The 115343-nt window shown below is 56.7% G+C and carries 110 protein-coding genes and 1 riboswitch (1 of these 111 running past the window's edge); of the genes, 7 read left to right on the top strand and 103 right to left on the bottom strand.

Going from position 1 to position 115343, the window contains the following annotated elements; genetic code table 11:
* From hisS to RWS31_RS08415, 17 genes are all read right to left on the bottom strand, one after another.
* Positions 1-71 carry the 5' end (the start) of a histidine--tRNA ligase gene (gene hisS, locus RWS31_RS08495; protein ID WP_314597524.1) on the bottom strand. It extends 1195 nt beyond the left edge of the window, so 71 of the gene's 1266 nt are visible here — the first part of the coding sequence; the start codon lies at positions 69-71; its stop codon lies off the left edge, out of view.
* Positions 65-1591 (bottom strand): coproporphyrinogen dehydrogenase HemZ, encoded by a 1527-nt coding sequence (gene hemZ / locus RWS31_RS08490; protein WP_314597522.1) that lies wholly within the window; start codon positions 1589-1591, stop codon positions 65-67. Before hemZ ends, hisS begins: the two co-directional genes overlap by 7 nt.
* Positions 1588-2034: a Fur family transcriptional regulator gene (locus RWS31_RS08485; protein ID WP_006192969.1), complete on the bottom strand. Its 447-nt coding sequence runs from the start codon at positions 2032-2034 to the stop codon at positions 1588-1590. The genes hemZ and RWS31_RS08485 overlap by 4 nt, the downstream gene beginning before the upstream one ends.
* A 388-nt stretch (positions 2035-2422) precedes the next feature.
* The gene (locus RWS31_RS08480; protein WP_314597521.1) at positions 2423-3064 is read right to left on the bottom strand and encodes an MBL fold metallo-hydrolase; all 642 of its coding nucleotides are present in this window, start codon (positions 3062-3064) and stop codon (positions 2423-2425) included.
* Positions 3061-5283 carry a bifunctional (p)ppGpp synthetase/guanosine-3',5'-bis(diphosphate) 3'-pyrophosphohydrolase gene (locus tag RWS31_RS08475; RefSeq protein WP_314597519.1) on the bottom strand — a complete coding sequence of 741 codons (2223 nt, stop codon included), beginning with the start codon at positions 5281-5283 and terminating at the stop codon, positions 3061-3063. Before RWS31_RS08475 ends, RWS31_RS08480 begins: the two co-directional genes overlap by 4 nt.
* 115 nt (positions 5284-5398) lie before the next feature.
* Complete coding sequence (gene recJ, locus RWS31_RS08470) at positions 5399-7369, bottom strand: single-stranded-DNA-specific exonuclease RecJ (protein ID WP_314597517.1); 1971 nt, start codon at positions 7367-7369, stop codon at positions 5399-5401.
* Positions 7370-7493: 124 nt separating this feature from the next.
* Positions 7494-8411 carry a protein translocase subunit SecF gene (gene secF, locus RWS31_RS08465; RefSeq protein ID WP_314597515.1) on the bottom strand — a complete coding sequence of 306 codons (918 nt, stop codon included), beginning with the start codon at positions 8409-8411 and terminating at the stop codon, positions 7494-7496.
* Positions 8404-9672, bottom strand: coding sequence for a protein translocase subunit SecD (gene secD, locus RWS31_RS08460; protein WP_314597514.1), 1269 nt, complete (start codon positions 9670-9672; stop codon positions 8404-8406). The genes secF and secD overlap by 8 nt, the downstream gene beginning before the upstream one ends.
* 42 nt (positions 9673-9714) lie before the next feature.
* Positions 9715-10056 (bottom strand): AAA family ATPase, encoded by a 342-nt coding sequence (locus tag RWS31_RS08455; protein ID WP_264918888.1) that lies wholly within the window; start codon positions 10054-10056, stop codon positions 9715-9717.
* 66 nt (positions 10057-10122) lie between these two features.
* Positions 10123-10833, bottom strand: coding sequence for a PP2C family protein-serine/threonine phosphatase (locus RWS31_RS08450; protein ID WP_265071508.1), 711 nt, complete (start codon positions 10831-10833; stop codon positions 10123-10125).
* A 9-nt stretch (positions 10834-10842) separates the two neighbouring features.
* Complete coding sequence (locus RWS31_RS08445; RefSeq protein WP_314597510.1) at positions 10843-11430, bottom strand: 5-formyltetrahydrofolate cyclo-ligase; 588 nt, start codon at positions 11428-11430, stop codon at positions 10843-10845.
* Between the two features lie 3 nt (positions 11431-11433).
* On the bottom strand, positions 11434-11730 hold the full coding sequence (gene yajC, locus RWS31_RS08440) for a preprotein translocase subunit YajC (RefSeq protein ID WP_009645216.1): 297 nt from the start codon (positions 11728-11730) through the stop codon (positions 11434-11436).
* 112 nt (positions 11731-11842) lie between these two features.
* Positions 11843-12958 (bottom strand): tRNA guanosine(34) transglycosylase Tgt, encoded by a 1116-nt coding sequence (tgt, locus tag RWS31_RS08435; RefSeq protein WP_314597507.1) that lies wholly within the window; start codon positions 12956-12958, stop codon positions 11843-11845.
* Entirely contained in the window at positions 12955-14016 is a 1062-nt protein-coding gene (gene queA, locus RWS31_RS08430) for a tRNA preQ1(34) S-adenosylmethionine ribosyltransferase-isomerase QueA (protein ID WP_314597505.1), read from the bottom strand. Before queA ends, tgt begins: the two co-directional genes overlap by 4 nt.
* A 15-nt stretch (positions 14017-14031) precedes the next feature.
* The gene (locus RWS31_RS08425; RefSeq protein WP_314597502.1) at positions 14032-15276 is read right to left on the bottom strand and encodes a SpoIID/LytB domain-containing protein; all 1245 of its coding nucleotides are present in this window, start codon (positions 15274-15276) and stop codon (positions 14032-14034) included.
* A 301-nt stretch (positions 15277-15577) separates the two neighbouring features.
* Positions 15578-16039: an IS200/IS605 family transposase gene (gene tnpA, locus RWS31_RS08420; RefSeq protein WP_314597500.1), complete on the bottom strand. Its 462-nt coding sequence runs from the start codon at positions 16037-16039 to the stop codon at positions 15578-15580.
* Positions 16040-16241: 202 nt separating this feature from the next.
* Positions 16242-18860 carry a heavy metal translocating P-type ATPase gene (locus tag RWS31_RS08415; protein ID WP_314597497.1) on the bottom strand — a complete coding sequence of 873 codons (2619 nt, stop codon included), beginning with the start codon at positions 18858-18860 and terminating at the stop codon, positions 16242-16244.
* A gap of 355 nt (positions 18861-19215) precedes the next feature.
* On the opposite strand from RWS31_RS08415, the gene murQ reads away from it, so the two are divergent.
* From murQ to RWS31_RS08400, 3 genes are read left to right on the top strand one after another with little or no spacing between them, the layout of a single operon-like run.
* Entirely contained in the window at positions 19216-20121 is a 906-nt protein-coding gene (gene murQ / locus RWS31_RS08410) for an N-acetylmuramic acid 6-phosphate etherase (protein WP_314597495.1), read from the top strand.
* Positions 20118-21551: a PTS transporter subunit EIIC gene (locus RWS31_RS08405; protein WP_314597493.1), complete on the top strand. Its 1434-nt coding sequence runs from the start codon at positions 20118-20120 to the stop codon at positions 21549-21551. The genes murQ and RWS31_RS08405 overlap by 4 nt, the downstream gene beginning before the upstream one ends.
* Positions 21552-21568: 17 nt before the next feature.
* Entirely contained in the window at positions 21569-22654 is a 1086-nt protein-coding gene (locus RWS31_RS08400) for a MupG family TIM beta-alpha barrel fold protein (protein WP_314597491.1), read from the top strand.
* A gap of 145 nt (positions 22655-22799) precedes the next feature.
* On the opposite strand, the gene RWS31_RS08395 is transcribed toward RWS31_RS08400, so the two are convergent.
* From RWS31_RS08395 to clpB, 50 genes are all read right to left on the bottom strand, one after another.
* Positions 22800-23435 (bottom strand): epoxyqueuosine reductase QueH, encoded by a 636-nt coding sequence (locus tag RWS31_RS08395; RefSeq protein WP_006192429.1) that lies wholly within the window; start codon positions 23433-23435, stop codon positions 22800-22802.
* Positions 23432-24436, bottom strand: coding sequence for a Holliday junction branch migration DNA helicase RuvB (gene ruvB, locus RWS31_RS08390; RefSeq protein WP_399553749.1), 1005 nt, complete (start codon positions 24434-24436; stop codon positions 23432-23434). The genes RWS31_RS08395 and ruvB overlap by 4 nt, the downstream gene beginning before the upstream one ends.
* A gap of 24 nt (positions 24437-24460) precedes the next feature.
* Positions 24461-25066: a Holliday junction branch migration protein RuvA gene (gene ruvA, locus RWS31_RS08385; RefSeq protein WP_006192431.1), complete on the bottom strand. Its 606-nt coding sequence runs from the start codon at positions 25064-25066 to the stop codon at positions 24461-24463.
* A gap of 55 nt (positions 25067-25121) precedes the next feature.
* On the bottom strand, positions 25122-25616 hold the full coding sequence (gene ruvC, locus RWS31_RS08380; RefSeq protein ID WP_006192432.1) for a crossover junction endodeoxyribonuclease RuvC: 495 nt from the start codon (positions 25614-25616) through the stop codon (positions 25122-25124).
* Between the two features lie 44 nt (positions 25617-25660).
* On the bottom strand, positions 25661-26392 hold the full coding sequence (locus RWS31_RS08375) for a YebC/PmpR family DNA-binding transcriptional regulator (RefSeq protein ID WP_314597483.1): 732 nt from the start codon (positions 26390-26392) through the stop codon (positions 25661-25663).
* A 43-nt stretch (positions 26393-26435) separates the two neighbouring features.
* On the bottom strand, positions 26436-27656 hold the full coding sequence (gene tyrS / locus RWS31_RS08370; protein ID WP_314597481.1) for a tyrosine--tRNA ligase: 1221 nt from the start codon (positions 27654-27656) through the stop codon (positions 26436-26438).
* A gap of 38 nt (positions 27657-27694) precedes the next feature.
* On the bottom strand, positions 27695-29875 hold the full coding sequence (locus tag RWS31_RS08365) for a penicillin-binding protein 1A (RefSeq protein WP_314597478.1): 2181 nt from the start codon (positions 29873-29875) through the stop codon (positions 27695-27697).
* Between the two features lie 90 nt (positions 29876-29965).
* The gene (locus RWS31_RS08360) at positions 29966-32341 is read right to left on the bottom strand and encodes an endonuclease MutS2 (protein ID WP_314597476.1); all 2376 of its coding nucleotides are present in this window, start codon (positions 32339-32341) and stop codon (positions 29966-29968) included.
* A gap of 16 nt (positions 32342-32357) precedes the next feature.
* Positions 32358-34844 carry a DUF3656 domain-containing protein gene (locus RWS31_RS08355; RefSeq protein ID WP_314597474.1) on the bottom strand — a complete coding sequence of 829 codons (2487 nt, stop codon included), beginning with the start codon at positions 34842-34844 and terminating at the stop codon, positions 32358-32360.
* Positions 34837-35505: an SMC-Scp complex subunit ScpB gene (gene scpB / locus RWS31_RS08350; RefSeq protein ID WP_314597472.1), complete on the bottom strand. Its 669-nt coding sequence runs from the start codon at positions 35503-35505 to the stop codon at positions 34837-34839. Before scpB ends, RWS31_RS08355 begins: the two co-directional genes overlap by 8 nt.
* Positions 35505-36227 (bottom strand): ScpA family protein, encoded by a 723-nt coding sequence (locus RWS31_RS08345; protein WP_009646043.1) that lies wholly within the window; start codon positions 36225-36227, stop codon positions 35505-35507. The genes scpB and RWS31_RS08345 overlap by 1 nt, the downstream gene beginning before the upstream one ends.
* Positions 36228-36236: 9 nt before the next feature.
* The gene (locus RWS31_RS08340; protein ID WP_006192440.1) at positions 36237-36863 is read right to left on the bottom strand and encodes a site-2 protease family protein; all 627 of its coding nucleotides are present in this window, start codon (positions 36861-36863) and stop codon (positions 36237-36239) included.
* Between the two features lie 13 nt (positions 36864-36876).
* A complete protein-coding gene (locus RWS31_RS08335) occupies positions 36877-37425 on the bottom strand; it encodes an NUDIX hydrolase (RefSeq protein WP_314597469.1) in 549 nt (182 codons plus the stop codon).
* 10 nt (positions 37426-37435) lie between these two features.
* Entirely contained in the window at positions 37436-39151 is a 1716-nt protein-coding gene (recN, locus tag RWS31_RS08330) for a DNA repair protein RecN (RefSeq protein WP_314597467.1), read from the bottom strand.
* Between the two features lie 10 nt (positions 39152-39161).
* Positions 39162-39617, bottom strand: a complete 456-nt coding sequence (gene argR / locus RWS31_RS08325; protein ID WP_314597465.1) for an arginine repressor — start codon at positions 39615-39617, stop codon at positions 39162-39164.
* Between the two features lie 35 nt (positions 39618-39652).
* On the bottom strand, positions 39653-40504 hold the full coding sequence (locus RWS31_RS08320) for an NAD(+)/NADH kinase (RefSeq protein ID WP_009646014.1): 852 nt from the start codon (positions 40502-40504) through the stop codon (positions 39653-39655).
* A gap of 11 nt (positions 40505-40515) precedes the next feature.
* Positions 40516-41331: a TlyA family RNA methyltransferase gene (locus tag RWS31_RS08315; RefSeq protein ID WP_314597464.1), complete on the bottom strand. Its 816-nt coding sequence runs from the start codon at positions 41329-41331 to the stop codon at positions 40516-40518.
* A complete protein-coding gene (gene dxs, locus RWS31_RS08310) occupies positions 41312-43210 on the bottom strand; it encodes a 1-deoxy-D-xylulose-5-phosphate synthase (RefSeq protein ID WP_314597462.1) in 1899 nt (632 codons plus the stop codon). The genes RWS31_RS08315 and dxs overlap by 20 nt, the downstream gene beginning before the upstream one ends.
* An 11-nt stretch (positions 43211-43221) precedes the next feature.
* Positions 43222-44109: a farnesyl diphosphate synthase gene (locus tag RWS31_RS08305; RefSeq protein WP_314597460.1), complete on the bottom strand. Its 888-nt coding sequence runs from the start codon at positions 44107-44109 to the stop codon at positions 43222-43224.
* Positions 44093-44344, bottom strand: coding sequence for an exodeoxyribonuclease VII small subunit (gene xseB, locus RWS31_RS08300; RefSeq protein WP_314597457.1), 252 nt, complete (start codon positions 44342-44344; stop codon positions 44093-44095). The genes RWS31_RS08305 and xseB overlap by 17 nt, the downstream gene beginning before the upstream one ends.
* On the bottom strand, positions 44344-45546 hold the full coding sequence (gene xseA / locus RWS31_RS08295) for an exodeoxyribonuclease VII large subunit (RefSeq protein ID WP_314597455.1): 1203 nt from the start codon (positions 45544-45546) through the stop codon (positions 44344-44346). Before xseA ends, xseB begins: the two co-directional genes overlap by 1 nt.
* Positions 45547-45613: 67 nt before the next feature.
* A complete protein-coding gene (gene nusB, locus RWS31_RS08290; protein WP_013740771.1) occupies positions 45614-46036 on the bottom strand; it encodes a transcription antitermination factor NusB in 423 nt (140 codons plus the stop codon).
* A gap of 60 nt (positions 46037-46096) precedes the next feature.
* Positions 46097-46384 carry a DUF2273 domain-containing protein gene (locus tag RWS31_RS08285; protein ID WP_314597453.1) on the bottom strand — a complete coding sequence of 96 codons (288 nt, stop codon included), beginning with the start codon at positions 46382-46384 and terminating at the stop codon, positions 46097-46099.
* A gap of 14 nt (positions 46385-46398) precedes the next feature.
* The gene (gene amaP, locus RWS31_RS08280) at positions 46399-46977 is read right to left on the bottom strand and encodes an alkaline shock response membrane anchor protein AmaP (RefSeq protein WP_314597450.1); all 579 of its coding nucleotides are present in this window, start codon (positions 46975-46977) and stop codon (positions 46399-46401) included.
* A 17-nt stretch (positions 46978-46994) separates the two neighbouring features.
* Complete coding sequence (locus RWS31_RS08275; RefSeq protein WP_006192453.1) at positions 46995-47390, bottom strand: Asp23/Gls24 family envelope stress response protein; 396 nt, start codon at positions 47388-47390, stop codon at positions 46995-46997.
* Positions 47391-47492: 102 nt separating this feature from the next.
* Entirely contained in the window at positions 47493-48050 is a 558-nt protein-coding gene (gene efp, locus RWS31_RS08270; RefSeq protein WP_006192454.1) for an elongation factor P, read from the bottom strand.
* 18 nt (positions 48051-48068) lie between these two features.
* On the bottom strand, positions 48069-49154 hold the full coding sequence (locus RWS31_RS08265; protein ID WP_314597447.1) for a Xaa-Pro peptidase family protein: 1086 nt from the start codon (positions 49152-49154) through the stop codon (positions 48069-48071).
* Positions 49151-49609, bottom strand: a complete 459-nt coding sequence (aroQ, locus tag RWS31_RS08260) for a type II 3-dehydroquinate dehydratase (RefSeq protein ID WP_314597445.1) — start codon at positions 49607-49609, stop codon at positions 49151-49153. Before aroQ ends, RWS31_RS08265 begins: the two co-directional genes overlap by 4 nt.
* A 28-nt stretch (positions 49610-49637) precedes the next feature.
* Positions 49638-49928, bottom strand: a complete 291-nt coding sequence (locus tag RWS31_RS08255; RefSeq protein WP_314597443.1) for an acylphosphatase — start codon at positions 49926-49928, stop codon at positions 49638-49640.
* On the bottom strand, positions 49925-51202 hold the full coding sequence (locus RWS31_RS08250; RefSeq protein ID WP_314597441.1) for a U32 family peptidase: 1278 nt from the start codon (positions 51200-51202) through the stop codon (positions 49925-49927). The genes RWS31_RS08255 and RWS31_RS08250 overlap by 4 nt, the downstream gene beginning before the upstream one ends.
* Entirely contained in the window at positions 51203-52432 is a 1230-nt protein-coding gene (gene mltG, locus RWS31_RS08245) for an endolytic transglycosylase MltG (RefSeq protein ID WP_399553746.1), read from the bottom strand.
* A 117-nt stretch (positions 52433-52549) separates the two neighbouring features.
* Positions 52550-52888, bottom strand: coding sequence for a DUF1292 domain-containing protein (locus RWS31_RS08240; RefSeq protein WP_006190522.1), 339 nt, complete (start codon positions 52886-52888; stop codon positions 52550-52552).
* A gap of 10 nt (positions 52889-52898) precedes the next feature.
* Positions 52899-53348, bottom strand: a complete 450-nt coding sequence (gene ruvX, locus RWS31_RS08235) for a Holliday junction resolvase RuvX (protein WP_294175347.1) — start codon at positions 53346-53348, stop codon at positions 52899-52901.
* Positions 53345-53608 carry an IreB family regulatory phosphoprotein gene (locus RWS31_RS08230; RefSeq protein ID WP_006190529.1) on the bottom strand — a complete coding sequence of 88 codons (264 nt, stop codon included), beginning with the start codon at positions 53606-53608 and terminating at the stop codon, positions 53345-53347. The genes ruvX and RWS31_RS08230 overlap by 4 nt, the downstream gene beginning before the upstream one ends.
* A 42-nt stretch (positions 53609-53650) precedes the next feature.
* The gene (locus tag RWS31_RS08225; RefSeq protein ID WP_314597434.1) at positions 53651-54685 is read right to left on the bottom strand and encodes an aspartate-semialdehyde dehydrogenase; all 1035 of its coding nucleotides are present in this window, start codon (positions 54683-54685) and stop codon (positions 53651-53653) included.
* A gap of 33 nt (positions 54686-54718) precedes the next feature.
* Positions 54719-55510 (bottom strand): 4-hydroxy-tetrahydrodipicolinate reductase, encoded by a 792-nt coding sequence (dapB, locus tag RWS31_RS08220; protein WP_314597432.1) that lies wholly within the window; start codon positions 55508-55510, stop codon positions 54719-54721.
* A gap of 187 nt (positions 55511-55697) precedes the next feature.
* Positions 55698-57137, bottom strand: coding sequence for an Asp-tRNA(Asn)/Glu-tRNA(Gln) amidotransferase subunit GatB (gatB, locus tag RWS31_RS08215; protein ID WP_314597430.1), 1440 nt, complete (start codon positions 57135-57137; stop codon positions 55698-55700).
* Positions 57134-58606, bottom strand: coding sequence for an Asp-tRNA(Asn)/Glu-tRNA(Gln) amidotransferase subunit GatA (gene gatA / locus RWS31_RS08210; protein WP_314597427.1), 1473 nt, complete (start codon positions 58604-58606; stop codon positions 57134-57136). The genes gatB and gatA overlap by 4 nt, the downstream gene beginning before the upstream one ends.
* Positions 58607-58618: 12 nt before the next feature.
* Complete coding sequence (gatC, locus tag RWS31_RS08205; protein ID WP_265071788.1) at positions 58619-58909, bottom strand: Asp-tRNA(Asn)/Glu-tRNA(Gln) amidotransferase subunit GatC; 291 nt, start codon at positions 58907-58909, stop codon at positions 58619-58621.
* A 187-nt stretch (positions 58910-59096) separates the two neighbouring features.
* Positions 59097-59873 (bottom strand): tRNA pseudouridine(38-40) synthase TruA, encoded by a 777-nt coding sequence (gene truA / locus RWS31_RS08200; RefSeq protein WP_314597425.1) that lies wholly within the window; start codon positions 59871-59873, stop codon positions 59097-59099.
* Positions 59870-60676: an energy-coupling factor transporter transmembrane protein EcfT gene (locus RWS31_RS08195; protein WP_314597423.1), complete on the bottom strand. Its 807-nt coding sequence runs from the start codon at positions 60674-60676 to the stop codon at positions 59870-59872. Before RWS31_RS08195 ends, truA begins: the two co-directional genes overlap by 4 nt.
* Positions 60670-61533, bottom strand: coding sequence for an energy-coupling factor transporter ATPase (locus tag RWS31_RS08190; protein ID WP_399553745.1), 864 nt, complete (start codon positions 61531-61533; stop codon positions 60670-60672). Before RWS31_RS08190 ends, RWS31_RS08195 begins: the two co-directional genes overlap by 7 nt.
* Positions 61518-62378, bottom strand: coding sequence for an energy-coupling factor transporter ATPase (locus RWS31_RS08185; RefSeq protein WP_314597421.1), 861 nt, complete (start codon positions 62376-62378; stop codon positions 61518-61520). The genes RWS31_RS08190 and RWS31_RS08185 overlap by 16 nt, the downstream gene beginning before the upstream one ends.
* A gap of 105 nt (positions 62379-62483) precedes the next feature.
* Positions 62484-63161 (bottom strand): ATP-binding cassette domain-containing protein, encoded by a 678-nt coding sequence (locus RWS31_RS08180; protein ID WP_314597419.1) that lies wholly within the window; start codon positions 63159-63161, stop codon positions 62484-62486.
* The gene (locus RWS31_RS08175; protein WP_314597417.1) at positions 63161-64351 is read right to left on the bottom strand and encodes an ABC transporter permease; all 1191 of its coding nucleotides are present in this window, start codon (positions 64349-64351) and stop codon (positions 63161-63163) included. The genes RWS31_RS08180 and RWS31_RS08175 overlap by 1 nt, the downstream gene beginning before the upstream one ends.
* On the bottom strand, positions 64348-64761 hold the full coding sequence (locus RWS31_RS08170; RefSeq protein WP_314597415.1) for a DUF4418 family protein: 414 nt from the start codon (positions 64759-64761) through the stop codon (positions 64348-64350). Before RWS31_RS08170 ends, RWS31_RS08175 begins: the two co-directional genes overlap by 4 nt.
* Positions 64762-64931: 170 nt before the next feature.
* Complete coding sequence (locus tag RWS31_RS08165) at positions 64932-66317, bottom strand: HD domain-containing phosphohydrolase (protein ID WP_314597413.1); 1386 nt, start codon at positions 66315-66317, stop codon at positions 64932-64934.
* Positions 66318-66403: 86 nt separating this feature from the next.
* Entirely contained in the window at positions 66404-67576 is a 1173-nt protein-coding gene (locus tag RWS31_RS08160) for an HD-GYP domain-containing protein (protein WP_399553748.1), read from the bottom strand.
* A gap of 179 nt (positions 67577-67755) precedes the next feature.
* Positions 67756-68997 (bottom strand): HD domain-containing phosphohydrolase, encoded by a 1242-nt coding sequence (locus RWS31_RS08155; RefSeq protein ID WP_314597411.1) that lies wholly within the window; start codon positions 68995-68997, stop codon positions 67756-67758.
* A gap of 281 nt (positions 68998-69278) precedes the next feature.
* Positions 69279-71852: an ATP-dependent chaperone ClpB gene (gene clpB, locus RWS31_RS08150; RefSeq protein ID WP_314597409.1), complete on the bottom strand. Its 2574-nt coding sequence runs from the start codon at positions 71850-71852 to the stop codon at positions 69279-69281.
* A gap of 212 nt (positions 71853-72064) precedes the next feature.
* On the opposite strand from clpB, the gene RWS31_RS08145 reads away from it, so the two are divergent.
* Entirely contained in the window at positions 72065-72457 is a 393-nt protein-coding gene (locus RWS31_RS08145; protein WP_314597407.1) for a hypothetical protein, read from the top strand.
* A gap of 126 nt (positions 72458-72583) precedes the next feature.
* Here the strand turns inward: RWS31_RS08145 and RWS31_RS08140 are convergent, their stop codons facing one another.
* The 12 genes from RWS31_RS08140 to RWS31_RS08085 all read right to left on the bottom strand — a co-directional run bounded on the left by RWS31_RS08140 (position 72584) and on the right by RWS31_RS08085 (position 85549).
* Positions 72584-73582, bottom strand: coding sequence for a sirohydrochlorin cobaltochelatase (locus RWS31_RS08140; RefSeq protein ID WP_009646039.1), 999 nt, complete (start codon positions 73580-73582; stop codon positions 72584-72586).
* Between the two features lie 380 nt (positions 73583-73962).
* Positions 73963-74141: riboswitch (cobalamin riboswitch) on the bottom strand.
* A 128-nt stretch (positions 74142-74269) separates the two neighbouring features.
* On the bottom strand, positions 74270-75223 hold the full coding sequence (locus RWS31_RS08135) for a serine O-acetyltransferase (RefSeq protein WP_265071455.1): 954 nt from the start codon (positions 75221-75223) through the stop codon (positions 74270-74272).
* 76 nt (positions 75224-75299) lie between these two features.
* Positions 75300-76040 carry an alpha/beta hydrolase-fold protein gene (locus RWS31_RS08130; RefSeq protein WP_009646074.1) on the bottom strand — a complete coding sequence of 247 codons (741 nt, stop codon included), beginning with the start codon at positions 76038-76040 and terminating at the stop codon, positions 75300-75302.
* 112 nt (positions 76041-76152) lie between these two features.
* Positions 76153-76542, bottom strand: coding sequence for a fluoride efflux transporter CrcB (crcB, locus tag RWS31_RS08125; RefSeq protein ID WP_314597404.1), 390 nt, complete (start codon positions 76540-76542; stop codon positions 76153-76155).
* A 3-nt stretch (positions 76543-76545) separates the two neighbouring features.
* Positions 76546-77892: an MFS transporter gene (locus RWS31_RS08120; RefSeq protein WP_314597402.1), complete on the bottom strand. Its 1347-nt coding sequence runs from the start codon at positions 77890-77892 to the stop codon at positions 76546-76548.
* A 139-nt stretch (positions 77893-78031) separates the two neighbouring features.
* Positions 78032-79195 (bottom strand): carboxynorspermidine decarboxylase, encoded by a 1164-nt coding sequence (nspC, locus tag RWS31_RS08115; RefSeq protein ID WP_294175373.1) that lies wholly within the window; start codon positions 79193-79195, stop codon positions 78032-78034.
* Positions 79195-80394 carry a saccharopine dehydrogenase family protein gene (locus tag RWS31_RS08110; protein ID WP_294175361.1) on the bottom strand — a complete coding sequence of 400 codons (1200 nt, stop codon included), beginning with the start codon at positions 80392-80394 and terminating at the stop codon, positions 79195-79197. Before RWS31_RS08110 ends, nspC begins: the two co-directional genes overlap by 1 nt.
* 43 nt (positions 80395-80437) lie before the next feature.
* Positions 80438-81319, bottom strand: a complete 882-nt coding sequence (gene speB, locus RWS31_RS08105; protein WP_314597398.1) for an agmatinase — start codon at positions 81317-81319, stop codon at positions 80438-80440.
* The gene (gene speE / locus RWS31_RS08100) at positions 81306-82160 is read right to left on the bottom strand and encodes a polyamine aminopropyltransferase (protein WP_294175363.1); all 855 of its coding nucleotides are present in this window, start codon (positions 82158-82160) and stop codon (positions 81306-81308) included. The genes speB and speE overlap by 14 nt, the downstream gene beginning before the upstream one ends.
* A complete protein-coding gene (locus RWS31_RS08095; protein WP_314597396.1) occupies positions 82157-83626 on the bottom strand; it encodes an aminotransferase class I/II-fold pyridoxal phosphate-dependent enzyme in 1470 nt (489 codons plus the stop codon). The genes speE and RWS31_RS08095 overlap by 4 nt, the downstream gene beginning before the upstream one ends.
* 41 nt (positions 83627-83667) lie before the next feature.
* On the bottom strand, positions 83668-84441 hold the full coding sequence (gene speD / locus RWS31_RS08090; RefSeq protein WP_265071451.1) for an adenosylmethionine decarboxylase: 774 nt from the start codon (positions 84439-84441) through the stop codon (positions 83668-83670).
* A gap of 211 nt (positions 84442-84652) precedes the next feature.
* Positions 84653-85549 carry a LysR family transcriptional regulator gene (locus RWS31_RS08085; protein ID WP_314597393.1) on the bottom strand — a complete coding sequence of 299 codons (897 nt, stop codon included), beginning with the start codon at positions 85547-85549 and terminating at the stop codon, positions 84653-84655.
* 148 nt (positions 85550-85697) lie between these two features.
* On the opposite strand from RWS31_RS08085, the gene RWS31_RS08080 reads away from it, so the two are divergent.
* Both RWS31_RS08080 and apgM read left to right on the top strand, forming a co-directional pair.
* A complete protein-coding gene (locus RWS31_RS08080; protein WP_314597391.1) occupies positions 85698-87146 on the top strand; it encodes a DASS family sodium-coupled anion symporter in 1449 nt (482 codons plus the stop codon).
* A gap of 7 nt (positions 87147-87153) precedes the next feature.
* A complete protein-coding gene (gene apgM / locus RWS31_RS08075; protein WP_314597389.1) occupies positions 87154-88395 on the top strand; it encodes a 2,3-bisphosphoglycerate-independent phosphoglycerate mutase in 1242 nt (413 codons plus the stop codon).
* 85 nt (positions 88396-88480) lie between these two features.
* Here apgM and htpG read toward each other — a convergent pair whose 3' ends face one another.
* From htpG to tig, 13 genes are all read right to left on the bottom strand, one after another.
* Positions 88481-90436, bottom strand: coding sequence for a molecular chaperone HtpG (gene htpG, locus RWS31_RS08070; protein ID WP_314597388.1), 1956 nt, complete (start codon positions 90434-90436; stop codon positions 88481-88483).
* A gap of 220 nt (positions 90437-90656) precedes the next feature.
* Positions 90657-91259 carry a hypothetical protein gene (locus RWS31_RS08065; RefSeq protein ID WP_314597387.1) on the bottom strand — a complete coding sequence of 201 codons (603 nt, stop codon included), beginning with the start codon at positions 91257-91259 and terminating at the stop codon, positions 90657-90659.
* Between the two features lie 162 nt (positions 91260-91421).
* A complete protein-coding gene (locus RWS31_RS08060; RefSeq protein ID WP_314597385.1) occupies positions 91422-91916 on the bottom strand; it encodes a nicotinamide-nucleotide amidohydrolase family protein in 495 nt (164 codons plus the stop codon).
* Between the two features lie 79 nt (positions 91917-91995).
* Entirely contained in the window at positions 91996-93324 is a 1329-nt protein-coding gene (gene rimO, locus RWS31_RS08055) for a 30S ribosomal protein S12 methylthiotransferase RimO (RefSeq protein WP_314597383.1), read from the bottom strand.
* Between the two features lie 68 nt (positions 93325-93392).
* On the bottom strand, positions 93393-94430 hold the full coding sequence (locus RWS31_RS08050) for an extracellular solute-binding protein (protein ID WP_314597382.1): 1038 nt from the start codon (positions 94428-94430) through the stop codon (positions 93393-93395).
* A 226-nt stretch (positions 94431-94656) separates the two neighbouring features.
* Positions 94657-95841 (bottom strand): pyridoxal phosphate-dependent aminotransferase, encoded by a 1185-nt coding sequence (locus RWS31_RS08045; protein WP_314597702.1) that lies wholly within the window; start codon positions 95839-95841, stop codon positions 94657-94659.
* Positions 95841-96335 (bottom strand): AsnC family transcriptional regulator, encoded by a 495-nt coding sequence (locus RWS31_RS08040; RefSeq protein WP_314597380.1) that lies wholly within the window; start codon positions 96333-96335, stop codon positions 95841-95843. Before RWS31_RS08040 ends, RWS31_RS08045 begins: the two co-directional genes overlap by 1 nt.
* 8 nt (positions 96336-96343) lie before the next feature.
* Positions 96344-96796, bottom strand: coding sequence for an AsnC family transcriptional regulator (locus RWS31_RS08035; protein WP_314597378.1), 453 nt, complete (start codon positions 96794-96796; stop codon positions 96344-96346).
* Positions 96797-96845: 49 nt separating this feature from the next.
* Positions 96846-97469, bottom strand: a complete 624-nt coding sequence (gene yihA, locus RWS31_RS08030; protein WP_314597376.1) for a ribosome biogenesis GTP-binding protein YihA/YsxC — start codon at positions 97467-97469, stop codon at positions 96846-96848.
* Positions 97459-99792 (bottom strand): endopeptidase La, encoded by a 2334-nt coding sequence (gene lon / locus RWS31_RS08025; protein WP_314597374.1) that lies wholly within the window; start codon positions 99790-99792, stop codon positions 97459-97461. Before lon ends, yihA begins: the two co-directional genes overlap by 11 nt.
* A gap of 63 nt (positions 99793-99855) precedes the next feature.
* Positions 99856-101133 carry an ATP-dependent Clp protease ATP-binding subunit ClpX gene (clpX, locus tag RWS31_RS08020; protein WP_006192120.1) on the bottom strand — a complete coding sequence of 426 codons (1278 nt, stop codon included), beginning with the start codon at positions 101131-101133 and terminating at the stop codon, positions 99856-99858.
* A gap of 11 nt (positions 101134-101144) precedes the next feature.
* The gene (gene clpP / locus RWS31_RS08015; protein ID WP_314597700.1) at positions 101145-101753 is read right to left on the bottom strand and encodes an ATP-dependent Clp endopeptidase proteolytic subunit ClpP; all 609 of its coding nucleotides are present in this window, start codon (positions 101751-101753) and stop codon (positions 101145-101147) included.
* A gap of 61 nt (positions 101754-101814) precedes the next feature.
* Entirely contained in the window at positions 101815-103104 is a 1290-nt protein-coding gene (gene tig / locus RWS31_RS08010; protein ID WP_314597372.1) for a trigger factor, read from the bottom strand.
* Positions 103105-103340: 236 nt separating this feature from the next.
* Here tig and RWS31_RS08005 point away from each other — a divergent pair, with 236 nt between their 5' ends.
* Positions 103341-104108, top strand: coding sequence for a TVP38/TMEM64 family protein (locus RWS31_RS08005; protein WP_314597371.1), 768 nt, complete (start codon positions 103341-103343; stop codon positions 104106-104108).
* 316 nt (positions 104109-104424) lie between these two features.
* Here RWS31_RS08005 and RWS31_RS08000 read toward each other — a convergent pair whose 3' ends face one another.
* The 11 genes from RWS31_RS08000 to RWS31_RS07950 all read right to left on the bottom strand — a co-directional run.
* Positions 104425-106071, bottom strand: coding sequence for a nucleoside kinase (locus RWS31_RS08000; RefSeq protein ID WP_314597369.1), 1647 nt, complete (start codon positions 106069-106071; stop codon positions 104425-104427).
* Positions 106072-106210: 139 nt separating this feature from the next.
* A complete protein-coding gene (locus RWS31_RS07995) occupies positions 106211-107206 on the bottom strand; it encodes an inorganic phosphate transporter (RefSeq protein WP_009646076.1) in 996 nt (331 codons plus the stop codon).
* The gene (locus RWS31_RS07990; protein ID WP_009646011.1) at positions 107199-107825 is read right to left on the bottom strand and encodes a DUF47 domain-containing protein; all 627 of its coding nucleotides are present in this window, start codon (positions 107823-107825) and stop codon (positions 107199-107201) included. Before RWS31_RS07990 ends, RWS31_RS07995 begins: the two co-directional genes overlap by 8 nt.
* A gap of 77 nt (positions 107826-107902) precedes the next feature.
* The gene (locus tag RWS31_RS07985; RefSeq protein ID WP_314597367.1) at positions 107903-108220 is read right to left on the bottom strand and encodes a TfoX/Sxy family protein; all 318 of its coding nucleotides are present in this window, start codon (positions 108218-108220) and stop codon (positions 107903-107905) included.
* Positions 108221-108250: 30 nt separating this feature from the next.
* Positions 108251-109780 (bottom strand): YifB family Mg chelatase-like AAA ATPase, encoded by a 1530-nt coding sequence (locus RWS31_RS07980; RefSeq protein ID WP_314597365.1) that lies wholly within the window; start codon positions 109778-109780, stop codon positions 108251-108253.
* 20 nt (positions 109781-109800) lie between these two features.
* Positions 109801-109962 carry a magnesium chelatase domain-containing protein gene (locus RWS31_RS07975; RefSeq protein ID WP_399553744.1) on the bottom strand — a complete coding sequence of 54 codons (162 nt, stop codon included), beginning with the start codon at positions 109960-109962 and terminating at the stop codon, positions 109801-109803.
* A 210-nt stretch (positions 109963-110172) separates the two neighbouring features.
* Positions 110173-111657 carry an AAA family ATPase gene (locus RWS31_RS07970; RefSeq protein ID WP_314597363.1) on the bottom strand — a complete coding sequence of 495 codons (1485 nt, stop codon included), beginning with the start codon at positions 111655-111657 and terminating at the stop codon, positions 110173-110175.
* Between the two features lie 94 nt (positions 111658-111751).
* Complete coding sequence (locus tag RWS31_RS07965; protein WP_314597361.1) at positions 111752-113365, bottom strand: recombinase family protein; 1614 nt, start codon at positions 113363-113365, stop codon at positions 111752-111754.
* Complete coding sequence (locus tag RWS31_RS07960; protein WP_314597359.1) at positions 113350-114846, bottom strand: recombinase family protein; 1497 nt, start codon at positions 114844-114846, stop codon at positions 113350-113352. The genes RWS31_RS07965 and RWS31_RS07960 overlap by 16 nt, the downstream gene beginning before the upstream one ends.
* A 34-nt stretch (positions 114847-114880) precedes the next feature.
* Complete coding sequence (locus RWS31_RS07955; RefSeq protein WP_314597358.1) at positions 114881-115066, bottom strand: SHOCT domain-containing protein; 186 nt, start codon at positions 115064-115066, stop codon at positions 114881-114883.
* 107 nt (positions 115067-115173) lie between these two features.
* Positions 115174-115343, bottom strand: a 170-nt coding sequence (locus RWS31_RS07950) for a phage holin family protein (RefSeq protein ID WP_314597698.1), incomplete at its 5' end; no start/stop codon positions are given.

Genomic DNA, 115343 nt, shown 5'->3' with positions numbered 1-115343 from the left:
TCCACATGCGTCCATTGTGCGACCGTATCGGGCAAAATATCCTTCGTGCCGCGCGGTCCGTTGATCAACACGTTTCTTCCTCCTCCTCATCTCCGTAGGCCTCCGCTAAAAGAGCGGATCGCTTCGCGATATAATCGTCGATATCGCGCACATAAGTATGAAAATCCTTGGCGTTGAACGACGCCTTGAGCCTCTTCGTGCGGAAATTCATGATCTTGCTCGTCGCAGCGCAGCCGATGCCTAGGATCGTCTGATGCTCGTCCATGATCTGCATATTGTACATGCTCTCAGCGCCCGGACGCGCGCAGCCGACATTTTCCATCTGCCCGCTCATATAGCCCTGCCGATAGAGATAGTACGGCAAAAAACCCTCGTCCTGCACCTGATCCATCGCCGTCCGAAACATCGCCTGCACCTCGGCGTCATTTGGAAGCTCATATTCTTCCAAGTGCATCTTGAGCTTCGAGCCGCGCTTCAAGGCGAGCGAGTGAAGCGTCACGTCGTCGGGAGCGAGCGCGAGAACCTTCGCCATCGTATCGGCAACATCCGAGCACGTCTCCCCCGGCAAGCCGAGGATGACGTCCATGTTGATGGAAAAATCGCCCGTCTCGCGCAGCAGGCGGAACATGCGGACGATGTCTTCAGGCGTATGCGCCCTGCCGATGCGCTCCAATGTACGTTGCTGCATCGTCTGCGGATTCACGCTGACGCGGCTCACGCGATGCTTCTTCATTGAAAGCGCCTTTTCTGGCGTCATCGTATCGGGACGCCCCGCCTCCACCGTAAATTCGCCCGTATGCTCGCCATAGAAAGCTCCCTCGACGAGGGAAAGCATACGCTCGAAATCGGCATTGCTGAGACTCGTCGGCGTACCGCCGCCGATATAGATACTCTGCACCTTCAGGCGATGACGCTCGATCTCACGCTTTGCCGCTGTGAGATCCTTGTCCCATGCGCTAAAAAAAGCGCTGAGCTGCTCATCATTCGGCAGGATGTAGGCGGGAAACGAGCAGTAAAGGCAGCGCGAGCGACAGAACGGTATGCCGACGTAGACGCTGATCGTCCGCTCGTCCGACGTCTGCAGGAACGGTCTCTGGCGAAACGCCATCGCCGTCATGTACGAAGCCTTCTCTAACGAAACCTCGTAGTCCTCCAAAAGGCGCGCGACGATCTCCTCGCGCGAAAGTCCCACTTCGATGAAGCGATGCACGATCTTCGTCGGGCGGACGCCGTGCAGAATACCCCATGCCGCCGCAGGCATATCGAAATGCGTACGAAAGAGACGGTAGAGGTTGAGCTTGACGAGGCGATGGACAGCCGCCATCGCCTTTTCGCCCTGCCTTGCGGCGCCCTCTATAGAAAAGCGCCGTTCCTCCCCCGTCTCCTCTACAGCAAGAAGTTCTGTATGAACTGCAGGCACAGGATCCATGGCAATCTCATGCCGCACGGACAATACGGCAAAATCCGCCTGTTCCTCGCCGCACTCCTCTTCAAGACCCAACACCCGAATCTTGAAGAGCTCCAAAAGCTCGCGCACGAGCTTGACGATGACCTCCTCTTTTCGGTCGAGCAAGAAACGTCGAACAATCAATGCTTGCGGCACTCCTTGCAGTAACCGAACAGCTTGACTTGATGATCCTCGATCTGGAAGTCGCATTCATCGGCAACCTTCTTCTCAAGATTCTCCAGAAGATCCTCAGAAAACTCGGTGACCTTGCCGCAGCTCAGGCAAATCAAGTGATGATGCTGATGCTCGCCGGGATTGAGATCCGAGATCTCGTAGCGGCTGCAGCCGTCGCCGAATTCCATCTTCTGCAGAAGCCCCAGCTCGACGAGAAGCTCCAAACTGCGATAGACAGTAGCCAAGCCGATTTCCGAATGATTGGCGCGCAAGATCATGTGTACGTCCTCCGCGCTGATATGCTGGCCAGGACGATCCATGAAAACCTGCAGAACAATCTGCCGCTGCGGCGTCATTTTATGCTGACGTTCCTGCAGCCTCTTCCTCAGATCCTCCATTGTTATTTTAGCCATGACCATACTCCTTTACGATTTGTTGCAAACTACACGCACAAACGTCCACTTCGTGGACATTGTGCGTCGCCCTTACAGAAACCCAGCCAATCAGTCTACGCCCTTCGGGCTTGACTTCTTGGGGTTTCATGGTAAACTACACGCACAAACGTCCGCTTTGTAGACATTGTGCGTCGCCCTTAATGAAAAATGAGCAGACATTGAAAGTATCTGCCAATTCAAAGTCTTTATAAGCTATTGTAGCAAAAAGTATCAAAGAATACAAACATTTATTCAATCAGTTCAAACTTCGCAGAAAAGGTTCGTTGTAAAATAAAATCAGACCCTAAAAGAACAGGAATTAATGAGAAGCAAAATTCGGTAGCAAGACGCCTCATGCCCCTTGATTCTACATGAAACCAAAGCCATTGATATAGGGATTGCACTTTCTCTCATGCCCGATCGTCGTCGCAGGACCGTGCCCGCAGTATACAGCAAGCTCGTCGGGCAGAGTCATGAGCTTTTCTTTAATGGAAGTTAGGAGATCTTGGGAGGAAGCACCGGGAAAATCCGTCCTGCCGACGGATTCAGCAAACAGCGTGTCGCCGCTGAAAATGCGATCCTCCATGAGGTAGCAGACGCCGCCCGGGGAATGTCCGGGCGTATGAAGCACGGTGAACTTCATGCCGCCGATCTCCAAGACCTCGCCGCCTTTCAAAAGAGTATCGGCGGGGCGCGTCATGATCGGCACGCCCATAAAGGCGGACAAGTTCTTCCGCGCATCGAGGAGCATCGGCGCATCAGCCTCATGGAGATAAAGCTTAGCGCCCGTTTTCTCGCGTAGAAAGTCGATGGCGCCAATATGGTCGGCATGAGCATGCGTGTTGAGAATCGCCTTGAGGTTCAGCCCAACTTCTTGGATATACTGCCATATAGTTTCTTCGCTGCCACCCGGGTCGATCGCTATCGCCTCTTTACTTCCTTCTTCATGCAAAATATAGCAGTTGACGCCAAGCGCCCCTACCACGAGCGCCTTCATGTTCAAACTCATAATTCATCATCCCTTGCTGACGTGCCCAGAGAGCGCGATACGCTATAGACATCCTTCATGCGGCGAATCTTCGTCATGATCTGCGCCACCTGCTGCGAGTTTCGCACATCAAGCCCCATCGTGACGAGCGATGTCTTGTTCGACTTATTCGCCTTCGCCGTGAGCGAAGTGATGTTGACCTTCATCTCAGCTGGCAGGGCGAAAAGTTCTGCGAGCATTCCTGTCTTATCGTTGCAGACAACCTCAATCTGCACCGTATACACCTTGTCAAGACCGACATCCCAGTTGACTTCGATGACGCGCGAGAAATCCATATCGTTCAAGAGATTTGGGCAATCCGAACGATGCACGGAAACGCCGCGCCCGCGCGTGATGTAGCCCGTGATTGGATCGCCTGGGATCGGATTGCAGCAGCGGGCCAGACGCACGAGGAAGCCGCCCTCCCCTTCCACGAGGATACCGTGGCTCGCCTTCTTCTTGCGGTTTTTCAGCGGCTGCTTTAGTTCGCTGAGCATTTGGGAAATATCGGGCGTCGTCGCCTTCTGCAGATCCTGCTTGTGCATCTCAATGAGCTTCGAGAGGATGCTGTTGACCGTTATGCCGCCGTAACCGATGGCGGCGAGAAGATCGTTCACCTGCGGAATATTGAGCTTCTTCGCCAAAAGTTCGAGGCGCTTGGGCTTCAGCACCTCTTTCGGCGCATAGCCGAGATGCTTGGCCTCCTTCTCCATCAAGTCCATGCCGCGCGCGATATTTTCTTCCTTACGCTGCTTCTTGAACCACGAGCGTATCTTCGTGCGCGTCTCCGAAGACGCGACGATGTTGAGCCAGTCACGGCTCGGTCCACTGTTCGACTTGTTCGTGATGATGGAAACGATGTCGCCGTTCTTCAGCTTATACTCCAACGGCACAATCTTGCCGTTGACCTTAGCGCCCACGCAGTGATGCCCGACTTCCGTATGGATGCGGTAGGCGAAATCTATGGGAATCGATCCCTTGGGCAGATCGACGACATCGCCCTTAGGAGTGAAGACGAAGACCTCGTCGGAAAAAACGTCGACCTTCAAAGCCTCGAAGTATTCTCGCGGGTCGTCCAGTTCATGCTGCAGGCTCACCATCTGGCGCAGCCACGACATTTTCTGATCGTATTCGCGCGTCGCGCCGACGCTCTTGCCCGCTTCCTTGTACTTCCAATGCGCGGCAACACCGTATTCCGAAACCTTGTGCATGGCAAACGTGCGGATCTGAATCTCAAGCGGATAGCCGCGGCAGATTACGGTCGTGTGCAGGGACTGGTAGCCGTTCGATTTCGGCATGGCAATGTAGTCTTTGAAGCGACCAGGCAGCGGCTTCCACATCGCATGGATGATGCCGAGCACGCCATAGCAGTCCTTGACGGAGTCGACGAGCACGCGTAGCGCCGACAGATCGTAGATCTCGCTGATGTCCTTCTGATCGCGCTTCATCTTCTTGTAGATGCTGTAGAAATGCTTGGCACGACCCTGGATTTCTGCCGTTATATGCGCCTCTTCAAGCTTTTCCACGATTTGCTCGTGCGCCTCGTCGATGAATGCCTGACGCTCCTGGCGCTTCTGCTTGACGCTCTCGACGAGATCGTAGTACGCCTTGGGATCGAGATAGCGCAGGCACAGATCCTCAAGTTCCCACTTAACGTTCGATATGCCGAGGCGATTCGCGAGCGGCGCGTAGATCTCGATGGTCTCCCGCGCGATGCGCTTCTGCTTGTCCTCGCGCATGTACTTGAGCGTGCGCATATTATGCAGGCGGTCAGCGAGCTTGATCATGATGACGCGGATGTCCTTCGCCATCGCGAGAAACATCTTGCGATAGCTTTCGAGCTGCTGCTCTTCCTTCGACTTGTACTGAATCCTGCCGAGCTTCGTCACGCCGTCGATGAGCATCGCGACCTCATCGCCGAAGCGCTCGCGCATTTCGTCGAGCGTATGCGTCGTATCTTCCACGACATCATGCAGGATGGCGGCGCTGATCGTGATGTCGTCGATCTGCAGATCCGTCAAAATCTTCGCGACGGCCAGCGGATGGATGATGTAGTCTTCACCCGAAACGCGCTTCTGTCCCTTGTGTGCGGCATCCGCAAGTTTGTACGCCCTTCGGATGAGGTCGGTGTCCGCATTCGGCTGATAGCTCTTGACCGCTTCCAAGATCATATCGATCGTTACGGGACTCATTTCACTCATTCCAATCCACCCGGCTTTCCTCGGCATTCTACGGGCAGCGATCCATTCTCGCCCGCTCTAATCTCATATTATACATTATACACCATCGCGCAAGGCTTGAACAAAGCGCGATATCTTACAGCGGATTCCCTTCACGAAAGATGCGCGACTTCTGTAAGTCAAGCTTCCCTTGCGGCGGGCAGAACGCATATCGTCCGTCGTCAGGCAGCAGGACGCCGAGTTCTTCGAAAATCTGCAGCGCTTTTTGAAACGTGAAGATTCCCATGGCAGGGAAATGAAGCAGATACTCTGCTAGAAGCTTTTTCACATCTGCCGGCAGACCTTCGCCCGTTCTTTGACGTGCGAACAGAAAGCGATAGACCGAGGCCAGCGCGTCACGGTCGGGATGCTTCGCCTCGGCGCGTGCCGGACGAAAATCTTCAAGCATGAGTTGCAGAGAGCGCTTCTCGCGCCATACATGGTATTCGGGAAAATACGCGATGTCGATGCGCTCGCGATTGACGAGCGGCGCCTCCTCGCCCTTGCCCCAAGCCAGAACGTCGATGCTCGCGTCCAAGCCGTCAAGCTCAAACTTCAGATGCTGCCCCTCCTTGCCGATTTGCCGCGCATAGCTGCCGCGAACGCCGTGCGTCGAAAAGAGCGGCTTGGGATTTCCCATGCCGTACGGCTCCAGAAGCTTGATCTCCGTCATCAGCTGCTCCGTAATCTTTTCGGGTGCAAGCTCCAGCTCGATGTCGAGAATCGGCACGAAATCCTCTTCCGTCAGCACCTTTGCCGCATAAGCCTCCATAGCCTCACGGAAGGAAGCGACGTCCGCCGAGCGAAGCGAAAGCCCCGCCGCCTGTGCGTGGCCGCCAAAGCCCAGAAGATGCTCCCCGCAGGCAGAAAGAGCTTCAAACATGTGGAAGCCGCGTATGCTGCGGCACGATCCCTTGCCGATGCCGTCTTCTTCCGCGATGATAACCGTCGGACGGTAATATCGCTCGACGATGCGCGAGGCCACGATGCCGATGACACCGGGATGCCAGCCTTCTCCATGAAGCACGAGCACATGCGCGCGCTTGACGTCAATCTCCTCGATCTGTTTTTCTGCCGCCTGCAGGATCTCCTGCTCCACGGCCTGACGCTCGCGATTCGCCGCATCAAGCTCCTCCGCAATCGCCTGCGCTTCCTCCCCGTCCTCCGTCAGGAGCAATTCGACGCCGCGCAGCGCGGACGCCAGGCGTCCCGCCGCATTGAGCCGCGGCGCGAGCACGAAGCCGATATGTCCGGCCGTGATCTCCTTCTCTTGGAGTTCCGTCACAGCGAGAAGCGCCTGAATACCCGGACGCTTCGATTTCTTCAAGACGCGCAGACCTTGCTGCACGATCTTCCGATTTTCCCCGAGGAGCGGCACGACGTCGGCGACCGTGCCCAGGGCGACGATGTCAAGATCGCCCGTGAAGGCCTTGCCGCGCATTTTCTGCCAAAGCGCTTGGCAGAGTTTGAACGCCACGCCCACGCCCGCGATGTTCTTGTCGGGATATGCGCAGTCTGCACGATGCGGATCGATGACGGCGAGGGCTTTGGGCAGTTCCTTGCCCGGCAGGTGGTGATCGGTGATGATGAGATCGACCTTGTCTTTTGCCGCTGCCGCCTCCTCGACGGCGGAGATGCCGCAGTCCACCGTGACGATGAGCCTGGCGCCCCCGGCGATGATCTCATCGAGCGTTTCCTTGTGCAGCCCGTAGCCGTCCTTCTGACGATGCGGAATGAAGTAGTCTGCAGCCGCACCGAGCTGACGCAGATTGCGGCAGAGAAGCGAGGTCGCCGTGATGCCGTCGACGTCGTAATCGCCATAGACGACGATGCGCTCCTGCGCTTCGATCGCCTGCTCTATGCGCGAGACGGCCTTTTCCATATCCCTCATCAAGAACGGATCGTGAAACGGCTGCTTTTCCGGATGAAGGAACGCCCGCGCCTCTTCGTCCGATGTGATGCCGCGATGCAGAAGAAGCGCCGCCGTGAAGGGCGTCGTGCCGATGCGCTGGGAAAATTCCACAGCTCTCGCCGATGTATCAGGCAAGAGCGACCATTCTTTCTCCATTGTCCTCCTCCCATCTGTCGCCGATGGAGCAACCTACATAAAAGGGGCTGCTGCACAGACCTTTCGGCCTGTGCACAGCCCTTTCATCAGCTTGGCGTTTCGCCGCGCAAATTATGAACAACGGTCACTTCGCTGCAGCCGCACTACCCGCCCTGCGGCGCTTCTCCGAGAAATTGCGCAGGACGACCCAGATGGGGCTTGCAATGAAGATGGACGAATAGCAGCCGGCAAAGAAACCGACGAGCAGGGCGAACGAGAAGTCCTTCGTCGTATCGCCGCCGAACCAGTAGAGCGCGAACGTCGTGAAGAGCACGGTGCATACCGTGTAAATCGAGCGCGTCAGCGTCTGATAAATGCTCGTATTGACAAGCTCGTTGATGTCGCCGCCGCGCCTAAAGTGCAGCTTCAGATTCTCGCGGATGCGGTCGAAGATGACGATGGTATCGTTAATCGAATAGCCGACAATCGTCAGAAGCGCCGCGACGAACGAAGAATCAATCGGCCGCTGTGTCAGAGAGAATACACTCAGGACGATGAGGATGTCGTGAACCAAGGCCAAGATGGAGGAAATACCAAACTTGAACTCGAAGCGGTACGAAACGTAGAGCACGATCATGACCCACGAGAGCGCGAGCGCCCAAAGGGCGTTCATGATAAGCTCCGATCCCATCGTCGCACCGACCTTCTCCTCGCGCAGCACATCGTAGTCGCCGAGCTGCTGCTTGAGCGACGCCATCACAGCCTTGCGCTCCTCTTCCTCAAGGTCAACGCTTCGCACCATGACCGTGGGCGCAGCTTCAGCATTCGCCGCGTCGCCCGAGAACTGGATCGTGCTGTTGTCAAGTCCGTACTCGCGCAGGACGCCGCGCACATCCGCCAAGGTCACTTCCTTCTGGAAGCGCAGCTCGATGATCGTGCCGCCCGTGAAGTCGATGCCAAGGTTAAAACCCTGCGTGCACATGCTGAAAATGCCGGGCAGAATGACGCACAGGGAGAGGATGAACCAAATCTTCGTGCGCTTTACAATGTCGAACTTATGCATCTTTCTTCACCCCGCTTCCGCCAGTCAATCCCGTCGCACCGTAGACGGCGGGATTCTTGCAAATATTCGAGGCAATGAGGAGCTTCAGCATGTACTGCGTGAGCGTGATCGCCGTCAGCATGCTGAGCACGACGCCGAGTCCGAGCGTGATGGCAAAGCCCTTGATCGTTCCCGTGCCGAAGAAGAACAGCACGAGCGCCGCGATGATCGTCGTGATGTTTGAATCGAAAATCGTCGTGAAAGCGCGCTTGAAGCCCGCCTCCATCGAAAGGCGCAGCGTCTTGCCCAAGCGGAATTCTTCCTTGAAGTGCTCGAAGATCAGCACGTTCGCATCGACCGCCATGCCGATGGACAGGATGATGCCCGCGACGCCCGGCAGCGTCAAGGTCGCATCGAGCATCTTCAAGAGGAAGAGCAGCAGGATGACGTAAGCCATGAGGCTGAGATCGGCGATGAGACCCGAAAGGCGATAGAAGAGGATCATGAACGCGAGGACGGCGGAAATGCCGATGACAAAGGCGAACTCGCTCTTGTCCTTCGAGTCCTGTCCGAGCGTCGGCCCGACCGTGCGCGTCTCAATGATATTGACCTTGACAGGAAGTGCGCCGCTTCTCAGAAGCATCGCGATGCGATGCGCCTCTTCCTGACTCTCCTGTCCCGTGATCTCAGCCCTGCCGCCCGTGATCGGCTCGCGCACATTCGGGTTCGTCAAGACTTCTCCGTCGAGCAGGATGGCGATGCGGCGGCCGACGTTCTTCGTCGTCAGATCGGCGAACTTCTTCGCGCCCTCGTCGGAAAACTCCAAGTTGACCACATATTGGTTCTGCTGGTTGCGGGCGTCCTGCGCGTTCTTCAGGTCCGTGCCCGTCATGACGGTATTTCCATCCTCGTCCTTGAATTCGAGCATCGCCGTCTTGCCGATCGTCTTAATGGCAGAATCGGGATCCTTGATGCCCGGCAATTCGATGATGATGCGGCGCTCGCCCTGGCGCTGGATCAGCGGCTCGGTCAGGCCAAGCTCGTTGACACGCTTCTCCATGATTTTGACGACGCGCTGCATCGCATCGTCGTTGACCTGCGCTTCCGGCGTATCGACCGCTTCGAGCACGACATGCGTGCCGCCCTGCAGGTCAAGGCCTTGGCGTATGGAATTTGCCAACGGCGAGACGAAGGCGAAAAAAACGCCGACGATCACCGCGATGACCGCGATGAGCTTCAGTAAAGCGTCCTGTCTCAAATCTTCCCATCTCCTCTGATACATATTATTCTTCCGCACTCAAGCGCAAGGCGCAAAAGACACGGTTCAAGCCCCTTTTTCACGCAGGAATGCGACGACCGTCTCCAAGACCTCCGCCGCCGAAAGATCGTCCGTCTGCAGATAGAGGTCAGCATGTTCCCGCGCGTCGCGCAATCGCTCGTGCTGCACGACAAGACGCTCCTCCGTCCACGAGACGCGGCGGCGCTTCTTGATTGCAGGAAGCGTCGCATCGATCATCACGAGGATGTCGGGGCGGTGCTTGTTCCAAAAAGCGCGAATGCACGAATGCTCCTGCGCCACGTTGTATGCGTCAAAGCCCGCATCCTTGAGGCCCTGCACGAGCGTCGTCTTGCCCGACGCACAGACGCCGACAACAGCAATTCGCATAGCTTTCTCCTTTGGAAACGCAATGGCTTCATTCTACCGGACCGGCTACTACCGGAACGGCTGCGACTAGAACGGATACGAAGCGGAAAGCTGCTCGATCTTCGGCGCATCGGCTGCGGCTTCCGCTATGCCCATGACAACGACCGTCATATCGTCTCCCGCCTTGTCCTTGTCCAAGGAGAGCGCGTATTCCAGGATGCTCTTGGCGATGAAGTCGCAGTCCTCGGGCGCATTGTCCTCGATGATGGCGAGGATCTTCTTCATATCCATCGACGCGCCGTCGTACTTCTTTCCCGCGTGCGCGATGCCGTCCGTGAAAGAGACGACGATCATGCCCGGGGCGAACGGCAGTTCATAGACGAGGGGCTTCATGTGGCGGTTGACGCCGATCGGCGAGACCTCGTCGTCGTAAATCGTCAGGTACTCGTCCGTCTTGACAATCGTCGGACAGTTGGAATTGCGGCTGATGACGACCGTTTCCGATTCCAAATCGGCGCTCAGGAGCGTCAGCGTGCACGACACCTTCTTGTCCTTCATCGCGTAGAGGTAGTCGTGCACGGCGCGTGCGACGGCGCCGTCACGCGCACCGTCAGCGATGAGTGAAGCCGCCTTGTTCACGACCCAGCTGCTCGTATGATGCGCCGCCAGCCCGTTGCCCTGCCCGTCGGCAATGACGGCGGAAAGTCCGCCGTAAGGCCGCTCAATGATGTCGAAGCTGTCGCCGCAATGCTGCATCGCGTACTTGTTGATCTTCGCCATGCCCACTTTTATCTTCATCAATGCTTCTCACCTGCAAAGTATAGTTTCGTTCTCCGTAACAATCGCGTGCATCATGACGTCATGCGCCTCTCGGGGAACCTCGTCCATGATCTGACAAGAAAATGCCACGGCGATTCGCTGCGCCTGCGGCGCCTTCTCGCCCAAGAAGCGATCATAGAAGCCCGCGCCAAGGCCGAGCCGCGCCCCGTCGCGCGAAAATGCCGCGCCAGGCACGAGCACGCAGTCAAGGCTCTTTGGATCGACGATCTCGCGCCGCTCTTCACGCACGGTCGGGATGTCAAACACTCCCGGCACGAGGTCGGAAAGCGCCCGCACGCGCACCGCTTCCATCACGCCCTTGCCAACGATAAGCGGCACGGCAACGCGCTTTCCTTCGGCCAGCGCCTTTTCCATGAAGCTGTAGAGCTGCACCTCGTCCGCCATCGCAGCGAAGGCGAAGACGGTCCCGGCCTCGCGGCAGACGTCGAGCGACATCAGTCTCGCTTCTATGGCCTCGCTGAACACTCGGTTCGTCTGCTCTGAAAGGCTGCCGCGCCGCTTCAAGGCCTCTTGCCGCAGGCGCTTTTTCGCCTGTAAAAGCTCCTCGGATGTCATGCGTCAGGATTTCTCCTGCGCCCCGCCATCCGTGACATTCGCATGGATGGACGCACGCGACACCTCGATCTCCACATGCTCGGCGATCTTCATCTTGACCATCGTATCGTGCACCTCGGTCAGCGTGCCGTAAATGCCGCCGATCGTCACGACGCGATTGCCGCGCCTGAGTCCGTCGAGCATCTCCTTGCGGCGCTTCTGCTCCTTGCGCTGCGGCCGGATGATCAAAAAGTAGATGACGAGCACCATGAAGATCAAAGGGCCGTATGTATAAAGGGCATTCATCATATTTGCATCCATGGTATTCCTCCTAGTCAAGGAATCACTGACAGATTCAGCGCTTCCTCAAAAACCTCACAGTTCATTTCTTTCGACGCATTTCGCCGTTTCCCTTTATTGCGGGGAAAATTCCTTACCTCTGATAACGCGCAAGAAATTTTGCGCGAAAATCGCTGAACGCATCGGCGAGAATCGCCTCGCGCATCTCGCGCATAAACGCTTGCAGGAAATAAAGATTATGCAGCGTCAGAAGGCGCAGGCCGAAGATTTCCTCAGCACGAACGAGATGTCGGATGTAGGCGCGCGTGTAGCCGTTTCGGCAGGCGTAGCAGCCGCAGCCCTCTTCGAGGACGGAAAAATCGCGCGTGTAAGCGGCATTCTTCATCACGAGCCGGCCTTCATACGTCATCGCCATGCCGTTTCGTGCTACGCGCGTCGGAAATACGCAGTCAAACATGTCGATGCCGTACATGACGCCTTCGAGGAGATAATCGGGCGTGCCGACGCCCATCAGATAGCGCGGCTTGTCTTCGGGCAGAAGATGCACGGTGAGTCCGAGCATCTCGTACATGAGTTCCTTCGGCTCGCCGACACTCAGACCTCCGACGGCATAGCCGGGAAAATCAAGCTCTGCGAGATCGGCCACGCTCTTTTCGCGCAAATCCTTATACATGCCGCCCTGCACGATGCCGAAGAGCCCTTGACTCTCGCTCGTCATCGCATCTTTGCAGCGCTTGGCCCAGCGCGTCGTGCGCTCCGTCGAAGTCTTCGCATATTCGTAGTCGGCGGGATAAGGCACGCACTCGTCGAACGCCATGACGATGTCCGAGCCGAGCGCCATCTGCACCTCCATCGAAACTTCGGGCGAAAGGAATTTCTTCGAGCCGTCGATGTGCGAGCGGAAGGTCACTCCGTCTTCGGTGATCTTTCGCAAGTCGCCGAGACTGAATACCTGGAAGCCGCCGCTATCCGTCAGGATTGCGCCGTCCCAGTTCATGAAGCGATGAAGTCCGCCCGCCTCGCGCACGAGATCCATGCCCGGTCGCAAGAAAAGGTGATACGTATTGGATAGAATCACGCCCGCCCCAAGATCCTTGAGTTCGTCAGGCGAGACGCCCTTGACGGACGCCTGCGTGCCCACGGGCATGAAGATCGGCGTCGGAAAACTGCCGTGCGGCGTGTGCAGAATGCCGGCGCGCGCTCCCGTCGCCTCATCCTTCTTTATCAATTCATAGGTAATGGCTGTCAAAGAGTCGCCTCCTCTTTCTTGCTGCCTTCAGCGCGGCATGTCAAAAACATCGCATCGCCGAACGAGAAGAAGCGATACTTTTCGCGCACAGCTTCCTCGTAGGCGTGCAGTACGAACTTACGCCCCGCGAAAGCGCTGATGAGCATGAGCAGCGTCGACTTCGGCAGATGAAAGTTCGTCACAAGGGCATCGACGATCTTGAAGCGATAGCCCGGATAGATGAAGATGTCCGTCCAGCCGCTCTTCGCCGAAATGACGCCTTGCGCCTCGGCCGCCGATTCCAACGTGCGGATCGACGTCGTGCCGACGGCGATGACGCGGCCGCCCTCCGCCTTCGTGCGGCGAATCAGCTCCGCCGTCTCCTCGGGCAGTTGGTAATACTCGCTGTGCATCTTGTGCTCTTCGATCTTTTCCACGTTCACGGGGCGGAACGTGCCGAGTCCGACGTGGAGCGTGACGAAGCCGATATGGACGCCCTGCGCCTTGAGTTCGGCAAGCTGCTCCTTCGTGAAGTGCAGACCCGCCGTCGGCGCAGCCGCCGAACCTTCCTCGCGGCAGTAGACCGTCTGGTAGCGCTCCTTGTCCTCCAATCTCTCATGGATGTAGGGAGGCAGAGGCGTTTCGCCCAAGCGATCGAGGATTTCCTCGAATACGCCTTCATAGCGAAACTTCACGATGCGCCCGCCGAAATCCGTATGCGCCATGACCTCAGCGCAAAGCTCGTCGGAAAAGCGGATGACCTGTCCAACCTGCGCCTTCTTGCCGGGGCGCACCAAGGTCTCCCACGAATCCTTGTCGAGGCGGCGCAGCAAAAACACCTCGATATGCGCGCCCGTCGGCTCGCGCCTGCCATAGAGACGTGCGGGAAGGACGCGCGTATCGTTCAGAATCAAGGCGTCGCCGGGCGCGAGGAACTCGCCCAAGTCGTAGAAATGACGGTGCTCTATCGTCTTCGCCGCCGGGTCGAGCACCATGAGCCGCGATGCGTTGCGCGGCTCGATCGGCTTCTGCGCGATCCGTTCCTCCGGCAGTTCATAATCAAAGTCCTTGAGCAGCATATTTTCCGCTTCCCCTCACGGCTGAACCTCCAACTTCGTTCCCGGATAATAATGTGCCAGAATGGCGTCATACTTCATGCGGCCCGCAAGCCTCTCTGCGCCATGCTGTGACAGTCCCAGGCCATGACCGCTGCCGAAACCGGCGATCACGATCTGTCCCTTTTCCCGCTTCACGTCGAAGAGCGTGCTTTTGAGTCCAAAGAGGGAGCGCATCTCGCTTCCCGTCAGCTCCACAATTCGTTTCGAGCCTTCGATCGTCATGCGCGAAACGCGTCCCGAAGGCGTGCGGTAGGCGTCGCCCCTGCCGATGACGAGCGGGGAAAGCCCGATCTTCTTCAGACTTCCCACATCCTTGCCGGCGGCAGCGAGCTTCCTGAGGAAATCCGCTTCCGACAAGATCACCTGCCACGGGCTTGTCCTTTGCACATCCTCCTTGACAGGCACGAGATACGGCACACCCGCGCCCCAAAGCGCCTCGCAGCTTTCCGTCATGCCGCCCGAATCACTGTGAAACAGCGTTTCCGCCGGCTTTCCCGCGTAAAGAAGCACCTGATTCGCCGTCTGCGCAACCGCCGCACGCGTCGCGGGGGTCTCCGCATCGACGCCGCCGTAGACTTGGCAGTGCGTCGTCGCGCAGACGTCGTAACCTTCCGACCGATGGCGTCCCTTGCTGCGAAGGGCATAGGTTCGCGCCGCCACTGCCTGCGCCTTCAAGGCTTCCATGTGCCAAGAAGCGGGCATCTCCTCAGCGAGCACGCCGTTCACATAGTCGTCAAGAGGAAGCTGCTCGATGAGGTCAAGTCCCTTGCTCTCGACGCGCACGAAAAAACTGCCGCGATAATGCCCAGCGCCGATTTGAAAGATGCCCTCGGCACGCTGCGGCACAAGGTGCAGGGATGCGCTCGACATTCTCTTGCCATCGAGAAAGATTTCCGCTCCGCCGCCCTCCAGCTTGATGGCGGCATTCGGCGCGATCGTCGTCAGCACCTTGCCGCTTCCGTCCTCGACGATGGAAAATCCGGCATCCGACGAGATGAGTACGCTCTTCTGCCCGAGGAGCAGCCCCACGCGAATCTCCTGCGAAGATGCGTGCGCTTTCTCCTGCTTCACCTCTTTGGACGCCGCCTCCCTCTGCGCCTTCCCCGCGCCTTGAAAGTCGATCACGCGGCCCGCCGACGCCGTATGGGAGCAGCAGAAGAACAAGCCGCACAGAAAGAAAAGAATTGCGCCGCACCACATGCCGCTTCGCCTTTCTGACAAGACCAACGCCCCTTTCCCTTCCCTGCACGATAGGAAGCACGGATAAATGCAACGATTCCTATAGTATATCACAGAGAAGCGCACCGCGCCACCGGGAAGGAAGCGCTGATAAAATGAGGTCGCCCAGATGTGTTGGACTGCACCCCAAAATACGGACAGTGAATCATGACCACCCGTCAAACTGGTGGTTTGCTCGCCCCTATAAGGGGTAGTTACCAGCCAGCGTCTAAAGACGCTGGTTTTCACTACGTTCAAGCCAGATTGCTCTTGACTCGTCACCGCCCTTAAAAGGGCGTTTGTACTACTTGCTACCCTTAAAAGGGTCTTCGTATTCCTTCACACTCAACTTATCCATCGCAATATCATGCCTTTCTTGCTCTTGGATATACTTGCGAATGGTTGCTTCATTTAAGCCAACCGTACTCACATAGTATCCTTCTGCCCAAAAGTGCCGATTGCCAAATTTGTATTTCAAATTGGCGTGTTTATCAAATATCATTAACGCACTTTTCCCTTTGAGATATCCCATAAATTGTGATACACTAAGTTTCGGCGGAATGCTTACCAACATATGCACATGGTCGGGCATCAAGTGTCCTTCCAAAATCTCTACACCTTTATATGCACAAAGTTGCCTTAAAATGTCACGGATGCTCTCTTTATACTGATTGTAGATGATTTTCCTACGGTATTTAGGCGTAAACACGATGTGATACTTGCACAGCCACTTTGTATGCGATAAACTATTAGCTTTCCGTGCCATAAGCACCTTTCCTTTCTGTATACTGGCTTGAACAACCTTAGTATACTACCCGGAAAGGTGTTTTTGGTATAACCATTTGTCTTCCACCCGCATAGCGGGTGGTTTACTGTGTCGCATGCTTTGCATGCGACACTGGGTCACGACCCATAACAAACGCGCCTCCCCTATATCCTAGAGGAGGCGCACACGCACGAATGATCAATCAGCTGATACCGACGACTTCGTAGCCTGCATCGACGATCGTCGCCGAAAGAGCCTTGTCCGAAACGTCAGCACTCAGGGTGACGACGGCATTCTTGTTTTCCAGGCTGACTTCCGCCTTTTCCACGCCGTTCATACCTTCCAAAGCCTTCGTCACATGGGCGACGCAGTGGCCGCACATCATACCTTCGATAGAAATCGTCTTTTTCATTACACTTGCCTCCAATTTTTCATCTGCCTGCATTTGTGCAGCTTCTTCCGCTCCCGCCTCTGCTTCCTTCTGCAAAAGGAAGCTGGGCAGTTCACGCAGAACCTTGCGCTTGTCTTTCCTATCGTCATAAACATCAAAAAAGTTCAGCCGCAAGGCATTCATCACGACACAGAAACTCGAAAGGCTCATCGCCGCCGCGCCGAACATCGGACTCAATACGATGCCGAACACGGGCAACCAAAGGCCTGCCGCGAGCGGTATGCCGATGACATTGTAGAAAAACGCCCAGAAGAGATTTTCCTTGATGTTGCGGATGACCTGCCGCGAAAGGCGGATGGCCGCGACGACATCCCTGAGTGACGACTTCATAAGGACGACGTCGGCAGCATCCATGGCAATGTCAGCGCCCGCACCGATGGCGATGCCGACATCGGCACGCGTTAAAGCGGGCGCGTCATTGATACCGTCTCCTACCATGATCGTCCTGCCGCCCTCCTGCAGACGGCGCACGACCTCTTCCTTGCCGTCGGGCAAAACGTCAGCGACGATGGCAGAAAGGCCGAGCTTCACGCCGACCGCGTTCGCCGTACGGCGGTTGTCTCCCGTCAGCATGACGGGCTGCACGCCCATGCGCAGAAGTTCCTCGATCGCCTCGCGGCTGTCTGGCTTCAAGGCGTCAGCAACGGCGATGATGCCGAGCAAGCGATCCGCAGCGGCGAAGAAAAGCGGCGTCTTTCCCTCCGACGCGAGCTTTTCCGCCGCCGCCTTAATGTCCGCTGTCAGAAGCCCTTTTTCCTTCATCAGCGCCATGCTGCCGCCGATCACCGCTCGACGTTCACCTGAAAACTCCGCCGTGCCCGTGACGCCATGCCCAGGCAGTGCCTGGAAATCCTGCACCTTCGAGAAAGAACTGCCGCGCTCTTCTGCCTCGCGTCGGACAGCAACGGCAAGCGGATGTTCACTCTGCGCCTCCAAGGCGGCCGCCACGCAAAGAAGCTCTTCTTCCCCTACACCCGCAGCAGCCACGAGCTCCGTCACGCGAGGCTTACCCTCCGTGATCGTGCCCGTCTTGTCGAGCACAACGAAGTCCACCTTGCCCGTCGCCTCCAGAGCAGCCGCCGTCTTGAAGAGAATGCCGTTCTTCGCTCCCTTGCCGCTGCCGACCATGATGGCGACGGGCGTTGCAAGCCCCAGGGCGCATGGGCAGCTGATGACGAGCACGCTGACGGCACGCGCGAGAGCGAAGCTTGCCGTCTCGCCCAGAAGCAGCCAAAAAGCGCCCGTAGCAAGAGCCAAAACAATGACGACAGGAACGAATACGCCCGACACCTTGTCGGCGAGCTTCGAGATCTCCGCCTTTGAAGCGGCGGCATTCTGCACCATCTCGATGATCTGCTGCAGCGTCGTGTCCTCGCCAACGCGCCGCGCTTCGCAGGTCAAAGCGCCGTTCTGATTGATCGTGGCGGCGCTCACGAGACTGCCCGGCGCCTTGTCCACAGGCAGGCTTTCGCCCGTCAGCGCCGCCTCGTTGACGGCGCTCTCACCTTCGAGCACCTTGCCGTCGACGGGGAAACTCTCGCCCGGCAGTACGAGGAAGACGTCGCCGACGGCGACCTCCGACGCGGCAACGACGACCTCCTCGCCGTCCTTCACGAGTCGCGCCGTCTTGGGTGCAAGATCCATGAGCCCCTTGATGGCATTCGTCGTCTTGCCCTTGCTGCGGCTTTCCAGCCACTTGCCCACCGTGATGAGCGTCAAGATCATCGCGGACGTCTCAAAGTAGAAATCCATGCCGCCCGCCGCGATGCTCTGCCAATCGCCAGCACGCGCTGCAAGAAGCATGGAGAAGAGATTGCCCGTACTGTAGACGAAGCCCGCCGCACTGCCAAGAGCTACGAGCGTATCCATATTCACGCCGCCCGAAAAGATATTGCGAAAGCCGTTAATGAAGAATTTCTGATTGACGATCATGACGGCGACGGCGAGAAGAAGCTCATAAAGGCCGATGACGAGCGCATTGTTCTCCATCGCCTGCGGAATGGGAAGTGCAAGAAGCATGTGCCCCATCGAAACGTAGAGAAGCGGCACGAGGAGCACGAGCGACACGATAAAGCGGCGCAGGATCTTCGGCGTCTCATGATCTTCAAGCGCCTCTCGCTCTTCTCGCATATCCTTCGCCCGCCCTGCCCCCTTGCCGGCGGCAAGGCTCGCGCCGTAGCCCGCATGCTCGACGGCGGCGCAGATCGTCTCCGACGTCTGAGGCGCATCGTAGCTTACGAGCATCGAATTCGTCAGAAGGTTCACGGACACTTCCCGCACGCCTTCCAGATGACGAACCGCCTTGTCAACACGCGCACTGCACGCCGCGCACGACATGCCCGTGATCTGATACTTTTCATTTTCCGTCATAAGAAAAACACCTCCTCGCTTCCTATGACTATTTGAATAGGATATATGGAGATACAGTGTTTGTCAAGAACAAGTTTCAAATGTATGCAGGCCATTCCTCTTCTTATCAAAAATTTATTGAACTTTTTTGATAATTCTTTGTGAAGAAAAGAGGATTTCCGTCTTTTATGTCAAAATAAAGAAGTTGAAGAAGGTTGGTTCTTTAACCATGAAGCCCCAAAAAGTCAAGCGAAGGCGCAGACCCATTGGGTAACTTTCACGAAAGGCAGCGCACAATATCCGCAAAGCGGATGTTTGTGCGTGTAGTCTAAATTCCTTCTCAACGATAAAAAAGAATTCGAGGTGCTTTGCCTTCATGATCGATCTTGACAGGCTCACGACGGAGCAGCGCAATGCGGCGACGCTTCACATCGACGAGCTTTCTGTTTCCGACATGCTGCGCACCATCCATGATGAGGACAGGAAAGTCTTCGAGGCTGTGGAAAACGCCCTGCCCATGATTGCTCGGGCGGTGGAAATCATTGCGGTTCGTCTAAAGAAAGGCGGCCGCCTTTTTTATCTAGGCGCAGGCACGTCAGGCAGGCTTGGCATTCTTGATGCCGTCGAATGCCCGCCGACCTTCGGCACAAATCCTGAACTCGTACAGGGCGTCATCGCAGGCGGTGTGAACGCCGTCTTCCGTGCACAGGAGGGAGCGGAAGATTCCCTCACGCTCGCACAGGAGGATCTCAGAGAACGCGGCCTTAGCTCTTTAGACGTGCTCTGCGGCATCGCAGCTTCGGGTCGCACGCCCTACGTCGTCGGCGGCCTCGACTACGCGCGCTCGCTCGGTGCGGCGACCATCGCCGTTGCCTGCACGCCCGACTCCCCCATCGCCGCACTCGCCGATGTCGCAATCACGGCGGTCACCGGCCCCGAGGTCATCACAGGCTCGACGCGGCTCAAGGCGGGCACGGCGCAGAAAATCATCCTCAACATGCTCTCCACGGGCACGATGATCCGTCTCGGCAAGGTCTACGGCAACCTCATGGTCGATGTCAAAAGTTCCAATGCCAAGCTTGAAGAACGGGCGCGGCGCATCGTCATCGAAGCGACGGGAAGAAGCCGTGCGGAGGCGGAAGAAGCGCTGGCGAAGGCTTCGGGCAGTGCAAAACTCGCCATCCTCATGCTCCTCGCCAATCTTCCTGCCGAGGAGGCGCAGCGGCAGCTTGATGCCGCCGACGGCTATATCAGACGCGCTCTCAAGGGGGGATCTTCATGAAATCCGAAGCGCTTGCAAAGGAAATCCTCCAACTCGTCGGACCTGCCGCCAATATCTGCAAGGCGGCAAACTGCATGACGCGCCTGCGCCTTGAGCTCAAAGAGCAAATGCCCGACCTCACGCAAAAGATCCAAGCGCTCGACGGCGTATTGGGCACGCATACGAGCGGGAGAGAGCTGCAGATCATCCTCGGTCCTGGCCGCGCCGCCTCCGTGACGGAATGCTTCAAGGAATTGCTCGAACAAGAAGCTGCAGCCGCGACGACAGAAATGCCGACCGCGGACACCGCTTCAGGAAGCGACCCCGCAGATGCGCCGTCCGTACGTCAGGCGGCGCAAAACTCTGCTGTCGGCGACGGCAAAGCACTGCATGAAGCCATACGGAAGAGGAATGCAACACCCGTCAAGCTCTTCTTGAAGCGCATCGCCAACATCTTCATCCCATTGATTCCCGCCTTCATTGCCTGCGGCATCATCACGGGACTTTTGAACATCGCGCTCAAGACTTTCCCTGCGCTTGCCGCGACGCCTTATGCCGCACTTCTCGGGCTCATGGGAAATGCCGTCTTCTTCGGCATGAACATCCTCGTCGGCGTGAACGCCGCGAAGGAATTCGGAGGCTCGCCCATGCTTGGCGGCACGCTCGCCGTCATCCTCTCGCATCCGGGACTCGCCGCCATTTCCTTAGATGGTTTCTCCTTCGTGCCGGGGCGCGGCGGCATCATCGCCGTCCTTCTCGTCGCGGCCCTCGCGACATGGCTAGAAAAGAAGCTGCACCGCCATGTGCCGGAGATGCTCGATCTCTTCCTCACACCTCTGCTCGTGCTTCTCATTGCAGGCCTTGCCGCCCTCTTCATCCTGCAGCCCTTGGGCGGCGTCCTCTCCGAGTGGGTCGGCCAAGCTGCGACTGCAGCCATCGACAAGGGCGGCGCCTTGACGGGCTTCGTGCTTGGCGCGGCGTGGCTGCCGATGGTCATGCTCGGCGTACATCAGGCATTGACGCCCATTCATGCGGAGCTTCTCTCACGCTACGGCGTGACCATCCTGCTCCCTGTGCTCGCCATGGCGGGCGCAGGTCAGGTCGGCGCAGCGCTCTGCGTCTATTGCCGAACAAAAAGCGCCTTCCTCAAAAAGACCGTGGCGACGGCTCTTCCCGTCGGCGTTCTCGGCATCGGCGAGCCGTTGATCTACGGTGTTACACTGCCGCTCGGACGCCCCTTCCTTGGGGCCTGCATCGGCGGCGCGTTTGGTGGTGCTGTGCAGGCAGCCTTCATGGTCGGCGCCGCCGCCATGGGCATCTCCGGACTGCCGCTCGCCGCCGTCACGGACAAAGTCGCCATTTACCTCATCGGTCTACTGACCGCTTATGCCGCAGGCTTTCTCGCTACTTGGCTGCTCGGCTTCCAAGACCCCGAAGAGCCATCAAACTAATGAAAGGAGGCATTGCCATGCAGACAGGAATCTCCATTTATCCCGGCCTTGACAACACCCCAAAAGAAAATCTTCAACTCATTGAGTCTGCCGCCAAACTTGGCATCACGCGCATATTCACCTCCTTGCATATCCCGGAGACGGATCACAGCGCCCTCAAGGAGGAATTCAGCGCCATTGTGCAGGCGGCCCGCAGTCACGACATGGAGATCATCTCCGACATCTCGCCTGAGACGCTCGAACTTCTCGGCATGCGCCACTTCTCTCTCTCAGCCTTCCAATTCATGGGCATCCATACCCTGCGCATCGACTACGGTTACGGCGCTGCCCGCGTCGCTGAGCTGAGCCGCAACACCCAGAACATGCGCATCCAGATCAACGCTTCGACGATCACAGGAAAATTCCTCACGGATCTCCTGCAGGAGAATGCGAACTTCGACAACATCGACGCGCTGCACAATTTCTACCCACGCGAAGGAACAGGGCTTGCCGAGGCAACGCTCGTGCGCAAAACGGCGATGCTTCATAAGGCGGGCATCTCCGTCGGCGCTTTCGTGCCGTGTCATTTCCGCCGGCGCTCGCCGCTTCGCTGTGGCCTGCCGACGCTCGAAATGCACCGTGACTTCCCGCTTTCCCTCGCCGCGCGGCATCTCGCTGCCATCGGCATGGATTCGATCTTCATCGGCGACTCCCTGCCATCGCAAGGGGAACTTGAAACGCTCGCCGTCATCAAGGAGAACTGCGTGACCATGCGCGCCGAGCTTTCACTGCGCGAACCCGTACAGGAGGATCTTCTCGCTCACGTCTTCACCGCAAGGCTCGACGAGGCGCGTGACGCCGTGCGTGCGCAGGAGAGCCGCGCCCTGCTCAAGGAGATGGGGAAAGACATCCTGCCGCAAAACCAAAAGATGCGCCCCTATGGCGCCATTACGCTCGACAACAAGGACTACGGCAGGTACATGGGCGAACTGCAGATCATCAAGCACCCGCAGCCCGCCGATGCCCGCGTCAACGTCGCGGCGCTCATTCCCGAGGAGGAACAGTTCCTCATCAACTACATCATTCCCGGCAAGAAATTCTCCTTTCATCTCGATGATGAATAGCCCGCTGAACAAAAACCAGTACATATTTGCATCAAAAAAACTTCCGCCAAACCTTTCGGCTTTTGGCGGAAGTTTTTAGGAAGCGCTGATAAAATGAAGTCATCCCGATGTGTGAAGATGGGAGGCGAATTTATCAGCACTTTCTTCATTCTGCGGCTTGAGCTGCCTCTATCTCCTGTTCCTGCATCTGCAGCGCCAGCTTCCTCGCTTTTGCCTGCTTCTTCCTTTCCTTGCGGATCGCTTTGCTGTAGCGCTCCTCTTCGCTGAAGATGCAGCCGCAGTACGGCTGGCGGTAGAGTTCCAACTCGTGACTGATGTCGATTCCTTCCTGCCAGCCCGGGCGGAAGTCCTCGTAATAAAATTCGATGTCGTATTTGCGAGCAAAGAACTCCGCTGTCTCGCGCATGAGATCATGCTGCTGATGAATGCTGTAGAAAAGCGTGCTCGTAAATGCCTCAAAGCCATTCTCGCTCGCATAGCGCGCCGCCTCTCCCAAACGCCATGTATAGCACATGCGGCAGCGGCCGTTGGGCAGACGCTCGGCTAAGAGCGCACGCTGCAAGAAGTCGCGCAGCATGTAATTTTCGTCCGTCCGTATTTCCAGCTCCACCTTGGCGGCAAATTCCTTCGCTGTCTTCAGACGCATATCCCACTCTTTGTACGGGTGGATATTGGGATTGAAGAAGTATCCGACAGGCTCAATGCCGTCCTGTCGAAGTTTCTTGACAGGATAGCATGAGCATGGCCCGCAGCACATATGGAGCAAAAGTTTTAAGCTCATTTTCCTTCCCCCACATAGGGCACGCCGAGATGCTCATAGGCGGCGTGCGTTACGATGCGGCCGCGCGGCGTGCGGTTGATGAAGCCGAGCTGCAGGAGATAAGGTTCGTAGACATCCTCGATCGTGTCGCTCTCCTCGCTGATGGCGGCTGCCAAGGTTTCGAGTCCCACTGGTCCGCCCGCGAACTTTTGAATCATCGTCAAAAGCATGCGGCGATCCGTATGGTCGAGACCGATATGGTCGACTTCCAGTCGATCGAGAGCCGCGTCGGCGATTGCAGCGGTGATCGCCGCAGCTCCTTCGACCTGTGCGAAATCGCGCACGCGCTTCAGCAAGCGGTTCGCGACGCGCGGCGTGCCGCGCGAACGGCGTGCGATCTTCTCCGCCCCGCTCCTTTCGATGGAAATCTGCAGGATCTCAGCCGCACGCTCGATGATATGCATGAGTTCGGACGGCTCGTAATACTCCAAACGCGAGATCACGCCGAAGCGATCGCGCAGAGGAGCTGCAAGCGCCCCTGCCTTCGTCGTCGCGCCGACCAGTGTGAATGGCGCGATGTCAAGGCGGATGGAGCGTGCACTCGGCCCCTTGCCGATGATGATATCGAGCGCGAAGTCCTCCATCGCCGAGTACAGCACCTCCTCGACGCTTCTGGAAAGCCTGTGTATCTCATCAATGAAGAGCACATCGCGCTCACCGAGATTCGTCAGGAGCGCCGCGAGATCGCCTGAGCGCTCGATGGCAGGCCCCGATGTGATGCGGAAGTTCACGCCCAGCTCGTTGGCGATGATGCCCGCGAGCGTCGTCTTGCCGAGGCCGGGCGGCCCATAGAGCAGCACATGGTCGAGCGCCTCGCCGCGATTCAATGCCGCCTGCACGAAGACCTTGAGATTTTCCTTTGCCTTCTTCTGCCCAATGTACTCAGCGAGCTTTCGCGGACGCAGGCTGTACTGCCACGTGTCCTCTGTCCGTTCGTCCTGCGCAATGATGCGCCCTTCCATTTCCTCCATGCCGCCCCTCCTTTCTCAGCGATGTTGGGCAAACTCCTTCAATGCGAAACGAATCAGCGCCTCAGCGTCCTTGCAGTCCTTGGCACGCCGCAGGATAGGCGTGAACTCCGCCTGCGTGTAGCCGAGCGAGAGGAGCGCGGCGCCCGCCTCGGCAAGCATCGTATCTTCGACAGGCTCTTCGAGCAAGCCTTCTTCGACAATCGCTTCGTGCTCCGTCATAAATCCCTTCATCTTGTCCTTGAGTTCCAAGATGATGCGTTCCGCCGACTTCTTGCCGATGCCAGGCGCCTTCGTCAAAATGTCCGCCTTCTTGTTCCTTACGGCAAGACAGAGGTTCTCTGGCGTGATGTTCGACAAGATGCCAAGCGCCGCCTTGGGACCGATGCCTGTGACGGAGATGAGCATTTGAAAAAGCTCGTACTCCTCCTCGGAAAAGAAGCCGTAGAGCGTCATGGCGTCCTCGCGCACGGCGAGATGCGTGAAGAGCGTCACTTCTTCGCCCATGTGCAGGCGACCATGCGTCGCGCCCGAAATGAATACGCGGTAGCCGACGCCTGCAACGTCAAGAAAGCAAAAATCAAGGGAAAGGCGCGCGACCTTTCCCCGCAGGAAACCGATCATGAAAATCTCCTAAAAATTATTGAACCGCAACCATCGCTAAGTTCATCCATGCTCCCTACAGGCGATTGCGCCAGGCGGCGCTCGCCATGCAGTGCGTCGTGCAGATGGCTACGGCAAGCGCATCCGCCACATCGTCGGGTTTCGGCGGTTTCGCGAGGTGCAGGAGCTTTGAGACCATGTAGATGACCTGTTCCTTCCGCGCCTTGCCGTAGCCCGTCACCGCCTGCTTGACCTGCAGCGGCGTATGCTCCGCGATTTCCAAGCCGTTCTTGGCCGCAGCCAGAAGCACGACGCCGCGCGCCTGCCCGACGGGGATCGCCGTCGTGACATTGCGGTTGAAGAAAAGCTGCTCGATGCCCATGACATCGGGTTTGTACTCCTTGATCAAGGCGTCGAGTCCATCGTAGAGCTTCATGAGCCTGTCCTCCATGCGAGCCTTGGGACTCGTCGTCAGAGCACCGTATGCGTGCGGCACGAGGCGGCTTCCCTCCGAGGACACGAAGCCAAAGCCGCAGATCGCCGTGCCCGGATCAATGCCCAGCGCAAGCATGACTTCTCCCCGAGGAAAGCTGCAAGACCGCGCCTTCTGCGGACTTATTCTTCATCAAACTCATAGTTGCTGTAGACATTCTGAACGTCATCGTTTTCCTCAAGGGCATCGATGAGATTCTGCATCTTTTCCGCATCCTTGCCCTCAAGCTTGACAGTCGTATCGGGAACCATCGTGATCTCCGCCGATGCCGTCTCGATGCCCTTCTCGCCGAGCGCCGCTTCGATCGCATCGTAATCCGCGGGATCAGCCGTGATTTCAAAGGCGTCGTCCTCCGCCTTGAGATCCTCCGCGCCCGCGTCGAGCACGATGCCCATGAGTTCGTCCTCGTCCTCGAAGGTCTCCTTCTCCACGATGAACACGGCCTTCTGCTTGAACATCCAGCCGACACAGCCCGTTTCGCCGAGATTGCCGCCGTACTTCGAGAAGATGTGGCGCACATCAGCGGCGCTGCGGTTGCGATTGTCCGTCAGGATGTCGAGCATGATGGCGGAACCCGCCGGCCCGTAGCCTTCGTAGGTCAGTTCCTCATAGTTGCTTCCCTCGGCAGCGCCAAGCCCCTTCTGTATGGCACGCTGGATGTTGTCCTTGGGAATGTTGTTCGCCTTCGCCTTGGAAAGCGCGAGCTTCAGCCGCATATTTCCCGTCGGATCGCCGCCGCCCATGCGCACGGCGATGGTGATCTCCCTGCCGATCTTCGTCGTGATCTTGCCGCGAATCGCATCATTCGCGCCCTTTTTCCTCTTGATGTTCGCCCATTTGGAATGTCCTGACATGAAACCTTGCAACTCCTTATTTTGAATAACGTAGCCTTTTGCTTCAAGCTTTTACAAGCCGATAATGCTTCTTTTTGCCCTTCTTGACGAGCGCCGTGCCATCGGAGAAATCTTCCTCCTGCAGACGATAGTCGGCATCCGTGACCCGCGCATCGTTGAGCGTGACGCCGCCTTGCGAGATGAGACGCCTGCCCTCGCTCTTCGAGGAGAAAACGCCGTTCTTTGCGAGGATGTCAAGGAGCTTCGCGCCCATCTCCTCGGCGGTCAGCGTGAACGTCGGCAGCTCTGCGGATGCCGCGCCGCCGCCGAACATCGCCTCGGCCCCCTCCTTCGCCTTCTTCGCTTCCGCCTCTCCATGCACAAGCTTCGTGACCTCGTAGGCGAGCACCGTCTTCGCCTCGTTGATTGCCGCATCCCTGAGCGCACCCAAGCGGCGCACCTCTTCCATCGGCAGAAAGGTCAAGAGCGCGAGGCATTTTTCAACGTCGGCATCGTCAATGTTGCGCCAGTACTGGTAGAAATCGTACGGCGACGTCTTCTCGGCGTCGAGCCAAAGGGCGCCGCCCGCCGTCTTGCCCATCTTCTGACCGTCGCTCTTCGTGAGAAGCGTGAAGGTCAGTCCGTAGGCGGGTTTCGCTTCCTTCCTGCGGATCAGCTCGACGCCCGCGATGATGTTCGACCACTGATCATCACCGCCCATCTGCAGTTTGCAGTCGCAGCGGTGACTGAGTTCCAGAAAGTCGTAAGCCTGCATGACCATGTAGTTGAATTCGAGGAAGGTCAGCCCCTTCTCCCAACGCGTTTTGTAGGCTTCAGCAGCCAACATGCGGTTCACGGTGAAATGTGCCCCAACCTCGCGCAGAAGTTCGATGTAGTTGAGCTTCCTCAGCCAATCGCCGTTGTTGACCATCAGCGCCTTGCCCTCAGAAAAATCGATGAAACGCGCGATCTGCTTCTTGAAGCAGTCGCAGTTGTGCTCGATATCCGCGTCTGTCAGCATCCTGCGCATGTCCGTGCGCCCCGAAGGATCGCCGACCGTTCCCGTGCCGCCGCCCACGAGACACACGGGACGATGCCCGGCACGCTGCATGTGCGACATCGCCATGAGTCCGAGGAAATGTCCAACATGAAGACTGTCTGCCGTCGGGTCGAACCCTGTGTAGAAGGTCACGCTCTCTTTGCCGAGCAGTTCGCGCACGCCTTCTTCATCTGTGCATTGAGCGATGAAACCGCGCTCTTTCAAAACATCAAAAACATTTGCCAACGAACTCTTCCCTTCTTTTCTCATCCTTCAAAAGCACATCAATCCCTGCCCTTGGAAACGCCTGCGCCCGGCTCAGGACCGCCACCTGGTTCAGGGAGCGACGGCTGCTGCGCGGGCGTGGAGTCCGACTGTGGTGCGCCGTCTCCCATAGTTCTGCCGCCTGCCTCAGGCCTTGGCACATCCCTGGCATCCTTGCCGCTTTTCGTATCCTTGGCATTCTTTTCCTTCTTATCTGTATGCTTCTCGTCCTTCGCAGATTTTTCGTCCTTAATCTCGCTGACACTTCCTGCGGTATATGCCACTCCGTCAAAATTCTTTGCAGGTGTGCCCGCGACAACCTTTTGCATGAACGCCTTCCACATTTCTGCTGGTGCCATGCCGCCTGACATCACGCCCATCGACGTGTTGTCGTCGTTGCCAATCCACACGCCAGCCACGAGATCGGGCGTGTAGCCGACGAACCACGCATCGTGATAGTTGTCCGTCGTACCAGTCTTGCCCGCGACAGGACGTCCGATATTCGCACGCGTTCCCGTACCATGCTGCACGACATCCTGCAGCATGCTCGTCAACGCCGCTGCACTGCTTTCCTTGATGACGCTCTTTTGCTTAAGCTCCGCCTGTTCAAGAACCTTGCCGTTCCGGTCGAGAATCTTAATGATGGCGACAGGCTCGACGTGTATGCCCTTGTTTGCAAACGTCCCGTAAGCGCTCGTCAGTTCCAGCGGCGTCACGCCCTTCGTGAGTCCGCCGAGCGCCGTCGAGAAATTCTTGTCGTTGCGTTCACCGTCAAGCACAAGAGTCGTTATGCCCATTTCCTGCGCATAGTAAATCGGCTTTTCTATGCCGAGCTTCTGTGCAATCTTGACCGTAGGCACGTTGAGCGAATAGCGCGCCACCGTGCGCAGTGTCACCTTGCCGCTGTAATTGCCGCTGTAATTCTTCGGCGACCAGCCGCCGATCTTGATCGGACTGTCGTCAATGATGGTGTCGGGTGAATAATTCGCCTCAAGCGCCGCTGCAAAGACGAAAGGCTTGAACGACGAGCCTGGCTGACGCTCCGCCATCGTCGCGCGATTGAACTGATCCGTGCCTCGGCCGCCGACCATCGCCTTGATGTAGCCCGTGTGCGGATCGATGGCGACGAGCGCCATCTGCGGCTGCTGCACACCATTACCATCCGTGCGCTGTACGGCCACGGTATGCGCGGCCTCTTCCGCTGCCTTCTGCATCGTCATGTCGATCGTCGTGTAGATCTTCAAGCCTTCCTTATAGATGGCATCAGCGCCGTATCGATCGATGACCTTCTGCGTGATATAGTCGATGAAGTACGCGCCCGTCGTATCCTTCGCCTGTGCCTTACTGGCAAGCGTCGGCTTCTCTTCCGTCGTCTTGCGCGCCGTCGCATGGTTGATGTAGCCGTACTTCTCCATCTGATCAAGCACGACTTCCTTGCGCTCCTGCGCGGCATTGAAGTTGTTGAACGGCGAATAGTAGTTGGGGCTCTTCGGTATGCCCGCAAGCATCGCGCATTCGTTGAGATCGAGATCCTCGACGTTCTTGCCGAAGTACGTCTTCGCCGCCGCCTGCACGCCATAAGCGCCCTGTCCGAAGTAGATCTGGTTCAGATAAAGCTCCAAGATCTCCTGCTTCGTATACTGGCGCTCGATCTGCAGGGCGAGGAACACTTCCTGTACCTTGCGCTTGAGCGTCCGATCCTGCGTCAGGTAAGCATTTTTGGCGAGCTGCTGCGTGATCGTCGAACCGCCCTCGGAAATCGTCCTGCCCGTGACGTTGGCATAGACGGCGCGCAGAATGCCGCGCGGGTCGATGCCCATATGTTCGTAGAAGCGATTGTCCTCGACTGCGACGAAAGCATTCTGCAGATTTTTCGGAATCTGCGCGAGCTTTACCGGTTCACGGTTCTCTGTTGCATGAACATTGGCGATTTCGTTGCCGTTGATGTCATAGATATGAGACGACGCCGGCGGACGGATGTCCTCAACGAGATTTTCTTTCGTATTCATGCTCGCCGTCAAAAAGCCGCAGCCGATGCCGACGAGCATGACGAAAACAAGGATGAGGAAACCCACGAGAGCGCGCACAATATTGCCGCCGCGGCTTTTCTTCTTCGGCGGCGGCTTCGGATTCGACTTCGGTGCCAGGCGTCTCTGCAGCTGCTGCCGCGAGGCGCGCGTCGCATCGGTACGTTTTTCCATGAAGAAGCTCCTCCTGATCTATTCAACGATATGCTTTTCATTATACTGCAACGAAAGTGGCAGAGCAAGACATTATTGCCCGCTCTTCCATCACTGCAAATCGACGAGCGTCGCGCCCGTACCGCCCTCGCTGATGTCAGCGAAGTTGAAGCGGGCGACGCTTTTGTGATGCTTGAGATAATCGTGGATGCCCTTTCTGAGTGCTCCCGTCCCCTTGCCGTGGATGATGAGCACCTGGCCGAGTCCGCCGACGACGGCATCGTCGAGGAACTTACCGAGCACTTGCTCCGCCTCGTCGACCATGAGTCCACGCACATCGATCTCACGATGCAGGTTCGCCGTCTTCTGCAGAAGCGCACCCGCCCCCTTCGTGCGGCCGCTTCCTTTCGCAGCAGGCTGCTCCTTCCTCGCACGTTCGACAAAGCGGCAGTCTCCCGCCTTGACATACGTCTTGAGATTGCCGAGCTGCACCTCGATATTTGCGCCCTGAATCTTGAGCACCGTCGCCTTTTGGTCGAGCTTTCGCACATAGACGACATCGCCGACAGTGAGCTTCTGCATGTCGATCTTCTCTTTGTATGCCTTGCCGGGGAGGAGTCCCGTGCGCGAGCGCTCCGCCGCTTCCTGCAGTTTCTCCCGCGCCTCTTGCATGGCGCGGCGGCGGCTCTCTATGCCGAGGTCGTCAAACTGCGCCTTGAGGCTCTTGATGATCTCCTCCGCCTCGCGCCGCGTGCGCCGCACGAGATTTGCGCTCTCCTGCCTCGCCTTCTTGAGCATCTGCTCCTTCTTCTCGCGAATCTCATCCTTCAGCGCCTGCGTCTTTTCCTCAAGCTTCGCCACGCGCTGCTGCCTTTCCATGATGTCGGCGTTCCTCTGCTCGTACATGAGCTTTTCGCTTTCGAGCTGGTTCACGACCTTCTCGAATTGTGCATGATCGGCCTTGATGAATTGCTGTGCACGCAGGATCGCCGCCTCCGAAAGGCCGAGGCGGCGGCTGATGGCAAAGGCGTTGCTTGCGCCCGGCATCCCCGTCAGCAGACGGTACGTCGGGCGCAGCGTCTCGACATCGAATTCCACACAGGCATTTTCGATGCCCTCGCGCGTAAAAGCGAACGTCTTCAGCTCCGAGTAATGCGTCGTCACGATCGTCGAGGCGCCGCGTGCGAGGAACTGCTCAAGGATTGCCATGGCGAGAGCCGCCCCTTCCTCGGGGTCGGTTCCCGCGCCGATCTCATCGAGCAGCAGGAGATCCGTGCCCTCGACACATTCCAAGAGTTTGACCAAATGCGACATGTGCGCGGAAAATGTGCTGAGGCTCTGCTCGATGCTCTGCTCGTCGCCGATGACCGTATAGACATTCGTATATACGGAAATCTCAGATCCTGCGGCGGCGGGGATGTAGCAGCCCGACTGTACCATGAGCGCAAAGAGGCCGATCGTCTTCAAGCTGACTGTCTTGCCGCCCGTATTTGGTCCTGTGATGAGCAGCATGCGATACGATTCTCCAAGCGCGATGTCAATGGGCACGACCTTTGCCGCATCGATCAGCGGATGACGCGCGGCGACGAGATTCGTCCTTCCCTCGCGATTGATCGCGGGGCGCGTCGCCTGCATATCGGCTGCAAGCTTCGCCCGTGCGAAGATGAAGTCAAGAGAGGCGAGTATGGCACAATTCCCTTCGAGAACACTGCCGTTCTTGCCAACCTCCTGCGAGAGAAGGCGCAGGATGCGCTGCACCTCGGTCTTCTCCGCGAGCACAAGCTGCTTGAGGTCATTGTTGAGGTCGACGAGAGCCATCGGCTCGATGAAAAGCGTCGCGCCGCTCGCCGACTGGTCGTGGACGATGCCTGGAAAGTTCTGGCGATACTCCTGCTTGATCGGTATGACATTTCGCTCCGCACGCTGTGTGATGATGGCGTCCTGAAAGAATTTCTGATACTCCGTGCGGTGCAGGATGGCTTCCATCTGCTCCTTCGCCCTGCGTCTGCCCGAGCGCAATTCACGCCGTATGCGCGAAAGCTCGACGCTCGCGTCGTCGAGCAAATTGCCGTGCTCGTCGACGCTGTTTTCCAGCCTGCGTTCCAACTGCCCGAGAATCTCGATGCCCTTTGCCTGCTCCTTGATGAGCGGCAAGTCCATCTCCACTTCTTTGAAGAAGCGCTTGACGGCTCGCATCGCGCGCATCGTGCTCAGAAGATCAGTAAAATCGCCGAGGTCGAGCACGGCGCCGCGCTCGGCCTTTGCCAGAGACTCACGGATGTCGAAGACGCCGCCCATGGGCGGCGAGGAAAAAGCCGAGAGGCGAACCGCCTCCTCCGTCTCGCGCAGAAGCTCCTCTACCTCAGCAAAATCGCCCGACGGAAGGACGGCTCGCGCCCTTTCCTTGCCGAGGACGGAGCCTGCCTTCGCTTCCAGCATCGCGCGAATCTTGTCGTACTCAAGCGTGTAGAGTGTTTCCTTTTCCATACATTACCTTTCTCTTTTACTGCACGCCGCGGAAATAATGGCCGCGCGTCACATCCTTGCCCTCAAGCTCCTTCAGATATTCCTCCTGCTCCTTGATGAGCGTGCCTGAAAAGCGGCTCCATTCCTTGTAAAGGCGCACGCGTCTTCCCAGCTCCGCCGCTTCCATGAAGCGCCCGTCGATGCGTAAGAAAGAGATGCCGCGCGGCGCAAACTCCATCGCATGAAGCAGCATCGAAAGGCGCTTGCCGTTGAGGACGTGCATGTGGCATGACTGGTCGAATACGAGCGGAAATTTCATGTCCTTCCTGTCCAGCAAGGCGTAGCGCGTCTTTCCCTTGCAGCACGGCATCGAACACGAGCCTGACGCTGCATTGCCGAGGAAACTGCCCAAGGCGCAGTATTCAGATACCATGAGTTCAAGATTTCCCTCGACGATGCACTCGACGGGAAAAGGCGCACGCACGGCAAGCGCCCCCGCCTGCTCCAGCGTAAGCTCGGGAGAAAGAACGGCGCGGCTCGCTCCCATTTCTGCAAGCTCCGCAAGTGCCCGGCAGTTGATGACGGGAAGCGACGCATCGGCATAAAACTTCAGCCCTGCCTCGCGCACGACGCGGAGCGTGCCGAAGTTGTGGACGCTGACAGCATCGGGCGAAAGGCGCACGAAACCCTCGACGAGTTTTTTCCATGCCGTCATGTCGCGGCGCAGCACGAGACGTGGCGTGTTGAACACGATGTCGCATCCTGCGCCGCGTGCGAGCTGCGCCGCCTCCGCGTAGTCGCGCAGGGGGATCGCACGATGATGGTAGGAATCGCCGCCGAAGACGATCTCGTCGGCGCCTGAGCGCAGCGCCTCGCGCACGCCGGCGAGCGTGTCCGTCGCCGCCGCGATCCGCGCCTCGCCCCTGCGTCCGGCGCGGGCAGGTGCTTCTTCGTAGCGGAACGCAGGCAGGGCGGCGCGGCGATAGTGCGCCATGCGCTCTTCCTGCAAGGCAGCGAACGCTTTGCGCCGCGCCTCGTTGATCTCGCTGACGGGAACCATCACGCCATCCTCAATATCGAGGGAGACTTCCCCGAGGGAAAAGATCGTCGTACCGATGCGACTCAGCTGCTTTTCAACGGTCGCTGCATCCAACGGTCGCTTCTTTGCAGATTCCGCATGAAACTCCGTCTTTGCCTGTGCCGTAAAGCCGTCCTGGTCACGCAGCGTGATGGAAAGAGGCTCGCCGAGGCGCACGCGGACATGCGCCGCCACGGGTACGCGCCGCACGGGAGCGCCCGCGCGGAAAAAGCCGCGCGCCTTCTCCATGAGATGTGCGTCGAACACCTTGAACACGCGGTCGTGCGGCTTCACGGGCGCATCAAGAGGCAATGTGACCTCCTCGCCCGCCTTTGCCGAGAGACAGGAGCGACCCTTCTTGTCGCAGAGATCCGTCACCGTCGCCGTCTTCCTTCCGCCGACCTTGACCCAGAAATCCAGCTGATCTCCCTCGGCCAGATCGCCCGAGAGCTTCAGCTTCACGCGCCCCGCCGTCCTGTCGTTTTTCAAGACGCGTCCGACGAGAAGGCCGCGATTGTTCGGCCGGGAATCGCTCATCATCGTGCGCCCCGGACGCTCCTTTAGGTAGGCCGTCGTGAAATCGCGGTTGAAGATCTGCGCGAGCGCCTTTTCATCCTCTGCCGCGCTCGGCAGTTCCCTGCCCGCCTCGACGGCGTCGATGGCGCGGCGATAGGCGTCGACGACGACGGCGACGTACTCGGGACGCTTCATGCGTCCCTCGATCTTCAGCGAAGCGATGCCGCTCTCCAAGAGTTCCGGCAAAAGCTCAATGGTCTTCAAATCCTTGGGCGAGAGCAGGAACTGCCCCGCATCCTTGCCGAGAACATCCGCGCCCGTCTCATCGACGAGCGTATAGGGCAGACGACACGGCTGCGCACAGCGACCGCGATTGCCGCTCCTGCCGCCGATCATGCTGCTCATCAGACACTGCCCCGAGTAGCAGACGCAAAGCGCCCCATGCACGAAAGTCTCAATCTCCACCTGACAGTGAGCCGTGATATAGCGGATATCCTCCAACGAAAGCTCGCGCGAGAGCACAACTCGCTCAAAGCCCATCTCCTGAAGAAGGAGCACGCCTTCCAGATTGTGCACGGTCATCTGCGTGCTCGCATGCAGCGGCAGACCAGGCGCCGCCTGACGCGCGAGCCGATAAACGCCGAGATCCTGCACGAGCGCGGCGTCCGCACCCGCCTCATAGAGGAAGCGCAGGTAGCGGGAGAGTGCCGCCATCTCCTCATCGCGTACGATGGTGTTGACCGTCACATGCACGCGCACATCGCGGCTGTGGGCGAAGGCGATCGCCTCGCGCAGTCCATCTTCGTCGAAGTTATCCGCATAGGCGCGTGCGCCGAACATATTGCCTGCCAGATAGACGGCGTCAGCGCCGCTTTCCACAGCGGCCGTCAACGCCTCCCTGCTCCCTGCCGGAGCCAATAATTCAATCAATTTTTTCCTCCGTATGCAAGGCTTCGTCAATCTCCTCAGCACGTTCTGCGCCATCTTCTGTCAGCGCTTCCGACGATTCTTCCTCCTCGGTCTGAGCATCCCCGTCGGCGGCGAGCAATTCAAGCTGCACGTCTCCTTCTTCCGCCACCTCTTCCAAGGCCGGCAAAGCAGGCAGGTCGCTCAGTGCATTGAGTCCGAAGCACTTGAGAAAGACATCCGTCGTGCCGTAGAGGATCGGCCGTCCTAGAACAGGCTTCCTGCCTACTTCTTCGATCAGCTCCATCTCCAGGAGCTTCTGCAGCGCTCGCTCGACGCGCACACCGCGGATGTGCTCGATTTCCTGCTTCGTGATCGGCTGCTTGAAGGCGACGATCGAGAGCGTCTCCAAGGTCGGCGTCGTGAGTTTTCTGTCCTGCACCTCTGCAAGCTTCTGCACATAGGCATGACACTCGGGGCGTGTGACAAGCTGAAAGCCTCCCGCGACACGATGCAGCATGAGGCCGCTCCCGCGTTCCTCCAACGTCTTCGCATAAAGCGCCAAAAGCTCATCCAGGCTCTCCTCGTCAACCTGCAGGATCTCCTTGAGCTGCATTGCCGTCACTGGCTCGCCGCGCACAAAAAGCAGCGCCTCCAAAGGCGCCTGCATTTCTTCCATAAACATCAGTGATCACTCGTCCTTAGGCAAACAAGAATATCGCCAAAAAGATCGCCCTGGCGAATCACGACGGAATGGAGCTTGATCAGCTCCAACAGCGCAAGAAAGGAAACGATGAGTTCCGCACGCGTGCCTGAGGGGAATGCGGCGGCAAACGGCATCTGCCCACCCTCGCGGTCAAGGAGCACGAGGATGTCCTCCATCTTTCCCTGTATGCTGTAGGCGTCGGGCGCTACGAGCGCCTTCGGAATCGTGATCTCCTCTCGCACCTCCATGGCGATGCGGAAGGCGTCGACGAGCAGGGCAACGGACATTTCCTCAGGCGGCAAACGGCGCACGGGAAGCGGCAGCGGCTTGCGCGCAAACACCCTCTCCTGCAGCGCGGCAAGACCGTCGAGTTCCACGCTGACGCGGCGGAAGCGGCGGTACTCCAAGATGCGCTCCACAAGTTCCCTTCGCGGATCTTCCTCTTCTTCCTCCTCCTTTTCTTTCGGCGGCTTCGGCAGCATCATGCGCGATTTGATCTGCAGGAGCGTCGCCGCCATGACGATGAATTCGCTCGCAACCTCGATATCGAATTCCTGCATCTCTGCAAGGTAGTTCATATACTGTTCGGTCAGAACCGCCATCGGGATATCGTAGATGTCGATCTTATTCTTCTCGATGAGATGCATGAGGAGATCCATCGGCCCTTCAAAAGCATTGAGCCGTACCGTATACTTGTCCATGAGAGCGAATCAGATGAGCAGACCGACGACCGCCGCGAGCGTGGAGTAGAGCGCCCAGGAGACGGCTCCCAAGAGGCGCGCGAACGGCCCGACCATGATCAGCAGGATGAGGATGATGAATGTGTAGCGTTCCAGACGCATGAGTTCATACGCCCAGCGCCCCGGCAAGAATGCCATGAGTACGCGTGAACCGTCAAGAGGTGGCAGCGGTATCATATTGAACACAGCGAAGTTGACGTTGATCAGCGCGAGAAGCTGCATGACCGTATAAAAACCCTGCGATACAGGCAAACCGAGACGCGCGTAGACAGCAAAAAAAAGCATGGCCAAAAAGGCTATGACAAGGTTAGATGCCGGCCCTGCCAGAGCCACGAGGACTTCGCCCTTGCGCATGTCGCGAAAATTCCTCGGGTTTATCATCACGGGCTTCGCCCAGCCGAAATGAACGAGGAACAGCGTCAGAAGCCCGATGGGATCGATGTGCGCCTTGGGATTGAGCGTGAGCCTGCCCATGAGGCGCGGCGTCATGTCGCCCATGGCGACGGCGACGCGTGCATGGGAATACTCGTGCACGACCATGGCGATCAAAATTCCCGGGATACCCGCGATGAACCACATCAAATCAGAACCAAACATATTCCGCCTCCCGTCAGTGTTTCGCTTTGCCGAGCGCCGTCATGAGAATTGCTGTCACAGACTTCGCATCGAAGATCTCGCCGGCTTTGACGCGCTCTACGGCCTCTTCGAGCGGCATCTTGACGACGTGGATGAACTCATCGTCGTCCGTATGCTGCTCGCCCGCCTGCAAATCGTGCGCGGCGTAGATATGGATATACTCATTGGAAAACCCGACGGTCGTGCCGATCGTCGTGAGCTTTGCCCAATACTTTGCCGTGTATCCCGTCTCCTCCGAAAGTTCGCGCACGGCGCACGCGAGCGGATCTTCCTTCGGAAAGTCAAGCTTGCCCGCTGGGATCTCAAGCGTGACACGGTCGACGGGATAGCGGTACTGGCGCACGAGCAGCACCGTACCGTCCTCGAACACGGGCAGGACGGCGGAAGCGCCGGGATGCCTAACCCACTCGCGCACGGCTTCCCTACCGTTCGGCAACGTCACCGTATCACGCCGAACATGGAGCAGGACGCCGTCGTAGATGTTTTCACTCTGGAGCTTTTTCTCCAACAAATCTTCGTACATATTTTCCCCTTTATTTCGAGAAACTGCGGCTGATTTCAGCGCGTTTAATTCTAGCATTATCCACCATTTCCCGCGCATTGTCAAGCGCGGCCGCCGTGATGTCGCTGCCCGACGCCATGCGTGCGATCTCGTTGATACGCTCGCCCTCGGCGAGGAGCTGTACCTCCGTCAGCGTGCGCCCTTCCTGCGTCTCCTTGTGGATGTAAAGATGCGCGTCCGCCATGCAGGCAATCTGCGGCAGATGCGTGATGCAGAGGACTTGCCTGTGCAAAGCGACCATGGCGATGCGTTCGGCGACCATGCGCGCCGTCTTGCCGCCGATGCCCGTGTCGATCTCGTCAAATACCATGCTCGGCGGCGAATCATCATTCGCGGCCGAAACAGCCTTGACGGCAAGAGCCACGCGCGAAAGCTCGCCACCCGAGGCGACGTCCTGCAGCGGCTGCTCCTTCTCGCCCGCATTCGCCGAGAAGAGCATGACGATGTCGTCCGCTCCCGCCGCACTGTAGTCTGCTGCACGGAGCGCGATGGAAAAGTGCGCCTTCTCCATGCCGAGAGCCTTGATCTGCTCGCCGACGTGCGCGGAGAACGCCTTGGCAGCGGCAGAGCGCAGTTTCGTAAGCTTCTGCGCCTCCTCTTTCAGCGTATCCGCCGCTTTCCTCAGTGCAGCTTTTAGGTCTTCCAAGTCGACATCGTAGTTCTCGATGCGCTGCAGTTCCGCCTTGACCTTCGCCAGATGGGCGAGCACGTCCGTCGTCGTCGCACCATACTTGCGGCACAATTTGTCGATGACGCTCATGCGGCTTTCCAACGAGTCGAGCCGATGCGGATCAAACTCCATGTCGGAGCCGTAGTCGCGAATCTCATACGACGCTTCCTGCAAGTCACAATAGGCGTTCTCCACCATCTTGCAGGCATTGTCCAACTCATTGCCGAAGCGCGAGAGTGATTCGAGGTTCTTCTTGACCTTGCTCAGAGCCGCGAGGACGTTCAGCGCCTTGCCTCCCACATCGCCGTTCAAGAGCGCGTAGGATTCTTCGACGAAGCCTGAGATCTTTTCGGCGTTCGAGAGCTTCTTGATCTCCGCCTCGATGCGCTCGTCCTCGCCCTCCTTCAAATCGGCCTCCTCGATTTCCTTTTCCTGCCAATGCAGGAGATCGAGGCGTTCCGTCGTGTTCTTCGCTTCCTCTTCCTTCGCCCTGAGCTTCTTCTTGCAGTCGTTCCAAGCGGCGAAGCTTTTCTGATAGACATCGCGCTGCTTTTCAATGGCGGCGTCCGAAGTATCGAGGAGGAGAAGCTGGTTTTCGGGGCGCAGCAGCGCGAGATTGTCGTGCTGCCCGTGGATGTCGACGAGGTAGGCGCCAAGCTCTTTTAGCAGCGCGAGCGTCACACGGCAGCCGTTCAGGAGGACGGAATTCTTCCCCTTGTGCGAGACTTGGCGCGTGATGATGAGCTCGTCATCCTCCACAGGAATCGCCTGCTCCTCAAGGAGACTCTTCAATGCAGTCTGCGCTTCCAGATCGAAAACCGCCTCGACACGCAGCCATTCGCAGCCGCTTCGTATGGCGGTCGCCGCGAGACGCTTGCCCAGCACCGCGCCCAAGGCGTCGATGAGGATGGACTTGCCTGCGCCCGTCTCACCCGTCAGGATGTTCAACCCCGCACCAAATTCGATTTTCACATGCTCCAAAAGGGCAAAATTCCAAACCGTCAATGTCTTTAACATGATGTTCCTCTCACTGCGCGAAGAATTTCTCCATGCGCCGCACGACCTCGGGCGTCGCCTCCCGAGGCTTGACGACGACGAGGATGTTGTCGTCGCCCGCCACCGTGCCGACGATCTCCTGCCAAGGCATATGATCGAGGACGGCGGCGACGGCATTGGCAGCGCCGGGCAACGTCTTGACGACGATGATGTTCTCACTGTAATCGAGAGAAACGACGGAATCGTAAAAGAGGCGTGCCATGCGCTCCTTGGAGAGCACGGCTCCCTTTTCTTTCGGCAGCGCATAGCGATAGCGGCCATTCCCCGCCGGCACCTTGACGAGCATCATCGTCTTGATGTCACGCGACACGGTCGCCTGCGTCACGTCGATCTGACGCGCACGCAGCGCCGCTGCCAATTCCTCCTGCGTTTCGATGGCAGTGTTTTCGATGATTTCACGAATGACCGCGTGACGCTTGACCTTCATGCTCTTCCCCCGTTCTCTCGAAAGCGCGCTTTCCCTCAGGCATTATCCAGAAGTTTTTCCTTCATCGTGCGGTAATAATCCTTGTCGCCGAATTTCACAATGCGTGCGGGATTTTTCGCCTTGCGCACGATCACCTCATCCTCATCGGCAATCTGAAACGACTTCTGTCCATCGAAGGTAACGAAAATATCGGAATGTCCGGCCTTGATGCGCATGCGCACTGTATCGTCCTCGGAAATCACCATAGAACGGATGTCGAAGGTATGCGGGCAAATCGGCGTGAGGACAAGCGCCTTGACGTGTGGATTGACGATCGGCCCGCCCGCCGAAAGGGAGTACGCCGTCGAGCCTGTCGCTGTAGAGACGATCAGTCCGTCCGCCTTGTAGTTCGCGATGCGCGTATCGTTGATGGAAAGTCCGAAACGCAGCATACGTGCAAGCCCGCCCTTCGTCACCACGATGTCGTTGACCGCGCTTCCCTTGTAGCTCTTCTTGCCATGATGGACGACGTAGCCCGAGAGCATGAGTCTTTCCTCGATGTGGTACTCCTTGTCGAGGATCTTCTGCAGCTTCGTCTCTATCTCATCCAGTTCAATGTCGATGAGGAAGCCGACCGTGCCGAAGTTGATCCCGCAGACGGGAACGGTCTGCTCGTAGACGCGGCGGCAAACATTCAGAAGCGTGCCGTCACCGCCGATGCTCAGCGCCATGTCGATCGGATGACGGTTGATGTTCTCGATGCCGTACTCCTCGTGCCCTAAGAGTCTCGCCTCCTTCGCTGGAAGCAGCACGCACACCCTCTTATCGGCAAAGAAAGCGAGCACGCGATCGAGGATCGCACGAATATTCGCCTTCGTCACATTGGGAAAAACCGCTATGGTAAACATCAAATCCCTGCCTACTTGTCCAATTCCGTATGCGCCTCTGCTACGACAGCGACGATTTCCTCTTGTGAAACACCCGACGCGGCAGACTCTTCTCCTGTGCAAACGAGGTGCATAAGGTACTCGATATTGCCCTCCGGCCCCTTGACAGGAGAATAAGAGAGCGCTCGGATGCAAAATCCCGCTTCCTGCGCGGCACGAAAGACGTCCCGGATCACGATCTCATGCACATGCGGATCGCGCACGACGCCCTTCTTGCCGACATTTTCGCGTCCCGCCTCGAACTGCGGCTTGATCAGAGCTGCGACTTCGCCCTGCGGTTTCAGCAAGGAGCGCACTGCCGACAGCACCTTCGCGAGCGATATGAAGGCAACATCGATGGATGCGAAGTCGACGAGCTCACCGAGCGCCTCTGGCGTCACATGGCGGATGTTCGTGCGCTCCATGTTCTTCACGCGTGCGTCCGTGCGAAGTTTCCACGCGAGCTGACCGTAACCGACGTCGATGGCGTAGACCTTCGTCGCGCCGTTCTGCAGGGCGCAGTCCGTAAAGCCACCCGTCGATGCGCCGATGTCCGCCATCGTCTTTCCCGCAAGCGAAATGGAAAAGGCTCTGAGAGCCTTTTCCAGCTTCAACCCGCCGCGGCTCACATAGGGCATCTCCTCGCCTAAAAGTCGAAGCTCGGCCTCGGGTTTCACGCCCGTCCCCGCCTTTTCGACCTTCTTGCCGTCGACGAGCACCCTGCCTTCCATGATCATCGTGCGCGCGCGCTCGCGGCTCGCGGCAAGGCCGCGCTCGACGAGCAGAACGTCAAGCCGCTCCTTCGCCATCGCGTGCTCCCTTCCATGCCGTGAGGATGTTTCTTGCCATCTGCTCAGGCAAAAGCCCGGCCATTTCCAGAAGCTCCTGCGGCTTTCCCTGCTCGATGAATGCATCGCCGATGCCAAAGCGCACGACGGGCACGAGAAGACCTGCGTCTGCCAAGGCTTCGAGCACGGCGCTGCCGAAGCCGCCGGCGAGCGCATTCTCTTCCATCGTCACGAGCATCTTCTTCTCGTGTGCCATGCGATGCAGCAATTCTTCGTCCAATGGCTTTACGGTGCGCATGTTGATGACGGCGGCAGAAAGCCCCTCCTCTTTCAGAAGCTTCGCCGTCTTTTGCGCCGCATCGACCATGCTGCCGACAGCGAGGAGCGCGATTTCTCCCTCCTCCTCCAAGACTTCCGCCGCAAGACTCTCCAACGGATTGAACGGTTCTTCCAACGCCGCGCCGAGCCCCTCGCCACGCGGGTAGCGCAGAGCTACCGGGCCTTCTAGGGAAAGCGCCGTCTTGAGCATGCGTCCAAGCTCATTCTCATCCTTGGGCGCGAGCACCTTCATGTTCGGCAGGTGGCGCAGATACGAGTAGTCGAAGACGCCGTGATGCGTCGCGCCGTCCTCTCCGACGAAGCCTGCGCGGTCGAGCGCGAAGACGACGTGCAGGTTCTGCAGACAGACGTCGTGCAAGATCTGGTCGTAGGCACGCTGAGCGAACGTCGAATAGAGCGCGAGCACGGGCTTCCTGCCCGCCGCTGCAAGGCCCGCAGCAAACGTCGTCGCATGCTGCTCAGCGATGCCCACGTCGAAGAAGCGCGTCGGGTACTTCTCGCTAAAAGCGCGCAGACCCGTGCCGTCGGGCATCGCCGCCGTGATGGCGACGACATCTGCATCCTCTTCGGCAGCTTCCATCAAAGCCTTGCTGAAGACGCTCGTGTACGTCGGCTTCGCGCCCGCCTTCTTCAGCGCCGTGCCGTCGGCAACGTCAAATTTACCGATGCCATGGAACTTATCCGGCGCCTTCTCCGCCGGTGCATAGCCCTTGCCCTTGCACGTCTCCACGTGAATGAGCAGGGGGCCCTTTAGCTGTTTTGCCTGCTCGAACACATCGAGCAGAAGGGCGATGTTGTGCCCGTCCAAGGGGCCGATGTAGTGAAAGCCCATGTCGGTGAAGAGGCCGCCCGGCACGAGCGCCGAGCGTACGCCGTCCTTGATGTGCTCGGCCGTCCGGTAGACACGCTCGCCGATATGCGGGATGCTCTTGAGAAAGTTCTTGATATCCTGTTTTGCACGATGATAGCCCGGTGCGACGCGGAAGCGCGACAGATACTCGGACATCGCGCCGACATTCGGCGCGATGGACATGCCATTGTCGTTCAGAATCACGATGATGTCCTTGCCCAGTGTCCCCGCATTGTTCAGTCCCTCGAACGCCTCACCGCCCGTCAGTGCGCCGTCGCCGATGACGGCGGCAATGCGGTACTGCTCACCCGCGATGTCACGCGCCGCCGCCATGCCGAGGGCGGCCGAGATCGACGTACTCGAATGACCTGTGCCGAAAGCGTCATAGACGGACTCCTCGCGCTTGGGGAAGCCCGTGATGCCGCCTTTCTGGCGAAGACCGGCGAATGCCTCGCGCCTGCCCGTCAGAATCTTGTGCGCATACGCCTGATGACCGACGTCCCAGACGATCTTGTCCTCCGGACAGTCGAACGCCCTGTGCAGGGCGAGCGTAAGCTCCACCGTGCCGAGGCTCGGGGCGAGATGACCGCCCGTCTGGGAAACTGTGTCGATGATATAGCGGCGCAGTTCCCTCGCCAGCTGCGAAAGCTCATCGAGCGTGCAGCTTTTCAGTGCGTGCGGTTCGTTTATGCGTTCCAACAGCTGTACCATATCCATCCGCCTCACTTTTTCCGCCCGAGCAGAAACAGCGCCAAATCCCGCAGGAAGGCGGCGCGTTCGCCAAAGATATCGAGCGCCGCCACGGCCTCCTCTACTGCATCCTCAGCCAATTTCTTCGCCTCTTCCAGGGAGGTCAGCGTCACATACGTCGCCTTCTCGTTGCGGACGTCACTGCCCACGGGCTTGCCGATCGCCGCCTCATCTCCCGTGACGTCGAGGATGTCATCCGTGATCTGAAAGGCCAGCCCGAAGCGCTCAGCATAAAGCGTCAGCGCGGCGAGTTCCTCCTCCTTCGCGCCCGCCAGGATCGCGCCCGAGCGTATGGCAGCGCAAAACAGTGCGCCCGTCTTGCCCATGTGAATCTTTCGAAGGGCTGCCAAATCGAGACGCCTGCCCTCGCCCTCAAGGTCGAGAACCTGCCCGCCGACCATGCCGTAAGGGCCTGCCGCACGGCTCATCTCGGAGACGACGGTGACGAGGGTTTCAGGGGCAGCGCCCTCTTGGCGCAGCATGACCTCGAAGGCGAGCGTCAACAGAGCGTCGCCCGCGAGCACCGCGATTCCATCGCCAAAAACCTTGTGGTTCGTGGGCTTGCCGCGTCGATAGTCGTCGTTGTCCATCGCGGGCAGATCGTCGTGAATCAAGGAATACGTATGAATCATCTCGATGGCGCATCCCGTCGTCAAGAAGGCCGCGCCATCCTTGCCGACGGCGTCTGCCGCCGCCATCAGGAGCACGGGGCGCAGGCGTTTGCCGCCCGCCATGAGGCTGTATTCCATCGCCCTTTCCAGCGTCTCATCATACGCGGGCACTTTCTTCAGCTCGCGCAGAAGCCCCTCTTCCACCAAGTCGGCACGCTTTTTCCATTCCGCCTTAAAATTCACGTGCATCCCCCTCAATCTCCAAGCGAAACTCCTCGACTGCGCCGCCCTTTTCCTTGAGCACGACATCCATCGCCTTTTCCGCACGATCGAGCGAAGTCATGCAGAACTTCGCAAGTTCCACGCCCTTCGCATAATTGTCCATGAGCTGTTCCAAGCTCAAATCGCCGTTTTCCATCGCCTGCACAAGTTCTTCCAGCTCCACGAGCGCTTGCTCAAAGGACGGCGTCTTCTTTCTCGGCATCATAAACCTCCTTCTCGCAAACCTCCGACGACGGCGTCAAAGCTGCCGTCGGCAAGGCGCACGAGGATCCCATCTCCAGCGGCAAGCTCCTTTACACTGCGCACGGCCGCACCATCTTTCTCCACAACGCTGTAGCCGCGCCGTATGACGTGCAGCGGATTGAGCATTTCGAGCTTTTCCGCTGCGACCTGAAAGGCGTGCTGCTTTTCCAGCAGGGCGCGGCGCATCCCGTGGTCGAGCGCTTCTGCTGCCATGTCGAGCCTTTGACGACGCTCGGCTAGGAGCACCTGCGGCGGACGCTTCAGGAAGAAGCCGCCCAGACGCTCCACGCGCTCGCGCTCGTAGTAAAGACGGCTCTTCACCGCCTTTTGGAGACGCATCTCGCATTCGCCAATGCGTCGAATGAGCGCCGCTGTCTCGGGCACGGCGAGTTCCGCCGCCTGCGACGGCGTCGCCGCACGCACATCACTCGCATAGTCGGAAAGAGTCGTATCCGTCTCATGACCGACGGCAGAAATGACGGGAATCACGGAGTCATAGATCGCACGCACGACAGGCTCCTCATTGAAAGCCCACAAATCTTCCGCCGATCCGCCGCCTCTGCCGACGATCAAAAGGTCGACGGGGTATTTCTCATTGAAGAAGCGGATGGCGGCAGCAATCTCAGCCGCCGCGCCCTCGCCCTGCACGAGCGTCGGATAAAGAACCAAGCGAACATTTGCATCGCGCCGTTTGGAAACGCGGTAAATGTCGCGCAGCACTGCGCCCGAAAGGGACGTCACGATACCGATCGTGCGAGGAAACGGCGGCAGAGGCTTCTTGTGTTCCTCATTGAAAAGCCCCTCGGCGGCAAGACGAGCCTTCAGCTGCTCGAAGGCGACGCTCAGTTCTCCCGCCCCCACGGGCAGAAGGCGCTCGACATAGAGCTGATAGGCACCGTCGCGCTCGTAGACGGAAACCTCGCCCGTGGCGACGACTTTCATGCCGTTTTCCGGCTGAAAACGCAGCAGCCGCGCACGGCTCTTGAACATTACGCCCTTCAGAGACGCCGTCTCATCCTTCAGCGTGAAATAGCAATGTCCCGAAGCGTACATCTTGTAATTGGACAGTTCACCCTCGACGGAAACATTGCGCAGCAATCCTTCCGACTGGAACATGCTCTTGATGTACTGCGTGAGCGCAGATACGCTGTGAACCGTCAAACCGCCTCCTCCTTCCGAAGTCGTCATAAGGAAAGGGGCTGTCGCGCAAAAGGCAACAGCCCGAGGATCACCTTGCCAGTCCGCCCAAGATCCCGTTGACGTAGCGGCTGGAATCATCCGTGCCAAATTTCTTCGCCAGCTCGACCGCTTCGTTGATGGCGATGCCGACATCCACCTTTTCCGCACCGTACTTCATCTCGTAGAGCGCGATGCGGACGATGTTGCGGTCGACGCCTGTCATGCGGTCGAGCTTCCAATCATGCGTGGACGCGGCGATCTCCTCATCGATGGCGGCGAGATGCTCGCGCGTACCGCGCACGAGGGAAGCTGCATAGCTATAATCCCGCTTCGTCTCAACGGGCATTTCCTCAACCGCCGCATCGAGCGCCCACATCTGGCACGCCTCTTCAGAAGCCGCCTCCGACGGCGGATTGAGCTCCAGTTGGAACAACGTCTGAAGCGCCGCCTCACGCGCCTGTCTACGACTCATAAACCAAAACCTTTTCCTTTCCTGTCGCTCAAAAGACAAAGCAAAGAGCCGCTTCCAGTCTCATTCCCTGAAGCGATGCTGCCGATAACGCTGCCGATAGGGAAACATCTCATCAAAAAAATCTTCCACATCGCGCAGACGAATATCATGATCGATGCGAATGCCAACGAGCAGCCCGACAAGGCAGCAGAAGAGCACGAAGAGCGTCTGCCAGAAGCCGAAGATAAGCACGGCGAGACCAAAAAGCGCCCCGAAAAACACGCCGCCAATCTTGCCGCGATGCGGCAGGAGCGCGGGCGCGTGCGCTTCAAAAAAAGCCTTGAACGGGCATGTCTTTTTCTCACCCATCTGCCTTCCTCCTGTCAAACGACGCGCTTCTTCTTCGTCAGCGGCGCATTGGAAATATCTTCAACGACAATGTCCAGCGAAAACTCATCGACGCCCATCGTTTCCTGCATAGCGCGGCGAACTTCCGTGCGAATATCGTCGGAAACAACGGCGGCATTCGCCTCCTTGCCTATGACGATAGCGAGACGAAGGGAGAGATGCGCCCCGTCCTTCGCGGTCTTCTTCGCGACGGAAACCTTCACCTGGAGACTCCGGACGCCCGAAACGGCCTGCACCGTCTGCTCCACGAGATTGTGGACGGCGCCGATCGAGACGCCGACATCGCCCGCCTTGCCATGGAGCACGAGGAATTCGCCGCCCTCCCGTTTATCTGAGCCACCCGAAAAGCTGCAGCCGATCAGATGTATGCTTAGAAGAAATACAAGAACGCCGCCCGCAACCAACTGCCATTGCTGCGCTCCCATCAGGTAGCGGTACTCGTTGAGCAGGATCGGTTCGGGCACGATCTGCAGGGCAAGCGCCGCGATGCCCAACGAAAGACACGCGACGGCGAGCGCGTAAAGGAACAAAAGAAAGCGGTTGATGATCCCCATGAACTTTCCTCTCCTCCTCAGTGGACGCGCGCGTCCTCTTCCTCTGTTTCCTCAGCGAAACTCACGCCTTGCACATGGACGTTGACTTCGACGACGGTCAGCCCCGTCATGTTTTCGATTGCCTTCTTGACATTTTCCTGCACAGCAATGGCTACATCGGGAACGCGTGCACCGTACTTCACGATCATGTAGAGATCGACCGCCGTTTCCTTCTCGCCGACCTCGACCTTCACGCCCTTCGTGAAACTCTTCTTGCCGAGCATTTCGGCGATGCCGCCAGCGATGCCGCCGCTCATGCCCGCGACGCCGTCAATCTCCGTCGCGGCGAGTCCCGCGATAATGCCCACGACCTCATCGGCGATGCGGATCGAACCGATCGCGCCTTTTTTGCTCATGCTGACTTCCTCTGCCATGGAAAATTCCTCCTTCAAAACACACTGCACGCCGCCCTGTCGGGCGACAGATGCAGAAAGCACATCGTATGCCGCCTTATCCGCAGCAGATGCAAAAGAAAATCAGGCGCGCTCGATATAGTTGCCCGTACGCGTGTCGATGCGCAGGACGTCGCCTTCATTGACGAAGAGAGGCACGCGCACGACGTAGCCCGTCTCGACTGTCGCCATCTTTGTCGCGCCCGTCGCCGTATTGCCCTTGACGCTCGGCTCACACTCCGTGACCTTGAGATTGACGGACGTCGGCAGCGTGATGCCAATGATACGATCCTTGAATGTCTGCAGATTGACTTCCATATTTTCCTGCAGGTAGTTCAGCGCGTCGCCGAGCTGATCTTTGCTCAATTCCGTCTGCTCGTAGTTCTCCGTATCCATGAACGTATACATGCCGTCGGCTTCATAGAGGTACTGCATCTTGCGCGTATCGAGACGCGCCGCAGGCATCTTTTCGTTCGGGTTGAACGTACGCTCGACGACGGCTCCCGTCTCAACGTTCTTGATCTTCGTGCGCACGAACGCCGCGCCCTTGCCCGGCTTCACATGCTGAAACTCGACAACCTGCCAAACGCCGCCGTCAATCTCGATCGTGAGACCTGTACGAAAATCTGTGCTTGAAATCATTTGTAGCCCTCCAGTAACCTATCCTTGCGTTATCTCAATCAGGTGCTTTGCCGCCTTCGTCAGCGGCACGCCACCCCGCTTCTCCAGGAGCACCGTATCCTCGATGCGCAGTCCTCCCCAGCCCGGCAGATAGACGCCCGGCTCCACCGTGACGACCGTGCCTTCCGCGAGATGCTCCGCCCTGCTCTTAGGCGACAGGCGAGGCTCTTCGTGAATCTCCAGACCGACGCTGTGACCGAGTCCATGACCGAAGTTCTCGCCATAGCCCTCCTGCGTGAGGAAATCGCGCACGATTCGGTCGGCCTCCTTGCCCGAGATGCCGACATAGAGGCTCTTCACGCCGAGGATCTGTGCCTCAAGCACCGTGTGGTAAAGTTCCCTGTGCTTTTCGGACGCTTCGCCCAAGACGACGGTGCGCGTGATATCGGAATGATACCCTTGGTAAACAGCACCATAGTCCATTGTAACAAATTCGCCCGCAACAAGCAACTTTTCTGATGCAGTTCCATGCGGCAGGCTGCCGCGCACGCCCGATGCCACGATCGTCGTGAAGGCGGGACGTTCCGATCCATGCTCGCGCATGAACGCCTCCAGATGCGCGGCAACCGCACACTCCGAGATACCGGGGCGCAGGAATTGCAGCACGTCGTCAAACGCGCGGTCGCTGATCTCCACGGCTTTTCTCAAGCAGGCAATCTCCTCGGCGTCCTTGACCTCGCGCAGCGGCTCCAGCGCGAGGCTGATGAAATTCTCCTCCTGCCAGGCGGGCAAGAGCTTCCGAAACGCTTGGAACGTATCAAAGGAGACATCTCTTCCCTCGAAGCCCAGCGAGCGGCAGCCAAGCTCCTGCACCGCCTTCGCCGCCTGCTGCCAAAGCCCCGCTTTCTGCTCGACGACCTCGAAAGCGGTTTCTGCCTTCGCCTGCTCCATATAGCGAAAATCCGTGAGCAGCAACTCGCGCTCCGCCGTGATGAGGAGAAGCGAGTCGTCGCCCGTAAAGCCGCTGAAATAGCGCAGATTCACGACCTTGCTCACGAGCATCGCCTCGACGCCCTTCTCCTTCATGAGGGTGCGCAGACGCTCTACGCGCTTTTCCGTGCTCATCGCCTCGCCCCCTTCTCCTTCGCTTCGAGCTTCATCAAAGCGATTTCGAGCGCCCCCAGATAGCTCTCCGCACCGAATCCCGCAACCTGTCCCATGACGACGGGCGCGATCACCGACGTATGGCGGAACTCCTCGCGCCGATGAATGTTCGACAGATGAATCTCGATGACGGGCACGGAAACGGCGGCGATCGCATCGCGCAGAGCGATGCTGTAGTGCGTGAAAGCGGCGGCGTTCAGCAAGATGAAGTCCACTCTGCCCTCGGCATTCTGCACGGCATCGACGAGCGCCCCCTCATGATTCGACTGAAAGAACTCGATGGCCGCGCTCGCTTTTGCCGCACGCTCCCGCAGCGCCTCGTTGATGTCCGCAAGCGTCGCAGCCCCGTAGATTTCCGGCTCACGCTTTCCGAGAAGATTGAGATTCGGACCGTTTAGTACCAAAATTTTCGACAAGATTTCTCCCCCCGTCGTTTCCAGCTTTTTAATAGCGAATCACAAAGTCCTGCTCATCCGCCGTTTCCCGCTCCTCCGTGACAAGACCGCTGACACGGATGTAGCCGTTGCCCTGCCAAATCCTGTTCCAGAGCGCCTCGACAGCCTCGGCTTGCCCCTGCACCTCCATCGTGACGGAACCGTCCTCCATGTTGCGCACCCAGCCGCAAAGGCCAAGCTCCAGCGCATTTTGCTGCACGAAGAAGCGAAAGCCGACGCCCTGCACGCGCCCCTCGGCTCTGGCAAAGAAGCGCACATTTTCCTTTTCCATCACATTCATCCTTTCTCCCTACGGCGGCGCAGGATGGCATACTCCTCAACGGGCTGCTCCATGCGCAGATGCACGATCTGCTGCGCGTGAGCTGCCGTCGAAACAGGCTCGCCCGCCTCGTCCCTCATCTCCGTCAAGCGCTGGCAGAACGTCTCACGCGTCGGCTGGAACACTTCGATCTCCTGTCCGACCTTCATATTGTTGCGCTGCTCGACCGTCGCCATGCGCGTCTTTTCATCGTAATGGCGCACGAGTCCGATGAAATCCGCCGTCTGCTCGTACGAAGCGCTCGCATAGATCTGGTCGCCCCCATCGGGCACATGGTCGAAGAAGCCGCTCGTGTAGATGCGGTGCGATACCTTCTGCAGCTCTTCGAGCCAAGAATCGCGCAGATGGAACGCCTGCCCCTCATCATAGGCGGCGTCGATCGCCTCGCGGTAGACCTTTGTGACGCTCGCCGCATAGTGGACACTCTTCATGCGCCCCTCGATCTTCAAGCTGTCGAGTCCCATGTCGCAAAGCTCAGGCAAAAAAGGCAAGAGGCACAAGTCCTTGGAATTCATGATGTAGGTACCGCTCTCGTCCTCCTCAATGGGGAAAACCTCGCCGGGACGACTCTCTTCCACAAGCCCGTAGCGCCAGCGGCACGCCTGCGCACACGCACCGCGATTCGCATCGCGCCCCGTAAGGTAGCTGCTCAGGAGGCAGCGCCCCGAATACGATATGCACATTGCGCCGTGCACGAACATCTCCAACTCAACCGTAGAATGCGCACGGATCGCGGCGATCTCGGCACGCGAAAGCTCGCGTGCAAGCACGACGCGCTCAGCGCCGAGCTTCTGCCAAGCGTCGACCGTTGCCCAATTCGTATTGTTCGCCTGCGTGCTGATATGAAGCGGCACAGAGGGAGCAAACTCACGCGCAAGCGAGAAAACGCCAAGGTCGGAGATGAGCAGTCCGTCGACATGAATCTCAGCGAGGAAGGAAAGGTACGCCGGAAGCCTCTCCAAATCCGCATTGTGTGCGAAGATATTGAGCGTCACATAGACCTTTCTGCCAAGCGCATGGGCAAAACGCACGCCTTCTTCCATCTCCGCCTCGCTGAAGTTGCCGCCGAAAGCGCGCAGTCCGAAGCTCTTGCCGCCCAGATATACGGCATCCGCACCATAGATGAGCGCCATCTTGAGCTTCTCCAAGTTGCCCGCGGGGGAAAGAAGCTCCGGCTTTTTCATGCACCCATCGCCTGCGCGGCAAAACGGATCACGATTTTCCGTCAAATTCATCTAGCGCACCTTCTGCACGATGGCGTCGTGCTCCTCGTATGTATGGGAATAATAGTTATGTCCCTCCCTGTCCGCGACGAAATAGAGATAGTCCGTCTTCGCTGGCCAGAGCACGGCCTCGATGGACGCCGTGCCGGGATTGGCGACGGGGCCGGGCGGCAGTCCTCGGTGCTGGTAGGTGTTGTACGGCGAATCCATCTCCGTGTCCTTGAGCGTCACATCCTCCTTCGGTGCATCGAGCAGGTACTGCAGTGTCGCATCCGACTGCAACGGCATGCCGATGGCGAGTCGCTTCAAAAGAACCTGCGCGATGATTGCGCGGTCTTCCTCGTAGCGCGCCTCCTTCTCCACGAGCGAAGCGAGAATGATCAGCTCATAGATGCTCAGGTTTTCCTCCTTCGCACGCTCGCGCATCTTTCGCGTGAGCCGCTGATCGAAATCGCGCGACATCATCGAGAGGATGCCGTCGACCGTGATGTCGCCGTCGACCTCATACGTATCGGGGAAGAGAAAACCCTCGGCATAGTAGCGCGCCTTATCGTTCTTTTCTATATAGTCGTAGGGCGCATAATGCTTCGCCGCCTTCAGGAACTCCTCCTTCTTCACGATGCCCTTCGCATCGAGGCGCTTGGCGATGTCCTCGACGGTGAAGCCCTCGGGAATCGTGAAGCGCACCTGCACCGTCTGCCCTTCGACCAAGGCCTGCAGCACATCGCGCGGCTCCATGTTCGTATGGAGCGCATACGTGCCAACCTTGAAAGCGCCGTCCGCGCCGTTCATCTTCGCCGCCAGCCAGAACTTGAAGCGGCTGCGTATGACGCCACGCTTTTCGAGCATTCCTGCCACATCATCAGCGCTCATGCCTGTGCGAACCGTGACATAGACGTCTTTCTGCTCCTCTGAGACAGGCGTCGCTGGCGAAAGAGCGTAAGAACAGAGCCCGAGCAGCAAGAAAAAAAGAAGCGCAGGCGGCAAAATGTACTTTTTCATATATCCCGTCCAATCTTCCGGCGGAAAGCGGCGCAGTTCCTCGAAGGAAAGGCTCTTCGCCCACGAAAGGAATATTTCCTGCCCCCATACCACGCAGACGAGGAAAAGCGCCAGAGCCTTGCCAAGATATGCCAAAGCCACAGTTCCGAGACTCTTTCCCGCTTGATCTTTCTCGGGTGAATCAGAAAGCATTCCCTTGAAGCGCTCGACCCATGGCGCAAGAAAATCCGGCAGCCGCAAAAAAACATCCCCTTCCATTCTATTTCCAATCCCATTATACGCAATACCTGTAAAAATTACAACAGGCATAGAAAAAGCCGACGCTTCATCAGCGTCGGCACTTCCTCTCATGAATCGTCAGTCTTCCTCTTCGTCATCCATCAGCGCGTCATAAGCACGCTGCACAGCGTCAAATTCCTCGTCCGTAGGCTCGACGTATTCCTCTTCACCATCATCGCCCATGATGACCTTGGCGATGAGTACATCCTCATCGTGCTCACCGCAGCCGCAGCCACAGCTGTGCGCATGCTCCTCTTCCTCTTCCTCGTCATGGATGCCGATGAGCAGCGCGAATTTGTCATCACCGACAGGGATGATCATTTCCTCACGGTAATAGTAGCTATTTCCCTCTTCGTCCGTCATCTCGACAATGACGTCCGCATCCTCGTCCAAAATTTCTTTTTCCTTGTCCGACATATCTTTTTCCTCATTTCTCTTCTGGGACTGCGCCGACGCGCATCCCTAGATTATCCAAATATCCCTGCAAGATGAATACGGCCGCCATCTTGTCTATAACCTTGCGACGCTTGGCGCGGCTCACGTCGGCCGCGATCAGCGAGCGCTCCGCCGCCACGGTCGAAAGCCGTTCGTCCCAAAAGACGACCTGGCTGCCCTTGAACTTCTTCTGCAGTCTCTGTGCGAAGTCGCGCACGACGTCGCAGCGCTCGCCCTGCGTGCCGTTCATGTTCTTCGGCAAGCCGACGATGAAGGTGTCCGTCTCGTAAAGCTCCATCAGTTCCTTGAGACGCGCGAAATCCTTGTCCCACGACTTGCGCCGAATCGTCTCAACGCCCTGCGCCGTGAGCCCGAGCGCATCGCTCGCGGCGACGCCGATCGTACGGTCGCCGACGTCGAGCGCAAGAATCCGCTTCTTCACGCCTTCTTCTCCCGATGCGCCTCGATATAGAAATGCACGAGCTCTTCCAAAAGCTCGTCACGCTCCAGCTTTCGCACCTTACTGCGCGCCTCCTTGTAGCTCGTCACATAGGCAGGATCGCCGGAAAGAAGGTATCCGACAAGCTGGTTGATCGGATTGTAGCCCTTTTCTTCCATCGCTTCGCAAGCCTCGCGAATGATGACCTCAGCCTTGTTTTCTTCCGCGCCGAAGCGGAACATCATCGTTTCATCGCTGACCATCTCTTGCTGTGCCTCCCATCGGAAATGCTCGCATCTGCATCTTCAGCCGATCATCCCATGCTCGATCATGTACTCGGCGATCTGCAGCGCATTGAGCGCCGCGCCCTTGCGGATCTGGTCGCCGCAGACCCAGAGGTTCAGACCGTGCTCGACCGATTCGTCGAGACGGATGCGCCCGACCTCGACGTCGTCCTTGCCCGAGGTGAAGAGCGGCATCGGGTAAGCCTGCTCATCGGGATCGTCGTTTAGGGCAGCGCCGGGGAAGGCGGCGATCGCCTTTCGCGCTGCCTCGACACTGACCGCTTCCGCAAATTCAATGTTGACCGACTCCGCATGACTGCGATAGACGGGCACACGAACCGTCGTCGCCGTCACGCGCAAGTCAGGCTCGGAAAGAATCTTGCGCGTCTCGTCGATCATCTTCATTTCTTCCTTCGTGTAGAGATTTTCCTTGAAGATGTCGATCTGCGGAATCAGGTTGAAAGCAATCTGATAGTGCTTCTTGAGCGATGCGCCCGGCAAGATCTCCGCCTTCACGGGCTTCTTCGCTACGATGGCCTCGACCTGTTCCTCAAGCTCCGCCATCGCCTCCTTGCCGCCGCCTGAAACGGCCTGATATGTCGAGACGACGACGCGCTTGATGGGCGCGAGATTGCGAAGCGGCTTCAGCGCCATGACCATGATGATCGTCGAGCAGTTCGGATTCGCGATGATGCCCTTGTGCTCCTTCAAAGCCTCGGGGTTGACCTCGGGCACGACGAGCGGCACATCCTTGTCCATGCGGAACGTGCTCGAATTGTCAATGACAACAGCGCCCGCCTTCACAGCAGCAGGTGCAAATGTCTTGCTCGCGCCGCCGCCCGCAAAGAGCGCGATGTCAATACCCTTGAAAGAATCCTCGCGCGTCTCCTCTACCGTGTATTCCTTGCCCATGAAGGCGATCTTCTTGCCCGCCGAGCGCGAGGACGCAAGCAAGCGAAGCTCTGCAAATGGGAACTTGCGCTCTTCGATGAGGTTCAAAAATTCCTGCCCCACGGCGCCCGTCGCGCCCATGATTGCCACATTATATTTCTTCATGCTGCCATCTCCTGTAATTTTTTCCTGCCGACATCAATCGAGCAGTTTCTCCAAGCCGACGACGAGACCCGCAAGCTCCCTGACCTTCTTGCAAGCGAGCACGACGCCCGGCATGAACGACTCGCGGTTGATGGAGTCATGGCGGATCGTCAGTGTCTGACCAAGACCGCCGAAGATGACTTCCTGATGCGCAACGAAGCCGGGCAGACGCACGCTGTGAATCCTCATGCCGTCGACCTCAGCGCCGCGTGCGCCTGGAAGCTTCTCCTTCTCATCGGGATGCCCCTGCCGCACGGACGCACGCGCCTCCTTGATCAGTTCCGCCGTCTGCAAGGCTGTGCCTGACGGTGCGTCAAGCTTGTTGTCATGGTGCAGCTCGATGATCTCGACGTGCGGCATGTACTTCGCCGCCTGACGGCTCATGAGCATCATGAGGACTGCGCCGATGGCGAAGTTCGGTGCAAGAAATACCGGCGTCTTCTTATCCAACGACAGCGCTTCGAGCTGCGCCTTTTCGTCCGCCGTCATGCCCGTCGTGCCGATGACGGGCGAGACCCCATGCTGCACGGCGAGCATCGCGTTGGAAAACACGGCGTCCGGCCGCGTGAAATCCACCATGACATCCGGCTTTGCCTCTAAGAGCGCCTGCGCGAGATCCGTCACCACCGTCACGCCGCATTTGCCGCAGCCTGCGATCTCTCCCGCATCTCCGCCGCCGTGCACATCGACAGCAGCGACGAGAGACAGCTCTGCATCCGCGAGCACTGCCTTAACGACAGCCTGTCCCATGCGGCCGCAGGCCCCGCTGACCAACACCTTTACCAAGATATGCGCCCCCTTCAAGCAAGCCTTGCGAAGAAAACGCGCAAGACCAATGTGCATCTATTGTATATGAAGCAGATGGAAAAAGTCAATGTATTTTCTTATTGTCGTATGCCTGTGGGAAATTTAGGTAAAAAAGGGCAGTGCATGTGTCAGATCCGACTCATGCACTGCCCCTTCAAACACTTTATTAGCTCAGCTTGTCCGCCAGTAGCTGGTTGACCATCTGCGGATTCGCCTTTCCCTTTGACTGCTTCATAACCTGACCGACGAGAGCGCCGAGCGCCTTCTTGTTGCCGCTCTTGTAGTCGGCGACAGGCTTTGGATTGGCTGCGATGACGGCGTCGACGATCGCCTCGATCGCCTTCGTGTCCGTGATCTGCACGAGTCCCTTGTCCTCGACGATCTTCTCGGGCGCATCGCTCGACGTCCACATCTCAGCAAAAACCTTTTTGGCGATCTTCGACGAGATCGTGCCCTTTTCGATGAGCGCGAGCATCTGCGCGAGACGCGAGGCTTCGACCGGCGATTCCTCGATCGTCTTGCCCTCGGCATTGAGGTTCTTCGCGAGGTCGCCCATAATCCAGTTTGCCGCGCTCTTCGCGTCGGCGCCACCCGCAAGGCAAGCCTCGAAGTATTCCGCCATCGCCCGCGACGCCGTGATGATGCCCGCATCGTAAGCCGACAGGCCGAACTCCTTCATGTAGCGTTCGCGGCGTGCATCGGGCAGCTCGGGCAGACCCTTGCGGTACGCCTCGATTTCCTCTTCCGTGGTCACGATGGGCACGAGATCCGGCTCCGGCATGTAGCGGTAATCATGCGCCTCTTCCTTCGAGCGCATGGACTTCGTGACGCCGCGCTCGGGATCCCATGTGCGCGTTTCCTGCACGATATGACCACCGTCTTCGAGGATTTCCTCCTGGCGCTCAATCTCGTAGGAAAGAGCGTCCTCAACCGCCTTGAAGGAGTTGATGTTCTTCATCTCCGCCTTCGTGCCAAGTGTCTTCTCCCTTGCGGGACGAAGCGAGATATTAAGGTCGGCGCGCAGATTGCCCTCTTCCATGCGGCAGTTGGAAACGTCGATGTATTCGAGAATCGACTTGATCTTCTCCATGTAGGCGCGCGCTTCCTCGGGCGTCGACATGTCCGGCTCGGAAACGATCTCGATGAGCGGCACGCCCGTGCGGTTGTAATCGACGTTCGATGTCAAAGAGTCCGTGATCGTAGCGCCCGAATGGACAAGCTTGCCCGCGTCCTCTTCCATGTGGATGCGCAGGATGCGGATGCGCTTCGTGCCGTTCTCCGTCTCAATATCGACGTAACCATGCTCAGCAATCGGCAGATCGTACTGCGAGGTCTGGAAGTTCTTCGGCAAATCGGGATAATAGTAGTTCTTTCGGTCGAATTTGCTGTACTTGTTGATCGTGCAGTTGAGTGCAAGACCCGCTTTGATGGCAAACTCGACAACGCGCTTGTTAAGCACGGGCAGGACGCCGGGCAGCCCAAGGCAAACGGGGCAGACATGCGTATTCTGCTCGGCGCCGAACTTCGTGGCGCAGCCGCAGAAAATCTTCGTGTTCGTCTTGAGCTCACTGTGAATCTCAAGACCGATGACTGCTTCGTAATTCATGCCTTCACCTCCCCGATCTCCGCCCTATCCTTATGGAAGGAATGCGCCTGCTCATAAGCGTAGGCGGCGCGCAGAATCGTTTCCTCCGCCAGCGCCTTGCCGATGATCTGCAGACCGATGGGCATGCCCTTCGCCGAGTAGCCACAGGGCACGGAGATGCCTGGCAGACCTGCGAGGTTCAAAGGCACGGTGCAAATATCCTGCAGATACATCTTCAGCGGGTCGGAAACCATCTCGCCGATCTTGAAGGCCGGCGTCGGCGCTGTCGGTGCCATGATGACATCGACCTTTTTGAAGGCGTCGGTGAAATCCTGCTGCACGAGCGTGCGCACCTTCAGCGCCTTGAGATAGTACGCATCATAATAGCCCGCAGAAAGTGCATAGTTGCCGATCATGATGCGGCGCTTGACCTCCTCGCCGAACTTCTCGCTGCGCGTATTCGTCATCATCTCGACGATGTCCACGCCATCGACGCGTGCACCGTAGCTCACACCGTCGTAACGCTCAAGGTTCGTCGCGGCTTCCGCCGGCGCAATGAGGTAATACGTCGAAATCGCATAATCCGTATGCGGCAGAGTGATTTCCGTGACCTCAGCGCCCATCGCCTCAAAATCCGCAATCGCCTTGCGAATCGCCTTTTCTACGTCGGCGTCCATGCCCTTGACAAAGTATTCCTTCGGCAGACCGATCTTGAGGCCCTTCACGTCCTCGGTCAGTGCCTTCGTATAATCGGGCACGGGCGCGGTGCTGGAGGTCGAATCCATCGCATCGTGTCCAGCGATGACATTCAGCACATGCGCACAATCCGTCACATCGCGCGTCACGGGGCCGATCTGGTCGAGCGACGACGCATAGGCGACGAGACCATAGCGCGAGACGCGGCCATACGTTGGCTTCATGCCGACGACGCCGCAGAACGACGCTGGCTGGCGAATCGAGCCGCCCGTATCGGAACCGATCGCCCAGACCGCCGTACCTGCAGCGACCGCCGCCGCGCTGCCGCCCGAACTGCCGCCGGGCACGCAGTCGAGATTCCACGGATTGTGCGTCTTCTGATAAGCGGAATTCTCTGTCGAACCGCCCATCGCGAACTCATCCATGTTGAGTTTTCCTAAGATGACAGGATGCTCTGCGGCAATCTTTTCCATGACCGTAGCATCGTAGGGAGGCACGAAGTTCTCCAAAATCTTAGAAGCGCACGTCGTCTTGACGCCCTTCGTGCAGATGTTATCCTTGATCGCGCCGGGGATACCCTCCAAAAAAGCGATCCGCTCGCCGCGCGCGATCTTCTCATCAGCGCTTGCCGCCTGCAAGAGCGCCGTCTCTCGCGTCTGCGTCAAATACGCCCCGACTTCTCCCTCGATCTCGTCCATGCGTGCGAGCACGTCCTTCGTCAGTTCGGTCGAGGAGATTTCTTTCTTTTGCAGCAAATCATGAAGCTCATGCGCTGCCTTGTCGTAAAGTTTCACCTAGGTTCCTCCTCAGCCTTCCAGAATCTTCGGCACTTTGAAATAACCATCGTCCGCCAAAGGCGCGTTGGAAAGCGCCGCTTCTCGTGCGAGCGAAGGCTTCACCTCGTCGGCACGAAAGACATTCTGCATCGGCAGGGCATACGTCGTCGGCTGAACCTCTGCCGTATCGACACCGTCAAGGTTCTCGACATACTGCAAAAAGGCGTCGAGCTGCCCAAGATACTTTTCCCTCTCCCCCTCTGCAATCGAGAGGCGCGACAGGACAGCGACATCCGCCAAATCCTTCTCCGTGACTTTCATCTTCTCACCATCCATATAATGACTGTTGTTACACGCTGTCTACTATGAATCCTAAAAAATCGAGCCGAAGGCTAAACCTATCGGCCGTTTTTATGGCAGGGAAGTGTATAATATTCAAAAAGCAGACATCGTGCACTCGATTCATTATAACACATCCGCGCCTTTCTGGGGAATAAATCCTTCGTATTCAATACACGACGCTTTCCAAAAACAAGCCGCGTGCAGGCGCAGTCGCCGAGGCACGCTTTCGCTCGCGGCTCGCGAGAATCGCGGCGAAGTCCGCCCGCGTGCGCCGCCCCCTGCCGACATCGACGAGCGTGCCGACGATGTTGCGCGCCATGTGGTAGAGGAAGCCGTTCGCATGGAAGCGAAACTCAATCCTCTCGCTCTCGATGCGTCTGCCTTCGGCGCTGTACATCGTGCGCACGGGCAGCATCGGCGCACCGCCTGCGGCACGAAACGCCGAAAAGTCGTGCGTGCCGAGGAGCAGCGCCGCCGCCTCGTTCATCGCGGCAAGGTCGAGCGGCGTGCCGACGTACCAAGCGTAGCGCTCGCTGAACGGGTTCGGCGTCTCGCCCTCCTGTATGCGATAGATATACGACTTGCTCTTCGCGCTGTGACGTGCGGAGAAGTCACGCCCTTCTTCCCGCACCGCCTTGACGACGATATCGGGCGGCAAAACGCTATTCATCGCACGCACGATGCGCTCTGTCGGGATGCGCCCGTCCGTAAAGAAGTTCACGACCTGCCCCATGGCGTGAACACCCGCATCGGTGCGTCCTGCCGCCGCCAGTTCGATCGCATCGCCGAAGACGAGCGCAAGCTTTTCCTCCAGGATGTTCTGCACGGCGCGAATCGGCGGACTCTGACGCTGGAAGCCGTGGTACGCCGTGCCGTCGTAGGCGACGGTCAAACAGATGTTGCGCGCGCGCACCTTCATCCTCTCCTTATGCTCGCGCTTCATGCGATGCCGCCGAACTTCAAGGCGGCGAGCGCCGCGAAAAAGAGTGCGCCGAAAGCGTAGGCGACATAGTCGATGGAGCTGATGCGCAGCGCCTTCATCTGCGTGCGTCCGACGCCGCCGCGATAGCAGCGCGCCTCCATCGCCAGCGCGAGGTCGTCGGCGCGGCGAAACGCCGAAATGAAGAGCGGCACGAGCACGGGCACGAACCCCTTGACGCGCTCGATGACGCTTCCCTCCGTGAAGTCCGCGCCACGCGCCTGCTGCGCCTTCATGATCTTGTCGGCCTCCTCGATCAAGGTCGGCACAAAACGCAGAGCGATCGTCATCATCATGGCGATCTCGTGCGCGGGCACGCCGACGCGCTTTGCGGGCTGCATGAGGGTTTCCAAGGCATCGGTCAGGGCGAGTGGCGAGGTCGTATACGTGAGGAGCGCGGACAAGAGAATCAGAAGCGCCAGCCTGAGCGCGATGAAGAAGCCCTTCGCCGCTCCCTGCCAAGTGAGGTCGAAGAGCCATACATGGAAAAAGGCGTCGCCCGGCGTGCTCACGAGGTGGATGACGAACGTGAAGGCGATGATCCATGAGAGCGGCTTCAGCGCCTTGAGCATCAAGAAGGGCGGCACACGGCTGACGGCAATCAGCGCCGCCGTGAAAGCCGTCAGTGCCGCATAAGCGAGCGGCGAGTCAAAGATGAAGATCGCCGCAAGGAAGAAGAACAACAGGACGATCTTCGTGCGTGGATCGAGGCGATGCAGAAGCGAGTCGCCCGGGAAGAACTGCCCGAGCGTGATGTCCTTCAGCATAGTCTTCGCCTCCCCAGAGCCTCTTTGATGCGCGCTGCGCCATCCGCCGTGTCGAAGGCGGCGGGATCGAGGTCGAGTCCCTTCTCGCGCAGTTCCTCCAGAAGCTCGACGAGATGCGGCGCACGAAGCCCCGCCTCCGCCAGCCTTTCCTTGGCGAAAAAGACCTCGCGCGGCGCACCTTCGAGCGTCACGCCGCCCGCGTGCATGACGATGAGGCGGTCAGCATAGTGCGCGATGTCGTCCATATTGTGCGAAACGAGCACGATGGTCACGCCGTCCTGCTCATGCAGTTCGGCAAGACGTGCGAGGAGCGCGGCGCTCGCACGCGGGTCGAGTCCCGCTGTCGGCTCATCGAGCACGAGATAGCGCGGCTTGAGCGCCAGAACGCCTGCGATCGCCGCACGCCTCCTTTGCCCTCCGGACAGAGCAAACGGCGACCGCGCCCCGAACTCGGAGACAGGAAGCCCCACGAAGTCCAACGCCGCCCTCACGCGCTCCTCAGTCTCCTGCGCGGAAAGCCCGAGACGCGTAGGGCCAAACGCGACATCCTTTTCCACCGTCTCCTCGAAGAGCTGATGCTCGGGGTACTGGAAGACCATGCCGACGCTGCGCTTCGCCTTCTTCGCCTCCGCACCCTTCTTGCCGATGTCCGTGCCGTCGACAAGAACCGTGCCGCTGTCGGGCTGCAGAAGGCCGTTGAGATGCTGCACGAGCGTCGATTTACCCGATCCCGTATGCCCGGCGAGCGCCGTGAAGCTGCCCGCCTCGATCGTCAGCGAGACGTCCGAAAGAGCCTTGCGCTCAAACGGTGTGCCGCGCATGTATGTATAGTCGATATTTTTCAGCACGATGGACAAAGCGCTCTCACCAATTCCTTATCCGTCAAGAGATCCTGCGGCAGCGATATGCCGTCCGCACGAAGGAGCGCCGCCAGTTCGACGGCGAGCGGCACGTCGAGGCCACGCGCCTTCATGCCCGAGACATCCTGGAACACCTCGCGCGGCGTTCCCTCTGCCGCGATGCGCCCTGCCTCCATGACGATGACGCGGTCGGCGGCCGCCGCCTCCTCCATGAAGTGCGTGATATAGATGACGGTGATGCCCATCTCGCGATGAAGCCGCTGCACTGTCTGCAAGACCTCCTGCCTGCCCAAAGGATCGAGCATCGCCGTCGGCTCGTCGAGCACGAGGCAGCGCGTCCGCATCGCCAGTGCACCCGCGATCGCCACGCGCTGCTTCTGCCCGCCCGACAGGAGGTGCGGCGCCGCCGTGCGGTAGCGCTCCATGCCGACAGCAGCGAGCGCGTCTCTCACGCGCACGCGGATTTCCGCTGGCTCTATGCCGAGGTTTTCCGGCCCGAAGGCGACGTCGTCCTCAACGACAGCGGCGATGATCTGATTGTCGGGATTCTGGAACACCATGCTCACGAGCTGGCGGATGCGCCAAAGCTCCTGCGTCTCCTTCGTATCCAGCCCCGCGACCGTACATCGGCCCTCGGTCGGCAGAAGGAGCGCATTGAAGTGACGCGCCAGCGTCGACTTACCCGAGCCATTCGTGCCGAGGACGGCGAGAAACTCGCCGTCGGCGATGGACAAGGAGACGTCGGAAAGCGCCCGATAAGCGTCCTCTTCCCCCGCATGGAATACGTGCGAAAGATATTCGGCACGAATGAACTCCGCCACGCTTCTTGCCTCCCCTGTCATGCGCGGACGAAAAACTGCCGCGCCCTTCTCCCAGCTGCCGCAAATTACGCGGTCAACAAAACATCCCCATTATACCCGATTTCAATCGTCAACACAAATAAAATTTCAGGATAACAATTCCAACTTGCCCGCCTCCATGCGATAGAGGTGATCGGCGTAGTCCGCCGCCTCGCGCTCATGCGTCACAAGAAGGATCGCCTTACCACGCGCCACCTCTTCGCGCAGCAGCGTGAGGACGAGGCGCGTATTCTCGTCGTCGAGATCGCCCGTCGGCTCGTCGAGCAGCAGGACGGCGCTGTCGCGCACCAAGGCGCGAGCCAGCGTCAGGCGGCGCAGCTCGCCGCCCGAAAGCTCCGTTGGATCGGCGCACCTGAGATGCGCGATGCTGAGCCGCTCCATGAGCTGCTCGGCACGCGGTTTCGCCTCTCGCGCCTCGCCGTAGAGCGAGCACGGCAGCAGCACATTCTCCTGCACCGTCAAGCTGGAGAGCGCCATGAGCGTCTGCGGCGCGAGGCCGATCTGCCGATTGCGCAGCCGGGCAAGCTCCGCCTCTTCCAGTCGGTAGATGTCCGTATCATCTATAAGCACGCGTCCCGTGCCCGGCTCCATGAGGCCTGCCAGCATTTTCAAAAGCGTACTCTTGCCGCTGCCCGAGCGTCCCGTAATGGCGATCAAGGCGCCCGCACGCAGCGAGAAGTCCGTTTCCTCGACCGCCATGAAAAAGCCCTGCGGCGCACTCGGCCGCAGGAAATCCCGGCTGATTTTTTCTGCTCGAAGTTCCATCACATATCCTCCCGCAGCGTCACATCCATGCGCCGCACCGTCCAAAGCGCCGCGAGCGCGGCGGAAAGAACAGCGGCGCAAAAAGCCCCTGCCGCCAAAAGAGCGATGCCTGAAGCGTCGGGCAGAAGGTACGGCCGCGCAAAGCTGTCCTTCAAGAGTGCGGCAAAAGGCAGCAGCACGAAAGCGCCTGCAAGGACGCCGCCCGCCGCGCCAAGAGAGGACACGATGAGGGCTTCGGCGAGGACGATTCGCGCGAGGACGCCTCTCCTTGCGCCGCTGATGAGGAGCACGGCGAACTCCCCGCGTCTCTCCGCGAACACCAGTCGAAAGGCGAGCGCCAGAAGCCCGATGCACAGAAGCCAGACCACGAAGAGCAGGACGCCGACCGTCCCCGTGACGCCGCCCAGTCCCGCCTCCACGCTCCGAACCATGCCGTGCGCGGGCCGCGCCGCGAGATCAGGATAGGCAGCGGAAATCGCCTGCGCCACGGCCTCAGGGCTGAAGTCGGGCGAGGTCTTGACGAGCACGGCGGAAATCGCCTGCTCGGGATCGATGCCCTGAAACGATGCGAAATCCAAATCCGCCGCATTCTTCATCATGGCGCGGATCGTCTCTATATTCGCGTAGACCGCCGTATCCATGCCCGTTCCCGTCGGGCTCAGACGACCGACGACGCGGCACGGTACATTGTAGAACTTCAGCCGCCTGTCTGCGGGCACGGAGATGCCGCTGCCGCAGAGGATGTCGCCATAGCCGACGTCGCCCGCATAGCTCTCAAGAATCCACGGCCGAATCGTGAAGTCCGTCGCCGGATCGAAGCCGATCAGCTGCACCGCTACAGAGCAGCAGCCGGCATTTGCCGACGTCAGGAAGAACTGCGGTGCGGCGCGTTCGACGCCGGGCAAGGACGCGATTTCTGCAAGGCGCGAGTCTTCCATGTAGAACTGAAGCGGCTTTCCCTGCACGAGCACGCCTTCCAGGCCGCCGTCCGCCTGCGCCGCCTTGGGCAGAACGAGAATGTCTGCGCCCAGACGCTCCTGAAAGCGATTCAGGCCGTTCTGCAAACTCAAGACGACGAGCGAACCGCCGAAGAGCGCCAAAGCGAGCAGCGCCGCCACCAGCCCCAGCGCGGCGGTGCGCGAAGGATTCCTGCGGCAGTTCCGCACGGCAAGAAAGCGTGCGAAGCTCATCGGTCATCCCCCTTCCGATAGCAATAAACATCCAGGCAGGAGAGCAAGATCAACACGACGGAAATCGCCCTGGCCGCAGGCTGCATCACCGTATGGCAGCGCATCGTCTCCATCATGCAGAGATCGATCATTGTTCCCGGCAGGAGGAAAGCCAACGCCGCTGCAGGAATCATCGCCAGAGCCAGCCCCATCTTAATTTGGGCGCGAGGAATCAAAGCGTGCAGCAAAGAGATGACGAAGAGCACAGCGGCAACACCCGTGAGCGCCTCGCCCGCCCAGTGGCAAACCATCCACCTGCCGTCCGCCTGCTGAGCGCAAGGCGCAAGGAACGTGCGCATGCCGGCGAGGAACGCACCGCTTGCGAGCAAGAGCAGGATGTCCGTGATCTTAAACCTCCGCTTCTTCTCCAAACAAAACTCTCCTTCCTTCTTTTGTTAAACATCTTTCTCATCATAGCAAAATCGATAATCATTTTCAAGCATATATTCCCTTAGCACACCATGTTTCTACAAAAAAAAGCTCCCGAACGGAACCATCCTTCCATTCGGGAACGCTCCCCCATAGAGCCGTATTATCATCTTTACATGCCGCCTGCCGCTGTTTTCTCTGCAGATCTCGCCTTCTTTTCCGCCTCGGAACTGGACAGAAGATATTCGACCTTGATGTTTGGCATCGTATTGAGGTCGATGAACTGTCCCTCAGATGTCTGCACGACCGGCAGGGCGTTCATGCGCGAGCCGTCGATATAGACGATCTTCGCCACCTCACCATTGGAAAGCTTGACCCAATTGCCGTTAAGCGTGCTGGAAAAGTTGCGGATGAAGACGATGCCGTACTCCGCATCCAAGCGTCCCGCAATACACTCGTCCGAAATAACGGAAAAGACCTCGAACGGAGAACGCCGTTTCGCATAATAGCGACGCGACGCCATCGCATCGTAAGTGTCCAAAATGGCAAGAATACGCGCAAACTTGCAAATTCCATCCTTCTTCATTCTCTGCGGATAGCCCGAACCATCATTTCGTTCATGGTGCTGCAATACGGCCTCTACGACCTGCTTATCAAGTTGCAACGAAGAACGAGAAACAATGTCATAACCTAAGCGAGCATGCTTCTGCATAAGACGGCGCTCTTCCGGCGTATAAAGTGCGATCTTCCTGAGAAAATTTGGTGCGAACGAGGTATAGCCAATATCCATGAGAAACGCTGCCAAGATCAGTCGCTGCCTTTCCTGCGCCGACATCTTGAGCCATTGCGCCATGAGTCCGGCGAGAACCGCGACGCGCATCGTATGATGCAGCTGGTATTCGCCGATCGTCTCCATATTGTAAATATGCGTGACCGCCTTCGCACTCGAAGAAAGCGGCGCAAAATTGCGCGAGATCGCCTCCGCCTCCGCCGTGTTGATGCGGCCGTTAGAACGTACTGAACTGAAAAATCCCTGTAGCTCCTCGAAGCACGCTTCATACTTCTCAAGATACGCTGCTTCAAGCACTGAAGTCTCGCGCAGCACGACACCTGACTTGGAGGTAGGCCGATGATCTTCTTCCTCAGGCACAGGAGCCATCTTCTCGTGATACACCTCTTCTGGGACTTCAGCCCGCACTTCCTTCTTCGCCTTTGCCGCCCTCTGAGCTGCCCGCTCCTCGACCTCTGCCAAGGCCTTTTTCTTTGCTTCTTCTGCAGCCGCAAGCACCGCCATCGCCGCTTGCGTTTGCTCGCTCGACACCTTCGATGCAGTGTCCAGCTCTTTCTTCACCTGTGGCGACTCGGCAACTTCGGCAGACTCATCTGCATCGGGCAGCAAAATGCGGACGAAAACAATCCCCCGCTGATCGAGATATTCGATTCGCTGCTCATCGAGCACTGTCCCTTCGCCCAAGAGGACGGACATATCCTCAGCATATACCGTTCGCCCAATGACCATGCCTGTTTTCAACTGGTCAACAGGATACTTCTTCAACATCCATTTGCACTCCCTTGTGAATCATTGCAAATCGGGGACTTCTTGCATCCATCCTCGCAAATTTTCAAAACAACAACAAGGAACCATCATACCTTCTGTACTTCATCATTCGTGAGCAAAGACACGATTTTGATGTTGCTGTTCTTGTTCAGGTCAAGGAAATCGCCTTCCATTGTCTGGACGATCGGCAACGCGTCAAGACGCGATTCATCGATATAGACGATCTTGCCCACACCTCCATCACTAAGCCTTACCCAGCAGCCATTCAAGGCTTGTCCGATATGGCGGATGAATGAAACGCCATACTCCGTATCCAATCGGCCTTTCAAGATGTCATCAGCAAGAATCTTAAATACATCAAAAGGCGATCGCTTTCTCTTATAAACGCGGTTGGACGCCATCGCGTCAAAGATATCCACGATAGCAAGGATGCGGGCAAAGCCGCAGATCTGTTCCTTCTTCAGTCTTGACGGATAGCCGGATCCATCGTTTCTCTCATGATGTTGCAGTACAGCGCCGACAATCTGCTCATCCGTCCCAAGTACAGACCGGGCAAGAAGTTCTCGCCCTAAGTGCACATGCTTCTGCATGAGCCTGCGCTCCGCATCGCTGTAATATCCCTGGATCTCAAGGAATTCCGCCGCGATGCGCGTCGTGCCAATGTCCAAGAGAAAGGCCGCCATAATGAGACGCCCCCTCTCCGACGCACGCAGCTTGAGGAACTGCCCCATAAGTCCCGCAAGAATGGCAATGTGCATGCTATGGTGGAGGCGATAATCCTCTTCCGTCTCCATATTGTAAATCTGCACGATCGCCTTTGCGCTTTCACACAGCGGCAAAAACTTCCGAGTCAACGACCGAGCAGTCTCCACATCAATGCGCGAGGCCGTCCTCGTGTCAGCATAGAACTTCTTCAGCAAGGCAAAAACCTCGTCATATTGCCGCACATAGGAATCATCCTGAAGTCGCTCCTTCTTCGGCGCAACCTTCGCAGGCATCTTCTCAGACACCTCTGCAGGAATCTCGCCCTGCTCCTCATCTACCTCGAACAACGACGGCTTTGCCGCCGAGATCTCTTCCTCCTCGTCCTCCGCCTGAATATATACGGAAAAGATGTCGTGATCAGCGAGGGAATCGAGCATCTTGGCCGTGAGCACCGTTCCTTCGCCCAAAAGAACCGTCATATCGTCCTTGTATACATCCCGTCCAAGAATCATGCCTTCCCGCAGACGGCCAATAGAACACTTCTTCAACATCATCCTGCACCCTTCCATGGCGAAGCGGTCGAGTACGTCATCGAAACGTCCGTCTCCGATGGTATCCGACTGCCTTTCTCTCTCCATCCCCAAAATCCCTACAATCGTCGCATTCGATTATATCATGGTTTTTTCCTGAATGCTACCATTTTCAACAGATAGCAACGCGAGCAGGAAACTTATCAATGTGTCATCTCTTCGCTCGTGAGCATGGATTCGATGCGTATGCTGCTCAGCGTATTGAGATCGATAAAAGCGCCATCCATTGTCTGCACGATTGGCAATGCATCGAGCCGCGACTCATCGATGTAGACGATCTTGCCCGTCTCGCCGTTCGTAAGTCTGACCCAATTGCCGTTCAGCGAATGGCAGACGTTGCGGATGAATGGCAGGCCATAAGCCGCATCGAGATGATTTGCGACAAATTCATCGGACAACGCAGAAAAGACATCGAAGGGTGAACGCCTCCTGGCGTAGGAGCGTCTCGAAGTCATCGCATCGTAACTGTCGAGAATGGCAAGGATGCGTGCAAAGTCGCAAATCTGCTCTTTCTTTACCGCATTTGGATAGCCCGAGCCATCATTTCGCTCATGATGCTGCAGCACCGCTCCCGCAATCTGCGCGTCTGAAGCGAACGCCGAGTTCATGACAAGCGCATGACCGAGGCGCGTGTGCTTCTGCATGAGCACGCGATCCTCCTTCGTATAGCCGCCCACCTTTTTAAGAAACTCTGGCGCTATGCGTGTAGAGCCAATGTCAAGAAGGAGCGCCGCCATGACAAGGCGCAGCCGATCACGCTGCGGCATCTTTAGCCATTGCCCCATAAGGCCTGCGAGAATGGCGACCCGCACGCTGTGTTGAAGCGAGTAGTCACCCTTCATCCTCACATTGTAAATGTGCGTCATCGCCTTGGCGCTTGAGCAAAGCGGCAGAACCTGCTGCGCGAGGATCTCCACCGCCGCCTTGTCGATATGCCCGCTCGTGCGCGTCGTTTCGTAAAGCATCGAGAGATTGAGACAAAGATCCTTGTACTGGCTCACATAAGCGGACTCAAGAGAGGCGTCCTTTTTTGGGGCAATCCCCGTCTGCACAACAGAACGGGCAGCCCTCCGACGAATCACCGATTTCACGGCAACGGTGTCCGCCACCTCTCGCATGAATTCCGCCAAGGCGGCGTCCTTGTCAGGAGAAGACACTTCAGGCATGACGTTCAGCGTAGGCAAGAGAGCGCTCTCAGCCTTTGCCCGCGAACTGTCCAAGACTGTCGCCACATCCGTCAGAGCGACTTTCGCATTGTCAATCTGATACGCAGGAGGCGTAGACGCAATATTGTCGCGTATATGAACGAAGTATATGTCGCGGTTTTCCAGCAACAAAATCGTCTGACGGTCAAGAACCGTCCCCTCCGACAAAATGACCGTCATATCCTCTTCGTATATGCCTCTGCCAATAATCATTCCTTCCTGCAACTGACCCACTGAGTACTTTTTCAATTCCACAATAAATTCATCCTTTTTTCACACCTCACTAGTTTATTGGTCCTATTATAACATATATTAGGACCAAACGCCATACTTTTTTCAAATTTTATCTTTTTCTTATCTTATCTAAGATCTGTTTTCCTTCATAAAAGAGCTTGAAACAAAAAAAGATGGGAGGCATTCGTCTCCCATCTTCACCTGCTTGCGCAGCTTTCTGCTTTTCTTCAGAGCGTCTTGAACGTGAACTCGCCGCCTTCTGCGCCGATCTCGACGACATCTCCTTCCTTCGCTTCGCCCTTGATGATCTCCTTCGACAGTGCCGTTTCCACCTTGTGCGAAATCAAACGGCGCAGCGGACGCGCGCCGAAGTTCGGCTCGAATCCCTGATTCGCCAGCAACTCCAAGGCGTCCTCCGTCCACGAGAGCGTGATGCCCACCTGGTGCTGGAGACGCTTGGAAAGGCTCTCCAGCAGGAGCTTGGCGATCGCCTTGACCTGCTCACGCGCGAGACCCTTGAACACGACGATATCATCGACGCGGTTCAAAAACTCAGGACGGAAGTACTCTTTCAAAAGCTCCTTGACTGCCGTCTGCGCTTCCTCGAAATCCTTGTTCAAGATCTCGTGCGAGCCAAGGTTGCTCGTCATGATGATGACGGTGTTCTTGAAGTTCACGACGCGCCCCTTGCCGTCCGTCAGGCGGCCATCGTCCAGAATCTGCAGGAGCACATTGAACACGTCGCGATGTGCCTTCTCGATCTCATCGAGCAAGATGACACTGTAAGGACGACGGCGCACGGCTTCTGTGAGCTGACCGCCCTCCTCGTAGCCGACGTAGCCCGGAGGCGCTCCGATGAGCCTCGCCACAGAATGCTTCTCCATGTACTCCGACATATCGATGCGGATCATGCTGCGCTCATCGTCGAAAAGCGCCTCCGCCAAAGTTTTCGCCAGTTCCGTCTTGCCGACGCCCGTCGGGCCGAGGAAGATGAACGAACCAATCGGGCGATTCGGATCCTTGATGCCCGCACGCGCCCGCAAGATTGCCTCACTGACGACGCGCACAGCCTCGTCCTGTCCGACGACGCGCTCATGCAATACATCTTCGAGACGCAGGAGTTTCTCGCGCTCGCCCGTGAGCATCTTCGAGACGGGGATACCCGTCCAGCGGCTCACGACCTCGGCGATGTCCTCCTCGCTGACTTCCTCCTTGAGCAGATGATCGTCCTCTGCCTTCTTCGCCAAGGCATCCTCCTCTTCCTTGAGCTGCTTCTCCAAGGTCGGCAGCTTGCCATAGCGAAGCTCAGACAGGCGGCTCAAGTCGTAATCGCGCTCGGCAAGCTCCATCTCGTTTTTGACCTGGTCGATCTCCTTCTTGACGGCACGCACGCGCAGGATCGCCTGCTTTTCCGCCTCCCACTTGTCCTTGAGTTCCTTTTCCTTCTTCTGCAGCTCCTCCTTCTCCTCGGTCACATGCGCGAGCTTTTCCTTCGAGGCGTCGTCCGTCTCCTTCTTCAGCGCCTGCTCGGCGATCTCAAGCTGCATGATCTTGCGCCGTGCCTCATCCAGCGGCTGCGGCATCGACTCGATTTCCGTGCGCAGCTTTGCCGCTGCCTCGTCAACGAGGTCGATCGCCTTGTCGGGCAGGAACCTGTCCGAAATGTAACGGTCGGAAAGCGTCGCCGCCGCCAGGAGCGCGTTGTCGCGGATGCGCACGCCGTGATGCACCTCGTAGCGCTCCTTGATGCCACGCAGGATCGAGATCGTGTCCTCGACCGTCGGCTCACTGACCATGACGGGCTGGAAGCGGCGCTCAAGAGCCGCATCCTTCTCGATGTACTTGCGGTACTCGCTCAAGGTCGTCGCGCCGATGCAGCGCAGTTCACCGCGCGCGAGCATCGGCTTCAAGAGGTTGCCCGCGTCCATCGCGCCCTCGGCTGCACCCGCGCCGACGACCGTATGCACTTCGTCGATGAAGAGCAAGATCTGACCGTCCGACTTCGCGATCTCGTTCAAGACCGCCTTCAAGCGTTCCTCGAACTCGCCGCGGAACTTTGCACCCGCGACGAGAGAACCCATGTCGAGCGAGTAGAGCGTCTTGTTCTTCAGCGATTCAGGCACGTCGCCCGCCACGATACGGCGTGCAAGCCCCTCGACGATCGCCGTCTTGCCGACGCCCGGTTCGCCGATGAGCACCGGGTTGTTCTTCGTGCGGCGCGTCAAGATCTCGATCGTGCGGCGAATTTCCTCGTCGCGGCCGATCACAGGATCGATCTTTCCCTTCCTCGCCGCGTCCGTGAGGTCGCGTCCGTACTTTTCGAGCGACTTGTAGCCCTCCTCGGGATTGCCGCTCGTGACGTTCTGCTTGCGATTCTTCTTGACGGCATTCATGACACTGCTCTTCGTAAGGCCGAACTGGCGGCAGATCTCCTGCACCTCATTGCTGCCGTCAGCGGCAACACCGAGCAACAGGTGTTCCGTACTGATGTAGTCATCCTTCATGCTCTTCGCATATTCCTGCGCCCTGCCGATGACACGCACCATGTCCATGCCCATCGTCAGACGATCCTGTCCTTTGACGCTCGGCAGCTTGCTAAGTTCCTGTTCCAGCCGCGCGCGCAACATCGCCTGATCCGTGCCGCAATCCTCGAAGATCGTCTCCAACAACCCTTCCGGTTCCTGCACGAGCGCATAGAGCAGATGCGCTGATGTGATTTCCTGCTGGTAGCGCATAGCCGCCGCCTGCTGCGCCGTCTGCATCGCCGCCAAGGCCTTCTCCGTATATCTTTCTTCACCCATAATTTCTTCCTCCTATATATCAAGGATAATTTCCTAAGAAACTACAAGGCCTCTTTCACCTCGCCTTGTTATTTCTTATTATAACGCAAAAGGTCAAAAAGTCAAATACTTTTTTGACCTTTTGATTAATTATTTTCGAGAGAATATAAAGTCGGTCAGGCTTTATGTCAGGTACGGTTTATGATATAGTAAGGAGGATTGGAGGAATCCATATGCTGAACACACTTCTCCTCATAGCCCTCGGTCTCCTCACTGCTCTCTTCATTCTGCAGATGCGCCGTTCGCTCAAGCGTTCGACGCTCGTCAACTTGCTCATCAACGAGTACATCGACCATCTCGACGACCCTGCGCTCATCGACGCCATCTATGCCTATTGCACATCGGACTGGCGGCTACGGCGTATCATGAAGAGATACGGCGGCACACGCACGGACATTGAGGAGCTTTTCCAGAAGCTTCTCGTCTGGGCAAACTTCAGAAAGGGACGGCGCTTCGTCCCCATTTCCGCCTTTTTCTTTGCCGGATCCCTCGCCTACCTGCTGCGCAATAAGGACGCCGAACCGAAGAAGCTCGCGATGAAGATGATGAACTTCTTCCATATTTAGAGGAAACCACGAATCTCGGCCGTGCATGACCAGATTACTAATTTCCCCCTTCCACATTTGACGCAAGAACGCCGCTCGACTAAGTCAAGCGGCGTTCTTTTATTGAAAGGAGATGTGTTAGGCTTCTTACTTGGCTTCGAGCATATCCCACGACTCATTCGCACGCTCGACAAAGAGACTGCGAATCGCCTTGTTCTCACCAAGACCATGAATGTAGGTGTTGACCTTGAAGCCAGCCTTCATGAGAACGGACTTGTGCGAATCCGGGTCATCGCCCGCCATGTCGTTGTTCGCATGATCGCCGGCGACCATCATCATCGGCATGAGCGTGACGGACTTGATGCCCTTCGCCTTAAGCTCGGGGATAATGTCCTCAAGGCTCGGCCAGCCCTCGACCGTATAGATGAACGTATTCTTGAGCTGCATCTTGTTGATGCCATCCTGAATTACGGCATAATAAGCGTTTGCCGGATGCGGCGTGCCATGCGCCATGACGAGGACGGCTTCATCGTCAGCAACCTCGGGGAACTGCGTCGAAAGCGCCTTCAGAGCAGATTCGACGTCATCGCGCTGCTTTTCCTGCCCCTGCCAGTAGATGAGCGACGTGCCGAGCGTCATCTTCTTGAAGTTGCCCTTGTACTCATTGAAGATCGCCTTGTCATAGGCATATTCCATGCCCGGAATGACATCGAGCGAGCACAGCGCAATGCGCGTATAGCCGTCCTTCTTGAGCTGCTGCAGCGCCGCCTCCGGTGTTGGAATATCGAGACCTTCCTTCGCCTTGATGCGGTCTACGATGATATGCGAAGTAAATGCCAGCTCAACCTTCACGTTCGGATGAGCCGCCTGAATCGCCTTGACCGTCGCCTCGATCGTCTTTTCGCGCGAATCCTTGAAGGTCGTGCCAAAGCTCATGACGAGGATGGCGTCCTTGTTCGGGAGATTCTGCATCTTGGGGTTTTCATACTTCAAGACGCCGATTTCCGACGCCTCAAGGAGAGCCGGCGTCGCATCCTTGACTTCAGGATTCAGCATGTAGGAAGCGTCGGCGGAAGGTGCGCTCAAAGCGAAAACAGCGCCGCACGCGAGCGACATGGCCAGCATTTTCTTGAAATTCTTCTTCATTCAATATCTCTCCTTTGAATCTTGAAAAATAAGGCTTCAGGAAACGACCCCCGAAGGATGTTCCCTAGAAGAATTATGGCAGACCTCGCGCTCGATGTCAAGGCATAGAGACGTAAAGCCAGTCTTTGAAAAAGGAAGCTCCGTGTCTCCACACACGGAGCTGCTGCAGAGCAGCAAAAGAGAACTGGATCGGAAATAATATATGAGCAATGCTTTCCCCTGTAGCCCAAGCCGCAGGGAAAACTCTCCGCCGAAATTGATTCCCTTTGCCCGCGAAGGGGAAGGGGTTTCGGAGGGGAGGCACTACAAAAGAAAACCCGGCCTTCAGCCGGGATTCATTGCGTTGCGCAATAATCCCCTTCCCCATCACTCGCAGGTCAAACGGTGATTGTCAGCTAGGCAGTTCTCCTGGCTCCAGGTCATCGCTCCTCTGCGCCTTCCCAAGGAAAACTCCCCAGTGACATCATGCAGATTCGCTCGCTGTTACAGTGGCGGGACCGCTCCGGCATTGACCGGATTCCCTATTAAGTCTTGCGACACCTAACCCAATCGATATGAAGTTTTTATGTTCTCATGAACTTCATGTATTATGGTAGCACTATGCGCGTCCCTTGTCAACACCTTTTGTGAAAAATATCCATAAGGCCTTCATGCGAGAGGGCAGCAACACGCGCCGCCCCTCGCCGCTCATATCACATAAAACCACGGGGCTTCTCCCTCGAAATCGACCTGTTCCAATTCGTCGCGCGACTTGTCGTAGCGCAATTCCTGATTCTTCACGCTGATCTGCGTGCCCGGCGCGACGGACTTCGTGATGAAGGCGTTGCCGCCGATGATTGCCCCCCTGCCGATGACGGTCTTGCCGCCGAGAATCGATGCGCCCGAATAGATCGTCACATGATCCTCGATCGTCGGGTGGCGCTTCTTGTCCTTCAGGGAACGGCCGCCCTTTGTCGAGAGCGCCCCCAAGGTCACGCCCTGGTATATTTTCACATGCTCACCGATCTCGGTCGTCTCACCGATGACGACGCCCGTCGCATGGTCGATGAAGAAGCTCCTGCCGATCGTCGCGCCCGGATGGATGTCGACGCCCGTGCGGCTGTGTGCGTGCTCCGACATGATGCGCGGGATCACGGGCACGCCGAGCACATGAAGCTCATGCGCGAGGCGATGCACGCAGATCGCGTAAAGGCCCGGATAGGAGTAGATGATCTCGGCCTCGCTCGACGCTGCGGGATCGCCCTCGAACGTCGCATGAACGTCCAGTTCGATGTAGGAGCGAATCTTCGGTATGGCACGAAAGAAGGCGAGCGTGATCTCCTGCGCACGATCAGCAATGACCTCTTCCGACTGCATAGACGCACATTTGCACGGCAAGGCGATGGCAATCTGCTTATTCAGCAGATAAGCCACATCTTCCATGACCATCGTCATATTATTCTCGACGCTGTAGACACGGTAGTGCTCGTCCTTGAAGTAGCCGGGAAAGACGATGCGCACGAGCTTGTCGAGAATGTCGATGACCGACTTCTTGTCGGGACGACAGAACACATCCATCTTGTCGATGATGCGATCCGTCTTGTAGTCGGCGAGGATGTCGCCGATGACGCCGTGCAAATTTTCCGCTATGATGTCCGCCATTTCTTCACTTCTCTTTCTTTCAGAAAATGCGGCGCATTGCCGCTGTTTCTCTCTTCCCTACGAACAAAGTCTTCCTTCACCTGCCGAGCACGTAGGGCAGGAAGTACATGAGCTGCTTTTTCCACCATTCCCAGCCATAGTCGACGTCCGCCCCCCAGAAGTCAACCCATGCATTTATGCCCCTCTCGTGCAGCACGGAGCGCAGGAGATCCGTCGTGCGACGCGGCTCGTCAAGCCCCTCTCCTTGCCCCGTGCAGAAGACCATCTTCCTCTCGTTGTAAAGCTCGATATAGGGATGTTCGTTCGCCATATTGGGCAGGAAGTCGAGCGGTGAATTGTCGTAGAGCTGTGCATTGAGCCAGCCACCGAAAAATGTCTTGGCATCGTAGGAACCGGCAAGCGAGATGAGTCCCGTAAAGAGATCGGGGCGACGCAGGAAGAGGATCGCCGCGTGAGCGCCGCCGAAGCCGCAGCCGACGGAGACGGGAAGACGCGTCCAATCACTCAGCGAGCGCACAAAGGGCACGACTTCTTCGGCAACATATTCATAGTAAGCCTCCTGCCGATTGGCACGCCACTCACGATCATCCGCACTGAACCAGCTCTCGGAGTCAATCGTATCGACCGTCACGAGCCGGATCATGCGCCCGTCGAGCCAGCGTGCGAGCGTTTCTGTCACGCCCGCCGCTTCATAGGCATCGGAAAGCATCTCTCGCGGCGGGAAGGCGAGCACGGGCGTGCCGTCTGCCCCATACGTTCGGACAGTCATTTCTTTCTGCAGCCGCTCGCTGTACCAGCGATCCACTCTCGTTTCCATATACAGCCCCTCCCCATTGTTCCCTAATCATAACTATACTATACAACGTCTGTCGTGACAAGAAGAAACGGCTGCCGCAAAAATTTGCAGCAGCCGTTTCTATTTTCCTCGCCTACAGTGCAGCGCGCACGAGCAAGAGTCCCGCCCATGCCGCCGCCACACCGAAGGCGACGTTCGCCAGTACATTCCAGAGCGCTGAAAGCGCATTCGCGCCCTGCAGCAAGGTCAACGTTTCCAAGCTGAAGGACGAGAACGTCGTGAAGCCGCCGAGGAAACCGACGGCGAGCAGAAAGCGCAGGTTCTCAGGCAAAAGCGCGCCGCGCGGCAAAAACGGCAAAACGCCGATAAGAAGCCCCATAAGGAAACTGCCCAACACGTTGACAAAGAGCGTGCCGTAAGGAAATGCCGCCCCGAAGCGCACGGCGAAAAACGAGGTCGCCAAATAGCGGCAGACAGCGCCGAGGCCGCCGCCAAGAAAGACAAAGATATACTGCACTCCCATCGCTTACGCTCCATGCGCCTCGCGGACATCGGAGAGATCTTCGAGCGTCTTCTGCTTACTTTCCTTGCCGCAGGCGATGACGACGATCGAAATCAGCACGAATACGGACGCGAACAGAGCGAAGATCGTCTCAATGCCGACGGAGCCGGCGAGCAGCACGCCGACGAGCATCGGCGCGATCATGCCGCCGATGCGTCCAAAGCCCGCCGCCCAGCCGCTGCCGAGCGCGCGCATCGCCGTCGGGTACTGCTCGGGCGTGTAGGTGTAGATGACGCCCCATGCGCCGAGGTTGAAGAAGCTCATGCCAGCGCCCCAGGCGAGAAGCGCCGACGACGATTCGGCAGCGCCGAAGAAGTAGCTGCAAACGCCCGACAAGAGCAGAAATGCGGACAATGTATACTTGCGTCCGATGACCTCGACGAGCCACGCGGCAGCAAGATAGCCGGGCAGCTGCGCAAGCGTCATCATCAGCACATACTCGAAGGTCTTGACGACGGCGAAACCCTGCGCGTAGACGAGCGACGGCAGCCACATGAAGATGCCGTAGTAGCTGAAGACGATGCCGAACCACGTCAGCCAAAGCATCGCCGTGCGCAGACGGAAGCCCTTTTGCCACAGCGCGGCAAATCCCGTCTCTCTGCCGCTCTCCCGCGGCAATAGTTCATCTGCCGTAAACGGACGATTCGCAAGACCGAGCTTTTCCTCCAGATGGCAGACGATTTCCTTCGCCTCCTCGACGCGCCCCTTCGCGAGCAGGTAGCGAACGGATTCGGGCAGGTGCAGGCGGATGAGGAACACATAGAGTGCAGGCAGAGCGCCGAGGAGGAACGCGAGCTTCCAACCGAACGTCGGAATGAAGAGATACGAGATGCAGGCGGCGACGAGCCAGCCGACGCCCCAGAAGCTCTCAAGAAGGACGATGAAGCGTCCGCGCAGCCGCGTCGGCGCATATTCGGTCATGAGCGTGACGGCGACAGGCAGTTCGCCGCCGAGACCGAAGCCGACGAGGAAACGGAAGACGAGCAGCGATTCATAGCTCCAAGCCAGGGCGCAAAGCCCCGTCGATACACTGTAGAGCAGAACCGTCACAGTGAAGACCTTCTTGCGCCCCCAGCGATCGGCAAGCGAGCCCGCCACGACCGCCCCGAGCGCCATGCCGATGAGTCCCACGGAGCCGATCCATCCCGCCTGCGCGGGACTCAGCCCCCAATCCTTGACCAAGAGCGGCAGGACAAAGGCGATCAGACCCGTATCCATCGCATCAAAGAGCCATCCCAGACCCGTGACGAGGAGCATCTTGTAGTGAAAAGAGCCAATGGGCAATTCTTCCAAACGACGCAGCATAAACATCCACTTCCTTTGAAAATAAAATCATATCTTCTCCGCCCTGAACAAAGGCGTCGCCCTTTATTGTACCACCTATGCACCGCAGGTCAAGTCTTTCCTACAGGACGCAAAGAAGCGCCATCGCGAACGACGGCGCTTCTTCCTAGGACAGGCGCATCTTGAAATCCTCGTAGCCGAAGCGGTGCACGACCTGCCATGCGCCCGTTTCATCGACGGCGACGATCGCGGGCAGCGGCATACCGTTGAAGGTGTTGTTCTTCACCATCGTATAGATCGCCATGTCGCCGAAGACGATGCGACGGGAGGCAGCAAGCGGCGCATCGAACGAGTATGTGCCGATCGTGTCGCCTGCAAGGCACGTCGGCCCCGCAAAGGTATAGGCGAAGGGCTTCTCCCCTGCCTCGCCCGCACCCAGAACGGGCGGGCGGTACGGCATCTCGATAACATCGGGCATGTGACATGCCGCCGACGTGTCGAGGATGGCGACAGGCGTATCGTTTTCAACGATTTCCAGTACCTCGGCGACGAGGAATCCCGCATCGAGCGCGATCGCCTCGCCCGGCTCGATATAGACCTTGAGTCCGTATTTCGTTTGCATACGCATAATGCACCGTTTCAGCAGGTCGATGTCGTAGCCCTCGCGCGTGATATGGTGTCCGCCGCCAAAGTTGATCCACTCCATCTGCGGCAGCCATGCGCCGAACTTCTCCTCGACGGCTTCGAGCGTCTCCGCCAGCGGCTCCGCCCCCTGCTCGCAAAGCGTATGAAAGTGCAGCCCCGTCAGCCCTTCCATCTTGTCGGGGCGAAAATCGCCGCACTTGACGCCGAGACGCGAGCCTGCCGAGCATGGGTCATAGATCGCGTGCTCCTGCGTCGAATGCTCGGGATTGATGCGAAGGCCGCACGCGCAGCCGTGCTTCAAGGCAAACTCACCGTACTTTTCCCACTGGGCGAAGGAGTTGAATACGATGTGATCGGCGATCTTGACGATCTCCGCCATGTCCTCAGCTTTGAACGCCGGCGAAAAGACGTGGTTCTCCTTGCCCGGCATTTCTTCGTATGCAAGACGCGCCTCAAAGAGACCGCTCGCCGCCGCTCCTGCAAGGTATTCGGCGATGAGCGGATAGAAGCGGAACATCGAAAACGCCTTCTGTGCCAGAAGTACATATGCGCCCGTCTCCTGCTGCAAGTCGCGCAGGACGGCGAGATTCCTGCGCAGAAGCTCCTCCATGACGACGTAGGAGGGCGTCGGCACGGCATGGAAAATTTCTGCGTACTTCTCGAATTTCCCGAAAGTCTCGCCCATCAATCGACAAGCTCCGGCGTGAAGCTCTCCTGCCACGGCAAACCCCAGAGATTCAGCGCATCCATGAACGGATCGGGATCGAACTGCTCGATGTTATAGACGCCCGCGCCCTTCCATGTGCCGTTCATCACGAGCATCGCGCCGATCATCGCAGGCACGCCCGTCGTGTAGGAAACCGCCTGCGAGCCGACTTCCTTGTAGCACGCTTCGTGATCGCAGACATTGTAGAGATAGTACGTCTTTTCCTTGCCGTCTTTCTTGCCGCGGAAGATGCAGCCAATGTTCGTCTTGCCCTTCGTCCTCGGGCCAAGGCTCGCGGGATCGGGCAGAACTGCCTTGAGGAACTGCAGCGGAATGATCTTCTTGCCCTCGAACTCAATCGGCTCGATCGAAGTCATGCCGACGTTTTCCAAGCACTTGAGGTGGCGCAGGTAACTCTCGCCAAACGTCATGAAGAAGCGGATGCGGCGGATACCGGGGATATTGATCGCGAGCGACTCCAGCTCCTCGTGATGCAAGAGGTACATATCCTTCTCGCCGACCTCGGGGAAGTTGTAGACGCGCTTGATCTCCATCGGCTCCGTCTCGACCCACTTGCCGTTTTCCCAATAGCTTCCCTTCGCCGAAACCTCGCGGATGTTGATCTCGGGGTTGAAGTTCGTCGCAAACGGATAGCCGTGATCGCCCGCGTTGCAGTCAAGAATGTCGATGTAGTTGATCTCGTCGAAGTGATGCTTCAAGGCGTAAGCGGAAAAGACGCCCGTGACGCCCGGGTCGAATCCCGAGCCGAGCAGCGCCGTGATGCCGGCTTCCTTGAAGCGGTCATTGTACTCCCACTGCCATTTGTATTCAAACTTCGCCGTGTCCTCCGGCTCGTAGTTCGCCGTATCGACGTAGTGCGTCTTCGTCGCAAGGCATGCGTCCATGATCGTCAGATCTTGGTACGGCAATGCGAGATTCAAGACGACATCAGGCTTCTCTCGCTCGATCAGGGAGATGAGCTCGTCCGTCTTGTCCGCATCCACCTGCGCCGTCGTGATTTTCGTCTTGCCGCCCGCGAGCTTTTCCTTCAATGCGTCGCACTTTGCTTTCGTGCGGCTCGCAATGCAGATTTCCTCAAAGGCGTCGCTGTTCTGGCAGCACTTGTGCACGGCGACGCTTGCGACGCCGCCCGCGCCGATGATCAAAGCCTTTCCCATGATTTTCCTCCTGTCGTCAACTCAAGGGCGTTCGCCGCCCACATCAAACTATCTCTGCACCGCGAATCGCCGGTTCTTCCCAAGCGAGAAGCATCTCTCTGAGGAGCTTCAAGGCCACCGCCGTCGATGCGCCGCTCGCATCGTAGTGCGGCGACAGTTCGACCATGTCGCAGCCGACGATGCGGTCGAGCCGCAGCGTCTTTCGGAGCGCACGAAGAAGATCGAGGAAGCTCACACCGCCCGGCTCGGGCGTGCCCGTACCGGGAAAAACACTCGGATCGAGCACATCGAGATCGAGCGTCAGGTACACGGGCTTTCCCATGAGTTCAGCGAGGCTCCATTCAAGCCCCGTGAAATCAAAGCGCTGCAAATGTGTGTGCTCCTTCGCCCAGAGGAACTCCGCGCGCTCGCCGCTCCGTATGCCAAACTGATAAATGCGCCCGTCACCCAGGATGTCCCAGGCGCGGCGCATGACCGTTGCGTGCGAGAGCTTCGCGCCCAAGTAATCATCGCGCAAGTCCGTATGTGCATCGAAATGTACGATATGGAGGTCTTCGTAGCATTCGGCGAGCGCACGCACGACGGGAAGCGTCACGAGATGCTCGCCGCCGATCATGAAGGGCTTCTTGCCATCGGCGAGCAGGTTCCGCGCAAAGTCCTCGATCTGCCCTAAAGCGCGAGCCGTATCGCCAAAGCAAAGCTCCAAGTCGCCGCCGTCAAAGACGCGCGCCTCCTCCATATCAAGGTCGAGATATGGGCTGTACGTCTCCAGCCCATACGACTCGGCACGCATCGTGCGACTCGCAAAGCGCGTGCCCGGGCGAAACGATGTCGTCGAATCGAAAGGTGCGCCGAAGAGCACGATGCGCGACTCTTCGTATGAAGTCTCGCAGCCAAGAAAAGTTTCTACATTATCTTTCAACATCGCGCAGCATCTCCTCCACATAGGTCGGCAAGGCGAAAGCGCCGATATGCAGCTTCGTATTGTAGTAGCGCGTCTTGATGCCGAGCCGCTTCCAACGCTGCCAATCAACACCCTCGATGGGCGCACGCTTCTTCGACGCGAAGCCGAAGAGCCAGTGCCCCGACGGATACGTCGGGATATGCGCCTGATAGACGCGGCTGATGGGGAACGACTCGACGATGCGCTTGTGCGCACGCTGCATGGCATAGGCGTCGTCCTTGTAAAACGGGCTTTCGTGCTGATTGACCATGATGCCGTCCTCGTGCAGAGCTTTGAAGCAGTTACCGTAGAACTCCTTCGTAAAAAGCCCCTCGCCCGGCCCGAAAGGATCGGTCGAATCCACGAGGATCAAATCGTATTCGTCCTCGGGCTGACGGATGAAACGCAGTCCGTCCTCGAAAAAGAAACGAATGCGCGGATCTGCAAGGCACGCCGCTGTCTGCGGCAAGTGCTCGCGGCATGCCTCGACGACCATCTCGTCGATCTCCACGAGGTCGATGCGCTCGACGCTCTTGTAGCGCAGAAGCTCGCGCACCGTGCCGCCGTCGCCGCCGCCGATGACGAGAATGCGCTTCGCCTCGGGATTGACGCACATCGGCACATGCACGATCATCTCATGGTAGATGAACTCATCCTTCTCCGTCAGCATCATGTAGCCGTCAATCGTCAGAAAGCGCCCGAATTCCGGCGATTCGAAGATATCGATGCGCTGGAATTCGCTCCTGCCCGAGTAGATTTGCCGATCGACCTTGATGGAAAAACCCGCATCCTTTGTGTGCTTCTCCGTAAACCAAAGATTCATGCCTCAGTCTCCTTCATCACGTTGAGCCGTCGGATTTCCATATCCTCAGGCCCCGTCAGCGAGCAGCCCTTCTTCTTCGCGTAGCGGATATAATCGAGGATGTCCGCCGTCACAAGCTCGCCCGGTGCGAGGATCGGAATGCCCGGCGGATAGCACATGACAAATTCGCCCGCGACGCGTCCCGCCGTCTCGGCGATGGGAAGCGCCTCCTTCTCAGCGTAGAACGCCTCCTGCGGGCCGCAGACGACCTTCGGGCTGATGTACTCGACCTCCAGCATGTTTTTCGGCGGCTTCTTATAGTTGCGCCGAATTTCGGCGAGCGCGGATACGAGACGCTCAATGTCCTTGGGGCGGTCGCCGATCGAGACGTAGGCGAGGAGGTTCGCCATGTCGCCGAACTCCGTCTGAATGTCGTACTCGTCGCGCAAGAGATCGTAGACCTCGATGCCCGCAAGTCCCAGAGAGCGCGTGAAGATCGAAAGTTTTGTGACATCGAAATCGAAGACGGCGTCGCCATCGGCAAGTTCCTTCGCATAGGCATAGTAATCGCCGATGGCGTTGATCTCAGAACGCGCATATTCGACGTGACGGATGACCTTATCGATCGTCTCGCGCCCACGAATCGCAAGGTTGCGCCGCGAGATATCGAGGCTTACCATAAGGAGGTACGACGCGCTCGTCGTCTGTGTGAGATTGATGATCTGATGCACATAGCCCTCGTGCACGCGCTCGCCGATCAAAAGGAGCGAGCTTTGCGTCAGAGAGCCGCCCGACTTGTGCATGCTCACCGACGCCATGTCCGCCCCCGCCGCCATGGCGGAAACGGGCAAATGATCGTGGAAGTAAAAGTGTGTGCCGTGCGCCTCATCGGCGAGGAGCAGCATGCCGTGCGCATGAGCGAGATCGGCGATGGCGCGGATGTTCGAGCATATCCCGTAATACGTCGGATTGTTGACGAAGATCGCCTTCGCGTCCGGATTCTCCTCGATTGCACGCTCGACATCGGCGAGCCTCATGCCGAGCGCGATGCCGAGCCGTCGATCCATCTGTGGATTCACATAGACAGGAACAGCGCCCGAGAGGATCATCGCGTTGATGACGCTTCGATGCACATTGCGCGGCAGGATGATCTTCTCACCGCGCTTCGCCGCCGTCAGAATCATCGTCTGCACCGAACTCGTCGTGCCGCCGACCATGAAGAATGCGTGCGCCGCACCGAACGCCCGCGCCGCCAACTCCTCCGCCTCGCGAATCACCGATACGGGATGGCAAAGGTTGTCGAGCATCTTCATCGAATTGACGTCGACGGAAAGGCACTTCTCGCCGAGAAAGTCCACAAGCTCCGCGTTGCCGCGTCCGCGCTTGTGCCCCGGCACGTCAAAAGGCACGACGCGCCTGCTCTTGAAGCGCTCCAGAGCTTCAAGAACAGGCGCCCTGTCCTGCGTATAGTAGTCGAATGCTTCCAATCCTTCTTTTTCCTCCCAAAGAGCAAAGCGCAAAGACTTGCTCAGAATACATTGCTGCCGCTGTAGATCTCAATCATCTCGCGCCGCAGGCTGTTGCTGATCGCGAGCCGCGTCTTCGGCGGTATCTCGTAAATATCCGTATTGAAGAGGTAATTCTGCAGCTCGATTTCCTTGATGAGCATGCGCGTGTGGAAAATATTCGCCTGATAGACATTGATGTCCATGGCGTCGTACGTCGCCAAAGTCTCCGACTTGATATACTCTTGAATCGACGACATCTTATCGTCCATGAAGAGCTTCTTTCCCGTCACATCTCGCGTGAAGCCGCGCACGCGGTAATCCATCGTGATAATATCCGAATCGAACTTGCCAATGAGGTAGTCGAGCGTCTTCAAAGGCGTGATCTCGCCGCACGTCGCCACGTCGATGTCGACGCGAAACGTCGCGATGCTCGTCTCGGGATGGAACTCGGGGTATGTATGCACGGTCACATGACTCTTGTCGAGGTGCGCGACGATCTCGTCATTCATCAGTGGCTTCTTGTGCCCCGCTGCATCCTCTTCCGAAATGAGGAAGGTCACGCTCGCGCCCTGCGGATCGTAATCCTGCTTCGAGATGCTCAGGACATGCGCGCCGATCATCTCCGTCACGCGCATGAGGATCTTCGTCAATCGCTCTGAGTTGTACTGCGAGTCAATATATTTGATGTAGTCCTGCTGCTCGCGCTGCGATTTCGCATAGCAAATATCGTAGATATTGAAGCTCAGAGACTTCGTCAGATTATTGAACCCGTATAACTTCAGCTTTCCTTCCAACCCGAACGTCCCATCCTTCCCTTGGCTGACAAGAAAAGGCAGATAACGAGCTATCGCTGCGTCACCTGCCGTTCATTTTCGTTTTTGCTAGCTCTGCCTTATTATAATGGAAATTTCGTGCTTTGACAAGACTTCATCACTGCAAGCTGGAGGACAACTCACCCTTTGACGAGCACTGCGTGAGCGAATTATTTTCCTTACACAGAAAATTTTAAGGCTTGAAATTCATGCGCCGCAAAAGTGTCAAAAACTCCTGCGCGGCAGGCGTGAGATGTCGTTCCTTCTCCCGCACGATGACAATGTTGCGCGTCAGGGCAGTCTCATCCAAGGCAATAGTACAAAGCAAGCCTGCTGCCTTTTCTAAAATAATGGACTTTTCCGGCAGAATGGAAATGCCGATGCCATGCATCGTTGCCTGCTTGATTGCCTCTTGATGACTGATAAAAAGAGGCCGCTCCAAGGAAAGTCCGAATGGCACAAGCTTCTGATGCAAGAACTTATAGATGGACGAGGAGCGATCCTTAATGATAAAAACCTCACGATTGAGTTCTGTCGTGCGAATACTCGCACGCTGACCTAGAGGATGCGACGGTGCTACTGTCACATATAAAGTATCCGCCTGCCACGGCTCCACGATATAACGCTCCTCATCTATCGAAATGTAATCCGAAAGCAGGATAAACTCCAACTCATAATTCTCCAACATCTGAATTAGCTTCCGTGACGAATTGATCGTCATATCGAGGGTAATGCCAGGACAATGTTTATGAAATGCGGCGAGGCAAGGCGGCAACAAATATACGCCGATGAAATTTGTCGCACCGAAGCGCAAACTCCCCTCGTCAAGTCTTTCAATTTGTCGGATATGTTCACGCGCATTGCGATAATTTGCAAGAATATTACTGGCATACGGTCGTAGGTATTCACCATAAATCGTCAGTGAAGAATGCTTCTTCGTACGATTGAACAAGGGAACTTTGAGTTCATTCTCCAAACTCTGAATCTGCTTGGACAGAGCTGGCTGGGAAATAAACAGCTCATCTGCGGCTCGTGTAAAACTGCCCGTATTCGTCAACACAAGAAAAGCATGTAATTTTTCCAAATCCATATAATGTGCCTCCTCTTTCATTGTCTCCATATCATCATAACACATCGTTATCTATATGAAAATATAATCGAATTGTATTATGAAAAAAGTCTGTTTATAATGAAGGTGAAAATTCAGAGAGAGTATTTCAACGTAAGGAGATGAAGAAATGAAAAACTCTGAAGAAAAGAACAAAAAATCCTTGGCATGGGTAGGCATACCGCTTTCCGTAGTGGTTTTCTTGCTGATTTATCTAATGCCGCGTCCCGAGGGATTGACCGCAGTGAGTCAAGCTGCCTTGGCGATGTTCTCCGCCGCCTTGATTCTCTGGGTCGCTAAGCCGATTCCGATTTACCAGACATCTATTTTAGCTATCCTCTTGTTGCCGATGCTCGGCATCGTCAAGAAGCAGTCCGTGGCGTTCGGCACGCTCGGTTTCGATATCATTTGGCTGATGGTGGCGGCTTTCGTCCTTACGTCTGCCATGAGCACATCGAATCTTGGCAAAAGAATCGCACTCATCTTAGTGACACGTTTCGGAAAGACACCGACGAAGATGCTGGCGATCCTTGTTGTCGTCAACTTCGTCCTAGCATTCTTTGTTCCATCGACTACGGCACGTGCTTCCTTGATCATGCCGATTGCACTCGTTCTCCTTGAAGTCTACCGTGCAATTCCGGGCGAAAGCAAGTTCGGCAAGCTGATGATGCTGCAAGGCGTACAGAACAACGCTTTCGCAACCTCCGTCGTCATGACGGCAACTGCAGCACAAGTGCTTGCCTTAGGTTTCATCAATCAACAAACGAACGCCTCCATCGGCTATATGGACTGGCTGCTCGGCTCATTTCCCCAAGCAGTTCTCACGGCAGGCATTGCTTTCATCATTGGACTCAAGATGTATGATTTCAAAGGCGAGCTCGGAAACTCATCCGAAAAAGCAAGTACCCTGCTACAAAAACAACTCGACGATCTCGGCGCAATGAGCGTCCAAGAGAAAAAGACGACGGTCATCTTTTTGCTCACGTTATTTTTATGGGCAACTGGCGATTACCAAAAAGCGCTGCTCGGCGTATCAATCAGCACGGAACAGACGGCTGTTCTCTCTATGCTGCTGTGTTTCTTGCCGCGCATCGGCGTGCTCACATGGAAGGAGGCCAACATCAAATGGGATTTGATGTTGTTTTCCGCCGGTGCATATGCTGTCGGTAACGCGCTCAACGACTCGGGCGGCGCTTCCTGGGCAATCAGCCGACTGATCGAAGCGGTCGGGCTTGACAAAATGAGCCACGAGTTCGTCGCCATCTCCTTGATTTTCATTTCCGTGTTCAGCCACTTGATCTTCACGAGCAAGACGGTGCGCACAACCATCTTGATTCCCGCCGTCATCGCGCTCGCTTCACAGCTCGGCATGAATCCCGTATCGCTTGCACTCGCCTGCGCCTTCTCGATTTCCTGTACGATCACACTGCCGCCGCACTCGAAAGTCAACACCTTGTATTTCGGTACAGGATATTTTGAAGTGCGCGACGAATTCATCTTCGGTTTGATTTCCTGTTTTGTCTGTGCAGTCGCCATCAGTTTGGTATACTTCTTCTGGTTGCCGATTGTATTGGGGTGAAAATATGATGAAAAATAAAATTCTTTTGACGATTGCCGATGGCTTGGGTGATCGCCCATGCGAATCCTTAGGCTGGAAAACACCGCTTGAAGCGGCAAAAAAAGAAAATCTCAATGCCATCGCCGCAGCAGGCTCCTCGGGACTCATGGATCTTCATGCCTGCGGCACACCCGTGGGCACAGATCTCGGGCACATGATTCTCTTTGGCTACGGCTTGGAGGATTATCCTGGACGCGGGCCAATCGAAGCATTCGGTGAAGGCCTTCTCCTGCAGGAAGGCGACGTAGCATTTCGCGCCAACTTCGCAACGGTCGATTCTGCGAACATGGTACTCGACCGCCGTGCCGGACGCATACGAACAGGTACAAAGGATCTTGCGCACCTCTTGCATGGCTATAAAATTGACGATGTAGAAGTGCTCTTCCAAGAGGCGACAGAACACCGTGCCGTGCTCGTGCTGCGTGGCCCATCTTTGAGCGCCGCCGTAACAGACAGCGACCCCAAAAAGGAAGGCCTACCTTATCGAAAGGTTGAGCCAAAAGATACGAGTATAGAAGCTGCACGTACCGCTGACCTGCTCAACCGCCTCCTGCCCAAATTCGGTGAAATCCTCGCGGATGCTCCGTTGAACAGAGAACGTATCCAATCAGGACATCCCCCTGCCAACTTCCTCTTGACACGCGGCGCAGGACAAATGCCAAAGCTCGCAAAGATGACGGAGAAATATGGCTTTACAGGCGCATGCGTCGCTGCTGAAAGCACTGTGCTCGGCGCTGCACGACTCGCTGGCTTCGACACGATAACAGAAAGCTGCCTGACGGGCAACTTGGATACCGATGTCGAACGCAAGGCGCGTCTTGCCATCGACGCACTCAAAAACCATGATTTCGTCTGCCTCCACTTCAAAGCAACCGACCTCATGGGACACGACAACAATCCCACAGGCAAAGTGCATGCTGTCGAACATTACGATACAATGCTCGGATATGTACGCACATACCTGCCCGAAATTCATGATGCAAATGTAATCGTTGCCATGGCCGCTGATCACTCGACACCGTGCGAGCGCCGCGAACACAGCGGTGATCCCGTGCCCATTGTCATCGCCGGCCACAACATCCGCAAAGACAATGTCATAGTATACGATGAGATGCATGCCGCACGCGGCGGTTTGCTGCGCATGACGGGACGTATGTTCCACGACTTCTTGCTTGACTATCTCGAAGTGATGCCCAAGCTCGGGAATTGAGAGTGATTTCACATCGTTATCATGTCGCTGTCAAACAGAAAGCCCCGAGAATTCCTCTCGGGGCTTTCTCATATTTACCATCACATCACTTCGCCATAAGCTTCGCAAGCTTGTTCGCAAAGTCCACGGGATTCTCGGGCAGGATGCCTTCGATGATTAGAGCTTGCGTGTAGAGGAGGTCGCAGTAATCCTTGAAGTCCTCCGTATCCTTGCCCGCTTCGTGCAAGGCCTGCAGGCGCGTGAAGATTTCATGGTGCGGGTTGATCTCAAGGATGCGGCGCGCCTTGAACATCGGGTTGTCCATCTCGGAGAATGTGTGCTCCATCGAGAGACTCGGCCCCATCGCGTCCGCCACGAGGCAGACGGCGCTCGACTTAAGACGCGAGGTCAGCTTGACTTCCGCCACGCGGTCGCCCAAGGCTTCCTTGACGTCCTTCAGAAGATCGTCGTTCTTCTTCTGAATGTCCTCCGTCTCCTTCTTCGCCTCCTGCGACTCGGCATCATCAAGATCCAGATCGCCGCGGCTGATCGAGTGGAACTTCTTGCCCTCGTACTCGCGCAGCGTCTCAATCGTGAACTCGTCGACGGGGTCGGTCAGGTAGAGGACCTCGATGCCCTTCTCGCGCAACAGTTCCATCTGCGGCAGCTTCTCGATCGTCGCCTTGTCCGTGCCCGTCGCATAGTAGATTTCCTTCTGGCTCTCGGGCATACGCGAGACATACTCCTTGAGCGTTGCGAGCTTTCCTTCTTTCGAGCTGAGGAAGAGCAGCAAGTCCTTGAGTTTGTCGGCCGTGTTCTCGCCGCTGTAGATGCTGTTGTAAATGCCGATCTTCAGAGACTTGCCGAATTCCGCCCAGAACTTTTCGTACTTCTCACGTTCGTTCTTCAGCGTGCGCTCCAACGTCTTCAGGATGTTCTTCTCAAGATTCCTGCCTATGGTCTTGAGTTCGCGGCTCTGCTGCAGAAGCTCGCGCGAGATATTGAGCGAGAGGTCGGGCGAGTCGACAAGCCCTTTCATGAAGCGCAGGTAATCGGGCAGGAGATCCTTGCACTTGTCCATGATGAAGACGTGGCGCGAGTAGAGCTGCACGCCAGGCTCGAAGTCCGTATGATAAAGGTTGAACGGCGCATGTGCGGGAATGAAGAGCAGCGCCGTGTACTCGACCGTGCCTTCCGCCTTCGTGTGGAAGATCTCCATCGGGTCTTCCCACTCGTGGAATTGATTCTTCAAGAACTCGTTGTATTCCTCAGGCTTGATATCGCTCTTGTTCTTCGTCCACAGCGGCGTCATGGAATTGAGCGTGCGCACCTCCGTGCGCTTCGTCTTCTCTGCGCCTTCGATGGGCTTGCCATCCTCGTCTTTCGGCATTTCCTCGATCTCGAAACTCATCTTGATCGGGTAGCGCACATAGTCCGAATACTTCTTGACGAGACCTTCAAGCTTGTACTTGTCGAGGAAGTTCTCCTCAGCCTCCGCACCGTAGTATTCCTTGGCGAGCGTGATGACGATCGTCGTGCCGTGCTTCTCCTTGTCGCACTCTTCTATGCTGTAAGTGCCGTCACCTGTCGATTCCCAGCGTATGCCCTGCTTCTCGCCCGCCTTGCGCGTGAGGATCGTGACCTTCTCGGAGACCATGAAAGCCGAGTAGAAGCCCACGCCAAACTGACCGATCAGCTCCTTCTCGTCAACCGCCCCGTTCTCTTCCTTCGTACGCTGCAGCTGCTCCAAGAACGCCTTCGTTCCCGACTTCGCAATCGTGCCGATGTTCTCGACGACTTCCTCCGCCGTCATGCCGATGCCGTTGTCCGAGATGGAAAGCGTATGCGATGCCTCATCTGGCACGAGGAAGATCTCCGCACTCTCGTCACCCTCTCGCAATGCGCTGTCCGTCAAGGCAGCGAAATGCAGCTTATCGAGCGCATCCGACGCGTTGGAAATAAGCTCCCGCAAAAAGATTTCGTGATTCGTATAGATGGAATGAATCATCAAGTCGAGAAGCTGTTTTGTTTCTGCCTGAAATTCATGCTGTACTTTTGCCATGAAAAAATCCCCTTTACACAAACTACACGCACAAACGTCCACTTTGTGGACATTGTGCGCCGCCCTTACCAGAAACCAACCAATCGGTCTGCGCCCTTTGGGCTTGACCTCTTGGGGTTTCATGGTAAAAATGCACGGGAGGCGAAGCGCTGTGCGCCGTCCGTTCCCGTGCATCTAGTGTACTATATAAAGGTCAAAAAGTCAACATCCCTTGCATAGCTCACAAATCCTTTAGCGTCGAAATGCCCGCGCGGAATTCCGAAACGTTTTTCGCCGTGATTTCGGGGTTGTCGATCAACTCGATCTTGAAGGCGCGCCCCTTTTCCGAGCGCAGGAAGACGACTGCCATCTGCGTATCCGCCTTCGCTTCGGTATCAAGCTCTCCATCGCCGTCCGTATCGACCATGATGGTCTTCGCGGTCACGGCGAAAACGCCCTTCGTTTTTGCCGTGACCGGTATGATATCGACGACAGCGTAAGCACTGTTTTCCTTCAACTGTGTCAGAAGAAGCGCCTCATCCTTCTGTGAGAGCTTCGTGAGATCAGGCAGATCCCCCTTGGCGAAGCCGTCGGGGATGATGATCCAAGCCTTGTTGATCTTGTAGCCATCGTTGGCAAAGACGAGCACGCTGCCCTTCTCATCCTCATTCAGCACACTTGCGGGCAGAACGCCAAGCGGCTTCGTCGGACACATGATACTGTAGCCTTCCTCCTTGTTCGTATAGGTGTAAGGCTCCGCGCCCGCTGTCTGCGGCATCACTGCTGTCACTGCGAACATCGCACAAAAGGCGAGGGCTACAGCAAAAATCTTCTTCAGCTTCATAAAAAATCTCCTTTCCCAACTCCCAAAATATCGGCAGAACGGCATCTTGCTGTTCATGCCATCATACAACGAAAAATCTAGAGCCTCCTTACATTTGCTTAAATAATCAGCGATAAAGGCTGAAACTTGTCTAAAAGGCTGTGTGACAAAATTGTGTTCCATTCAATGTGAATCATCTAGAATCAGATCCCGCACCATGGTGAGCGCAGCTTCTGTCGATTGACGCTTGACCTCCGTGCGCACGCCATCGAAAATATGACGTTCCACGTGCACCGCCCCCGCCGTGGCGACGGCGATATAGACAAGCCCCACGGGCTTCTCTGCCGTCGCGCCGCCCGGCCCCGCGATGCCCGTAATGCCGACGCCGATATCGGCGGGAATCGCACGGCGCACGCCCTCCGCCATCTCTCGCGCCGTCTCCTCGGACACGGCGCCGAACGCCTTGAGCGTCGCCTCGTGCACGCCGACGAGCGAAGCCTTGACCTCGTTCGTATAGGAAACGACTGCGCCCATGACATAGGCGGAACTTCCCGCGACATCGGTCAGGCGGCTCGTCAGAAGACCGCCCGTACACGACTCGGCACAGGCAATCGTTCTGCCGCACTCACGCAGCAGTCGTCCGACAAGCGCCTCCAACGACTCCCTTTCCTCGGCCATACCTATACACCCTTCCAAAATCCTGTCGCCTTTCGTTTCCTAAGCGCCGCCGCCCGTACATCGTACACAAACCGTATCCTCACTCGACAAGCTCGCCGACCGCATCGTAGGTGAAGCCCTGCACAATGCGCACGCGCACGATGTCGCCCGGCCGGCTCGCCGCATCGCCTTCGATGAAGATCTGCCCATCGACGCCAGGCGCTTCGCGATAGGAGCGCCCAAAGGCAAGATTCGGCTGCTCCTCGTCGCGGCCTTCGACGAGCACGTCAAGCTCCTTGCCCTCAAGCCCCTGGTTCAACTCCTCCGAAATCTTACACTGCACGCTCATGAGATCATGGTAGCGCTCCTGCACGATATCCTCGGGCACTTGGCGCGGCATGGAAGCGGCTGGCGTATCCTCCTCCTGCGAGTAGGTGAAGATCCCCACTTTCTCGAAGCGCTGCTCGATGAGGAAGCGGCGCAGAGTCTGGTACTGCGCATCCGTCTCGCCTGGAAAGCCCACGATGAAAGTCGAGCGAACAGCGACGTTCGGTATGCGCTTGCGAATCTTTTCGAGAAGCGTCACGACCTCCTCCTGCGTATCGGGGCGGCGCATCGACTTCAAAATCGAATTGTGCGCATGCTGCAGCGGCAAGTCGACGTACTTGCAGATCTTCGGCTCCTGCGCAATCGTCGTGATGAGTTCATCAGTGAAATTCTTCGGATAGCAGTAGAGCACACGCAGCCACTCGACCTTCTCGATTTTCACAAGCTCCTGCAAAAGACGCGCCAAAGACGGCTCGCCGTAGATGTCCTTGCCGTAATACGTCGAATCCTGCGCGACGAGTATGATTTCCCGGACGCCCTCGGCGGCAAGGCGTGTGACCTCGCGCTTGATGTCGTCCATCGGTCGGCTGCGAAAGTGTCCGCGAATCAGTGGAATGGCACAGAAGGCGCAGCGATGGTCGCAGCCTTCGGCGATCTTCACATAGGCCGTATAGACAGGCGTCGTCAGAATACGCGGCGTCTTCGCATCGTAGACAATCTCATTCTCTCCTGCCAAGACGATGCGATTGCCCGCCAGAGTCTCACGAACCGCCTCCATGATGCGGTTCCATGCGCCCGTGCCGATGATGGCATCGGCCTCGGGCATGTCGTCCAAAAGCTCCTGATGATAGCGTTCCCCGAGACAGCCTGCGACGATGAGCGAACGACAGCAGCCCGTTTCCTTGTACTCCGCCATATTGAGCACCGTCGTGATGGATTCCTCCTTCGCCGACTGGATGAAAGCGCATGTATTGACGATGATGATCTCCGCCTCTGCTGGATCGGGCGTAAGCTCGATGCCGTTGTCCTGCAAGATGCCGAGCATGACTTCCGTATCGACGAGATTCTTGGCGCAGCCGAGGCTGATGAATCCTGCTTTCAAAAAACTTCCTCCTCAAGGTATATCAAGCATAAGGGGAGGAATCCAAGGATTCCTCCCACCATCATCTTTTACTGCAGCCGCACTTCCTTCACCCAACGATCCAAGAGATCGTGACGCTGGCTCGGGCTGAAATCCTGCGGCCTGGAAAAGAGCACGACGTCTTTCCCTGGAAAAGACTTATAGGCGATCGTCACAGGATTGAGCGGCACGAAGAAGAACTCCCGGCTCTGCAGGGTGAGCTGCGCTTCATCGCTCAGCAGCCACTCCGCAAAGGCCTCCGCCTGCTCCTCGTTCTTTGCTCCCTCGACCAGTCCCACGCCCGTCAGCGTGTACGCCGTGCCATCCTCGGGGTAGATGATCTGCAAGGGATAGCCCTGATGAATGTAGCGCATGACCTCGCTCTGCACGGCGACGGAAACGTCGACCTCGCCCATGCCCGCCATGCGCACGGGTGTCGAAAGGTATTTGGAATACTGCACGACCTTGGGCTGTATGCCGCGCAGGATGTCATACGTCGCCGCATCGCCGAACTGCGACATCATGGAGAAGAAAAGGTTCGCCGACGCATCCGCCGCAAAAAAGTCGGTAATGCCGACGCGCATCCCCTGCATCGTGGCAAGTTCCGTCCACGTATTGGGCACGCGCGGCACAGTACGCACATAATCGCGGTTGGCGCAGAACACGACGGGATCATACCAGATGCCCGTCCATGCAGCAGACGCATCCTTAAAGGACGCACTGACCGAGTCCGTGCTCTCCGAGACGTACGGCTGCAAAGCACCGTCTGCCGCTGCCTTCTCCAATGTCGCACGATCGGCGAGCACGAGATCCGCCCCGCCCTTGCCGATTGCGGCATCCTGATGCAGCTTCTGCAAGACCTCGGCCGAACTTACGGGAACGAAGTTCACCTGCACGCGCTTTGCCTTCTCGTATCCTTCAGCAAGGATTCCCGCATGCTCGGGCGGCAAGGTCGTATATACCGTGACGGACTGCTGAGGCCGCTCCCGTCGCGTCCTGTCCGCATGCCCCGCCAAATTGTCCGAAATCGTCGCGATCAAAAGAACCAGCATGAACGCCACGAGGAGCAGGGATGTATATCGTCGCATCGCTTTCCCTCCTTGGTTCTTATCGAAGCGCCGACAGCTTCAGCGCTTCCTTGAAAGTATATCATTGGGTACATTATACATAAAATGCCGCACTTATACAACTGTCTATATATGCTAGCATATATAGACAGTTGTATATAGATGTACCTTCCCATATCATGATTCAAAGAGGGTTCAGAACACCTGCCAGGTGCTCTGAACCCTCTTTATTTTATGCCGAACGATTTCAAACGCCATACTCCTTCGCCAGCTTCTCAAAGAGCGGCAGAGAGCGTTCGATCGTCTGCTCCTCGATGCAGTAGGACGCGCGGAAGTGTCCGGGGCAGCCGAAGTCCGTGCCGGGGACGAGCAGGAGGTCGTACTTCTTGGCGCGCTCACAGAAGGCATAGTCGTCCGCCTCCAACGACCGCGGGAAGAGGTAGAACGCGCCCTGCGGCTTGACACACGAGAAGCCCGCGCGCACGAGTCCCTCGTAGAGCATCGTGCCGTTCTTCTCGTACGGCGTTATATCCGAAGACAGCCTCGCGCAGCGTGCGACGACGAGCTGCCACAAGGATGGCGCATTCACATGCGTGAGGACGCGCGCCGCACCTGCGACAGCGCCGTAGACACTCGAAAAGTCCGCAACCTCATCGGGCACGACGATGTAGCCGATGCGCTCTCCTGCAAGCGAGAAGGACTTGCTGTACGAATAGCAGACGAGTGTATTCTCGTAATACTTCGTGATGTACGGCACCTCGCAGCCGTAAGCGATCTCGCGGTACGGCTCATCGGAAATGAGGAAGATCGGATGATCGTATTCCTGCTGCTTCTTGCGAAGGAGTGCGGCAAGCTCTTTGATCGTCTCCTCAGAGTATACGGCGCCGCTCGGATTGTTCGGCGAATTGACGATGACGCCCTTCGTCCTGGGAGAAAGACGCTCCTCCAGGGCGGCGAAGTCGATCTGAAAATCCTCCGTCTTGGCGGGCACGACGCGAAGCTTCGCGCCGACGGACTCGACAAAGCAGCGATACTCGGGAAAGAACGGCGCAAAAGCGATGAACTCGTCGCCCTCCTCGGCGAGTGCCTTGAAGCACACGGTGATCGCCGCCGCCGCGCCCGCTGTCATGAAGAGGTTCCTGCCCGAAAAGTGCGTGCCGAATCGCTCGTTGATACTCGCGGCGAGCGTTTCGCGCACGGCGGGATTGCCCGGCGCGATGGTGTAGCCGTGCACCGCCTGCGGCTCCATCTCCGTCATGATTGCAAGAACTGCCTGCTTGATGAAGTCGGGCGCAGGGACATTGGGATTGCCGAGGCTGAAATCGCAGATGTTTTCCTCCCCCACCTCCTGCGCTCGCTTCCTGCCGTACTCAAAGATCTCGCGGATCGTCGACTTCTTCGTGCCGAGTTCCCGCATCTTTTCCGATACCATCATGCCAAACCCTCTTCATTCTCACAGAAATAACGCATGCTCGTCTTCTTCCACTCCTTGACGGAGTAAAGCATGACGCGCTCACTGAGACCGCACTCTGCCGCAAGCGCAGCGGCGATCTCCTCACACTCGTCGCGGCTCTTCGCATGAATCATCGTGTAGACGTTGTACGGCCAATCCTCCGCCGTATCGCGGTCGTAGCAATGCGATACCGCAGGGCTTTCGCACATACATCGCGCGATCTCGTCCATGCGCTCGGGCGGCACAACCCATGCGCACAGGACGTTCGCCGTGAAGCCCGCCGCGCGATGCTGAAGCACGGCTCCCATCTTGCGGATCTGTCCGTTTTCCTTGAAACGGCGCAGACGAAGCAGAAGCTCTTCCTCTCCGATGCCGACCTTGGCGGCGATTTCCTTGTACGGTTCTTCCACAAGTGGGAAATCCCCCTGCATGGCACGCGTGATCTTCCTGTCGATTTCATCGAGCATTTCCATCCGCCCCCCTATCCAAGCTTGAACTGCACGTTGACCTTGTACTTCTTGTGCGAGGCAAGATTCAACAGAGCCTCGACCCCGGGAAGCGCTCGAATCTCCGCGAGAATCCTGCGGCGCATTTCCTCGTTCGGTGTGAGCAGCGTGAACCAAAGGTTGTACCTGCCCTCGCGCTCGTAGTTATGCGTCACACCCACATGGCGATTCACGGCCTCCGCCACGCTTTTCATCGCCTCAGGCTTCACGCGAAGCGCCACGAGCGTGCCGCGGTAGCCCATCTTCGCCGAGTCGAAAAACGGCCCGATGCGGCGCAGATACCCTTGCGCCTTGAGTTCTTTCACGCGTGAAAGGACGGTCTTCTCGTCCGACTCCAAGCCTTGCGCCAAGTCAGCAAAAGGCCGGCTGCTGATGGGCAAGCCGGCCTGCAAGACGTTGAGGAGCTTCTTGTCAAAAGCTGTCAACATATTTTCACCCTCATTTTCTCTGGGGAGTTTCTGGCAATACACCCTTCCTTCATTCTATCAGAACGTTCGCTATCGCGTCAAGCAATTCTGAACGCCCTTCATTTTTTACCGAAGAATACGGCAGGATATCAAGCTCCGCGACGCCGAGCGCCCTTCGCATGGCAGCGATGCTCTTATTCTGCTCGTTGCGGCTCAACTTGTCCGCCTTCGTCGCTATGACGAGCACGGGCAGTCCCTTCGCCACGAGCCATTGGAACATCTCGATATCCGAAGCCATGGGTTCGTGGCGGATATCCATGAGTTGGCAAACGAACTGCAAATCCTCGCTTTGCAGCAGGTACGCCTCGATGAAGCGCGACCAGATCTTGCGGTTCTTCTTCGCCGTGCGCGCGTAGCCGTAGCCCGGCAGATCGACGAGGTAGAAGTCGCGCCGCTCGTCTTCCCCCTCGATCTTCGCGCCAAGCTCGTAGAAGTTGATCGTCTGTGTCTTGCCGGGCTGTCCCGAGACGCGAGCGAGATTCTTCGTGCGTGCGAGCGAGTTGATGAGCGACGACTTGCCAACGTTCGAGCGTCCGATGAAGACGATCTCCCTGCGACGCACTTCGGGGTACTGTTCCTTCTTTACGGCGGAGGCAATGTACTTTCCCTGCGTGATCGTAACCCTATCCGGCATGTGCGCCCCCCTTTTGCGGCACGAGCGCCTCAGCAAGAACCTCGTCCATCGTTTCCACGGGCACGAAGGCGAGCTTTTCGCGCACTTCCTGCGGAATGTCCTCGATGTCGCGCTCATTCTCCTTCGGCAGCACGATGCGCGTCATGCCTTCGCGGTACGCCGCCAAGACCTTTTCTTTCAACCCGCCGATGGCGAGCACGCGCCCGCGCAGCGTGATTTCACCCGTCATGGCGACGTCACTTCTGACCTTTCGCCCCGTCAGCGCCGAAATCATCGCCGTCGCCATCGTGATGCCCGCCGACGGGCCGTCCTTCGGAATCGCGCCCTCGGGCAGATGGATGTGGATGTCGCGCTTCTCGTAGAAGTCGCCGTCAATGCCGAATTTCTCCTGCCGGCTGCGAATGTAGGAAAGCCCCGCACGCGCCGACTCCTGCATGACGTCACCGAGCTGCCCCGTCAAGATCAGCTTGCCCTTGCCCGCGAGCACCGTGACCTCCGTCGGCAGGATGTCGCCGCCGACCTCCGTCCATGCCATGCCTGTCGCCACGCCGACTTCGGGCTTCTTCTCTGCCTTCTTTCTGAGAAACTTCGGACGCTCCAAGAAATCTCTGAGATTCTTCTTCGTCACGCGCACGGACTTCTTCTCGCCCTCGACGATGAGCCGTGCCGCCTTGCGGCATACATGGCCGATCGTGCGCTCAAGCTCGCGCACGCCCGATTCGCGCGTGTACTCGACGATCATCTTCTCGATGACGCCTTCGCCAAATTGCAGGTCACGCGCCTTCAGACCGTTCGCCGTGCGCTGGCGTCCGACGAGATAGCGCTTGGCGATCTCCAGCTTCTCCTGCTCCGTGTAGCTCGACAGCGTGATGATCTCCATGCGGTCGCGCAGGGCGCGCGGGATATTCGCGAGACTGTTCGCCGTGACGATCCAAAGAACCTCGGAGAGATCGAAAGGAAGCTCGACGTAATGATCGCTGAACGTCGTGTTCTGCGCGGGATCGAGCACTTCGAGGAGCGCCGCCGACGGATCGCCCTTGTAGTCCATGGCGATCTTGTCCACCTCGTCGAGCAGGAATACGGGATTCTTCGTGCCCGCCTTGCGCAGCCCTTCCATGATGCGTCCCGGCATTGCACCGACGTAGGTGCGGCGATGTCCGCGAATCTCCGCCTCGTCACGGATGCCGCCCAGAGACGCACGCACGAATTTCCTGCCCGTCGCCCGCGCCACGGAGCTTGCCAGAGACGTCTTGCCAACGCCCGGCGGGCCTACAAGGCACAGGATCGGCGCATGCTGCTCCTTCGTGAGCTGGTGGACGGCAAGGTATTCGAGGATGCGCTCCTTGACCTTCTTGAGTCCGTAGTGATCCTCGTTCAAGACCGTTTCCGCCGCCTTGATATCGATGTTGTCCTCCGAGGAAATCATCCACGGAAGCTCAAGCAATGTCTCGATATAGGTGCGTATGACGCCCATTTCGGCGGACATGCTCGCCTGCCCCTCCATGCGGTGGATTTCCTTCTTGATCGTTTTCTGCACGTCCTCGGGATAGGAGCCCTCGGCGAGTTTCTTGCGGTACGCTTCGATATCCGCCGCCTTGTCGTCCTCGTCGCCCAGCTCCTTTTGAATCGCCTTGATCTGTTCGCGCAGGTAATAGTCCTTCTGGATCTTTTCCATCTGCTTGCGCACGCGCATGCCGATCTTGCGCTCCATCTCAAGCACTTCAAGCTCACGTGCCAGAATCTTGTAGAGAAGCTCCATGCGATTCTTGATGTTGACCTGCTCAAGGAGCGCCTGCCTGTCCTCAACCTTGAGACTCAAGTGGCTGGCGATGAGGTCGCCCAAGCGTCCCGCATCGTCGAGAATCGCCACGGAAACAAGCGTCTCGGCGGGAATCTTCTTGCTGAGTTTCACCCATTGCTCGAATTCATGCACGACGGCGCGTGTCAAAGCCTCCATCTCCATGGATTCCTCCACGATCTCGGCGTATTCGACGACCGTCACCTCGGCAAAGGTTTCCAGCTCTTCATACGCTTCGATTGCCGCACGCTTCTGCCCCTCGACGAGCACGCGCAGAGCGCCGCCCGGAAGCTTCAGCAATTGGCGCACCTCGGCGATCGTGCCGACATCGTAGAGATCTTTCTCTCCCGGCTCATCAGTCTCGGCATTCTTCTGCGCCACGAGCAGGATCTGGCGATCGCGCACCATCGCTTCCTCCAAGGCTGCCACGGAGCGCTCCCTGCCAACGTCGAGATGGATGATCATGAATGGAAACACAATCATTCCACGCAGAGGCAGGAGCGGCAGCTTACGTATTTCCGACATAAACAATCCTCCTGAATATAGAAAAAAGGGGACGCTGCTTGCCGCAGCGCCCCCTTTCGATGCTCAAGCCGATGCTTCCTTGTCCGTGCCTTTCGTCTTCGCCTTAGCCTTGTCAATCGTCAGCACAGGATCCTTCTTGTCCGAAATGACCTCCTTCGTGACGCGACAGTGCGAAGCCCCGTCGACCGACGGCACCTCGTACATGACGTTGCGCATGATGCTCTCGATGATCGAGCGCAGACCTCGCGCCCCCGTCTTTCGCTTCAAGGCTTCCTTTGCAATCAGATGAAGCGCCTCTTCGTCGAAATCGAGCTTCACGCCGTCCATCTCCAAGAGCTTCTGATACTGCTTGACGAGCGCGTTCTTCGGCTCGGTCAGGATGCGCACGAGCGTATCTTCACCGAGCGCTTCGAGCGTCACAACGATCGGGAGTCTTCCGATGAACTCGGGAATCAGGCCGTTCTTCAGCAAATCCTCCGGCAGGATGTGGCGCAGCGTTTCCCCGATATTGCGCTCCACCTTCGACTCGATTTCCGCACCGAAGCCCATGTTCTTTTTGCCAAGACGCGCCTCGATGATCTTCTCGATGCCATCGAATGCACCGCCGCACAGGAACAGGATATTCGTCGTGTCGATCTGAATGAGTTCCTGGTGCGGATGCTTGCGCCCGCCCTGCGGCGGTACGGAAGCCACCGTGCCCTCTAAGATTTTGAGGAGCGCCTGCTGCACGCCCTCGCCCGAGACATCGCGCGTGATGGACGGATTCTCCGACTTGCGTGCGATCTTGTCGATCTCGTCGATGTAAATGATGCCCTTCTCCGCCTTCTCCACATCGTAGTCTGCCGCTTGGATGAGTTTTAAGAGGATATTCTCCACATCCTCGCCGACGTAGCCGGCTTCCGTCAGAGACGTCGCATCGGCAATGGCGAACGGTACGTTGAGGATCTTGGCGAGCGTCTGCGCCAAGAGCGTCTTGCCGCTGCCCGTCGGGCCGATCATGAGGATGTTCGACTTCTGCAACTCGACCTCGTCTGCCTTGCCCTGCGTGCGATTGATTCGCTTGTAGTGGTTGTAGACGGCAACGGAAAGCGATTTCTTCGCTTCCTCCTGCCCAATCACGTATTGGTCGAGGATCTGGCGAATCTCCTTCGGTTTCGGCACATCCTTGAGCTCCACTTCGATATCTTCACTGAACTCTTCCTCGATGATCTCGTTGCAAAGTTCGATGCATTCATCGCAGATGTAGACGCCTGGGCCTGCCACGAGCTTTCTTACCTGCTCCTGCGACTTGCCGCAGAAGGAGCACTTGAGCTGGCCCTTTTCATCCCCAAACTTCAGCATGATACCACCTCTTACTTCTTGGGCTTCTCAATTTTGACAGGACGCGTGATGACCTCGTCGATGAGACCGTATTCCTTCGCCTCCTCTGCCGTCATGAAATTGTCACGCTCCGTGTCGGCGATAAGCTTTTCACGCGGCTGCCCCGTGTGCTTGGCGAGGATGTCGTTGCCGACTTCCCTGAGGCGCAGAATCTCCTTCGCCTGAATCTGGATGTCCGTCGACTGTCCCTGTGCACCGCCCAAAGGCTGATGAATCATGATGCGTGCCAGGGGAAGCGCGTAGCGCTTGCCTTTCGCCCCCGCTGTCAGCAGAAGCGAACCCATGCTCGCCGCCTGTCCGATGCAGATCGTCGACACGTCGGGGCGGATGTACTGCATCGTGTCGTAGATGGCAAGACCTGCCGTCACGACGCCGCCCGGGCTGTTGATGTAAAGGTGGATGTCCTTATCGGGATCTTCCGACTCAAGGAAGAGGAGCTGCGCGACGACGACATTCGCGACGTTGTCGTCGATCGGCCCGCCGACGAAGACGATACGATCCTTCAAGAGTCGCGAATAAATATCGTAGGCGCGCTCTCCTCGATTCGACCGCTCGACCACCATGGGAACATAACTGTTCATATAGCTGTTCATGCAATCACTCCATATATGACGACGTCAACGACCGTGAAAGAACGTGTCATCACTTCGCGGCGTTATCCAAGATGAACTGCGACGTCTTCTTTCTGAGAACCGTCGTAATGAGATCGCCGATGCGTCCCTGCTCCTTGACGACTTTCCGGACCTGCGCCGGCGTCGCGCCGTAGGTCAGCGCCATCGCTGCAACCTCATCGTCGAGATCCTTGCCTTCGACCTTAATGTCTTCGGCCTTCGCCACAGCTTCCAGCATGAGGTCGGTCTTGACGTTTTCCTCAGCCGTCTTCTTGTACTGCTCGCGAATCTGGTTGAGGTCGGTGCCTGCGTACTGCAGGTACTGCTCAAGCTTCATGCCCTGCTGCTCCAGGCGCATCGCCATCTCCTGAATCATCATCGTCACGCGGTTCTCGATCATGACGGCAGGAATGTCGACCGTGATGTTCTCCGTCGCCTTCTCGATGACGGCGACCTTGTAGTCGTTATCTGCCTTCTGCTGTGCGGCATGCTCAAGGTTCTTGCGGATGTCGACACGAAGCTCTTCGACCGTCTGGAACTTGCTGACCTTCTTGGCAAACTCATCGTCGAGTTCAGGCAGCTGACGCTCCTTGATGCTGTGAATCGTGCACTCGAACTTCGCGGGCTTTCCTGCGAGATCCTTCGAGTGGTACTCCTCGGGGAACATCACGTTGACGTCGCGTGCCTCGCCGACCTTCGCACCGATGAGCTGATCCTCGAAGCCCGGGATGAAGCGGTTCGAGCCGATTTCGAGCGGATAGTCCTTGCCCTCGCCGCCTTCAAATGCCTCTCCGTCAACGAAGCCCTTGAAGTCGAGAGTCACGAGGTCGCCACTCTTGACCTCAGCGCCCTCGGCAGCATCGACCATCTGGCTGCGGCGACGACGCATGCTCTCAATTTCCTTATTGATGTCCTCATCCGTGATCTCATCGACCTTCTTTTCAACCTGGATGCCCTTGTACTCGCCGAGCGTTACCTCGGGCTTTGCCGTGAAGCGTGCCTTGAAGACGACATCCTTTCCCTCTTCCAGTGTCACGGCCTCGATATCGGGGCGCGAAACGGGCGTCATGTCCTGCTCCTTCAGGGCGTCGGCAAACGCCTTGTCCGCCACGGCGTCAAATGCCGTATCAAGAATCGCCTGCTTGCCGATGCGCTGCTCGATGATATGGCGCGGCGCCTTGCCCTTGCGGAAGCCCGGGATGCTCACGCGGTTTGCAAGGTCCTTGCAAGCCTTCGCCTCGGCCTTCTTCAAGACCTCCGCTTCTACCTCTATTGTCAGCACGACCTCGTGGTTGTCCATCTTCTCTGCAGTAACCTTCATAGTATGAAATACCCTCCTAAATGTTCCTTCATCGATGGTTTCCAAGGGACAAAAGCAAGGGCATCCCCCTTGCAATCCCATTTTGCCATACTATTCATGATACCATACTCAAATGGGAAATACAAGCATTTCTCCCACGGATTATTCATTCGATGCTCGCGGTTTGCCGCGTGCAAAACCAACGAATCTCTGCTATAATGAAGCCGTCTTTTCTATTGGATCGAAGGAGGCTGTCCATGCTCAAGAATCCCATGAACATCGTCAAGCTCGTCGCCCTCTTCCTCTCGTGCGCTCTCCTCTATGCAATCCACCTTGCCAATCCAACGTTTTTTCCCGAACTCTGGCAGGTCTTAAGGAGCGGCGATCTCCTTGCGACGGCAGAATACATCCGTTCTTTCGGCTCTTGGGCCATGTTCTTCAGTTTCTGGCTCGTGCTCTTCGTCAATGCCATTGGTTTTCCGCCCGCCATCATCTTCTCCACGGCGAACACCCTGATCTTCGGCATTGTGCCCGGCATCGTCCTCTCCGTCATCGCCGAGACCGTCGGCGTCACGATCAGCTTCCTGCTGCTGCGCTTTCTCTTCCGCGCCTCGGCAGAACAGCTGATCGCCAAGCACCCGCGGCTCAAGAAGGTCGACGCCTACAGCGGCAAAAACGGCTTCACCGTCATGCTCATCGCACGCATGGTGCCCTATGTCCCATCGGCACTCCTGAACGCGCTCGGCGCCCTGAGCGCCATCAGTCTTAGGGACTACGTCATCTCCTCCTTCGTCGGCAAGTTTCCCTCAACCGCCATCGAGGCGATCATCGGACACGATACCGTTCTCAAGAACCCAGACCCAACGCGCCTCGTCCTCGTATGTATCGCAGCCGTCCTCCTCGTCATTGGCGCCTGGTACTACGAGAAACGCGTCGAAAAGAAGGCGGACGCCATGCAGAAAATCCTCGACGAACACGCAAAAATGCAAAAGAAAAAGGGGCTGCGACAAAATGCAAAATCCTGATGCATGGAAATCACTTCTTCGTTGCACGCGAATGATTCTGTTCTTAATCCCTCTTTCTGCACTGCGTGGCATAGGAACACCCCGTATAATCATTTGTAAATAAAACTGACCGCAAAAGTCCAAGAAGCCAAGCCCGAAGGGTGCAGACCGATTGGCAAATTTTCATTAAAGACGGCGCACGACTGTCCACAAAGTGGACGTTTGTGCGTATAACTTATCGCAGAAGGGGCTCCTCCGCAGACTCTTTCGAGTCTGCGGAGGAGCCCCTTTGTTATTTAGAACCGTGCCATTTAACCTCTTCTTCACTTCCCCTCTCCTATTTGAAGAAGATCGATTTACCGATGAATTCGCGCAGGAGCGAATTGTTCGGAATGTCGTATTCCTCCGTGATGTCAGAAAAGCAACGGCAGAAATCGAGCAAGCGGTTCGCCTTGGTGTACTCAGGCACATCACGCGGCACCATCTCAAGAAGCGGCACGGCGTAGCGCTTCAATACAGCAAGCTCATAAATCAGAGCCGAATTGAACATCGCATCCGCCTCCTCTTGAAATGGAAAGATGTTCTTCTCCTCCCCCGCACGCACATCAGGCCACTGACGCAAAGTCTTCAAGGCATAGGCGCCACGGAACTGATAGTCGCGCACCATGCGGCGAAGAAGCCGTGCATCTGTCGTCGGTATGCGGTTGTGCGCGTCGATATTGAGCTGCGTCAAAGCGCTGATGTAGATTTTAAACTTCTTGCCTCGCGGCACAGAGGCGGTCAATGCCTCGTTGAGGCCATGGATGCCCTCGACGATCAACGGCGATGTCGGCGCGATGGAAAGATGCTCCGATCCCACCTCGCGTTTCCCCGTGAGGAAGTTGTAATGCGGCAGGATAACTTCCTCGCCATTCAGCAAGCGCACAAGATGGTCATTGAACAGCTCGACATCGAGTGCGCCGATATTTTCAAAGTCATACGCCCCGTCCTTCGTGCGCGGCGTATCCTCCCAGTTGCGGAAGTAGTCGTCAAGCGAGATGGAAACCGGCTCGATGCCGTTGACGCGAAGCTGGATGCGCAGGCGCTGAGCGAACGAGGTCTTGCCCGAAGACGACGGCCCCGCAATCAAGATGAGACGCAGTTCCTTGATGTTCGATGCAATATGATCGGCAATCTCGGCAATCTTCTTTTCGTGCAGAGCCTCCGATACATGGATGATGTCAGCCACCTCACCGCGACGGATATAACGGTTGAGATCAGATACATAGTCACAGTGCAGGACACTCGCCCAGCGCTCCGCCTCCATGAGGATGCTGCCGAACTTCGGCTGCTCCTTGAACGCAGGCACGATCTCAGGCGCGCTCGGTTCCGGCGTACGCAGCAGCACGCCGCCCGGCATGGCATCGAGAGCGAACTTATCCAAAACGCCCGTCGCAGACACCATCGGGCCAAACAGATAGTCATAAAACTCGCCGCAGTAGTAAAGGCTTGCCTTCTCTGTCTCAAGAGACATGACGAGATTCGCCTTTTCAATCTGCTCTGATTTCTTGAAGAGCTGCACGACTTCCTCTCTCTGCAGGCGCTTCTTGACGATCGGACGGTTCTCTGCAACGATCTCGCGCATGCGCTGCTCCAACGCACGCACCACGCTCTCTGTCACATCGAACGGCGACTGTATGGCACAATAAAGCCCCTTGTGCGCTGTGAACTGTACGACGACCTCCGTCTCGGAATAAAGTTCCCGCACCGCCATGATGAGCAAGAATACCACAGATCGGCGATAGATGCGCCGTCCGAACTCGCTCCTCGTATCAACAAGCTCGATCGTATGAAAATCTCCGACAGGCGTCTGCAAATCGCGCAGCACATTATCCACACGCGCTGCCACGATAAGCGGCTCCCCTTTTTTCTGCACCTCCTGCGCAAGCTCCAACAGCGTCATTTCGGCAGGAAGCTCCCGCCCCATTCCCTTCTCCCAGCGCATATCTCTTCCTCCTACCATCCTGTACAGTCAAACGACAAACTATAAGGGATTCCTATAAAAAGAAATGGCTGAAAAGCACGCCGAAAGCGTCCATTTCCAGCCATTGATAGCAACATAAGAATCCATGAGTCATAATTTCCTAAAAAATCCAAAGAACAATCTGATATGCCAATGCCCCCATGACAGCCGTACACGGAATCGTCAGCACCCATGCCACAAGCATCTGCTGCGCAACTCCCCAACGCACGGCACGAATGCGCTTCGCCGTGCCAACGCCCATGATCGATCCGGAAACAACATGTGTCGTACTGACGGGCAGATGCAGAAGCGTCGCCGAAAAGATGACGATGGAAGAATTGAGATCGGCAGCGAAGCCGCTGATCGGCTCAAGCTTGAAGATCTTACCGCCAATCGTGCGGATGATGCGCCAGCCGCCGAGCGCCGTGCCGCACGCCATCGCTGCCGCGCATAGAAACTTCACATAATCGGGAACCTCAAAGCTCGACAGATAGCCGCCAGAAAGCAACGCCAAAGTGATGATACCCATCGACTTCTGCGCATCGTTCGAGCCATGTGAGAAAGCCATGGTCGCAGCCGAGAGAATCTGCATCTTTTTGAAGCGCCCGTTGAGCGCCGACGGTGCGAAGCGGCCAAACAACAGAAAGAGCACTGTCATGACAATGAAGCCGGAAAAAATCGCCAAGAGCGGCGACGCGATCAGCGACAAGACGATCTTGCCAATGCCTATAAAGTTCAGTCCCGTGCTTCCCGTGGAAACGAGCACAGCACCGATAATGCCGCCGACCAGTGCATGTGAAGAGCTGCTTGGCATCGCCACATACCAAGTGAAAAGATTCCAAACGATCGATCCCATGAGAGCTGCTATGATGATATGTTCATCAACCATTTCCGCGCTCGCAACGATGTCGCCGCCAATCGTCTTTGCAACGCCCGTGCTGTAAATCGCACCGAGGAAGTTTAAAGCAGCCGCCATGATGATGGCATGTGCGGGCTTGATGGCGCGTGTCGAAACGGACGTGGCGATGGCATTTGCCGTATCATGAAAACCATTGATGAAGTCAAAAAGCAAGGCAAGCACGATAACCGTCAGTATAAGAAACTGCAGCTCATGCATACTTCATCACCACGCCGCGCACCATGTCCGCGACCTTCTCGCAATGATCGAGTGTATCCTCCAGATATTCCAGAAGATCCTTCCATTTGATGAGTTCGATGGGATCTTTGAGATTCTCAAAGAGATTGGCGACCTCATTGCGATAGACGCGATCCCCTTCGCTCTCCAAACTGCTGATGCGGTGCGTACACTTTAAGATCTCATTCTGGTTCTTTTTCACATGTTTCAAGAGCTTGAACGCCTTCATCATCTCCTCCGTACATTCGATGAGGAGTTTCGTGAGGGCGATCGCGCTGTCACGAACACCAGCGATATGATACATGACGACGCGCTGCAGCGTGCCCTGCAGGAAATCAACGCCATCGTCCAAGCCGTTGGCGAGTGCATAGATATCCTCACGATCGATCGGCGTGATGAATGTCTGGTTGAGCTTGTCAATAATCCTGTCATTGACGGCATCGGCCTCATGCTCAAGATCGATGATCTCGCGCATCTTCGCTTCCGCCTTGCTGTAGTCCTGCATGACCTCATCCATCATCACAGCGCATTTATGGAAATACTGGGCGCTTTCGAGGAACAAGTCGAAAAACTCCGAGTCCTTGTTCTTGAAATTAAACATCTGTTTCCTCCCAGAATACAGTAATCATCGACTCTTTCGCTATCACTATATCACTATTTTACGGATAGAGCAATATTTCATTTCTTTTTCTCTCTCGGCGCGGGCAGCTCCTCATACATCGCACGCACCAACTCACTCAAAAACGCCTTATCATCCAAACGATCCACCAACAGCATTTCCTTCGCCCCCTCATAAGGCAGTTCATACGCTGCATCCGGCATATGCACAACAGCTGCCTCGACCGGCTTCACAAGGAATCGATCATCGTAAATTCCTCCGAAGATTTTTTTCTTATAATATAGGATGTACTCGCCCATCATAGCACGATAGGAAATATCTTCCAAACTGGATAGCTGTTCCAATACGAACTCCAGATACTCTTTCGTCGATGCCATAAACCTTCCTCCATCAACATGACTTCCTCATCACTCCACATTCAGCCCCACATCGTCCCTGAGCTGTATAGCTTCTCCCACATGCTTCGCCTCGATCGTCGCCGCCCCGTCAAGATCGGCAATCGTGCGTGCGACCTTGATGATGCGGTCATACGAGCGTGCTGATAAATTCATGACTTGGAATGCCTGTGCCAAGAGATTTTGTGCATCAGGTTCAAGGGTGCACGTCTTTTTCAAAATCGCATGACTCATCTGCGCGTTGCAGAATATGCCCCATTCCTGCAAGCGCTCCATCTGAATCTCTCGCGCAGCCAAGACGCGCTCCCGAATCACAGCCGAAGATTCCGCCTTCGCCACAGATGTCATATCCTCGTACTTGACGCGCGGCACATGGACATGAATGTCGATGCGGTCGAGCAGCGGCCCCGAAATCTTCCGCGTGTAGCGTTTGATCTCGTTCGGCGTGCAGTCGCAGCTCTTCTCCTTATCGCCAAAATAGCCGCACGGACAAGGATTCATTGCCACGACCAAAATGATACGAGAGGGAAATGTCAAAGTCGCATTGACGCGTGCCACGGTCACAGCGCCGTCCTCCAACGGCTGGCGCAGAACTTCCAGCGTCGACTTGCCGAACTCAGGCAGCTCGTCGAGAAACAGCACGCCGTGATGCGAGAGCGTCACCTCGCCCGGACGCGGGATGCTGCCGCCGCCGATCATCGCCACCGTCGACGTCGTATGATGCGGACTGCGAAAGGGACGCGTCTCGACGAGACCGCTGCCGTCCTTCAAGAGCCCCGCGATGCTGTAGATCTTCGTCACCTCAAGCGCCTCCTGCCGCGTCATCGGCGGCAGAATCGACGGCAGGCGTCGCGCGAGCATCGTCTTGCCCGAGCCCGGCACGCCGACCATCAGGAGATTGTGCCCACCCGCCGCCGCGATTTCCAAAGCACGCTTGGCGAAGAACTGCCCCTGCACATCGGCAAAGTCATCCGAAGGCACTTCTGTATCACACGCCGCAACAGGTGTCGCTTCCAATGGAAGCAATTCCGCCTTGCCCAAGAGAAAATCATACAGCTCGCGCAAACTTTTCGGCGCATACACGCGGATGCCATCGACGAGCAATGCCTCACTGCCGTTGCCCGGCGCAACGAAGATTTCCTTAAAACCATGCTCCTTAGCCCCGACCGTCATGGACAATACGCCACGCACACTCCGAAGCTCCCCTTCCAACGAAAGCTCCGCTGCAAACAAGGCGTGCTCGATGCGCTCTGTCGGAATCAACCCATACGCCGCCAACAGCCCGACGGCAATCGGCAGATCCAGCCCCGAGCTGTCCTTTCGTATGTCCGCAGGCGCAAGATTGATCGTCACCCGCGCAGGCTTGAGCTTCACGCCCGTATTCTTGATCGCCGTGCGCACACGCTCACGCGATTCCTTCACCGCCGTATCAAGAAGCCCGACGATGTCGAACGCAGGAAATCCATAAGAAACATCGACCTCGACGTCGATGATCTTCCCATCCACCCCGAAAGTCACCGCACCATACGATTTAGCAAACACAAGGCTGCACCTCTTTTTTGTTAAGCGAGATTGACTGTCACCCGCTCCTTCGACTCCTTCACCGACGTATCGGGAAGCCCCATCAGCGCAAAGCCCGGCAACCTTGGGGACACATCCACTTCAACATCAATGATCCGTCCATCAATCCCAAGGGTCGACGCACCATAGGTCTTTGCAAACAACGGTCTTCCCTCCCACGTTTCAAATATAAGATTATTCGTTCGGATCAAGTCTATTTTGCAAAAAACGGAGCAAACTTTAATCCAACGGATACTAAACAAGCATATAAAGATTCAATCTGTTCCAAAAGAGATTAATTAAATACTCTTGGACTTTGTTTCATGCTTGACAATCATATTGCTCTTGTAAGTAACATCATATGACTGAAAAAACTAATCTCTAATTTTTTCGGATAAATATGCAATTAATTCTTCGAGTTCATCAGTTTCATTCTTCATAATATATTTTACAACAAGTTCTATAAGCTCTTCTCTATCTTTGCGCATAGATCGCAATTCATTAAGTAAATATCCATAAAGTATTTTTCCATCTGTATCATCTTCTTTATTTTTTCGTTTATATTCTCTTAGGATGGCATTTAAAGGATTTTTTTGAAAGACATAGTTGTCAAGTAGAGAAAACAAATCACTGTTTACTTTTACAAACAAGTTATTACGAAGGAATTTTTCCAGACTTTTTATCGGCAAATAATCAAGTTTAATCCCACTATATTTCTTGTTGTTACTAATGAATGCAGGAACCTCTGATTTTATATCACGATCAAGAACTACTGCAAGTTTGGTGCTTTTCATCAAAAGACTTGAAGAAAGAACATCATAGGCCATTATTATTGTGTTTGTCCAGCCCCCTGTCGGAAGAACTTTTATTCGGATATTTTGAAGTAAATTTTTTTCGATTAGAATCCTCTCAATTATGAGTTTCGCCAAATCATCCTCAACAAGGATTACCATATCGTTCCCATAGCCGTCATCACTATATAGATTCCTCGTTGCATAAGCAGGGTAACACGGGTTATTTATCGAAAGTGAATCATCCACATTATACTGGAGATAGTAAATATTCTGCGCTTTAATTTCTCGAAGCAACTCAATTGAATGTGTCGAGAAAAAAATCGCTAAATCTATTTCTTCCGCTATTCTCTTTAAAAATAATACTAATCGTCGAAGTGCAGAAGCGTGCAATGCCAATTCTATCTCATCTAAAAAAACTATACATGGCCAACCATCATTACGTTGCTTCTGCTTGTTATATAGTATATTTAAGGAATGCAAAATACTAATCAATAAATTCTCGCCCGTTGACATTCGTGCTTGGTTAATTAATTCGCCTTTACTTGTTCGATAGAAGTATGGATCGCCTGTTAATTTCTTTGCCTTGGTAATTGCTCTTTTTAAAATAAACAGTTCTTTGTAATAATCACTGTCATTATGTAAAATCTCCCCCAAGTTTTCTCTCACAAACTCGTCGGCAATAGACATATCTTCAAATTTAAGGTTATCTAAAATGTGAATTACAGAAAATCGAGTATTTCTAAATCGATTTCCAAAAATTATGCTTCCTTCGTAAAACCCTCTAAGTTTCATTTTGATATCAGAATTTTTCGACCGCCATTGTTTATTTGAAAATACCCAGCCACGAGTCGCCGCTCCCATTGTGAATTTAATCGAAGCATTTTCTGGTCTACCAAAATAGTCATTCATAGGCATCCAGTAAAAAACAGTTGATGCACATGCTATTAGCGTGCTTTTTCCTGCACCGTTTTCCCCAGTGATTGCGTACAGACCTTTATCTAACGGAAAGTCAATTGTTAAATTAGTAATATTTTTTATATTTTGTATTTTCATTGTCAAATTCATTTATTTATTCCCCATTTTACGCTGACACTTCCAGATGTATTTCATCTGTGAGTTAATTACAATCTTGGTTTATTATAAAAATTATATCACAGTTTCATAAATATTGCACAGCTACTCTATACCATTTCGATGAATAATACGCTTCAACAGCAATCTCAATCCCGCCTTTGAAAACAACGGTAATCTTCCCATCCTCCTTGACCACAATGTGATCGAGCAGTCCGCCCCATAGCTGCTCGTCAAACTCAACCTGTTCCCCGTTGATACCATATACCACTTGAATCATGCTCTCCAAGGTATTTCTCTTGCCGTCCCTCTCGGCAATTCGCTCATCCAACCTCGCCAGATGCGCCTGCTTTTCCAGATAGCGTGCGCGAATCTCATTTTCCTGTTTCAGATATGCCGTCTGATCCTGTACCACCCGCGCATTCTCGCGAATCAGTGTTTCAAGGCGTTCTGCCAAGACACCGAGTTCCTGCTCTGTTCTATTACGCTCCTCAGTCAGCTCCACCGTTTGGCAAACGTCGTCAATCAATGACCGAAGTTCCACAATCACCTTCTCTTTGACCTCCACCAAGGAGTTCAAAGCATTGACGAAAATCTGTTTGATTTCCTCTTCCGACAAATGCCTTGTGTTGCACGGCTTTCCCTTGCTAGCATATTTCTTGTTGCAGCGGTAGATGACCCTGCGGTATTTGTCGGTCGAATGCCAAACCTTCGCCCCGTAGTAACCGCCGCAGCAGCCACATTTGATTTTGTTCGCAAAGATGCTCACGCCGCTGTGCTTGCCGTTCTGCTCTCTGCGTTTTATCTCGGATTGCACAAAGTCGAACAATTCCGGCGAGATAATCGCCTCGTGGTGCTCCTCCACATAGTACTGCGGAATCTCGCCCGTGTTCTTTCGTCGCGTCTTATCGAGGAAGTCCGCCGTGTACTCTTTCTGAATCAGTGCATCGCCACGGTACTTCTCGTTGGTAAGAATCGAGCGCACCGTGGAAATGTACCACTTATCCTTACACGACGGGGATTTGATACCGTGCTTTTCCAATTCTTTGGCAATGGCATAGAAGGAGCGTCCGCCGACGAATAGCTTGTAGATGAGCCTTACGATTTTCGCCTGTTCTTCGTTGATTTTGAAGTCCTTGTCATAGCCGAGGAATGCGCTGTAGCCCACACTGGTCTTACCCTCGGCAAACTGCTTCCGCTTGCCCCATGTGGTGTTCTCCGAGATACTGCGGCTTTCCTCCTGAGCTAGGCTGGACATAATTGTTATGAGGAGTTCTCCGCGCGAATCGAACGTCCATATGTTCTCCTTCTCGAAGTAAATCTCTACGCCATGTTCCTTGAGCTTACGGACGTTTTGGAGTGAATCTACGGTGTTTCTTGCAAATCGGCTGACGGACTTGGTGATGATGAGGTCAATCTTGCCTGCAAGGGCATCCTCAATCATCTGGTTGAAGCCATCGCGCTTCTTGGTGTTCGTGCCGCTTATTCCCTCATCGGAGTACATGCCGACGAAATCCCAGTCGGCACGACTCTCAATGTAGTTCTTGTAATGTGCCATCTGCATTTCGTAACTGGAAGCCTGTTCTTCATGGTCAGTCGAAACTCTGGCATATCCTGCCGTCCTACGCCGTCTTGGTTCTGCCGTAACCTCAGAGCGAAAGATTTTAGGGCTTGCTGGGATGACTCTCACTGTCTTTGCCATCGGTATGCGCCTCCTTCTTTGAGTTGAAATATGATTTCTTCCGTGTCTATTTCAATCCGAGCAATATCTTGCACAATCTTGCCCTCGTAGCCATCGCCCAAGAGTGAAATCGCCGCTTGCTGTAGTTCGGATTCGAACAATCTCCTCAGTTGGCATTTTGTGCGTGGCTGACTGCAAGACCACACCTTAGTTCCCTTCGTCCATGTATCGCGCTCACACTTGCTGCCGCAGGAGGCGCAGTAGACTTTGTTCGTGAATGGATTGCTGCCACGCTGCCCGTTGTAGATGCGGGCAGTCTTTTTTATGCGACCATTTGTTAGGTGAAATTCCACACAGTCACCGTGAATGACAATCTTGGACACCTTGCGCCTGAGTTTAGCGACATCGAAATCATCCTTTTCCATGACGGTTCTGACCGCAGCAACAAGCTCCTCTTCTTTGATCGGACGGCTGTCGCAAACATCAATCCCACGCCGTTCCCTTGTGTTGCAGCCCCATCGTCTATACTTCCCTGCGGTTCTTCTGCTGAATCCACCTCCGCAGCATCCGCATTTCACCATTCCGGAAAACGGAAGAAGAACAGGATTCCGATTGCTAGACTGCGCGGCTCTCCGTTTCCGTATCTCTTGTGCCTTATCGAAATCACCTCGGCTTATGAGCGGCTCAAACATTCCTTCCACTAGATACATGGGAAGTTCGCCTTTATTACGCTTCCGTCTATGACCTTCCGTGATATAGTTTTTCTGCAGAGCCATCGTTCCCGTATAAGAAATACTTGAGAGAATATCCTTTACCGTGGTCTGCTCAATTGCTCTTCCCTGCCTACCCGTGATTCCACGCCCTGCAAGCGTTTTGGCGATGGCATACGCAGATTCCCTGGCAAGGTATCTTCGGTAAATCTCCTTGACGATCTCGCCCTCATGCGGAACTATGCGGAACATCTCACCATCCCAAATATAGCCATAAGGCGCTTTGTGACCATTCGGAATCCCCTCAGAGAATCTTCTTCGCACGCCCCATCGGATGTTGTCACCGATACTCCTGCTCTCTTCCTGCGCAAAGGATGCGAGCAGCGTCAAGAGAAGTTCTCCGTCCTCCGACATGGAATCAATGTTCTCTCGCTCGAAGCGAATGGCAATTCCTCGTTCTTTCAAATGCCGCACGGTATGCAGGCAATCCACGGTATCTCGTGCAAAGCGGCTGATGCTTTTGACGAGCACCAGATCAATTTTCCCGGCATCACAGTCTGCAATGAGTCGCTTGAACGCATCTCTTTGGGCTGTGCTCGTCCCCGTGATTCCTTCGTCCGCATATACACCGGTATATTCCCACTCCGGATTCTGCTGAATCAGCGCACTGTAGAAACTTACCTGCGCCGCCAGAGAATGGTGCAGTGTGTCCACAGAAACACGGGCGTATGCCGCTACGCGCAGTTTCGGACGCATGGCGGGAGCGCTTCGTTCAATCTTCCGTATTTTCATCTCATCCGCTCCTTTCCATGCCTATATTCCCGTACTATCCGCACGATAGCAAGTCTATATCGGAAAATAAACCGCCAATGACAGGACGGTATTTCTCGCGCATTTTCGTTTCAAAATCGAGATATTCTTCTCTCGACAGAACTTCCTTTTGCACCATTTTCCATGCGGTGCGCATGGTCATCTGATAGATGATTTCCCTTTTTCCAGCTTCCTTGCTCATTTGATTACACACTCCCTTCATTAAAAAGAGGACAGATACAGCTGGTGTGGTCACCACTTGATCAAAAAAATAAGCCCGGCAAGTTTCCCCCGCCGGGCTTCGTTCCTTTATCCGAGCATTTGCTTTTCCCGTATCTCCTTCATGGCTTCCTGCAGCTTCTTCGGTACGGGAAGCCCCATTCTCGCTGCGTGTCCTACGATGGAGATGCCCTCGTTGGACAGGTAGAAGAAGATCACCGCCGAGCGCAGGACGCAGCCGCTGCCGATGATGTGGACGT

The sequence above is a fragment of the uncultured Selenomonas sp. genome, assembly GCF_963528755.1.
Classification (GTDB): Bacteria; Bacillota; Negativicutes; order Selenomonadales; family Selenomonadaceae; genus Selenomonas.
Note: the sequence above shows the minus strand (reverse complement) of the source record. Positions and strands in the feature narration are given on the sequence as shown.

What these genes read in the sequence shown, in the direction of transcription:
- RWS31_RS08320 (WP_009646014.1), bottom strand. Translation starts at nt 40,504, where the DNA reads ATGTTTACCATAGCGGTTTTTCCCAATGTGACGAAGGCGAATATTCGT.
- RWS31_RS08180 (WP_314597419.1), bottom strand. Translation starts at nt 63,161, where the DNA reads ATGGAACTTCGAGCAGAAAAAATCAGCCGGGATTTCCTGCGGCCGAGT.
- tig (WP_314597372.1), bottom strand. Translation starts at nt 103,104, where the DNA reads ATGAAGGTTACTGCAGAGAAGATGGACAACCACGAGGTCGTGCTGACA.
- RWS31_RS08035 (WP_314597378.1), bottom strand. Translation starts at nt 96,796, where the DNA reads ATGTTGACAGCTTTTGACAAGAAGCTCCTCAACGTCTTGCAGGCCGGC.
- efp (WP_006192454.1), bottom strand. Translation starts at nt 48,050, where the DNA reads ATGATTTCAAGCACAGATTTTCGTACAGGTCTCACGATCGAGATTGAC.
- RWS31_RS08195 (WP_314597423.1), bottom strand. Translation starts at nt 60,676, where the DNA reads ATGCTGAAGGACATCACGCTCGGGCAGTTCTTCCCGGGCGACTCGCTT.
- RWS31_RS08360 (WP_314597476.1), bottom strand. Translation starts at nt 32,341, where the DNA reads ATGGAAAAGGAAACACTCTACACGCTTGAGTACGACAAGATTCGCGCG.
- RWS31_RS08110 (WP_294175361.1), bottom strand. Translation starts at nt 80,394, where the DNA reads ATGGGAAAGGCTTTGATCATCGGCGCGGGCGGCGTCGCAAGCGTCGCC.
- RWS31_RS08415 (WP_314597497.1), bottom strand. Translation starts at nt 18,860, where the DNA reads ATGACGGAAAATGAAAAGTATCAGATCACGGGCATGTCGTGCGCGGCG.
- RWS31_RS07970 (WP_314597363.1), bottom strand. Translation starts at nt 111,657, where the DNA reads ATGAATTTGACAATGAAAATACAAAATATAAAAAATATTACTAATTTA.
- secD (WP_314597514.1), bottom strand. Translation starts at nt 9,672, where the DNA reads ATGTATCAGAGGAGATGGGAAGATTTGAGACAGGACGCTTTACTGAAG.
- clpB (WP_314597409.1), bottom strand. Translation starts at nt 71,852, where the DNA reads ATGGGTGAAGAAAGATATACGGAGAAGGCCTTGGCGGCGATGCAGACG.
- RWS31_RS08365 (WP_314597478.1), bottom strand. Translation starts at nt 29,875, where the DNA reads ATGGAAAAACGTACCGATGCGACGCGCGCCTCGCGGCAGCAGCTGCAG.
- RWS31_RS08045 (WP_314597702.1), bottom strand. Translation starts at nt 95,841, where the DNA reads ATGGTATCGGAAAAGATGCGGGAACTCGGCACGAAGAAGTCGACGATC.
- RWS31_RS08400 (WP_314597491.1), top strand. Translation starts at nt 21,569, where the DNA reads ATGCAGACAGGAATCTCCATTTATCCCGGCCTTGACAACACCCCAAAA.
- RWS31_RS08305 (WP_314597460.1), bottom strand. Translation starts at nt 44,109, where the DNA reads ATGCACGTGAATTTTAAGGCGGAATGGAAAAAGCGTGCCGACTTGGTG.
- secF (WP_314597515.1), bottom strand. Translation starts at nt 8,411, where the DNA reads ATGCATAAGTTCGACATTGTAAAGCGCACGAAGATTTGGTTCATCCTC.
- RWS31_RS08145 (WP_314597407.1), top strand. Translation starts at nt 72,065, where the DNA reads ATGCTGAACACACTTCTCCTCATAGCCCTCGGTCTCCTCACTGCTCTC.
- RWS31_RS08395 (WP_006192429.1), bottom strand. Translation starts at nt 23,435, where the DNA reads ATGAGCTTAAAACTTTTGCTCCATATGTGCTGCGGGCCATGCTCATGC.
- RWS31_RS08050 (WP_314597382.1), bottom strand. Translation starts at nt 94,430, where the DNA reads ATGCGACGATATACATCCCTGCTCCTCGTGGCGTTCATGCTGGTTCTT.
- RWS31_RS08165 (WP_314597413.1), bottom strand. Translation starts at nt 66,317, where the DNA reads ATGTTGAAGAAGTATCCTGTTGACCAGTTGAAAACAGGCATGGTCATT.
- RWS31_RS08005 (WP_314597371.1), top strand. Translation starts at nt 103,341, where the DNA reads ATGCTCAAGAATCCCATGAACATCGTCAAGCTCGTCGCCCTCTTCCTC.
- scpB (WP_314597472.1), bottom strand. Translation starts at nt 35,505, where the DNA reads ATGTTTATGGAAGAAATGCAGGCGCCTTTGGAGGCGCTGCTTTTTGTG.
- RWS31_RS08405 (WP_314597493.1), top strand. Translation starts at nt 20,118, where the DNA reads ATGAAATCCGAAGCGCTTGCAAAGGAAATCCTCCAACTCGTCGGACCT.
- yajC (WP_009645216.1), bottom strand. Translation starts at nt 11,730, where the DNA reads ATGGATGCAAATATGATGAATGCCCTTTATACATACGGCCCTTTGATC.
- RWS31_RS08160 (WP_399553748.1), bottom strand. Translation starts at nt 67,576, where the DNA reads ATGATGTTGAAGAAGTGTTCTATTGGCCGTCTGCGGGAAGGCATGATT.
- RWS31_RS07985 (WP_314597367.1), bottom strand. Translation starts at nt 108,220, where the DNA reads ATGGCATCGACGAAAGAGTATCTGGAGTTCGTATTGGAACAGCTATCC.
- RWS31_RS08475 (WP_314597519.1), bottom strand. Translation starts at nt 5,283, where the DNA reads ATGAGTGAAATGAGTCCCGTAACGATCGATATGATCTTGGAAGCGGTC.
- RWS31_RS08455 (WP_264918888.1), bottom strand. Translation starts at nt 10,056, where the DNA reads ATGCGAATTGCTGTTGTCGGCGTCTGTGCGTCGGGCAAGACGACGCTC.
- xseB (WP_314597457.1), bottom strand. Translation starts at nt 44,344, where the DNA reads ATGCCGAGAAAGAAGACGCCGTCCTTTGAGCAAGCGCTCGTGGAGCTG.
- dxs (WP_314597462.1), bottom strand. Translation starts at nt 43,210, where the DNA reads ATGGTACAGCTGTTGGAACGCATAAACGAACCGCACGCACTGAAAAGC.
- gatC (WP_265071788.1), bottom strand. Translation starts at nt 58,909, where the DNA reads ATGAAAGTCACGGAGAAGGATTTGGCGGATGTCGCTGTCCTGTCGCGC.
- RWS31_RS08065 (WP_314597387.1), bottom strand. Translation starts at nt 91,259, where the DNA reads ATGAAGCTGAAGAAGATTTTTGCTGTAGCCCTCGCCTTTTGTGCGATG.
- htpG (WP_314597388.1), bottom strand. Translation starts at nt 90,436, where the DNA reads ATGGCAAAAGTACAGCATGAATTTCAGGCAGAAACAAAACAGCTTCTC.
- RWS31_RS08345 (WP_009646043.1), bottom strand. Translation starts at nt 36,227, where the DNA reads ATGGACAAGTATACGGTACGGCTCAATGCTTTTGAAGGGCCGATGGAT.
- RWS31_RS08060 (WP_314597385.1), bottom strand. Translation starts at nt 91,916, where the DNA reads ATGGCCGAGGAAAGGGAGTCGTTGGAGGCGCTTGTCGGACGACTGCTG.
- apgM (WP_314597389.1), top strand. Translation starts at nt 87,154, where the DNA reads ATGAAAAATAAAATTCTTTTGACGATTGCCGATGGCTTGGGTGATCGC.
- RWS31_RS08085 (WP_314597393.1), bottom strand. Translation starts at nt 85,549, where the DNA reads ATGGATTTGGAAAAATTACATGCTTTTCTTGTGTTGACGAATACGGGC.
- RWS31_RS08335 (WP_314597469.1), bottom strand. Translation starts at nt 37,425, where the DNA reads ATGTACGAAGATTTGTTGGAGAAAAAGCTCCAGAGTGAAAACATCTAC.
- RWS31_RS08080 (WP_314597391.1), top strand. Translation starts at nt 85,698, where the DNA reads ATGAAAAACTCTGAAGAAAAGAACAAAAAATCCTTGGCATGGGTAGGC.
- RWS31_RS08315 (WP_314597464.1), bottom strand. Translation starts at nt 41,331, where the DNA reads ATGGCGAAGGAGCGGCTTGACGTTCTGCTCGTCGAGCGCGGCCTTGCC.
- murQ (WP_314597495.1), top strand. Translation starts at nt 19,216, where the DNA reads ATGATCGATCTTGACAGGCTCACGACGGAGCAGCGCAATGCGGCGACG.
- RWS31_RS08250 (WP_314597441.1), bottom strand. Translation starts at nt 51,202, where the DNA reads ATGAATTTGACGGAAAATCGTGATCCGTTTTGCCGCGCAGGCGATGGG.
- RWS31_RS08000 (WP_314597369.1), bottom strand. Translation starts at nt 106,071, where the DNA reads ATGCGCTGGGAGAAGGGAATGGGGCGGGAGCTTCCTGCCGAAATGACG.
- RWS31_RS08240 (WP_006190522.1), bottom strand. Translation starts at nt 52,888, where the DNA reads ATGTCGGACAAGGAAAAAGAAATTTTGGACGAGGATGCGGACGTCATT.
- RWS31_RS08285 (WP_314597453.1), bottom strand. Translation starts at nt 46,384, where the DNA reads ATGGGTGAGAAAAAGACATGCCCGTTCAAGGCTTTTTTTGAAGCGCAC.
- RWS31_RS08340 (WP_006192440.1), bottom strand. Translation starts at nt 36,863, where the DNA reads ATGTTTGGTTCTGATTTGATGTGGTTCATCGCGGGTATCCCGGGAATT.
- RWS31_RS08120 (WP_314597402.1), bottom strand. Translation starts at nt 77,892, where the DNA reads ATGTTTATGCTGCGTCGTTTGGAAGAATTGCCCATTGGCTCTTTTCAC.
- speB (WP_314597398.1), bottom strand. Translation starts at nt 81,319, where the DNA reads ATGTTGAAAGATAATGTAGAAACTTTTCTTGGCTGCGAGACTTCATAC.
- RWS31_RS08140 (WP_009646039.1), bottom strand. Translation starts at nt 73,582, where the DNA reads ATGAAGAAGAATTTCAAGAAAATGCTGGCCATGTCGCTCGCGTGCGGC.
- RWS31_RS08265 (WP_314597447.1), bottom strand. Translation starts at nt 49,154, where the DNA reads ATGAGCACGGAAAAGCGCGTAGAGCGTCTGCGCACCCTCATGAAGGAG.
- RWS31_RS08450 (WP_265071508.1), bottom strand. Translation starts at nt 10,833, where the DNA reads ATGAAGATAAAAGTGGGCATGGCGAAGATCAACAAGTACGCGATGCAG.
- tnpA (WP_314597500.1), bottom strand. Translation starts at nt 16,039, where the DNA reads ATGGCACGGAAAGCTAATAGTTTATCGCATACAAAGTGGCTGTGCAAG.
- RWS31_RS08130 (WP_009646074.1), bottom strand. Translation starts at nt 76,040, where the DNA reads ATGGAAACGAGAGTGGATCGCTGGTACAGCGAGCGGCTGCAGAAAGAA.
- RWS31_RS08485 (WP_006192969.1), bottom strand. Translation starts at nt 2,034, where the DNA reads ATGGCTAAAATAACAATGGAGGATCTGAGGAAGAGGCTGCAGGAACGT.
- RWS31_RS08040 (WP_314597380.1), bottom strand. Translation starts at nt 96,335, where the DNA reads ATGGAAATGCTCGATGAAATCGACAGGAAGATCACGCGTGCCATGCAG.
- recN (WP_314597467.1), bottom strand. Translation starts at nt 39,151, where the DNA reads ATGTTAAAGACATTGACGGTTTGGAATTTTGCCCTTTTGGAGCATGTG.
- clpP (WP_314597700.1), bottom strand. Translation starts at nt 101,753, where the DNA reads ATGAACAGTTATGTTCCCATGGTGGTCGAGCGGTCGAATCGAGGAGAG.
- lon (WP_314597374.1), bottom strand. Translation starts at nt 99,792, where the DNA reads ATGTCGGAAATACGTAAGCTGCCGCTCCTGCCTCTGCGTGGAATGATT.
- crcB (WP_314597404.1), bottom strand. Translation starts at nt 76,542, where the DNA reads ATGGGAGTGCAGTATATCTTTGTCTTTCTTGGCGGCGGCCTCGGCGCT.
- RWS31_RS08230 (WP_006190529.1), bottom strand. Translation starts at nt 53,608, where the DNA reads ATGGTCAGCGATGAAACGATGATGTTCCGCTTCGGCGCGGAAGAAAAC.
- argR (WP_314597465.1), bottom strand. Translation starts at nt 39,617, where the DNA reads ATGAAGGTCAAGCGTCACGCGGTCATTCGTGAAATCATCGAAAACACT.
- RWS31_RS08445 (WP_314597510.1), bottom strand. Translation starts at nt 11,430, where the DNA reads ATGACATCCGAGGAGCTTTTACAGGCGAAAAAGCGCCTGCGGCAAGAG.
- nspC (WP_294175373.1), bottom strand. Translation starts at nt 79,195, where the DNA reads ATGGGCGAGACTTTCGGGAAATTCGAGAAGTACGCAGAAATTTTCCAT.
- RWS31_RS08185 (WP_314597421.1), bottom strand. Translation starts at nt 62,378, where the DNA reads ATGACAGGGGAGGCAAGAAGCGTGGCGGAGTTCATTCGTGCCGAATAT.
- RWS31_RS08480 (WP_314597521.1), bottom strand. Translation starts at nt 3,064, where the DNA reads ATGAGTTTGAACATGAAGGCGCTCGTGGTAGGGGCGCTTGGCGTCAAC.
- RWS31_RS07955 (WP_314597358.1), bottom strand. Translation starts at nt 115,066, where the DNA reads ATGAGCAAGGAAGCTGGAAAAAGGGAAATCATCTATCAGATGACCATG.
- RWS31_RS08225 (WP_314597434.1), bottom strand. Translation starts at nt 54,685, where the DNA reads ATGAAGAAATATAATGTGGCAATCATGGGCGCGACGGGCGCCGTGGGG.
- nusB (WP_013740771.1), bottom strand. Translation starts at nt 46,036, where the DNA reads ATGAGTCGTAGACAGGCGCGTGAGGCGGCGCTTCAGACGTTGTTCCAA.
- RWS31_RS07960 (WP_314597359.1), bottom strand. Translation starts at nt 114,846, where the DNA reads ATGAAAATACGGAAGATTGAACGAAGCGCTCCCGCCATGCGTCCGAAA.
- speE (WP_294175363.1), bottom strand. Translation starts at nt 82,160, where the DNA reads ATGAATCTTTGGTTTACGGAGAAGCACACAAAGGATGCGGGTTTTTCC.
- ruvB (WP_399553749.1), bottom strand. Translation starts at nt 24,436, where the DNA reads ATGGAAGGGCGCATCATTGCGCAGGACGAACGGACAGAGGACACGTGG.
- RWS31_RS07990 (WP_009646011.1), bottom strand. Translation starts at nt 107,825, where the DNA reads ATGTTTAATTTCAAGAACAAGGACTCGGAGTTTTTCGACTTGTTCCTC.
- gatB (WP_314597430.1), bottom strand. Translation starts at nt 57,137, where the DNA reads ATGAATTACGAAGCAGTCATCGGTCTTGAGATTCACAGTGAGCTCAAG.
- truA (WP_314597425.1), bottom strand. Translation starts at nt 59,873, where the DNA reads ATGAAGCGCGAGCATAAGGAGAGGATGAAGGTGCGCGCGCGCAACATC.
- RWS31_RS08175 (WP_314597417.1), bottom strand. Translation starts at nt 64,351, where the DNA reads ATGAGCTTCGCACGCTTTCTTGCCGTGCGGAACTGCCGCAGGAATCCT.
- RWS31_RS08255 (WP_314597443.1), bottom strand. Translation starts at nt 49,928, where the DNA reads ATGAATGTGATGGAAAAGGAAAATGTGCGCTTCTTTGCCAGAGCCGAG.
- RWS31_RS07995 (WP_009646076.1), bottom strand. Translation starts at nt 107,206, where the DNA reads ATGCATGAGCTGCAGTTTCTTATACTGACGGTTATCGTGCTTGCCTTG.
- RWS31_RS08155 (WP_314597411.1), bottom strand. Translation starts at nt 68,997, where the DNA reads ATGACGGTCATTTTGTCGGAGGGGACGGTTCTTGACCGTCAGACGATT.
- yihA (WP_314597376.1), bottom strand. Translation starts at nt 97,469, where the DNA reads ATGCCGGATAGGGTTACGATCACGCAGGGAAAGTACATTGCCTCCGCC.
- recJ (WP_314597517.1), bottom strand. Translation starts at nt 7,369, where the DNA reads ATGGAGAAAGAATGGTCGCTCTTGCCTGATACATCGGCGAGAGCTGTG.
- RWS31_RS08275 (WP_006192453.1), bottom strand. Translation starts at nt 47,390, where the DNA reads ATGGCAGAGGAAGTCAGCATGAGCAAAAAAGGCGCGATCGGTTCGATC.
- RWS31_RS08375 (WP_314597483.1), bottom strand. Translation starts at nt 26,392, where the DNA reads ATGTCAGGACATTCCAAATGGGCGAACATCAAGAGGAAAAAGGGCGCG.
- ruvC (WP_006192432.1), bottom strand. Translation starts at nt 25,616, where the DNA reads ATGCTTGCGCTGGGCATTGATCCGGGCACGGCGATCTGCGGCTTTGGC.
- RWS31_RS08135 (WP_265071455.1), bottom strand. Translation starts at nt 75,223, where the DNA reads ATGGCGGACATCATAGCGGAAAATTTGCACGGCGTCATCGGCGACATC.
- amaP (WP_314597450.1), bottom strand. Translation starts at nt 46,977, where the DNA reads ATGGGGATCATCAACCGCTTTCTTTTGTTCCTTTACGCGCTCGCCGTC.
- clpX (WP_006192120.1), bottom strand. Translation starts at nt 101,133, where the DNA reads ATGCTGAAGTTTGGGGATGAAAAGGGCCAGCTCAAGTGCTCCTTCTGC.
- RWS31_RS07965 (WP_314597361.1), bottom strand. Translation starts at nt 113,365, where the DNA reads ATGGCAAAGACAGTGAGAGTCATCCCAGCAAGCCCTAAAATCTTTCGC.
- ruvA (WP_006192431.1), bottom strand. Translation starts at nt 25,066, where the DNA reads ATGATCGGTTTCCTGCGGGGAAAGGTCGCGCGCCTTTCCCTTGATTTT.
- queA (WP_314597505.1), bottom strand. Translation starts at nt 14,016, where the DNA reads ATGCTGCTCAAGGACTTTGATTATGAACTGCCGGAGGAACGGATCGCG.